Source organism: Pseudaquabacterium pictum, from assembly GCF_005403045.1.
Taxonomy (GTDB): Bacteria; Pseudomonadota; Gammaproteobacteria; order Burkholderiales; family Burkholderiaceae_C; genus Pseudaquabacterium; species Pseudaquabacterium pictum.
Map to the genome: position 1 here is coordinate 55054 of NZ_BJCL01000013.1, position 93207 is coordinate 148260.

At 66.9% G+C, this 93207-nt stretch carries 74 protein-coding genes, 1 tRNA gene and 1 pseudogene (1 of these 76 only partly in view); 28 read left to right on the forward strand and 48 right to left on the reverse strand.

Annotation, left to right across the window (positions count from 1 at the left end; genetic code table 11):
* A protein-coding gene (locus tag FFT10_RS20730; RefSeq protein WP_137734781.1) for a heavy metal translocating P-type ATPase crosses the window boundary here: on the forward strand, positions 1-789 show its 3' portion. It extends 1647 nt beyond the left edge of the window; only the last 789 of its 2436 coding nucleotides appear in the window; its start codon lies off the left edge, out of view; the stop codon is at positions 787-789.
* A gap of 6 nt (positions 790-795) precedes the next feature.
* Here the strand turns inward: FFT10_RS20730 and FFT10_RS20735 are convergent, their stop codons facing one another.
* On the reverse strand, positions 796-2115 hold the full coding sequence (locus FFT10_RS20735; protein ID WP_194150906.1) for a cyclic di-GMP phosphodiesterase: 1320 nt from the start codon (positions 2113-2115) through the stop codon (positions 796-798).
* 108 nt (positions 2116-2223) lie between these two features.
* Positions 2224-2916, reverse strand: coding sequence for a c-type cytochrome (locus tag FFT10_RS20740; RefSeq protein WP_137734783.1), 693 nt, complete (start codon positions 2914-2916; stop codon positions 2224-2226).
* A gap of 210 nt (positions 2917-3126) precedes the next feature.
* Here FFT10_RS20740 and FFT10_RS20745 point away from each other — a divergent pair, with 210 nt between their 5' ends.
* From FFT10_RS20745 to FFT10_RS20755, 3 genes are read left to right on the forward strand one after another with little or no spacing between them, the layout of a single operon-like run.
* A complete protein-coding gene (locus FFT10_RS20745) occupies positions 3127-3981 on the forward strand; it encodes an AAA family ATPase (protein ID WP_137734784.1) in 855 nt (284 codons plus the stop codon).
* Positions 3982-3985: 4 nt separating this feature from the next.
* Positions 3986-4219, forward strand: coding sequence for a hypothetical protein (locus tag FFT10_RS20750; protein WP_137734785.1), 234 nt, complete (start codon positions 3986-3988; stop codon positions 4217-4219).
* 13 nt (positions 4220-4232) lie between these two features.
* Positions 4233-4835, forward strand: a complete 603-nt coding sequence (locus FFT10_RS20755; RefSeq protein WP_137734786.1) for a GNAT family N-acetyltransferase — start codon at positions 4233-4235, stop codon at positions 4833-4835.
* Between the two features lie 9 nt (positions 4836-4844).
* Here FFT10_RS20755 and FFT10_RS20760 read toward each other — a convergent pair whose 3' ends face one another.
* Complete coding sequence (locus FFT10_RS20760; protein ID WP_137734787.1) at positions 4845-6632, reverse strand: flavin-containing monooxygenase; 1788 nt, start codon at positions 6630-6632, stop codon at positions 4845-4847.
* A gap of 5 nt (positions 6633-6637) precedes the next feature.
* The gene (locus FFT10_RS20765) at positions 6638-7582 is read right to left on the reverse strand and encodes an SDR family NAD(P)-dependent oxidoreductase (RefSeq protein ID WP_137734788.1); all 945 of its coding nucleotides are present in this window, start codon (positions 7580-7582) and stop codon (positions 6638-6640) included.
* A gap of 131 nt (positions 7583-7713) precedes the next feature.
* On the opposite strand from FFT10_RS20765, the gene FFT10_RS20770 reads away from it, so the two are divergent.
* The 5 genes from FFT10_RS20770 to FFT10_RS20790 all read left to right on the forward strand — a co-directional run bounded on the left by FFT10_RS20770 (position 7714) and on the right by FFT10_RS20790 (position 17350).
* On the forward strand, positions 7714-9765 hold the full coding sequence (locus FFT10_RS20770) for a S9 family peptidase (RefSeq protein WP_137734852.1): 2052 nt from the start codon (positions 7714-7716) through the stop codon (positions 9763-9765).
* A gap of 122 nt (positions 9766-9887) precedes the next feature.
* A complete protein-coding gene (locus FFT10_RS20775; RefSeq protein WP_137734789.1) occupies positions 9888-11060 on the forward strand; it encodes a vWA domain-containing protein in 1173 nt (390 codons plus the stop codon).
* Positions 11057-13006, forward strand: a complete 1950-nt coding sequence (locus tag FFT10_RS20780) for an autotransporter assembly complex protein TamA (RefSeq protein WP_137734790.1) — start codon at positions 11057-11059, stop codon at positions 13004-13006. The genes FFT10_RS20775 and FFT10_RS20780 overlap by 4 nt, the downstream gene beginning before the upstream one ends.
* Positions 13007-13101: 95 nt before the next feature.
* Entirely contained in the window at positions 13102-17232 is a 4131-nt protein-coding gene (locus FFT10_RS20785; RefSeq protein WP_137734791.1) for a translocation/assembly module TamB domain-containing protein, read from the forward strand.
* A gap of 43 nt (positions 17233-17275) precedes the next feature.
* Positions 17276-17350, forward strand: a tRNA-Arg gene (locus FFT10_RS20790).
* 19 nt (positions 17351-17369) lie between these two features.
* Here the strand turns inward: FFT10_RS20790 and FFT10_RS20795 are convergent.
* The 16 genes from FFT10_RS20795 to FFT10_RS20870 all read right to left on the reverse strand — a co-directional run bounded on the left by FFT10_RS20795 (position 17370) and on the right by FFT10_RS20870 (position 33236).
* On the reverse strand, positions 17370-18170 hold the full coding sequence (locus tag FFT10_RS20795) for an N-acyl amino acid synthase FeeM domain-containing protein (RefSeq protein WP_137734792.1): 801 nt from the start codon (positions 18168-18170) through the stop codon (positions 17370-17372).
* A 265-nt stretch (positions 18171-18435) separates the two neighbouring features.
* Positions 18436-20148: an ATP-dependent DNA ligase gene (locus FFT10_RS20800; protein WP_137734793.1), complete on the reverse strand. Its 1713-nt coding sequence runs from the start codon at positions 20146-20148 to the stop codon at positions 18436-18438.
* On the reverse strand, positions 20148-21218 hold the full coding sequence (locus tag FFT10_RS20805) for a ligase-associated DNA damage response exonuclease (RefSeq protein WP_137734794.1): 1071 nt from the start codon (positions 21216-21218) through the stop codon (positions 20148-20150). Before FFT10_RS20805 ends, FFT10_RS20800 begins: the two co-directional genes overlap by 1 nt.
* Before the next feature lie 107 nt (positions 21219-21325).
* Complete coding sequence (locus tag FFT10_RS20810) at positions 21326-21886, reverse strand: hypothetical protein (protein ID WP_137734795.1); 561 nt, start codon at positions 21884-21886, stop codon at positions 21326-21328.
* 207 nt (positions 21887-22093) lie between these two features.
* Positions 22094-23353 (reverse strand): cardiolipin synthase ClsB, encoded by a 1260-nt coding sequence (clsB, locus tag FFT10_RS20815; RefSeq protein ID WP_137734796.1) that lies wholly within the window; start codon positions 23351-23353, stop codon positions 22094-22096.
* A complete protein-coding gene (locus FFT10_RS20820) occupies positions 23353-24183 on the reverse strand; it encodes an endonuclease/exonuclease/phosphatase family protein (protein WP_373282557.1) in 831 nt (276 codons plus the stop codon). Before FFT10_RS20820 ends, clsB begins: the two co-directional genes overlap by 1 nt.
* A gap of 8 nt (positions 24184-24191) precedes the next feature.
* The gene (nudB, locus tag FFT10_RS20825) at positions 24192-24692 is read right to left on the reverse strand and encodes a dihydroneopterin triphosphate diphosphatase (RefSeq protein WP_137734798.1); all 501 of its coding nucleotides are present in this window, start codon (positions 24690-24692) and stop codon (positions 24192-24194) included.
* On the reverse strand, positions 24689-25798 hold the full coding sequence (locus tag FFT10_RS20830) for a 3-deoxy-7-phosphoheptulonate synthase (RefSeq protein WP_137734799.1): 1110 nt from the start codon (positions 25796-25798) through the stop codon (positions 24689-24691). Before FFT10_RS20830 ends, nudB begins: the two co-directional genes overlap by 4 nt.
* Positions 25799-25811: 13 nt before the next feature.
* Complete coding sequence (locus tag FFT10_RS20835) at positions 25812-26204, reverse strand: type II toxin-antitoxin system death-on-curing family toxin (protein WP_137734800.1); 393 nt, start codon at positions 26202-26204, stop codon at positions 25812-25814.
* A complete protein-coding gene (locus FFT10_RS20840; protein ID WP_137734801.1) occupies positions 26201-26425 on the reverse strand; it encodes an AbrB/MazE/SpoVT family DNA-binding domain-containing protein in 225 nt (74 codons plus the stop codon). The genes FFT10_RS20835 and FFT10_RS20840 overlap by 4 nt, the downstream gene beginning before the upstream one ends.
* A gap of 59 nt (positions 26426-26484) precedes the next feature.
* Complete coding sequence (gene aspS, locus FFT10_RS20845) at positions 26485-28275, reverse strand: aspartate--tRNA ligase (protein WP_137734802.1); 1791 nt, start codon at positions 28273-28275, stop codon at positions 26485-26487.
* 146 nt (positions 28276-28421) lie between these two features.
* Positions 28422-29081, reverse strand: a complete 660-nt coding sequence (locus tag FFT10_RS20850) for a DUF502 domain-containing protein (RefSeq protein WP_137734803.1) — start codon at positions 29079-29081, stop codon at positions 28422-28424.
* 24 nt (positions 29082-29105) lie between these two features.
* Entirely contained in the window at positions 29106-29420 is a 315-nt protein-coding gene (locus tag FFT10_RS20855) for an FmdB family zinc ribbon protein (protein ID WP_137734804.1), read from the reverse strand.
* A gap of 92 nt (positions 29421-29512) precedes the next feature.
* On the reverse strand, positions 29513-31012 hold the full coding sequence (locus FFT10_RS20860; RefSeq protein ID WP_137734805.1) for a high affinity choline transporter 1: 1500 nt from the start codon (positions 31010-31012) through the stop codon (positions 29513-29515).
* Positions 31013-31116: 104 nt separating this feature from the next.
* Positions 31117-32670 carry a ubiquinone biosynthesis regulatory protein kinase UbiB gene (ubiB, locus tag FFT10_RS20865; protein ID WP_137734806.1) on the reverse strand — a complete coding sequence of 518 codons (1554 nt, stop codon included), beginning with the start codon at positions 32668-32670 and terminating at the stop codon, positions 31117-31119.
* 35 nt (positions 32671-32705) lie between these two features.
* Positions 32706-33236: a hypothetical protein gene (locus FFT10_RS20870; protein WP_137734807.1), complete on the reverse strand. Its 531-nt coding sequence runs from the start codon at positions 33234-33236 to the stop codon at positions 32706-32708.
* Positions 33237-33428: 192 nt separating this feature from the next.
* Here FFT10_RS20870 and FFT10_RS20875 point away from each other — a divergent pair, with 192 nt between their 5' ends.
* The 11 genes from FFT10_RS20875 (at position 33429) to FFT10_RS20925 (ending at position 46941) form a co-directional block, all read left to right on the forward strand.
* A complete protein-coding gene (locus tag FFT10_RS20875) occupies positions 33429-34820 on the forward strand; it encodes an undecaprenyl-phosphate glucose phosphotransferase (protein ID WP_137734808.1) in 1392 nt (463 codons plus the stop codon).
* A gap of 55 nt (positions 34821-34875) precedes the next feature.
* Complete coding sequence (locus tag FFT10_RS20880) at positions 34876-36081, forward strand: outer membrane beta-barrel protein (protein WP_137734809.1); 1206 nt, start codon at positions 34876-34878, stop codon at positions 36079-36081.
* Positions 36082-36100: 19 nt separating this feature from the next.
* Positions 36101-37129 (forward strand): UDP-glucose 4-epimerase GalE, encoded by a 1029-nt coding sequence (gene galE, locus FFT10_RS20885; RefSeq protein WP_137734810.1) that lies wholly within the window; start codon positions 36101-36103, stop codon positions 37127-37129.
* On the forward strand, positions 37126-38580 hold the full coding sequence (locus tag FFT10_RS20890; protein ID WP_137734811.1) for a mannose-1-phosphate guanylyltransferase/mannose-6-phosphate isomerase: 1455 nt from the start codon (positions 37126-37128) through the stop codon (positions 38578-38580). The genes galE and FFT10_RS20890 overlap by 4 nt, the downstream gene beginning before the upstream one ends.
* A gap of 1 nt (position 38581) precedes the next feature.
* Positions 38582-39646, forward strand: coding sequence for a dTDP-glucose 4,6-dehydratase (gene rfbB, locus FFT10_RS20895; protein ID WP_137734812.1), 1065 nt, complete (start codon positions 38582-38584; stop codon positions 39644-39646).
* Positions 39643-40542 (forward strand): dTDP-4-dehydrorhamnose reductase, encoded by a 900-nt coding sequence (rfbD, locus tag FFT10_RS20900; RefSeq protein WP_137734813.1) that lies wholly within the window; start codon positions 39643-39645, stop codon positions 40540-40542. Before rfbB ends, rfbD begins: the two co-directional genes overlap by 4 nt.
* A gap of 15 nt (positions 40543-40557) precedes the next feature.
* Positions 40558-41439 (forward strand): glucose-1-phosphate thymidylyltransferase RfbA, encoded by an 882-nt coding sequence (gene rfbA, locus FFT10_RS20905; protein WP_137734814.1) that lies wholly within the window; start codon positions 40558-40560, stop codon positions 41437-41439.
* A gap of 175 nt (positions 41440-41614) precedes the next feature.
* Entirely contained in the window at positions 41615-44089 is a 2475-nt protein-coding gene (locus FFT10_RS20910; RefSeq protein ID WP_162520866.1) for a DUF1800 family protein, read from the forward strand.
* 10 nt (positions 44090-44099) lie between these two features.
* The gene (locus tag FFT10_RS20915; protein WP_137734816.1) at positions 44100-45527 is read left to right on the forward strand and encodes a DUF1501 domain-containing protein; all 1428 of its coding nucleotides are present in this window, start codon (positions 44100-44102) and stop codon (positions 45525-45527) included.
* Between the two features lie 239 nt (positions 45528-45766).
* On the forward strand, positions 45767-46390 hold the full coding sequence (locus tag FFT10_RS20920; protein ID WP_137734817.1) for a hypothetical protein: 624 nt from the start codon (positions 45767-45769) through the stop codon (positions 46388-46390).
* Entirely contained in the window at positions 46387-46941 is a 555-nt protein-coding gene (locus FFT10_RS20925) for a PEP-CTERM sorting domain-containing protein (protein ID WP_162520867.1), read from the forward strand. The genes FFT10_RS20920 and FFT10_RS20925 overlap by 4 nt, the downstream gene beginning before the upstream one ends.
* A gap of 25 nt (positions 46942-46966) precedes the next feature.
* On the opposite strand, the gene FFT10_RS20930 is transcribed toward FFT10_RS20925, so the two are convergent.
* Positions 46967-47758, reverse strand: a complete 792-nt coding sequence (locus tag FFT10_RS20930) for a PEP-CTERM sorting domain-containing protein (RefSeq protein WP_137734819.1) — start codon at positions 47756-47758, stop codon at positions 46967-46969.
* A 472-nt stretch (positions 47759-48230) separates the two neighbouring features.
* On the opposite strand from FFT10_RS20930, the gene FFT10_RS20935 reads away from it, so the two are divergent.
* The 5 genes from FFT10_RS20935 to FFT10_RS20955 all read left to right on the forward strand — a co-directional run bounded on the left by FFT10_RS20935 (position 48231) and on the right by FFT10_RS20955 (position 59787).
* Positions 48231-54320: a DUF1800 family protein gene (locus FFT10_RS20935; RefSeq protein ID WP_137734820.1), complete on the forward strand. Its 6090-nt coding sequence runs from the start codon at positions 48231-48233 to the stop codon at positions 54318-54320.
* Complete coding sequence (locus tag FFT10_RS20940; protein WP_137734821.1) at positions 54320-55747, forward strand: DUF1501 domain-containing protein; 1428 nt, start codon at positions 54320-54322, stop codon at positions 55745-55747. The genes FFT10_RS20935 and FFT10_RS20940 overlap by 1 nt, the downstream gene beginning before the upstream one ends.
* A gap of 349 nt (positions 55748-56096) precedes the next feature.
* Positions 56097-57407, forward strand: coding sequence for a nucleotide sugar dehydrogenase (locus FFT10_RS20945; RefSeq protein WP_137734822.1), 1311 nt, complete (start codon positions 56097-56099; stop codon positions 57405-57407).
* Positions 57404-58621 (forward strand): glycosyltransferase family 4 protein, encoded by a 1218-nt coding sequence (locus FFT10_RS20950; RefSeq protein ID WP_228027213.1) that lies wholly within the window; start codon positions 57404-57406, stop codon positions 58619-58621. The genes FFT10_RS20945 and FFT10_RS20950 overlap by 4 nt, the downstream gene beginning before the upstream one ends.
* Before the next feature lie 2 nt (positions 58622-58623).
* Complete coding sequence (locus FFT10_RS20955; protein ID WP_137734824.1) at positions 58624-59787, forward strand: alginate lyase family protein; 1164 nt, start codon at positions 58624-58626, stop codon at positions 59785-59787.
* A 39-nt stretch (positions 59788-59826) separates the two neighbouring features.
* On the opposite strand, the gene FFT10_RS20960 is transcribed toward FFT10_RS20955, so the two are convergent.
* From FFT10_RS20960 to dcd, 21 genes are all read right to left on the reverse strand, one after another.
* Positions 59827-60729 (reverse strand): acyltransferase family protein, encoded by a 903-nt coding sequence (locus FFT10_RS20960; protein ID WP_137734825.1) that lies wholly within the window; start codon positions 60727-60729, stop codon positions 59827-59829.
* 127 nt (positions 60730-60856) lie between these two features.
* Positions 60857-62458 (reverse strand): FAD-dependent oxidoreductase, encoded by a 1602-nt coding sequence (locus FFT10_RS20965; protein ID WP_162520871.1) that lies wholly within the window; start codon positions 62456-62458, stop codon positions 60857-60859.
* A gap of 26 nt (positions 62459-62484) precedes the next feature.
* The gene (locus FFT10_RS20970) at positions 62485-63465 is read right to left on the reverse strand and encodes an aldo/keto reductase (protein WP_137734827.1); all 981 of its coding nucleotides are present in this window, start codon (positions 63463-63465) and stop codon (positions 62485-62487) included.
* Positions 63465-65453, reverse strand: coding sequence for a heparinase II/III family protein (locus tag FFT10_RS20975; protein WP_228027215.1), 1989 nt, complete (start codon positions 65451-65453; stop codon positions 63465-63467). Before FFT10_RS20975 ends, FFT10_RS20970 begins: the two co-directional genes overlap by 1 nt.
* Positions 65450-66463, reverse strand: a complete 1014-nt coding sequence (locus tag FFT10_RS20980) for a glycosyltransferase (protein WP_162520868.1) — start codon at positions 66461-66463, stop codon at positions 65450-65452. The genes FFT10_RS20975 and FFT10_RS20980 overlap by 4 nt, the downstream gene beginning before the upstream one ends.
* A 5-nt stretch (positions 66464-66468) precedes the next feature.
* Positions 66469-67482, reverse strand: a complete 1014-nt coding sequence (locus tag FFT10_RS20985) for a glycosyltransferase family 2 protein (RefSeq protein ID WP_137734829.1) — start codon at positions 67480-67482, stop codon at positions 66469-66471.
* Positions 67479-69023, reverse strand: a complete 1545-nt coding sequence (locus tag FFT10_RS20990; RefSeq protein ID WP_137734830.1) for an O-antigen ligase family protein — start codon at positions 69021-69023, stop codon at positions 67479-67481. The genes FFT10_RS20985 and FFT10_RS20990 overlap by 4 nt, the downstream gene beginning before the upstream one ends.
* 20 nt (positions 69024-69043) lie before the next feature.
* A complete protein-coding gene (locus FFT10_RS20995; protein ID WP_137734831.1) occupies positions 69044-70264 on the reverse strand; it encodes a Coenzyme F420 hydrogenase/dehydrogenase, beta subunit C-terminal domain in 1221 nt (406 codons plus the stop codon).
* Positions 70254-71426 (reverse strand): polysaccharide pyruvyl transferase family protein, encoded by a 1173-nt coding sequence (locus FFT10_RS21000; RefSeq protein WP_137734832.1) that lies wholly within the window; start codon positions 71424-71426, stop codon positions 70254-70256. Before FFT10_RS21000 ends, FFT10_RS20995 begins: the two co-directional genes overlap by 11 nt.
* The gene (locus tag FFT10_RS21005) at positions 71426-72664 is read right to left on the reverse strand and encodes a lipopolysaccharide biosynthesis protein (protein ID WP_137734833.1); all 1239 of its coding nucleotides are present in this window, start codon (positions 72662-72664) and stop codon (positions 71426-71428) included. The genes FFT10_RS21000 and FFT10_RS21005 overlap by 1 nt, the downstream gene beginning before the upstream one ends.
* 106 nt (positions 72665-72770) lie before the next feature.
* Positions 72771-73460 (reverse strand): exosortase-associated protein EpsI, B-type, encoded by a 690-nt coding sequence (gene epsI / locus FFT10_RS21010; RefSeq protein WP_137734834.1) that lies wholly within the window; start codon positions 73458-73460, stop codon positions 72771-72773.
* On the reverse strand, positions 73457-74362 hold the full coding sequence (xrtB, locus tag FFT10_RS21015) for an exosortase B (RefSeq protein WP_228027216.1): 906 nt from the start codon (positions 74360-74362) through the stop codon (positions 73457-73459). Before xrtB ends, epsI begins: the two co-directional genes overlap by 4 nt.
* Positions 74363-74366: 4 nt before the next feature.
* Complete coding sequence (locus FFT10_RS21020) at positions 74367-75269, reverse strand: polysaccharide biosynthesis tyrosine autokinase (RefSeq protein WP_137734835.1); 903 nt, start codon at positions 75267-75269, stop codon at positions 74367-74369.
* A gap of 18 nt (positions 75270-75287) precedes the next feature.
* Positions 75288-76721: a chain length determinant protein EpsF gene (gene epsF / locus FFT10_RS21025; RefSeq protein ID WP_137734836.1), complete on the reverse strand. Its 1434-nt coding sequence runs from the start codon at positions 76719-76721 to the stop codon at positions 75288-75290.
* A gap of 19 nt (positions 76722-76740) precedes the next feature.
* On the reverse strand, positions 76741-77589 hold the full coding sequence (gene epsE / locus FFT10_RS21030; RefSeq protein ID WP_137734837.1) for a polysaccharide export protein EpsE: 849 nt from the start codon (positions 77587-77589) through the stop codon (positions 76741-76743).
* Positions 77589-78563, reverse strand: coding sequence for an EpsD family peptidyl-prolyl cis-trans isomerase (locus FFT10_RS21035; protein ID WP_137734838.1), 975 nt, complete (start codon positions 78561-78563; stop codon positions 77589-77591). The genes epsE and FFT10_RS21035 overlap by 1 nt, the downstream gene beginning before the upstream one ends.
* A gap of 204 nt (positions 78564-78767) precedes the next feature.
* Entirely contained in the window at positions 78768-79499 is a 732-nt protein-coding gene (gene ubiE / locus FFT10_RS21040) for a bifunctional demethylmenaquinone methyltransferase/2-methoxy-6-polyprenyl-1,4-benzoquinol methylase UbiE (RefSeq protein WP_137734839.1), read from the reverse strand.
* A 25-nt stretch (positions 79500-79524) separates the two neighbouring features.
* A complete protein-coding gene (locus FFT10_RS21045; RefSeq protein WP_137734840.1) occupies positions 79525-79929 on the reverse strand; it encodes a gamma-butyrobetaine hydroxylase family protein in 405 nt (134 codons plus the stop codon).
* A 59-nt stretch (positions 79930-79988) separates the two neighbouring features.
* Positions 79989-82391 (reverse strand): TonB-dependent receptor plug domain-containing protein, encoded by a 2403-nt coding sequence (locus tag FFT10_RS21050; protein ID WP_137734841.1) that lies wholly within the window; start codon positions 82389-82391, stop codon positions 79989-79991.
* A 49-nt stretch (positions 82392-82440) separates the two neighbouring features.
* Positions 82441-83346, reverse strand: coding sequence for a KPN_02809 family neutral zinc metallopeptidase (gene ypfJ / locus FFT10_RS21055; protein ID WP_137734842.1), 906 nt, complete (start codon positions 83344-83346; stop codon positions 82441-82443).
* A 10-nt stretch (positions 83347-83356) separates the two neighbouring features.
* Positions 83357-83926 carry a dCTP deaminase gene (gene dcd / locus FFT10_RS21060; protein WP_137734843.1) on the reverse strand — a complete coding sequence of 190 codons (570 nt, stop codon included), beginning with the start codon at positions 83924-83926 and terminating at the stop codon, positions 83357-83359.
* Positions 83927-84044: 118 nt separating this feature from the next.
* Here dcd and FFT10_RS21065 point away from each other — a divergent pair, with 118 nt between their 5' ends.
* Positions 84045-85094, forward strand: a complete 1050-nt coding sequence (locus FFT10_RS21065; RefSeq protein WP_137734844.1) for a 2-dehydropantoate 2-reductase — start codon at positions 84045-84047, stop codon at positions 85092-85094.
* Between the two features lie 5 nt (positions 85095-85099).
* On the opposite strand, the gene FFT10_RS21070 is transcribed toward FFT10_RS21065, so the two are convergent.
* A complete protein-coding gene (locus FFT10_RS21070; protein ID WP_137734845.1) occupies positions 85100-85957 on the reverse strand; it encodes a 23S rRNA (adenine(2030)-N(6))-methyltransferase RlmJ in 858 nt (285 codons plus the stop codon).
* A 65-nt stretch (positions 85958-86022) separates the two neighbouring features.
* On the opposite strand from FFT10_RS21070, the gene FFT10_RS21075 reads away from it, so the two are divergent.
* Entirely contained in the window at positions 86023-87333 is a 1311-nt protein-coding gene (locus tag FFT10_RS21075) for a cytochrome P450 (protein WP_162520869.1), read from the forward strand.
* 506 nt (positions 87334-87839) lie between these two features.
* Here FFT10_RS21075 and FFT10_RS21080 read toward each other — a convergent pair.
* The 3 genes from FFT10_RS21080 to FFT10_RS28620 all read right to left on the reverse strand — a co-directional run bounded on the left by FFT10_RS21080 (position 87840) and on the right by FFT10_RS28620 (position 89625).
* Positions 87840-88019, reverse strand: coding sequence for a hypothetical protein (locus FFT10_RS21080; RefSeq protein ID WP_137734847.1), 180 nt, complete (start codon positions 88017-88019; stop codon positions 87840-87842).
* A 187-nt stretch (positions 88020-88206) separates the two neighbouring features.
* Positions 88207-88368: a hypothetical protein gene (locus tag FFT10_RS27695; protein WP_154694096.1), complete on the reverse strand. Its 162-nt coding sequence runs from the start codon at positions 88366-88368 to the stop codon at positions 88207-88209.
* 1134 nt (positions 88369-89502) lie between these two features.
* Entirely contained in the window at positions 89503-89625 is a 123-nt protein-coding gene (locus tag FFT10_RS28620) for a hypothetical protein (protein WP_265575356.1), read from the reverse strand.
* A gap of 29 nt (positions 89626-89654) precedes the next feature.
* Between FFT10_RS28620 and FFT10_RS21085 the strand changes: the two genes are divergently transcribed.
* Positions 89655-90554, forward strand: coding sequence for a ParB/RepB/Spo0J family partition protein (locus FFT10_RS21085; protein ID WP_162520870.1), 900 nt, complete (start codon positions 89655-89657; stop codon positions 90552-90554).
* A gap of 413 nt (positions 90555-90967) precedes the next feature.
* On the opposite strand, the gene FFT10_RS21090 is transcribed toward FFT10_RS21085, so the two are convergent.
* Complete coding sequence (locus tag FFT10_RS21090; RefSeq protein WP_137734849.1) at positions 90968-91147, reverse strand: hypothetical protein; 180 nt, start codon at positions 91145-91147, stop codon at positions 90968-90970.
* A gap of 1302 nt (positions 91148-92449) precedes the next feature.
* Positions 92450-93207: pseudogene (locus FFT10_RS21095) on the reverse strand (IS5 family transposase); the annotation flags it as partial.

The following is a 93207-nucleotide window of genomic DNA, read 5'->3' on the forward strand; positions in this document are numbered from 1 at the left end:
GACACGCCGCGCGCGGTGGCCGGCCGCGGCATCGAGGGCCGGGTGGATGGGCGTCTGCTGCAGTTGGGCAGCAGCGTGTGGATGGCCGAGCTGGGCGTGTTGGATGCCGGCCTGCAGGCGCAGGCCCAGGCCTGGGCTGCCCAGGGCCGCAGCGTGGCCTGGCTGGCCGAGGCGGTGGCCGGCGCAGCGCCGCGTGCCCTCGGCCTGCTGGCCTTCGGCGACCATGCCAAGCCGGGCGCAGCCGCCGCGGTGGCCGCGCTCAAGCGTGAAGGCATCCGCGTGGTGCTGGTCAGCGGCGACAACCGGGGCGCGGCCGAGGCGCTGGCCCGCCAGATCGGCTTCACCGACATGGCCGATGTGCGCGCCGAGGTGCTGCCCGGCGACAAGGCCAAGGTCATCGCCGCACTGCGCAACGGCCTGGCGCCAGGGCAGCGGGTGGCGATGGTGGGTGACGGCGTCAACGACGCGCCCGCGCTGGCCGCCGCCGATGTGGGCCTGGCCATGGCGCACGCCGATGGCGGCGCCACCGACGTGGCGATGCAGACCGCCGGCCTGACCCTGCTGCGCGGCGACCCGCTGCTGGTGGTGCAGGCCTTGCAGCTGTCGCGCGCGATCACCCAGCGCATTCGCCAGAACCTGTTCTGGGCCTTCGCCTACAACGTGGTGGGCATCCCGCTGGCGGCCTTCGGCCTGCTGAGCCCGGTGGTCGCTGGTGCGGCGATGGCGCTGTCCTCGGTCAGCGTGGTCAGCAACGCACTGCTGCTGGGGCGCTTCAAGCCGCCCGGCTGAGGCGGCTCAGGTGCGGCCGCGGCGCGCCGCCTCGTCGCCGGCCCACAGCGTATCCAGCTGCGCAAACTTCCAGCGTCCGGCGGGCTCTCGGTCGGTGATCTTGTCGGGCGCACCCTGCGACAGGTCGAGCACCTGCGGACGGATCGGCAGCTGGCGGTCGAGGTCGAAGAACACCTTCACGATCGGCGTGGTCAGCGCGCTGGGATTCTGTTCCATCACCACGGCCAGCCGGCGCGAGGCCAGCCGCACCAGCGAGCCGTTGGGGTAGATGCCCAGGCTGCGCACGAAGTGGCGGAAGATGGTGTCGTCGAAGTGGCCCTTCCACGAGGCCATGCGCGCCATCGACTCGGCCGGATCCCAGCCGGCCTTGTAGGGCCGGTTGGAGGTGACGGCGTCGTAGACATCGCAGATGGCGCCCATGCGGGCAAAGGTGCTGATGCGATCGGCCGGCAGCTTGTGCGGGTAGCCGGTGCCGTCCATGCGTTCATGGTGGTGCAGGCAGACATCCATCGCCACCTCGCTGGCGCCGCGGGCCTCCTGCAGCATCTGCCAGCCACGCACGGGATGGGTGCGGATGACGTCGAACTCTGCATCGGTCAGTTTGGCCGGCTTGTTCAGGATGGTCAGCGGCATCGCTGCCTTGCCCAGATCATGCAGCAGGCCGGCCAGGCCGGCTTCGCGGCAATTGGCGTCGTCCATGCCCATCTGGTGGCCCAGCGCCACCATCAGCGCGCACACCGCCACCGAGTGCATGTAGGAGTAGTCGTCGGCCGTCTTCAGCCGCGCCAGGCTGACCAGTGCGCCCGGGTTGCGGAACACCGACTGGGTGATGTCGTCGACCAGCGGCCCGCAGCGCTCGGCCTCCAGCGCCTTGCCCAGCCGGGCTTCGGCAAACAGGCCGGTCACCACCTCGCGCGAGCGCTCGCACAGGCGGGCGGCCTCGCGGAGTTCCTCGTCCATGGCCACGCGGGCCGGGCGAGGCGCGGGTGCAGGTGCGGGTGCAGGCGTGGAAGCTGCGGCGGGCGGCGCCGGCGGCGGGCTGACGGTGGTCGGCACAGCGGGCGCCGCCGTTGCCGGGGCTGGCGGCGGCGGCAATGCAGCGCTGGCCGGTGGCGCACCATCGGTCTGCACGTCCAGACCGCGCTCGGGGTCGATCCAGCATTCACGCACCGGGCTGTCCAGCAGGCGCTGCAGGTCGCCCGGATCCTTCAGCACGAAGCGCGTCTTCCAGAACGGGTGGTCGAGCCAGTTGCCTTCCAGCGCGTGCAGGAACACACCCAGCCGCAGCTGGGACACCTGCACCTTCTTCAGTGACGACGCGCCCATGGATGGAGGGATTGTCCGTGCCGCCGTGTCGGGCATGCCTGCGAACAGGCATCAAAAAAGCCGCAGATTGCTGCGGCTTCTTGCTGGCGGGCGCAGGCAGCAGGCTGGTCAGCGGAAGCGGCTTTGCGGCACCACGCGCAGGTCGCCGGGCAACGAGGCCAGGTACTGCGCCATCTGCTTCAGTTCCTGGTTGGTGAAGGTCAGCTTCTTCTTGCCGTCAGCCTCTTGCACCACTTGCGCACGCATGGTGGCGTTGTTGCGGCCCAGGTGCGGGTTGCCGTCGGTGTGGTACGACTTGAGCGCCGAGTACAGGTAGTCGGCATGCTGCCCGGCCAAGCGCGGATAGGCGGGGTCGAGCGGGGCGCTGAAGTTGGCGCCATGGCAGGCCACGCAGGCGGCCATGCGGTCCTTCAGGTTGTCGGGCACCGGCTTGGCCAGCGCGGCGGGGGCGGGCGTGCCCACACCCTTGGCCTGCTGCTCGTAGAACGCGCCGAGGTCGGCCATGTCCTGCTCGGTCAGCGAGGCGGCGATGCCACGCATGGTGGGATGCTTGCGGTCGCCCTTCTGGTAGGCCACCAGTGAGGCGACGATGTACTTGGAACCCTGGCCCGCGATCATCGGCACCTTGTAGACCTCGGGGAAGGAGGACTGGTAGCCGACGATGCCGTGGCAGCCGATGCACATGGCGGCCTTGGCGGCACCCTTGGCCGCATCACCGGCAGCCGGGGCCTGGGCCTGCGCGGCGGTGCCGACACCGGCCAGGGCCAGCAGCAGGGGAAGCAGGGAAAACGCGTTGTTCATTGTCTGGCGGGCAGGATGGATCGCTGGTGGACGGGCCCAGGCAACGGACCCCGCCGCGCCTATACCCAGGGCCCCGGCGCCGCCTTGCTGGGCGTCAACCGGGTGACTTTTGATTATAGAGGCCACCCCTATACTGGCCTGACACCGCCGGGACCACCGGACCCGCTGCCCCTTCACCCCTTGCCTCGGCCCATGCCGGCCGCACCCGCCATGAAGTTCCAAGGATCGGACAACTACGTCGCCACGCAGGACCTGATGCTGGCCGTCAACGCCGCCATCACGCTCAAGCGCCCCCTGCTGGTGAAGGGCGAGCCCGGCACCGGCAAGACCATGCTGGCCGAGGAAGTGTCGGCCGCGCTGGGCCTGCCGCTGCTGCAGTGGCATGTGAAGAGCACCACCAAGGCCCAGCAGGGCCTGTACGAATACGACGCGGTGAGCCGCCTGCGCGACAGCCAGCTGGCCGATGATGAAAGCGTGCAGAAGGTGCGCAACATCAGCAACTACATCGTCAAGGGCGTGCTGTGGCAGGCCTTCACCAGCGAGACACCGGTGGCGCTGCTGATCGACGAGATCGACAAGGCCGACATCGAGTTCCCGAACGACCTGCTGCGCGAACTGGACCGCATGGAGTTCTACGTCTACGAGACGCGTGAACTGGTCAAGGCCAAGCACCGGCCGGTGGTGTTCATCACCAGCAACAACGAGAAGGAGCTGCCCGACGCCTTCCTGCGCCGCTGCTTCTTCCACTACATCAAGTTCCCCGATGCCGACACGATGAAGAGCATCGTCGACGTGCATTTCCCCGGCCTGAAGAAGGAGCTGCTGACCGCGGCGATGAAGACCTTCTACGACGTGCGCAACCTGCCGGGTCTCAAGAAGAAGCCCAGCACCAGCGAGCTGCTGGACTGGCTGAAGCTGCTGGTGGCCGAGGACATCCCGCTGGAAGCCCTGCAGAGCAAGGACGAGAAGGTGGCCGTGCCGCCGCTGGTGGGCGCGCTGCTGAAGAACGAACAGGACGTGACCCTGTTCGAGAAGCTGGTGTTCATGCAGCGCCACAACCGCTGAGGCCATGGCCGAGCCCGGTGCCAAGCAACTGCTGAGCGACGGCCTGGCCGACGCGCTGGGCTTCCTGGGTGGCGGCCTGGCCGGCTGGCAGCTGGGCCGCTGGCTGGGCGTGGACATCACCACCGCCAGTGGCGTCAATGCCCACACGCTGCTGGGCTGGGTGCTGCTGCTGGCCGGCCTGGGCGCCGGCAAGTGGGCCTCATTGCGCTGGCGTGCCCGGCGTTCGTCGCAACCCTGACCTGACCTGCGCCATGGCCCTGCCCCGCATCACCGAAACCGTCACCCTGCAGGGCCAGCATGTGCGGCTGGAGCCGCTGCGGCCCGACCACGGCCCGGCGCTGGCCGAGGCGGCCCGCGACGGCGAGTTGTGGAAGCTCTGGTACACCGCGATCCCCGCGCCCGAAGGCGTGGATGCCGAGATCCAGCGCCGCCTGGGCCTGCACGCGGCCGGCAGCATGCTGCCGTTTGCGGTGCTCGACGCCACCGGCACGCCGGTGGGCATGACCACCTACATGAACATCGACAACGCCCACCAGCGGGTCGAGATCGGCTCCACCTGGTATGCGGCGCGGGTGCAGCGCAGCCCGCTGAACACGGAAGCCAAGCGCCTGCTGCTGGCCCATGCCTTCGAGCAGCTGCAGTGCATCGCGGTCGAGTTCCGCACCCACCGCTTCAACCACCAGAGCCGCCGCGCCATCGAGCGCCTGGGCGCACAGCTGGACGGCATCCTGCGCAACCACCAGCGCGCCAGCAATGGCACGCTGCGCGACACCGTGGTCTACAGCATCACCGCCGATGAATGGCCGACGGTGCGCACCCATCTCGACTTCCAGCTCAGCCGCCCGCGCGGCTGATGCGGGCGTTCAGCTGAACGCCAACCCCTCGAACCGCCCGCTGCTGCGCCAGCCGGCCAGGTACTGGAAGTAGGCGCTGGGCCCGGCCGGATAGCCCACGGCCAGACGCGAGGCTGCTGTCGGCGCCTGGCCCTCGTTGTTGTAGTAGCCGGGCGTGCAGTCGGGCCCGCCGATCATCCGCCCCGGGCCGCTGAGCAGCAGCTGCACCCAGGCGTCCTGCGCGGCTTGCGTCACCTCCACACGCCGTTGGCCCCGGTCCAGCGCATGGCGCACGATGGTGGCGATGGTGCGGCCTGATTCGGTCAGGTTGTGCGGCACGTTGGAGATCAGGTTGGCGCCCTGGGTGGGCTGCACGAAGAAGGCATTCGGAAAGCCATGCACATGCACGCCGTGCAGGCTGCGCATGCCGTCGGCCCAGGCGTCCGACAGCTTCAGTCCATCACGCCCCACCAGGTCGAAGCCCGACCGCGCCGTGTAGGGCGTGCCGACCTCGAAGCCCGACGCATAGACGATGCAGTCCACCTCGTACTGCACGCCCGCCACCACCGGCCCGCGTGCGGTGATGCGCTCGACGCCGCGGCCGTCGGTGTCGACCAGATGGCAGTTCGGCTGGTTGAAGGCCTGCAGGTAGGCATCGTGGAAGCAGGGCCGCTTGCACAGCTGGCGGTACCAGGCCTTCAGCGCCTGGGCGGTGGCCGGGTCGTGCACCTCGGCATCCACCCGGGCGCGGATGGCGTTCATCTTCTCGTGGTCGGCCTCCTCGAAGGCCGCCAGCATCGATTGCGGCGTGCGCTGCTCGGGCGGCAGGCTGACCACCTTGGCACGGATGCGCCGGGCCAGTTCGGTCCAGCCGTCCTGCACCAGGTCCTCGCGGGCGTTGCCGCCGGCCTGGTTGGCGGTGAAGTTCTCCAGCCAGCGCTGCTGCCAGCCGGGCGTGGCGATGCTGGTGAACCAGTCGGGGTCGATCGGCCCGTTGTTGCGCACATCCACCGACGAGGGCGTGCGCTGGAACACATGCAGCGACCCGCAGGCCCGCGCCAAATGCGGCACGCACTGCACCGCGGTGGCGCCAGTGCCGATCAGCGCCACCCGCTTGTCGGCCAGCTTGTCCATCAGCGCACCGGACGGATCACCACCGGTGTAGGCATAGTCCCAGCGGCTGGTGTGGAAGGCATGGCCGGCAAAGCTGTCGATGCCAGGGATGCCCGGCAGCTTGGGCACATGCAGCGGCCCGGTGCCCAGGCCGATGAAGTCGGCCGTGAAGTCATCGCCGCGGTCGGTGCGGATGCGCCAGTGGGCGGCGGCCTCGTCCCAGCGCAGGTCCTGCACCTGGGTGTGGAACAGCGCCCGCTCCTGCAGGCCGTACTGCGTGCCGATGCGCTGGCACTGCGCCAGGATCTCGGGCGCGTGGGCGTACTTCTCGGTGGGCCGGTGGCCGGTTTCCTCCAGCAGCGGCAGGTAGACCATCGACGCGGTGTCGCACTGCGCGCCGGGGTAGCGGTTCCAGTACCAGGTGCCGCCGAAGCCACCGCCCTTCTCGAGGATGCAGACATCGTCCACGCCCGCTTCCACCAGCCGCGCGCCGGTCACCAGGCCAGCGAAGCCGCCGCCGATGAAGGCGAAGCGCACATGGCCGGTCTTGGGCGCCCGCTCGGTGCGCGGGGTGTAAGGATCGTCGGTGGGCAGGTGGCCGGCCAGCGGCAGGTATTGCGCATTGCCGTCGGGGCGCAGGCGCTTGTCGCGCTCGGCGCGGTAACGCGCCAGCAGCGCGGCCTTGTCGAGGGTGGTGTCTGCCATGGTGCTCAGCCCCGGGGGGTGTTGGCGTCGCGCCAGGCGGCGGCAAAGGCGGGTTCGTAGGCGGCTTCGGGGTCGGCGCGCACCATGGCGTCGAGCCGCTGCGCATCGTCGCCCACCAGCACCCGCCAGCGGTCGGTGCGCACGGCATCCAGAATGGTGGTGGCGGCCTGGTCCGCCGTGGTGGGCGCCTTGTCGCGGAAATCGATCGCCCGCTGGTGCATCAGCTGGCGGATGGCGTCATCGGGCAGATCGGCCACCGGCGCACCGGCCTTGACCATGCGGGCACGCATCACCGCCACCTGCTCAGGCGTGAGCTGCCGTGCGTCGTAGGTGTTCAGCGCGATCGACGTGCCCACATGCCCCGGCATCACCAGCACGCAGCCCACATGCGGCGCGTTCACCCGCAGGTCGGTGAGCAGCGCCTCGGTGAAGCCCTTCACCGCGAACTTGGCCGCGCTGTAGGCGGTGTGCGGCACGTCCGGCCCCAGGCTGGCCCAGAAACCGTTGACGCTGCTGACGTTGACGATGCAGCCCACTGGGCTGGCCACCAGCAGCGGGAGGAAAGCGCGGGCGCAGAAGTAGACGCCGAACCAGTCGACGTTGAAGGTTCGCTCCCAGTCGGCGCGCCCGCCGGTGACGAAGCTGCCGCCACCCGCCGTGCCGGCGTTGTTGAACAGCAGGTGGATGTGGTCGGCGGCATGCTCGGCGCGCACTGCATCGCGGAAGGCCAGCACGGCCTGTTCGTCGCTGACATCGGCCACGCAGGTGCTCACCCGCGTGCCGGCAGGCGCGGCGGCCAGGCACAGGCTGCGCGTTTCGGCCATCGCGGCGGCCGATACATCGCACAGGGCCAGGTGCACACCCTGGGCGCTGAGCTGCAGCGCCAGCGCCCGGCCGATGCCGGTGCCACCGCCGGTCAACACCGCCAACTGTCCGGCTTCGATCTGCATGCGCACTCCTGTGGATGGGTGCACCAGCGTAGGCGCAGCCCGCGGGCTGCCGCTGTTGCCGCGGTGACAGGCCCGCCCCGCCCTCCCCCACAATGAACGCCCATCCACCACTGCCGCTGCAGCCCGCCACCATGCCCAAGCGCCGCCCGATCACCGTTGAAGACCTCTGGGCCATGGAACGCCTGGGGACGCCCAGCCTGTCGCCCGATGGGGCGCAGGCAGTCCTGCCGGTCACCCACTACAGCATGGACGACAACAAGGCCAGTTCCGCGCTGTGGCTGCTGTCCACGCTGGGCGGCCAGCCGCGCCAGCTGACCCAGTGTGGCGACAAGGACGGCGCGCCGCAGTTCAGCCCGCGCGGGGACTGCGTGGGCTTCACCGCCCGACGCGAGCAGCAGGGCCACAAGGACGAGACGCCGCAGTTCTACCTGATCCCGGCCGACGGCGGCGAAGCCCGGCGCGTCGGCGAAGTGGCCACTGGCGTGGAGGCCTTCCGCTGGTGCCCGGACGGCGAACACATCGTCTTCATCTCCTGGGTGTGGCCCGAACTGAAGGGCGCCAAGGCCCAGGCCAAGGCGCTGAAGGACTTCAAGGCCCGCAAGACCACCGGCATCGCCACCAGCGAGGGCCTGTACCGCTACTGGGACCACTTCGTGCCCGAGGGCCGGGTGCCGCATCTGCACCGCATGGACATCCACACCGGCAAGGTGCAGGACCTGTTCGAGGGCACGGCCTACAGCCTGGACTGGTGCGACCCCGACGCCAACAGCTTCGACATCTCGCCCGACGGCAAGCGCATCGTCTTCGCCTTCGACCCCAACCCCGAGAAGCGCACCGACGGCCGCTTTGCCCTGGCCGAGATGGACATCAAGCGCCGCCGGGTGGAAGTGGTGGCGCAGGACGTGGGCTGGGACTTCGGCGCACCGCGGTACAGCCCCGATGGCGAGCGCATCGCGTTCCTGGCCAGCCACCAGGCGCTGCGCCACACCATGCCGCGCCAGCTGGCGGTGGTGGTGCCGGGCCAGCCGGTGGAGGTGGTCAGCGCCGAGTGGGACCATGAAGTGGCCGCACCGCTGCTGTGGGAAGACGACGGCACGGCCGTGCTGCTGCAGGCCGAGCAGGAAGGGCAGCGCCACCTCTGGCGCTTCGACCTGGCCGACCGCAGGGCCGAGGTGCTGGTGCGCGGCGGCACGGTGCAAGGCTTCGACAAGGCTGCCGGTACGGTGGTGACGGTGGCCGATGCCGCCGACCATCCGGCGCAATGCCACGCCCTGCTGCCCGGCGCCGCGCCGCGCCGCATCGAGCGCTTCAACGACGGCGTGATGGCGCGGCTGCAGCTGGGCAACCATGAGGCCATCCGTATCACCGGTGCCCAGGGCGACCCGGTGCAGGTGTGGCTGTTCTACCCGCCCGGCTTCGACGAGAAGAAGACCTACCCGCTGTTGCAGGTGATCCACGGCGGCCCGCACACCGTGGTGGGCGACAACTGGCACTACCGGTGGAACAACCCGCTGTTCGCCGCCGGCAGCGGCAAGAAGGGGGACGCTGGCCATGTGGTGGCGGTGGTCAACTACCACGGCTCGTCCAGCTTCGGCCATGGCTTCCTGGACAGCATCACCGGCCGCTGGGGCCAGCTGGAGCTGCAGGATGTGGAGGCCGCCACCACCGAACTGCTCAAGCGCCCCTACATCGACCCCGCCCGCGTTTACGCCACCGGCGGCAGCTACGGCGGCTACATGGTGGCCTGGATGAACGGCCATGTGCCGGCCGGCCGTTATGCCGCCTATGTCTGCCATGCCGGCTGCTTCGACTGGACGGCAATGTTCGCCGACGACGCCTGGGCCTGGCATGCCAAGGAACTGGGCGGCTGGTACTGGGACGACATGGCCCGGGTGCATGCCCAGAGCCCGCATGCCTTTGCCGCCACCATGCACACGCCCACGCTGGTGATCCACGGCGCGCTGGACTACCGCGTGCCCGACGCCCAGGGCCTGGCCTACTACAACACCCTGAAGGCCCGCGGCGTGCCGTCGCGCCTGCTGTGGTACCCCGACGAGAACCACTGGATCCTGAAGCCCCAGAACAGCCGCCTCTGGTACGACGAGTTCTTCAGCTGGCTGCGGGCCCATCCGGCGCCGGCCGCCGGCAAGCCGGCCAAGCCGGAGAAGGCGCGCAAGGCCTGACCGGTGTACCGCCGCCGCCCGGCGTCACCAGCCGGACGCCGGCCTGCGGCCGAAGTGGGTATGCTTCGCCGTCGTCCTGGCCTCCTGTCGACGGCCGCCGACCACCCCCGGGAAAGCCCACCATGCTGATCGATTTCTTCTACACCCTGCGCGCGGCCAAGCTGCCGGTCTCGGTCAAGGAATTCCTCACCCTGCTGGAGGCGGTGAAGGCGGGCGTGATCGACCAGTCGGTCGACGAGTTCTACTTTCTGGCCCGCACCACCCTGGTCAAGGACGAGGCCCACTTCGACAAGTTCGACCGGGCCTTCGGCGCCTACTTCAAGGGCGTGGAGATGCTGGCCGACTTCACCAAGGAAGTGCCGCTGGAGTGGCTGCGCAAGAACCTGGAGCTCGAACTCAGCGCCGAGGAAAAGGCCAAGATCGAGAAGATGGGCTGGGACGAGCTGATGGAGACGCTGAAGAAGCGCTTCGAGGAGCAGAAGGAACGGCACGAAGGTGGCAACAAGTGGATCGGCACCGGCGGCACCAGCCCCTTCGGCGCCTATGGCCAGAACCCCCAGGGCATCCGCATCGGCCAGGAGAAGGGCCGCAACAAGAGCGCGGTGAAGGTCTGGGACCAGCGCGCCTACAAGGACTACGACGACAACCTGGAGCTGGGCACCCGCAACATCAAGGTGGCCCTGCGCCGGCTGCGCCGCTTCGCCCGCGAAGGTGCGGCCGAAGAGCTGGACCTGGACGACACCATCCATTCCACCGCCGCCAATGCCGGCCTGCTGGACATCAAGCTGGTGCCCGAGCGCCACAACAAGGTGAAGGTGCTGCTGCTGATGGACGTGGGCGGCACGATGGACGAGCACATCCACCGGGTGGAAGAGCTGTTCTCGGCCACCAAGACCGAGTTCAAGCACCTCGAGTTCTACTACTTCCACAACTGCGTCTATGACTTCATGTGGAAGAACAACAAGCGCCGCTTCAGCGAGAAGACAGCCACCTGGGACATCATCCGCAAGTACAACAAGGACTACAAGCTCATCTTCATCGGCGACGCGACGATGAGCCCGTACGAGATCCTGCAGCCCGGCGGCAGCGTGGAATACAACAACGAGGAGCCGGGCGCCGAATGGATCCAGCGCCTGACCAATGCCTTCCCCAAGTACGCCTGGATCAACCCCGAGCCGCAGGGCGTGTGGCAGTACCGCCAGAGCATCAGCGTGATGCAGCAACTCGTCAACCAGCGCATGTTCCCGCTCACACTGGCGGGGCTGGAAGGGGCGATGCGACTGCTGTCGAAGTGAGCGGCCCGCGCCCCGGGCGCGGCGCCCTGGCCGCCCGGCGGCTGCGCTGGTTGCCACGCGGCGCGCTGCTGCTGGCTGCGGCCCTGTCGACGGGTTGCGCGTCGATTCAAGGGTTGCTGCCAGGCGCTGCCACATCGGCCGCCTCAGGCGACACCGCGCCGGCGCGTCCGCCCAGCCGCCCGGAATTCACCCTGGTGGTCGAGGCGCCGACGGCACTGCGCGACCTGCTGCTGCGCCACCTCGATCTGGCCCGCCTGCAGCAGTTGCCCGACGACGAGCGCCTGGGCAATGCCGAGTTCAACCGCCTGGTGGCCGCCGTGCCGGCCCAGGCCCGGGAGCTGCTGCAGACCGAGGGCTACTTCGACGCCCAGGTGACGGTGCTGCGCGAGGACGAGCGCGTGCCCGACGGCCGCCGCACCGCCGTGCCCGGAACGGTACGGGTGCAGGTGCAGCCCGGCGCGCCCACCCGGGTGACGGCACTGGATCTGCAGCCCGAGGGCGACCTGCAGCGCCGCATCGCCGCCGGCGAGGCCGATGCGCTGGCGCTGCAGCAGGCGCTGCCGGCAGGCGGCGTGCTGGGCCTGGGCCAGGTGTTCCGCAACGCCGATTGGACGGCCACCAAGCAGCAGCTTGTCAACCGCCTGCGCAGCGCCGGCTATGCGGCGGCCAGCCTGCAGCGCAGCGATGCCAGCATCGACCCCGACGCCCGCAGCGCCCGGCTCAACGTGGTGCTCGACAGCGGGCCGCTGTTCCTGGCCGGGCCGGTGCAGGTCAGCGGCCTGCAGCACCATGACGCCGACATGGTGCAGGCGCTGGCCGGCTTCAGCCCCGGCGCGCCGCTGACCGAGGCCCGGCTGCTGGAATTCCAGGACCGGCTGCAGAAGACCAAGCTGTTCAACAGCGTCACCGTCGCGGTCGAACCCGACCCGGCCAGCGCCGCTGCCGCGCCGGTGCGGGTGCGGGTGGTGGAAGCGCTGCTGCAGCAGGCCACGGTGGGCGTGGGCATCAGCGCCAACACCGGCCCGCGGGTGACGGTGGAACACACCCACCGCCGCGTCTTCGGCTTCCCGGTGGTGGCCGACAACAAGCTGGAATGGGGCCGCGACAGCCAGAGCTGGAGCGGCGACTTCAGCACCCATCCGGGCGCAGGCTTCTACCGCAACCTGCTGGGCGTGCAGATCGAGCGGGTGAAGAGCGAGACCGATGTGGTGCTGTCGCAGCGCCTGCGCCTGGGCCGCACCCAGGACACGCCGCGCATCGAGCGGCTGTACTTCCTGGAGCTGCTGCGCTCGCGCCAGGCCGATCTGCCCGGCACCACCGGCGGCGTGCGCAGCGGCGGCGTGCCCACCACCGCCACCGCGCTCAGCGCCAACCTGCACTGGGTCTGGCGCGACTTGGACAGCGCCATCCTGCCCACCCGCGGCCTCAGCCTGGCGCTGCAGACCGGCGCCGGCCAAGCCACCCAGCACGGCGGGCCCGATGGCCCCTTCGCCCGGCTGTACGGCCGCCTGACCGGCTACCTGCCGCTGGGCGAGCGCTGGTACGGAACCGCCCGCGTCGAGCTGGGCCACATCGCCCACCGCAGCGGCGTGCAGGTGCCCGATGCGCTGGGCTTCCGCGCCGGCGGCGACGACTCGGTGCGCGGCTACGCCTACCGCTCGCTGGCGCCCACCGATGCCGGCGGCGGCACCATCAGCGGCCAGCGCCTGCTCACCGCCAGCGTGGAAGTGGCGCGGCCGATCGTGCCGTCGATCCCGTCGGTGTGGGGCGCGCTGTTCATCGATGCCGGCCGCGCGGTGACCGACTGGCGCGACTACAGCCCCGCCTGGGGCTATGGCGCCGGCATCCGCTGGCGCAGCCCGATCGGCCCGCTGCGGGTGGATCTGGCCTGGGCGGATGAGCTGAAGAAGCTGCGCTTGCACTTCTCCGTAGGCATTGCATTTTGAGCACGCTGCCGCCTAATCCACCGCCCGTGGCGCCGGACGCGCCGACGCCGAACCCTGGCCGGACGGCGCGCGCTGGGTCGGCGCTGGGCCGATTGGTGATCGGGCTGCTGGTCGTGGCGCTGCTGCTGGTGGCTGGCGTGGCCGGCAGCGCCTGGTGGGCCTGGCGCCACCCGGCTGCCCTGCCCTGGCTGCTGGCCCATGTGCCCGGCCTGCAGGCCAGCGGCGTGCGCGGCTCGCTGGCCGCCGGCACGCTGCAGATCGACCAGCTCGACTGGCAGTTGCCGGCCCAGGCCGGCCGGCTGCGGCTGTGGCAACTGCAGATCGACGGCCAGGGCCTGGTGCTGTGGCCGCGGCCGGGCACGCTGGCCCTGCTGCGCCTGGACCGGCTGCACGCCACACGGGCCCAGTACGACAGCCCGCCGCCCAGCGGCCAGCCGCTGCAGCCGCCGGCCCAGCTGCGCCTGCCGATCGACCTGGCCCTGCAGCAGCTGCGCATCGACGCCCTGCAGATCGACGCCCTGCCCCCGGTGCGCCAGCTGCAGGCCGGCCTGCAACTGGGCGCCGACGGTGGCCGCCTGCACCGGGTCGACGGCCTGCAGCTGGTGCTGGAAACCGGCACCTCCGCAGCACCCGCGCCAGTGGCGCTGTCGGGCCGGCTGCAGATCGGCACCGCCGCACCGCTGGCGCTGCAGGCCGACCTGCAGGCCCGCCGCGATGGCGCGCCGGCCTGGCAGGCCACGCTGACCGCCCGTGGCCCGCTGGCCCAGCTCGAGACCACGCTGCAGCTGCGCGGCGAGGCCACCGCCGGCGCCGCCGCGCCCACGCTGCAGGCCCAGGCCACGGTGCTGCCGTTTGCGCCTTGGCCACTGGGCGCCCTGCAACTGCAGACCGAGGCACTGGACCTGGCCGCGCTGTCGCCCCGCCTGCCGCAGACCCGCCTGGCCGGCCGCGCCGAGGTGCAGACCCGCGGCCGCGACCAGCCGGCCGCCCTGCGCGCCACGCTGGACAACCGCCTGCCCGGCGCCTGGGATGCCGGCCGCCTGCCGCTGCAGCAGATGCAGCTGCAGGCCAGCGGCCGACCCGACCAGACCGACCGGCTGACGCTGGACCGCTTCCAGCTGCTGCTGGGCGACGCTGCCGGCCCAGCCGGCCGCATCAGCGGCCAGGGCCAATGGCAGGACGATGCGCTGCGCCTGCAGCTGCAGATCGACCAGCTGCTGCCAGCCCGGCTGCACCGCAGCGCCGCGCCGCTGCGCCTGGGCGGGCCGCTGCTGGTGCAGGTGCGCGGCCTGCCCACCGCTGCCGGCCCGGGGAGCCAGCCCACGGTGGCGCTGGACGGCACCCTCACCGGCCAGTGGGCCGACAACGCCGGCCTGCCGGTGCAGCTGCGCCTGGTGGGCGAGGCCAGCGCCAGCCACCTGCTGCTGACCCAGGCCGAGGCCCGCGCCGGCGGCGCGCTCGCCAAGCTCAGCGGCCAGGCCCGGGCCGAGGCCGGCGGCTGGCGGCTGCAGGCCCAGGCCACGCTGACCGACTTCGATCCCCGGCCGTGGTGGCGTGGCCCCGAAGGCTCGGCCTGGCAGCGCGGCCCGCACCGCCTGCAGGGCGAGGCCAGCGCCAACCTGTTGTGGCGGCCGGCGCTGGCCCAGCGCGCCGGCGACCTGGCCATCGACCGCCTGCTGGCCGCGCTGGACGGCGATGCCAAGCTGCACCTGGCCGACAGCCAGCTGGCCGGCGTGCCGCTGGCGGCCGACCTGGCGTTGCAGAGCCAGGGCCCCAGCGCCCAGGTGCAGGGCGTGCTGGTGCTGGGCGGCAACCGGGCCACGCTGGACGGCCAGGGCGGCGCCGAGGCCGCCGCCGACCGCTGGCGCGCCAGCCTGCAGGCGCCCACGCTGGCCACGCTGGCCCCGCTGCGCGCGCTGCTGGCCGAGCTGGCACCGGGCAGCGCCGCCGCCATCGACCAGGCCTGGCCCACCGCCGGCAACCTGCAGGCCACGCTGCAGACCCAGGGCCGCTGGCCGGCATTGCAGAGCCAGGGCACACTGCAGGCCAGCCAGCTCGGCAGCGCCGCGTTGCAGCTGCAGCAGGCCAGCCTGTCGTGGCGCCAGGGCGACCGCAGTGATGCCCCGCTGCAGGCCAGCCTGCAAGCCCAGGGCCTGCGCAGCGGTGGCCAGCAGCTGGACACCCTCGCACTGACGCTCAGCGGCACGCTGGCCGAGCACCGCATCCAGCTCAGCGCCGACAGCCCGCTGCGCCCGCCGGCCTGGACCGAGAACCTGCTGGGCCCGGCCGGCACCGGCACCCAGCTGACCGGCGAGGCCCGCGGCCAGTGGCTGCCTGGCAGCGGCGTGGCCGGCGGCCGCTACCGGCTGCAGGGGCTGACGCTTCAAGGCGGCGCCCGAGGGGCTGCCGCCGGCAAGCCCTGGCTGGCGGCGAAGGATCTGGCGGGCGAACTGCAGCTCGACGCCGCCGGCGGCCTGCAGGCGCTGCAGCTGGCACCGGGCCGGGTGCAACTGCCCGGCACTGCGCTGAACTGGCGCACCCTGGGCTGGACGGCCGGCGGCAGCCTGGTGGTGGCTGCCGAGCTCGAGACCATCGACGTGGCCAGCCTGCTGAGCCGGCTGCAGCCCGACATGGGCTGGCGCGGCGACCTGACGCTGGGCGGCCGCATCGACATCACCAGCAGCGCCCAGGCGCTGGACGCCGACATCGTGCTGGCCCGCGGCCAGGGCGACCTGAGCGTGGTCGACGACCTCGGCCAGGCCCAGCCGCTGGGGCTGACCGAGCTGCGACTGGCGCTCAGCGCCCACGGCGGACGCTGGCAGTTCGCCCAGGGCCTGGTGGGCGCGCGCATCGGCTCGCTGGTGGGTGCGCAGGTGCTGAGCAACCCGCCCGGCCAGCGCTGGCCGCAGCCGGGTGCGGCGCTGCAAGGCCTGCTGGAGGCCCGCGTGGCCAACCTGGGCGTGTGGGGCACCTGGGTGCCGCCGGGCTGGCGGCTCAGCGGCGCGCTGGACACCGTGGCCCAGTTCGACGGCACGCTGGGCGCGCCGCGCATCACCGGCAGCATGCGCGGCAGCGGCCTGGGCCTGCGCAACGTGCTGGACGGCGTGAACCTCACCGACGGCCAGCTGGCGCTGCAGCTCACCGGCGACCAGGCGCGCATCGAGCGCTTCAGCCTGCAGGGCGGCGACGGCCGGCTCGACATCACCGGCGGTGCCGACCTGGGCGCGCAGCCCAAGCTCAACCTGCAGATGGCAGCGGAGCGCTTCCGTCTGCTCGGCCGCATCGACCGCCGCATCGTGGCCAGCGGCCGGGCCAGCGTCAGCCTCAGCGACCGGCGCCTGCAGGTCGACGGCGGCTTCACCGTCGACGAGGGCCTGATCGACATCGGCCGTGGCGACGCTCCCACGCTGGACAGCGATGTGCGGGTTGAGCGCAGCGCCAGCGCGGTGGCTGCGGCCGCCAGCGCAGCCCCGGTGCCGGTGGCCGGGCCGCGTGCCGGTGCCAGCCCGCCACCCCAGCCGGTGCAGGTGCAGATGCAGGTGAAGATCAACCTCGGCCAGAAGCTGCAGCTGCGTGGCCAGGGCGTGGACACCCGGCTGGCCGGCGATGTGGTGCTCAGCAGCCCGGGCGGCAGGCTGGCGGTCAACGGCACGGTCAGCACGGTGGACGGGCGCTATGCCGCCTACGGCCAGCGGCTGGAGATCACCCGCGGCCGCTTCTACTTCACCGGCGAGCCAGGCAACCCGCGGCTGGACGTGCTGGCCATCCGGCCGAACCTGGATGTGCAGGTGGGCGTGCTGATCGACGGCCAGGCCCACAGCCCGCGCATCCGCCTCTACAGCGACCCCGAGCTGGCCGACTACGACAAGCTGTCCTGGCTGGTGCTGGGCCGCAGCCCCGACGGCCTGGGCAGCGCCGACACCGCACTGCTGCAGCGGGCCGCCTTCGCCCTGCTGTCGGGCAGCGGCGTGGGTCCCACCGACAAGCTGATGGAGGCCATCGGCCTGACCGACTTCTCGTTCCGCCAGACCGATGGCGACACCCGCGACACCATCATCAGCCTGGGCAAGCAGCTCTCACGCCGCTGGTACGTGGGCTACGAGCGCGGCGTGCATGCCACAACCGGCACCTGGCAACTGATCTACCGGGTGGCGCAGCGCTTCACGCTGCGGGCGCAATCGGGCAGCGACAACGCCATCGACCTGATCTGGACCTGGCGCTGGTGAGCCCGGCCACGGCCGGCCCGCATGCGAGAATCCACGCGGGCCAGCCGCCGTAGTTCAATGGATAGAACGAGCGCCTCCTAAGCGCTAGATACAGGTTCGATTCCTGTCGGAGGCACCACCGGCGCCCCGCGCCGGCCTCAGATGCCGATCAGGTCGGTGGTGCCGAAATCGGTCGGCAGCGCCTCGCTGGGATGGCCGGTGTCGGTGAGGCGGCGGTCCTGCATGCGCTGCTTGGCCTGCATGCGACTGATGACCGCCGCTTCCTCGCGCAGCGACAACGCAAACGGGTAGAGCGAGCGCTCCCGCGCCGCACTTTCAGGCCGGCCGCCGAACTCGCCGATCTGCGCCATGATGTAGGCGAACTCGGCGCCCAGCAGCACCGCCGGCGCATTGACCGACTTGTTGATGCGCTCGCCGGCCAGGATCTGGCAGCCCAGCATGCGCTCGTAGTAGCGCACATGCCGCGGGTTCACTTCCATGATCAGCATGTCGTGGCCACGGATGCGGTGGGCCACGATGTAGGCCACATGGAACAGCGTGGCCAGGACCCGCTTGGTGCCCACGGCCGGGTCGATGGCCAGCTTGGTGAACTCGGCGATGCGGCGACCCTGGGCACGCAGCTGGTCGACCTCCGTCGCGAAGGCGCCGTCGGCACCGAGCTTGCCCGGATTGTCGAAGGCCACGGTGATGGTGCCGATCACCACGTCGTTCTCGACCGCGGTCAGGGTGAAGCGGCTGACGGTGGGATCGGTGGGCAGGCTCACCTGCTGGTAGCCGCGCCAGCCGTAGCGGTCCTTCAGCAGGCTGTTGACGCGGTTGCGCCGCTCCATCGAATCCGCAGTCTTGATCTTGAACCGCCGCGGACCGTTGGGGCCATCGGGCAGCAGGTCGATCCGGGGGTCTTCCACCAGCATGTGGCCGCGGGGGCCGCGCCACATGACCGATGCAGCAAAGATCGTGGACTTCAAAGGATCACCGGTGATTGTGGACGGCAGGCTGCTGAAGCGCACTGGGATGGTTCCGATCATAGCGATGGCGGGATGACATTCAGATATCGGCACAGAGGCCGGACCTGGGTTTCTGATGGCCGGATACCCTGATTGGACGCCTTGCGGACCGCCCAACCCCCTGAATCAGGGGGGTAGTTTGACCGTCAATCCGCTGGATGCACACAACTTCTTTGCATGCGTGTGTGATTTACGTTCAACCTGCCACAACTGGCACCAGGGCTTCCAGCGTCTGCAGGCTGTCGGCCTGCCACAGCGGCTTGTCGTGCCGGATGCGCAGCATGCGCGGAAAGCGCAGCGCGATGCCGCTCTTGTGCCGCGGGCTGCGGGCGATGCCCTCAAACGCCAACTCGAAGACCAGGCCAGGCTTCAGGCTGCGCACCGGGCCGAACTTCTCCAGCGTGCTGGCACGGATCACCGCGTCCACCTGCTTGAACTCGGCATCGCTCAGGCCCGAGTAGGCCTTGGTGAAGGTGAGCAACTGCAGCGCACCGGGCTGCGCCGGCAGGCGCGCGGCGATGGCCTGCACCACCGCATCGGCTTCGGCCGCGTCGGCCGGCGGGCGGCTCCAGACGGCAAAGGTGTAGTCGGTGTACAGCCCGGCGCGGCGGCCGTGGCCGGCCTGGGCGTAGACCAGCACCGCGTCCACCGTGTGCGGCGCGATCTTCCACTTCCACCACAGGCCGTCGGCCTTGGTGCGGCCGCTGCCGTAGGCCGACTGCCGGTGCTTGAGCATCAGGCCTTCGACGCCGCGGTCGCGGCTCTGCTGGCGCAGAGTTGCCAGGGTGGTCCAGTCGTCCGCCTGCACCTCCGGCGACAGCGCCAGCGGCTGGCCATCCAGCAACGCCTGCAGCGCGCTGCGCCGCTGCTGCAGGGGCTGCGGCCGGCAATCCTGCCCGGCCAGTTCCAGCAGGTCGTAGGCGATGAAGCGCACCGGCACGGCGGCCAGCAGCTTGCGCGGCAGAGTCTTGCGCTGGATGCGCTGCTGCAGGGCCTGGAACGGTGCCGGCCGGTCGTCGGCGCCCCAGGCCAGCAGTTCGCCGTCCAGCACCGTGCCGTCGGGCAGGCCATCGGCCTGGGCCACCACCTCGGGGAAGCGCTCGGTGATCAGCTCCTCCCCGCGCGACCAGATCCACAACCGGCCGCCGCGGCGCACCAGCTGGGCGCGGATGCCGTCGTACTTCCACTCGGCCTGCCAGTCGGCCACCGGGCCCAGTCGCGCGGCCAGCTGGGCGGGCGGTGCGTCGTCCAGCGCATGGGCGAGGAAGAACGGATAGGGCTGGCCGTCGTCCTGCGCATCGGCACCGCCGTCGGCCCCGGCCGGCGCCAGCAGCGCCGCCAGGCGGGCCGCGGTGGGCGGCTGGCGGCCGTCGGTCCAGCCCATCATGCGCTGGGCGACCAGCTTGGCATCCAGCCCGGCATGGCGGGCCAGGGCGCGTTGCACCAGCAGCTTGCTGACGCCGACGCGGAAGCCGCCGCCGATCAGCTTGACCAGCAGGAAGCGCTGCTCAGCCGGCAGTTCATCCCACCAGGCGCGCAGGGCGGCGGTCTGCACCTCGGGTGGCTGGCCGCGCAGCGGCAGCAGGCGCTGCGTCAGCCAGTCGGCCAGGCCCAGGTCGCTGGTCTGCCGGGGCGGCGGCAGGATCTGGGCGATGGTCTCGGCCAGATCGCCAACCGCCTGGTAGCTGGCCTCGAACAGCCAGTCGGGGATGCCGGCCAGCGCCGTGGCCTCGGCGCGCAGCAGCGCGGTGGGCACAGTCTGACGCGGCTTGCCGCCGGCCAGGAAGTACACGCCCCAGGCGGCATCGGCCGGCGGCGCCTCGGCCAGGTATTGCACCAGGGCGGCCACCTTGGCCTCGGTGCTGGTGCTGGCGTCCAGCGCGGCGTACAGGGCAGCGAAGCGGCGCATCAGGCGGGGTCGGCCACCGGGGGGGCATCAGCCGGGGCGGCAGGCGCCGGCAGCTCACCGCCCTCGCCGCCGAACTCGGTGCGGAACGACGCGGCGTCCAGCCCCTGCTCGCGCAGCCAGCGCACCATCACCGCCTCCTGGCCGTGGGTGACGATCACCCGCTCGGCGCCGGTGGCAGCGATGGCGCGCTGCAGGCCGGGCCAGTCGGCATGGTCGCTGAGCACGAAGCCACGGTCCACGCCCTGGCGTCGGCGGGCGCCGCGCAGCTGCATCCAGCCGCTGGCGAAGCCGTCGCTGAAGTCACCGAGCTTGCGCGCCCAGGCGCTGGCATGCACCGCCGGCGGCGCCACCACCAGCGCGCCGCGCAGCGCCTGGGCGCGCGCCGGGCCATCGGGCAGCTCGGTGAGCAGCTGTGTCGGCGGCAGCGCGACGCCGACGGCCCGGTAGGCCGCGTTGAGCGGCTGCACCGCGCCATGCACCACGATCGGTCCGATGCCGGCATCCACACCGGCCAGCAGCCGCTGCGCCTTGCCGAAGCTGTAGGCCATCAGCAGGCTGGGCCGGCCGGCGGCGGCATTGCCGCGCCACCAGGCGTCGATGTCGGCAAACACGTCGGCCTGCGGCCGCCAGCGGTAGATGGGCAGGCCGAAGGTGGATTCGGTGATGAAGCAGTGGCAGCGCACCGGCTCGAAGGGCGGGCAGGTGGGGTTGCGCTCATCATGGGCGCTGAGAAAGTAGTCGCCCGAGGCCACCCACACTTGGCCCCCGTGTTCCACCCGCACCTGGGCCGAGCCCAGCACATGGCCGGCCGGGTGCAGGCTGATGCGCACGCCCTGGTGCAGCACCGGCTCGCCGTAGGCCAGGCCCTGCAGGTTCAGGCCCGCACCCAGGCGGCTGCGCAGCACGCCCTCGCTGACCGCGGTGGCCAGCACATGGGCGTGGCCGGCACGGGCATGGTCGGCATGGGCGTGGGTCAGCACCGCCCGGTGCACCGGGCGCCAGGGGTCGATGTAGAAATCGCCGGCAGCGCAGTACAGGCCGGCCGGGCGCAGGGTGATCAGGTCGTCCACGGGCGGCCGATGCTACCCGCGGGCCGCCCTGCCCTCACCCGCCCGCGGGATTCACCCGGATGGGATGCCGGCAGCAACCCGGCCGGCGCGCCGAAGCGGCGCGTGGCTCACTTCTTGACGTAGGTGTAGACGATGACGCCGTTGACCACGGTGCTGGACTGCTGCACGTAGGTGGTCGAGCCGATGCGGGTGGTGGCGCCCAGGTTGCGGGCCTGCAGGAAGTTGCCGTTGGCGTCGTAGACCACCTGCTTGTTCACGGCCGCGGCGTAGTACGGCGATCCGCTGGCACTGCCCACGCCATGGGTCTTGTAGGCGTTGGCCCAGCCCTGCACGGTATAGAGGTTCTTGTATGGATCGAACGGCGCCGGCGCCGGCTTGGTAGGCGTGACGACCGGCTTGGTTGGCGTGGGCGCGGGCTTGGGTGGTGTGGGCGCGGGCTTGGCGGGCGTGACGACCGGCTTGGTTGGCGTGACAACCGGCTTGGCGGGAGCCTGTGCTGGTGCCGGCGTGATCAGCCGCACGTTGGTGCACTTGGGACCGAAGGCGGCGGTGGAACTGGCCGAGACCACCTGGCCCTGGCAGGTGGCCTGGTAGGTGGCAGCCTGGCCGGCCAGTGGCAGCAGCGCCAGGCTGGCGGCGGTGAACAGGAACGGAACGGATGTGCGCATGGATCTTCCTCGGGACATGGTTGGGCGGCCAAGCGGCCTGGCGCTCAGGCTGCGCCGTTCCACTCCCCGGCGCAGCTGCACTATTTTGCTGTTTGTTTCATTTTTATCGTTAATTGATTGAGGCAGGCACCAACAAGGACGTGACAAGCATCACGACCGCCAGGCCCGCCCCGGCAACCTGCGCTGCCGGTGCGCAGGCCGCCGCCACTAGTAGCGGCCGTTCAAGCCTGCCAGCCGCAGGAACCAGTGCGCTGCCCAGGCCACGAAGCCGCGCCGCAGCGCGGCCAGCCAACCGGCACCGACCGGCGGGCGCAGCACCTCGCGCGCCTCGCCGAACGCGGCCTCCACCTGCTGCGCCAGCCCGGCGGCGAAGGCACCGTCGCGCACGATCAGGTTGGCCTCCAGGTTGAGCAGCAGCGACAGCGGGTCGATGTTGCTGCTGCCCACCGTGGCCCAGTCGTCGTCGATCACCGCCACCTTGGCATGCAGGAAGGCGGGCATGTACTCGAACACCCGCACGCCGCTGGCCAGCATCTCGTCGTACAGCACCTGGGCAGCCAGCGCGGCCATGCGGTAGTCGGCCTTGCCCTGCAGCAGCAGGCGCACCTGCACGCCGCGCCGCGCCGCCTGCCGCAGGGCGCGGCGGAACAGCCGCCCGGGGTAGAAGTACGGGCAGACCAGCACCAGCCGTTGCTGCGCCTGGCCGATGGCCTCGATGTAGGCCTGCTCGATGGCGCGGCGCTGGCGCAGGTTGTCGCGCACCAGGAAGGCCGCGCGCACTGGCGCCAGCGAGGCCGCCGCCACCGGCGCAGCCTGCTGGCGCATCTTCAGCCGCGCCATGATGCGCCGCACCCGGGCCACCGGTTCGGCGCTGCGGGCCAGTTGCAGCGCCTCGTCCTTCCAGTCGGCACCCAGCCGCGCCCGGGTGTGCATGGCGCGGGCGGTCTGCGCCATCTGCGCCACCACCGGGCCCTGCACCGCGACGGCAAAGTCCAGCCGCGGGCGGTCAGACCAGCCGTGGTTCATGTCGTGCCGGTCGTCGATCAGGTTGATACCGCCGACGAAGCCGTGCGTGCCGTCGACCACGCACAGCTTCTGGTGCAGCCGGCGCAACTGGCCGGGGTGCAGCAGCCGCCACCAGCGGTCCAGCGGCCGGAAGACGACCAGCTGCACACCGGCATCGCCCAGCCAGTGGCGCAGCATGGGCAATGCAGCCTTGCTGCCGAAGCCGTCGACCACCACGCCCACCTGCACGCCCCGCCGTGCCGCATCGGCCAGCGCCTGCGCCACCGATTCGGCGGCTGCATCGTCATGGAAGATGTAGGTGGCCAGCCACACCCGGTGCCGCGCGCTGGCGATGGCCGCACACATCGCGGGAAACAGTTCGGCACCGCCAGCCAGCAATTGCACCTGGTTGCCACCGGTGAGCTGGGCCGGGACGGACGGCCCGGAGCGCAGCGCAGCCATCAATCCAGCCGCAGCTCCACCAGCAGCGGCAGGTGGTCGGACATGCGCGCCCAGCCGCTGTTGCGCGGCACAGTGGTGGACACGCAGGCCAGGCCGCGGGTGTAGACGCGGTCGAGCGCAAAGATGGGCACGGCCGACGGGAAGGTGCGCTGGGCCCGCTCGGCGCCCACGCGGGCGCGGCGCAGGCCGATGGCCTGCATCGGACCATCGAGCTTCTCGCCCCAATCGTTGAAATCGCCGGCCACCAGCAGCGGCGCGCCGGGCGGCACCTCCTGCGCGATGAAGGCGGCCAGCCGCTCCACCTGCCGCACCCGGCTGGCGTGGATCAGGCCCAGGTGGGCGACCACCGCATGCACTTCCACGCCCTGCCACCACACCGGCACATGCAGCAGGCCGCGCTGCTCGAAGCGGTGGTCGCTGACATCGTGGTGGCCGATGTCGCCGATCGGCCAGCGCGACAGCAGCGCATTGCCGTGCTCACCGTGGCGGGTGGTGGCATTGGTGCGGTAGGCCACGCTGTAGCCCTCGGGCGCCAGGTAATCGGCCTGGCCCTCGTCGGGCCAGCCCAGGTGGGTGCGGACGAAGCGGTTGGCCTCGCGCTTCTCGAACAGCCGCACCTCCTGCAGGCACACCAGGTCGGCATCCAGCGCCTCGATGCCCAGGCCGAGGTTGTGGATCTCCAGCCGCTTGCGCGGGCCGACGCCACGCACGCCCTTGTGGATGTTGTAGGTGGCCACGCGCAGCACATCGCTGGTGTGCTGCGTGGGCGGCCCGCCCAGACTCAGGCCCTGGGCGGCGAGGCGGGAGTGTGTGAAGTGCGGGCCGCGCATGGCCGCCATCATGCCGTGGCCGCCGACCCAGCCCCTGCCTCGCCGCCCAGGCGCGGTAGGTGCAGCACCGCCTCGGCGTTGCTGGGCGAGAAGCAGCGGTCGGCCGCGGCCTGCCAGGGCAACCAGACGAACTGCAGGTGCTCGCGCGGCGCCAGGATGACCGGCGTGCCGGTCGGCACGGTGAGGCCGAACACATGCTCGGTGTTGTGCGTCACGCCCGGCGCATAGCGGTGGCGCCAGACCGGATAGATCTCGTAGACGTTGCGCAGGCCCCAGTCGCGCAGTGCCGACAGCGGCACGGCCGGGCTGCCGACGACGATGCCGGTCTCCTCGGCCACCTCGCGGATGGCGGTCTCCAGCGTGGGCTCGTCCAGGCTGTCCTTGCTGCCGGTCACGCTCTGCCAGAAGCCCGGCTTGTCGGCGCGCTCGATCAGCAGCACCTGCAGGTCGGGCGTGTGGATCACCACCAGCACGCTCTCGGGGATCTTGGGCGGCTTGACGGTGGTCATGCGCGGCCCCGCCGCGCCCGCACGGCATCGGCCAGCTGGTGCAGCAGCGGCGCAGTGTCGTCCCAGCCGATGCAGGCGTCGGTGATCGACACGCCGGGCTGCAGCGGCACGCCGGCCTTCAGGTCCTGCCGGCCGGCATGCAGGTGGCTTTCGACCATCACGCCGATGATGCGGCGCTCGCCGGCGGCCAGCTGCGCAGCCACCTCGGCAGCGACCGCGATCTGCCGCTGGTGCTGCTTGGACGAGTTGGCATGCGAGCAGTCGACCATCACCTGTTCACGCAGGCCGGCCTTGCGCAGCACCGCGCAGGCGGCCTCGACATGGGCCGCGTCGTAGTTGGGTGTCTTGCCGCCGCGCAGGATCACATGGCCGTCGGCATTGCCGCGGGTCTCGAAGATGGCGGCCACGCCCATCTTGGTCATGCCCATGAAGCTGTGCGGCGCGGCGGCCGAGACCAGCGCGTCGGCGGCAATCTGCACGCCGCCGTCGGTGCCGTTCTTGAAGCCCACCGGGCAGCTCAGGCCCGAGGCCAGCTGGCGGTGGCTTTGGCTCTCGGTGGTGCGGGCACCGATGGCTCCCCAGGCGATCAGGTCGCTGACGTACTGCGGGCTCAGCAGGTCGAGGAACTCGGTGCCCGCTGGCAGGCCCAGGGCGTTGATCTCCAGCAGCAGCGCGCGGGCCAGGCGCAGACCCTCGTTGATGCGGAAGCTGCCGTCCAGCCGCGGGTCGTTGATGTAGCCCTTCCAGCCCACGGTGGTGCGCGGCTTCTCGAAGTAGACCCGCATCACCACCACAAGCTCGCCGGCCAGCGCATCGGCCACGGGCTTCAGCAACCGGGCGTAGTGCATGGCCTGGGCATGGTCGTGGATGCTGCAGGGGCCGACCACCGCCACCAGGCGGTCGTCTTCGCCACGCAGCACCCGGCCGATGGCCTGGCGGGTGGTCTCCACCGTGTGCTCGATGCCCGGCGTGACCGGCAGGTCTTCGAGCATCACGGCCGGCGAGACCAGGGCCCGCACCGCGGCGATGCGGGTGTCGTCGATGCGGGTGGTGTCCAGCGTGGGCTGGGTCGGATCGGCGCGGAGGGTGTCGGCAGTGGCAGTCATGGGCGTTGGTCGGTCAGCGGGGCGCCACGCGGTCGCGCAGCCAGGCGGCAAACGTGGTCTCGTCGATCTCACCAGCCGCCAGGCCGAACATGGCGACCGTGGCCTCGGCCTGTGACGCCGTGAGCCGGTGTCCGTTCAGGCCCAGGAACAGGCCAACGGACAGGAAAGCAGCCCGCTTGTTGCCATCGACAAACGGATGGTTCTGCGCCAGGCCGGATGCGTAGCTGGCGGCCAGCGAAGCCAGATCAGGCGTGCCGTACGCCGCAAGGTTCACCGGCCGGGCCAGTGCGGAATCGAGCAGGCCTTCGTCACGCAGGCCCGACGGCCCGCCGTGCATGGCCAGGCTCTCGTCGTGCAGCAGGATCAACAGCCGGCGGTCGATCCAGCGCCAGGTGCCGGCGGTCACTTGGCCAGCGCACGGAAGGTATCGCGGTACTCACGCATGAAATCGCGGCCCAGTTCAAGCTGCTGCTCGAAGCCGGGATCCAGCGGTGTCAGCGCGACGCCGTCTGGCGTCTCGGTGACGTAGACGGTGTCGCCCTTCTCCAGCTTCAACCGCGCCAGCACCTCCTTGGGCAGGATGACGCCGACCGAATTGCCGATCTGGGTGAGCTTGAGAGCGTGCATGGTGGGCTCCAGGAAGTTATAACCAATGTTATACCGTCCGGCGCCCGCCGTGTCGCGGATCAGGCCGCGGCGCCAGCGTTCCTCAGGCGGATGTGCAGCTCGCGCAGCTGCTTCTCGTCCACGTTGCTCGGCGCCCCGGTCAGCAGGCACTGGGCACGCTGGGTCTTGGGGAAGGCGATCACGTCGCGGATCGACTCGGCCTTGGTCATCAGCGTGGCGATGCGGTCCAGGCCGAAGGCCAGGCCGCCGTGCGGCGGGGCGCCGTACTGCAGCGCATCGAGCAGGAAGCCGAACTTGATCTTCTGCTCTTCCGGTGTGATGTTCAGTGCCTCGAACACACGGGCCTGCACGTCGGCGCGGTGGATCCGCACCGAGCCGCCGCCGATTTCCCAGCCGTTGAGCACCATGTCATAGGCCTTGGCGATGCAGGCGCCGGGATCCGTCTTCATCAGCTCGTCATGGCCGTCCTTGGGCGCGGTGAACGGGTGGTGCACCGCGTTCCAGCGCTTGCTGTCGTCGTCGTACTCGAACATCGGGAAGTCGACCACCCACAGCGGCGCCCAGACGTCGTTGAACAGCCCGTGCTCGCGGCCGAACTCGCTGTGGCCGATCTTGACCCGCAGCGCGCCCAGGGCGTCGTTCACCACCTTGGCCTTGTCGGCGCCGAAGAAGATCAGGTCGCCGTTGCGGCAGCCCGTGCGGGCGATGATCTCGGCGATGGCCGCGTCATGCAGGTTCTTCACCACCGGGCTCTGCAGGCCGTCACGGCCCTTGCCGGCGTCGTTCACCTTGATCCAGGCCAGGCCCTTGGCACCGTAGATCTTGACGAACTCGGTGTAGGCGTCGATCTCGCCACGGCTCATTTCGGCGCCGCCCGGCACGCGCAGCGCCGCCACGCGGCCACCCGCGGTGGTGGCGGGGCCGGAGAACACCTTGAAGTCGACCGTCTTCATCACGTCGGTCAGCTCGGTGAACTCCAGCTTCACCCGCAGGTCGGGCTTGTCGGAGCCGTACTTGTGCATGGCCTCGGCATAGGTCATCTCGGCATACACCGGCAGTTCCACGCCCATGGTCTTGCGGAACACGGTGCGGATCATGGCCTCGGTGATGGCGCGGATCTCGGCCTCGCCCAGGAACGAGGTCTCGATGTCGATCTGGGTGAATTCAGGCTGGCGGTCGGCGCGCAGGTCCTCGTCGCGGAAGCACTTGGTGATCTGGTAGTAGCGGTCGAAGCCGGCCACCATCAGCAGCTGCTTGAACAGCTGCGGGCTTTGCGGCAGCGCGAAGAACTGGCCATCGTGCACGCGGCTGGGCACCAGGTAGTCACGCGCGCCCTCCGGCGTGCTCTTGGTCAGCATCGGCGTCTCGATGTCGATGAAGCCCTGCTCGTCGAGGAACTTGCGCACCTCGATGGCCACGCGGTAGCGCAGCATCAGGTTCTTCTGCATCTGCGGGCGGCGCAGGTCCAACACGCGGTGGGTCAGGCGCACCGTCTCGCTCAGGTTGTCGTCGTCGAGCTGGAAGGCCGGCGTGACGCTGGGGTTCAGCACTTCCACCGCATGCGCCAGCACCTCGATCTTGCCGCTGACCAGGTTGGCGTTCTCGGTGCCGGCCGGGCGGGCACGCACCAGGCCCACCACCTTCAGGCAGAACTCGTTGCGCACGCCTTCGGCAGCCTTGAACATCTCGGGACGGTCGGGGTCGCAGACGATCTGCACCAGGCCTTCGCGGTCGCGCAGGTCGATGAAGATCACGCCGCCGTGGTCACGACGGCGGTGGGCCCAACCCATCAGGGTGACGGTCTGGCCCATCAGGGCTTCGCTGACCAGGCCGCAGTAGGTGGTTCTCATGGTGTGCTCCGGTGTGGGGGCCACGGGACGCGGCGCCGGGTTCAGGGCGGCGCGGCCGGGCGGAAGTGTCGGGATGGAGGTGGGCGGGTTCGGGGCCGTGGGCTGCCCTCAGGACCAGACGCTGTCGCCGTGGGCGTCCGGCCCCGTCAATTTCGGGGGGCGGCAGCGGCTGGCAGCGGCCGCGGCGGGGCAGGCGGCGGTGGCGCCACCACACCCATCGAGATGATGTACTTCAGCGCCTCGTCCACGCTCATGCGCAACGGGCGGACATTGGCGCGCGGCATCATCAGGAAGAAGCCGCTGGTCGGGTTGGGCGTGGTCGGCACATACAGGCTGACGTGGTCGCCATCCAGATTGGCCGCCACCTCGCCGCCGGGCTTGCCGGTGACAAAGGCGATGGTCCAGCTGCCGGGGTGGGGATACTGCACCAGCACGGCCTCGCGGAAGGCATTGCCGCTGCTGGAGAACAGCGTGTCCGAGACCTGCTTGACCGAACTGTAGATGCTCTTGACGATGGGGATGCGGCTGAGCAGCCGGTCCCATTGCTTCACCCACCACTGGCCGAAGATGTTGGTGACGAAGACGCCGGTGGCCAGCAGCAGCAGGGCCATCACCACCACACCCAGGAAGGGCACGCGGCGCAGGGCCTCGATCGATGCGTCGGCGCCCTGGGGGAGCACATGCTGGCCGATGGTCAGCAGCCAGGCGAACACGCCGTCCATCAAGCCCAGCAGCCACAGCAGCACCCAGATGGTGATGGCCAGGGGCAGCCACACCAGCAGGCCGGCGATGATGTACTTTCTCACGCTGTGGCTCATCCAGGGCTGCCGTCAGTGGCAGGCGCAGGAGCCACCGCAGGCCGCCGGCGGGGATGCCGAGGCCGCGGCATCGGGCTTGCTGTCGGTCTTGGTGTCCGCCTTGGCCTCACCGGCGGCCGCTGCAGCGGCAGGCGCCGCCGTGCCGCCACCCTTGAAGTCGGTGGCGTACCAGCCCGAGCCCTTGAGCTGGAAACCGGCGGCCGTGACCTGCTTGGAGAAGGCCTCGGCCCCGCAGGCCGGGCAGGTGCTCAGCACCGGATCGGACAGTTTCTGCAACACGTCCTTCGCATGGCCGCAGGCGGAGCAGCGATAGGCGTAGATCGGCATGGGAATACCCTTGACGCAAAGCCTGCGATTATAGGTGGCGCGGACGAATCGGCGCCTGCAGCCACCAGCGCAGGCGGGCGCCTGCCCGCGGCTCAGTGCCGGTGCGTACCGCCCTGCCGCCCGCCGGCATGGTGCGGCGCGGGCTGGGCATGGCGGATCGCCGCCTCGATGGACATGCCGCGGTGCGGCACCAGGCTGGGCGCCAGCGATCCCAGCAGCATGCCCAGCGCGGATGCCGCCAGACCCAACAGGTTGGCCGGCACCATCGATTCCGGCGCCAGCGCGGTGGCGCCCAGCCAGGTGCCGATGCCCAGGATGATCGACAACAGGGCGCCCTGGGTGTTGGCGCGGCGCCAGTAGGCGCCGGCCACCAGCGGCACGAAGGCACCGGCCAGCGTCACGTTGTAGGCGTTCTGCACCATCTCGTACATCGTGCTCCGGCTGTTCAGCGCGAACAGCAGCGCCCCCAGGGTGAAGGTCACTAGCACCAGGCGCAGTGTCAGCAGGAACTGCCGGTCCGGCATGTGCGGCACGAACGGGCGCAGCACGTTCTCTGTGAAGATGGCCGTGGGCGCCAGCAGCGCGCCACTGGCGGTGGACAGGATGGCCGACAGCAGTGCGCCGAAGAACAGCACCTGTGCCCACAGCGGCATCTGGGCCAGCACCAGATCGGGCAGGATGCGCTGGATCACGCGGGCATCTTCATCGCTGAACAGCTGGGCCAGCTCCGGAAACGCCACCAGGGCCGCGTAGGCGATGAAGATGGGCACCAGCGCGAAGCAGAAGTAGATCAGCGCACCGATGATGGTGCCGCGCACGGCGGTCTTCTCGTCCTTGGCGCTGGTCATGCGCTGGAACACATCCTGCTGCGGCACCGATCCGAAGGCAAAGGCGAAGAAGGCGCCTGCCATGGCCCACCAGCCCGGCGCGTCCTCGGGCAGGAAGTTGAACTTGCCGTCGGCTGCCGCCTGGGCGATGACCTTGGCCGGGCCGCCAGCCATGTCACCCACCAGCACGGCCACCAGGCTCAGGCCGACCAGGATCACCACGGTCTGCAGCAGGTCGGTGAAGGCCACCGACCACATGCCACCGAACAGGGTGTAGACCATGACCACCGCGCCGCCGACCAGGATGGCGTGGTTGAGGGCCAGCGCGCCGCCGGACAGCACATGGATCACCAGACCCAGGGCGGTCGGCTGGGCAGAGGTCCAGCCCAGGTAGCTCAGCGTGATGGCCACGCTGGTCAGCACCTCCACGGCCTTGCCGTAGCGCTGCTTGTAGAAGTCGCCGATGGTCAGCAGGTTCATGCGGTAGAACAGCCGCGCAAACAGCAGCGCCGCGAGCACCAGGCAGACGGTGGCGCCGAAGGGGTCGCCAGGGATGCCGGACAGGCCGTCCTTGGCGAAGGTGGCCGACACCGACAACACCGTCTCGGCACCGAACCAGGTGGCAAACACCGTGGCCACGTTCATGTACAGCGGCAGACTGCGCCCCGCCACCAGGTAGTCCTTCGCGTTGTGCACCCGCCGGGCAGCCAGCAGGCCGATGCCGATGGTCACGAGCAGATAGACGCCAACGAAGGTGATCAGCAAGGCAAGGCTCCGCGGTGAGGTGGCAAAAGTGAAAAGACGGGGTCCATCCGGGCGGGCGGCATTATGGGGCTGCGCTCAGCCGTGCACGGCGGGGCAGGACCGCGTCAGCGCGGCCAGTGCAACCAGATCTGCATGACCAGCACACCGGCCACGAAGCCCACCGCGCCGTACAGCAAGGCCTGCAGCAGCCGGTTGGTGCGGCGCTGCTCGGACAGCAAGGCCACCACCGCCGGGTCGCTGTCGCGCCGGTGCAACAGTGCCTGGTGCACCAGGCGCGGCAGCTCGGGCAGCAGCTGGGCGTAGCGCGGCGCCTCGTTCTTCAGGCGCTCGACGAGGCCCTGCCAGCCCACCTGCCGGTGCATCCAGGTCTCGAGGAAAGGCTTGGCGGTGGCCCAGAGGTCGAGGTCGGGGTCGAGCTGGCGGCCCAGGCCTTCGATGTTGAGCAGGGTCTTCTGCAGCAGCACCAGCTGCGGCTGGATCTCGACATTGAAGCGGCGGCTGGTCTGGAACAGCCGCATCAGCACCTGGCCCAGCGAGATGTCCTTCAGCGGCCGGTCGAAGTGCGGCTCGCACACCGCCCGGATGGCGCTTTCCAAGGCGTCCACCCGGGTGCCCGGCGGCACCCAGCCGCTTTCCAGGTGCAGCTCGGCCACGCGCTTGTAGTCGCGGCGGAAGAACGCCAGGAAATTCTGCGCCAGGTATTCCTTGTCGTTGTCGGTCAGCGTGCCGACGATGCCGAAATCCAGCGCGATGTAGCGGCCGAAGCTGCGCTGCGCCAGGCTCACCTGGATGTTGCCGGGGTGCATGTCGGCATGGAAGAAGCCGTCGCGGAAGACCTGGGTGAAAAAGATGGTGACGCCATCGCGTGCCAGCTTGGGGATGTCGACACCGGCCTCGCGCAGCCGCTCGAGCTGGTTGATCGGCACGCCATGCATGCGCTCCATCACCAGCACCGTGGGGGTGCAGTAGTCCCACACCATCTCGGGCACCAGCACCAGATCCAGCCCCTGCATGTTGCGGCGCAGCTGGGCGGCATTGGCGGCTTCGCGCACCAGGTCCAGCTCGTCGTGCAGGTAGCCGTCGAACTCGGCCACCACCTCGCGCGGCTTCAGCCGCTTGCCGTCGGCCCAGGCCCATTCCACCACCCGCGCCAGGGTGTGCAGCAGCGCCATGTCATGCTCGATGACATCCAGCATGCCGGGGCGCAGCACCTTCACCGCCACCTCGCGGCCACTCTTGAGGATGCCGAAGTGCACCTGCGCAATCGACGCGCTGGCCACCGGCGTGGTGTCGAACTGCTCGAAGACCTCGTCGATGCGCTTGCCGAAGGCCTTCTCGATCAGCGCCACCGCCTGGCTGCTGGGAAACGGCGGCACCCGGTCCTGCAGCAGGGCCAGCTCGTCGGCCACGTCCAGCGGCAGCAGGTCGCGCCGGGTGCTGAGCACCTGGCCGAACTTGACGAAGATCGGCCCCAGCTTCTCCAGCGCCATGCGCAGCCGCGCACCACGCGGGGCATCAAGCCGGGCACGGCGGCCCACCGTGGCCACCCGCACCAGCGCCCGCACCCAGCCCTGGCGGAAGCGCGACAGCGCCACCTCGTCCAGACCGAAGCGCAGCACCGTCAGGCCGATGAAGATCAGCCGGAAGAATTGACCCATACCCCGACCCCGGCCCGTGCGACTGCCAGCGGGGTTCAGCGGTTGCGCATGCGGTTGGCGGCCAGATCGGCGCCTTGCCGGGCACTGTGCATGGCCTTGCGCAGCGCCTGCGCCAGGCTGGTGCCCAGGCGGTGCAGCTCATGGGCCACGGTGGGGCCGAACAGACGCTGCAGGTCGTCGGCCACGTCCCAGCGCAGATTCTTCAGCAGCCAGTCCACATCGGCGGCCAGGTTGGCATCGCCCTCGATGACCACTGGCGGCATCTGGCCGGTCAGGGCCTGCAGCGCCAGCGCTGCCGGGTTGGCGGCGTCCAGCCGCACCTGCAGGTCGGCATCGACCGGCTCGCGGCACCATTCCACCAGGCCGGCCGGCGTGATGCGGAAGGCCAGCACCGGCGGCGCGGGCAGCAGGCGCGGCAATTGCATCAGGTCCAGGCGCAGCACACGCCCCTGGTGCGGCAGCATGCGGGCCACCGCCTGCGGCTCGGCCGCCATCACGTGGTTGACCACCAGCACCAGGCGGTCCATCAGGGCGGGTGCCAGCAGGGCGTTGAGGTTCTGCAACATCGCCTGGATTGTAGGCAGTCGGCCACGTTCGATCGGGTCGGCGCCCAGAGCTGACATGAATATCAACGAGAATCCGCAGGTTTTGAACACTCCTCGGCGACCTGGTGAGGTCGGGCGCCTTCGAGTTCGACAGCCCCTGTGGTACAGGACAACGGCCCGTGCCGATGCCCGTCCCACCGATCCAAGAGCCTGATGTTCGAGACCCGAAGCCCCCGCAATTTCAACAGCGCCCCCCAGTCGGTCACCGCCTTCATCGCCACCGTGCTCGAGCCGGCGATCACCGTGCTGGTGTACCTGGGCGCCCTGGCCTGGCACGGCGAAGAGGTCGGCCGCGCCGACCTGACCTTGTGCTTCCTGGTGCTGGCGCTCACCTTCCCTGGCATCAACCGCTTCCGCGACCGGCTCAGCTCGGCCGCCGTCGGCATCCTCGGCTCCTGGATCACGCTGCTGGCCATCCTGCTGGGCTTCGGCTACGGCACCCGCAGCCTGGACCTGTTCCAGCACGATGTCATCCTGTTCTGGGTGGTCGCCACGCCAGTGATCCAGCTGGCCGCGGTGCGGCTGGGCTTCATGGCCATCCGCCAGCAGGCGCGCCAGCCGGGCAACCGCCGCAGCGCGGTGGTGATCGGCGCCGGCGCGCTGGGCGTGAAGGTGGCGCATGCGCTTTCCTCCAGCCCGACCCAAGGCGTGGACTTCGTCGGCTACTTCGATGACCGCGCCGATGCCCGGGTGCACAGCGACAGCGCCGGCAAGCGGCTGGGCAACCTGCTGGAAGCGGCGCCCTACATCCGCGCGCACGGCGTCAAGGAAGTGTTCATCACCCTGCCGCTGGGCTCGCAGCCGCGCATCATCGACCTGCTGGAACACCTGCAGGGCACCACCGCGTCGATCTACTTCGTGCCCGATGTCTTCGGCATCAGCATCATCCAGGGCCGGCTGCAGGACATGTCCGGCGTGCCGGTGGTGGGCATCTGCGAGACGCCGTTCACCGGCACCAACCGCATGATCAAGCGCATCAGCGATGTCGTGCTGTCGATCCTGATCCTGCTGCTGATCTTCCCGATCATGCTGGCGGTGGCCATCGGCGTGAAGCTCAGCTCGCCCGGGCCGGCGATCTTCCGGCAGAAGCGCAACGGCCTGGATGGCGAAGAGATCATCGTCTACAAGTTCCGCTCGATGCGGGCCATGGACAACGGCGCAGTGGTCAAGCAGGCCACCAAGGGCGATCCGCGCATCACGCCGTTCGGCGCGTTCATCCGCCGCACCTCGCTGGATGAACTGCCGCAGTTCATCAACGTGCTGCAGGGCCGCATGAGCATCGTCGGACCGCGGCCGCATGCGGTGGCGCACAACGAGATGTACCGCCAGCTGATCAAGGCCTACATGGTGCGCCACAAGGTCAAGCCGGGCATCACCGGCTGGGCCCAGGTCAACGGCCACCGCGGCGAGACCGACACGCTGGACAAGATGCAGGCCCGCGTGGAGTACGACCTCGAGTACCTGCGCAACTGGCCGCTGGGCCTGGACCTGGTGATCATCCTGCGCACCGCCAAGTCGATGCTGAGCGACAGCAAGGCCTACTGAACCACCACAGAACCCACCTCCGCCGGCATCCGCCGGCGCTGCCTGGAGAGACCCCATGCGCCCCACCCTGCCCCTGTCGACGCTGGCTGCCGCCGGCCTGCTGCTGGCCACCACCGCTGCCTTCGCACAGTCCAGCCCCTACTACATCGGCGTGTCCCAGGCGCTGGCCTACGAGTCGAACCTGTACCGCATCGGCGGCAGCATCGGCCTGCCCGTCGGCGCACAGAGCAAGTCCGACACCGTCGCCACCACCTCGCTGGTGGCCGGTGTCGACCAGACCTGGGGGCGGCAGCGGCTCAGCGGCAGCGGCTCGCTGCGGGCCAGCCGCTACGCGCAGAACGACCAGCTGAACAACGAGGGCTACGGCCTGAACCTGGGGCTGGACTGGGCCACGGTGGATCGCGTCTCCGGCCGCCTGGGCGTCACCGCCGACCGCAGCCTGCGCAGCTACGACCCGGCCTACCAGGGCGGCCTGGCGTCCGAACGCAACATCGAGGACAACAACCAGATCAACGCCACGGTGCGGGTGGGCGTGGTCACGCGCCTCACCGGCGAGGTGTCGGCCAGCCGCCGCCAGGTGCGCTACTCGGCGCAGGCCTACAAGGGCTCCGAGTACAACCAGAACACCGGCTCCATCGGTGCGCGCTACCGCCTGGGGGGCGCCACCACCGTGGGCCTGGCGTGGCGGCAATCGCAGTTGAGCTACGTGTCGATCGATGACCCGTACAAGCGCCGCGACATCGACCTGACCGGCACCTGGATTCCCAGCGGCCTGACCAATCTCTACGGCCGCATCAGCCACACCAGCACCGACCACAGCAACTCGCCCAACCGCGACTTCTCCGGCGTCACTGCAGAGCTGCGCGGCAGCACCCAGGCCACCGGCAAGGTCAAGCTGAATGTGAAGCTGAACCGCGACCTGGGTCAGGGCAACTCCACCTTCGACTTCGCGGGCGAGCCGCAGCCCACCGAGTTCGACCGGGTGAGCACCACCCTGCGCCTGGGCGCCGACTACGACCTGAGCGCCAAGATCACGCTGAACGCCGGCATCGAGCACGTCCGCCGCAACTTCGAGGGCACCCGCTTCGCCATCGTGGGCAGCGACCGCACCACAGCGCTGGACCTGGGCGCCCGCTGGCTGCCCACCCGCGCCATCCAGGTGGGCTGCAGCCTGCGCTACGACACCCGCAGTGTCAGCGTGGTCGGCAACCCGTTCAACAGCCAGGCGGTCAACTGCTACGGCCAGTTCGTCCTGCAGTGACAGCGCAGCCACCCGCCGCATGCCGACCATCCTGCTGACCGGCGCCGCCGGCTACATCGCATCCCACACCTGGCTTGCCTTGCAGGCGGCCGGCTTCCAGGTGGTGGGGGTCGATGATTTCTCCAACAGCGCGCCCGAGGTGCTGAACCGGCTGCAGCAGCTCAGCGGCCAGGTGCCGGTGTTCGAGCGCGCCAGCGTCTGCGATGCCGCAGCCATGCAGGGCATCTTCGGCCGCCATGCGATCGATGCGGTGGTGCACTTCGCAGCCTTCAAGGCGGTGGGCGAGAGCACTGCCCAGCCGCTGGCCTACTACCGCAACAACATCGGCGGCCTGGTCACCACCTGCGAGACCATGCGCGCGGCCGGCTGCCGGCGCATCGTCTTCAGCAGCAGCGCCACGGTGTACGGCGATCCACAGCGCCTGCCGATCACCGAGGACAGCCCGCTCACCGCCACCAACCCCTACGGCCAGACCAAGCTGATGGGCGAGACCATCCTGCGCGACCTGGGTGCGGCCGATCCGCAGTGGCAGACCGCCTGCCTGCGCTACTTCAACCCGGTGGGCGCGCACGACAGCGGCCGGATCGGCGAAGACCCGCGCGGCACGCCGAACAACCTGATGCCCTACGTGGCCCAGGTGGCCGTGGGCCGCCGGGCGCAGCTCAGCGTCTTCGGCAACGACTACCCCACGCCCGACGGCACCGGCGTGCGCGACTACATCCATGTGGTCGACCTGGCCGACGGCCATGTGGCCGCGCTGCAGCGCCTGCTGGATGCGCCGGGCTCGTTCACCGTCAACCTGGGCACCGGCCGCGGCTACAGCGTGCTGGAGCTGGTGCAGGCCTATGCCCGCGCCAGCGGCCGCCCGGTGCCCTACCAGCTGGTGGCCCGCCGGCCCGGTGACGTGGCGGCCTGCTATGCCGACCCGTCGCTGGCCCTGCAGCTGCTGGGCTGGCAGGCCCGGCACGACCTCGACCGCATGTGCGCCGACAGCTGGCGCTGGCAGCAACAGAACCCCAACGGCTTTACAACGCCCTCCGCACCATGACCCTCCACGTCCAGCCCGTCATCATGGCCGGCGGCTCCGGCACCCGCCTGTGGCCGCTGTCGCGCGCCGGCTACCCCAAGCAGTTCCTGGTGCTGTCGGGCGATGCCGACAACCGCTTCAGCCTGTTCCAGCAGGCCGCCCAGCGGCTGCAGGGCCTGGCCGATGCCGGCATCCAGGTGGCGGCGCCCTGCATCGTCGGCAACGAAGACCACCGCTTCCTGGTGCTGGACCAGCTGCGCGAGCTGGCGCTGGAGCCCGCCTCGGTGCTGCTGGAGCCGGTGGGCCGCAACACCGCACCGGCGGTGACCCTGGCTGCCCTGGCAGCGCTGGAAGCTGGCGGTGATCCGGTGCTGGTGGTCAACTCATCCGACCAGACGGTGACAGACACCGCCGCCTTCACCGCCGCGCTGCGCCAGGCGGTGCGCGCCGCGGCCGACGGCACGGTGGTCATCCTGGGCATCACGCCTGACAAGCCCGAAACCGGCTACGGCTACATCCGCGTGGCCGATGGTGGTGGCAGCGCCGTGGCCACCGTGGCCCAGTTCGTCGAGAAGCCCGACGCCACCACGGCGGCCCGCTACCTGGCCGAAGGCGGCTACTTCTGGAACGCCGGCATGTTCGTGCTGAAGGCCAGCGCCTGGATGGCCGCGCTGGAGCGCTTCCGCCCCGACATCGCCACCGCCACCCGCGCTGCCTGGGCGGCCCGCAGCACCGATGCCAAGTTCGTGCGCCCGGGCAAGGTCGAGTTTGCCGCCGTGCCCTCGGAATCCGTGGACTATGCGGTGCTGGAGAAATGCCCCGGCACCGACATCGCCATCCGCATGGTGGCACTGGACGCCGGCTGGAACGACCTGGGCGCCTGGGAGGCCGTCTGGCAAGTGGCGCCCAAGGACGCGCAAGGCAATGCCAGCGTGGGCGACGCCATCGTCAAGGACAGCCGCAACACCCTGGTGCATGCCCACAGCCGGCTGGTCAGCGTGGTGGGCCTGGAAGACGTGGTGGTGGTGGAAACCGCCGACGCGGTGCTGGTGGCCAGCCGCGAGCGCAGCCAGGACGTGAAACTGATCGTCAACCAGCTGGGTGCCGAGCAGCGCGGCGAGCAGACCCTGCACCGCAAGGTGCACCGGCCCTGGGGCTGGTATGACAGCATCGACAACGGCCCGCGCCACCAAGTCAAGCGCATCATGGTCAAGCCGGGCGCCAGCCTCAGCTTGCAGATGCACCACCACCGGGCCGAGCACTGGATCGTGGTCAGCGGCACGGCCGAGATCACCAATGGCGACAAGGTGCTGCTGCTGGCCGAGAACCAGAGCACCTACATCCCGCTGGGCCAGACCCACCGCCTGGCCAACCCGGGCAAGGTGCCGCTGGAGATCATCGAGGTGCAGAGCGGCAGCTATCTGGGCGAAGACGACATCGTGCGGTTCGAAGACACCTACGGACGGAAGTGACATGACGATCCTCGTGACCGGCGGCGCCGGCTTCATCGGCAGCAACTTCGTGCTCGACTGGTTCCAGACCAGCAGCGAGCCCGTCGTCAACCTCGACGCCCTCACCTACGCCGGCAACCGGGCCAACCTGGCCAGCCTGCAGGCGGATGCGCGCCTCAGCTTCGTGCACGGCGACATCTGCGACCGCGCGCTGGTTGACAGCCTGCTGGCCACGCACCAGCCGCGCGCCATCGTGCACTTCGCGGCGGAGAGCCATGTGGACCGCAGCATCCACGGCCCCGGCGCCTTCATGAAGACCAACGTCGATGGCACCTTCACCCTGCTGGAGGCTGCACGCGCCTACTGGGGCGGGCTGGCGGGGGACGCCAAGGCGGCCTTCCGCTTCCACCATGTCAGCACCGACGAGGTCTACGGCAGCCTGCAGCCTGGTGCCCCGGCCTTCACCGAAGACCACCCCTACGAGCCCAACAGCCCCTACAGCGCCAGCAAGGCCGCCAGCGACCACCTGGTGCGCGCCTGGCACCACACCTACGGCCTGCCGGTGGTGACCACCAACTGCAGCAACAACTACGGGCCCTACCACTTCCCCGAGAAGCTGATCCCGCTGATGATCGTCAACGCCCTCGCCGGCAAGCCGCTGCCGGTGTACGGTGATGGCCAGCAGATCCGCGACTGGCTCTACGTGGGCGACCACTGCAGCGGCATCCGCGCCGTGCTGGCCGGTGGCAAGCTGGGCGAGACCTACAACATCGGCGGCTGGAACGAACAGGCCAACATCGACATCGTCAAGATCGTCTGCGGCCTGCTGGATGAACTGCGGCCCGACCCCGCCGGCCCGTATGCCCGGCTGATCACCTACGTGACCGACCGCCCGGGCCACGACCGGCGCTATGCCATCGACGCCCGCAAGATCGAGCGGGAACTGGGCTGGCGCCCAGCCGAGACTTTTGCCACCGGCATCCGCAAGACGGTGCAGTGGTACCTGGCCAACGCGGACTGGGTGGCCAGCGTGCAGAGCGGCGCCTACCGCGACTGGGTGTCGACCAACTACGCGGAGCGGGCATGAAGATCCTGCTGCTGGGCAAGAACGGTCAGGTGGGCTGGGAGCTGCAGCGCGCACTGGCACCGCTGGGCGATCTGGTGGCCTGTGACTTCGACTCTCCAGCCCCGCTGACGGCCGACTTTGCCCACCCCGAGAGCCTGGCCGCGCTGGTGGCCGCGGTGCAGCCGGACGTGATCGTCAATGCCGCCGCCCACACCGCGGTGGACAAGGCCGAGAGCGAGCCCGCGCTGGCCGAAGCACTGAACGCCACTGCGCCCGCGGTGCTGGCCCGAGAGGCTGCTGCCCGCGGCGCGTGGCTGGTGCACTACAGCACCGACTATGTCTTCGACGGCAGCGGCAGCAGCCCGCGCAGTGAAGACGCGCCCACCGGCCCGCTCAGCGTCTACGGCCGCACCAAGCTGGCCGGTGAACAGGCAATTGCCGCCAGCGGCTGCCGGCACCTCACGTTCCGCACCAGCTGGGTGTACGCGGCGCGCGGCGGCAACTTCGCCAAGACCATGCTCAAGCTGGCCGCCGAGCGCGATGCACTGAACGTCATCGCCGACCAGTGGGGCGCGCCCACCAGTGCCGAACTGCTGGCCGACGTGACGGCCCATGCGCTGCGCCAGGCCATGGCCCAGCCCGAACTGGGCGGCCTGTACCACTGCGTGGCCGGCGGCGAGACCACCTGGCATGCCTACGCCCAACTGGTGATCGAACACGCCCGCGCCGCCGGTGTGCCGATCAAGGTGGCCGCCGATGCGGTGCGCCCCATCCCCACCAGCGCCTACCCCACGCCCGCCACCCGGCCGTTGAATTCACGCCTGGACACCAGCCGCCTGCGCAACGCCTTCGGGCTGCAACTGCCGGATTGGCAGGCTGGCGTGGTGCGCATGCTCACCGAAACCCTGAACCGCTGAACTGGACCCGCAACCATGCAACGCAAGGGCATCATCCTCGCCGGTGGATCCGGCACCCGGCTGCACCCGGCCACGCTGGCCATCAGCAAGCAGCTGCTGCCGGTGTACGACAAGCCGATGGTGTACTACCCGCTCAGCACGCTGATGCTGGCCGGCATCCGCGACATCCTGATCATCAGCACACCGCAGGACACGCCGCGCTTCGAGGCGCTGCTGGGCGACGGCGGCCGCTGGGGTCTGAACCTCAGCTACTGCGTGCAACCCAGCCCGGATGGCCTGGCGCAAGCCTTCATCCTGGGCCGCCAGTTTGTGGACAACCACCCCAGCGCTCTGGTGCTGGGCGACAACATCTTCTACGGCCACGACTTCGCCACGCTGCTCAGGCGCGCCGACAGCCGCACAGCAGGCGCCAGCGTCTTCGCCTACCACGTGACCGACCCCGAGCGCTACGGCGTGGTCGAGTTCGACAGCGATAAACGCGCACTCAGCATCGAAGAAAAGCCCAAGGCGCCGAAGAGCAACTACGCCGTCACCGGCCTGTACTTCTACGACAACCAGGTCTGCGACATCGCCGCCAGCATCCAGCCCAGCGCCCGCGGCGAGCTGGAGATCACCACGGTGAACGCCACCTACCTGCAACAGGGCCAACTGGACGTGGAGATCATGGGCCGCGGCTATGCCTGGCTGGACACCGGCACCCACGACAGCCTGCTCGAAGCCGGGCAGTTCATCGCCACGCTGGAAAAGCGCCAGGGCCTGAAGGTGGCCTGTCCGGAGGAAATCGCCTACCGCGCCGGCTGGATCACCGCCACCCAACTGGAGCAGCAGGCCCAGCCGCTGCTGAAAAATGGTTACGGCCAGTATCTGATGCAAGTGCTGCGCGAGAAGGTGTTCTGAGCATCGGGGCAGGTGGGCAGCCCGCGCGGCAAGCCGCCTGAGCCCATCGCTACAAGCCTTTACACCGTGAAGGCTCAGCCCGGCGCGGTGGCTGCCGACAACGTGTGATCGCCCGCGGCCTCGCGCCGCAGCACTCACCACGGCCGCCACCATGATCCAGCCTTCTCGTTCCCCGTTGCGCCCGAGCCCTGCGCCGCCTGGCCAGCGGCCCACGCCAGCGGCGGCACTGGCTTGGTGCACGCTGGCCTGCCTGGCGCTGGCAGGCTGCGGCGGTGGTGGTGGTGGCGGCAGCGAGCAGGCCCCAGCCGAGACCCCGGTGACCGCCCCCGCGCCAGCCCCTGCAGCCAGCAGCCCCACCGCCGCTGCCGAGAGTGATGTGGCGACGGTGCTGGCCGTGGCGAATGCCGCCGTCACTGCCGAGGCCATGGCCCAACAGGCCCAGCGCAGCCTGCAGGATGAGGCCGTGGCGGCCGCCCAGGTGGAATCGAGCCAGGCCGCTGCAGCCGCGCCCGTTCCGGCACCCGCACCGGCACCCGCGCCGGTGGCGACGCCAGCGCCAAGCCCGGCCCCCGCACCAGCATCCACGCCCGCACCGGCCCCCGCACCGGCACCTGCACCTGCGCCCGTTGCGGCACCCAGCCCCAGCCCGCTGGTGGTACGCGCCCGCGCCACGCTGGCCGGCGGTGTGGGCGCGCAGATGGTGGTGCGGGTGAACGGCCAGACCGTCGGCACCACCACGGTGACCAACACCCAGTTCACCAACTTCAGCTTCGCCGTGCCCACGCTGCCCGCCAACGCCCTGGTGGACGTGGTCTTCACCAACGACGGCGGCGGCAATGGCGAGGACCGCAACCTGTTCGTGGCCTACCTGCAGCAGGGCAGCCAGGTGGTGATGCCCACCGCCAGCAATGCCAGCATCGACCGAGGCGCCGGGGCTGCCGCCTTCGACGGCGCCGACACCGTGGCCGGCAGCGGCAACATCTACTGGAGCGCCGCCCTGCGCCTGACCTGGCCGGCAGACACCGCCACGGCCGACGCCCTGCCGGCGCGTCAGCGCGATGCAGTGCGCTTCCTGCTGCAGGCCAGCTTCGGCCCGACGCCAGCCGAAGTGAATGCGCTGGCCACCAAGCCCTATGCCACCTGGCTGGGCGAGCAGATGGCCCTGCCCCACCAGGCCGACTACGTGAACGCGGTGCAGGCCCAGTTCAACCAGGGCGATGCCTGGCGCCCGGGTGGTGCCAGCTACAGCCCGGCAGTGGTGGCCCAGACCTTCTGGAAGACCGCCGCCACCGCACCCGACCAGTTGCGCAAGCGGGTGGCGTTTGCGCTGCACCAGATCTTCATGGTGTCGCAGACCGATTCGAACCTGTGGCACCACGCCCGCGCAGTCGGCGCCTACCACGACCTGCTGAACAGGAACGCCTTCGGCAACTTCCGCCAGCTGATGGAAGACGTGGCCCTGAGCCCGGCGATGGGCATCTACCTGAGCCACCTGCGCAACCGCAAGGAAGACCCGGCCACCGGCCGGATGCCCGACGAGAACTTCGCGCGGGAGCTGATGCAGCTGTTCACCATCGGCCTGCATGAGCTGAACACCGACGGCAGCCCCAAGCGCAACGCCGGCGGCCAGCCGGTGGAGACCTACGGCATCGACGACGTGATGGCCCTGGCCAAGGTGTTCACCGGCTGGAGCTGGGCCTTTGCCGACGGCGAGCTGACTGAGTCGAAGTTCCGCTGGGGCAGCCCGGTGATGACGGCCGCGGGCGACCAGCGCATCGACCTGCTGCCGATGAAGGCCTATGCCAGCCAGCATTCCACCGCGGCCAAGACACTGTTTGCGGGCAAGGCCTGGGCGGTCACCATCCCGGCCAACGGCACGGCCCAGGCCGATCTGAAGCTGGCACTGGACGCGCTATTCAACCACCCCAATGTGGGCCCGTTCATCGGCCGGCAGCTGATCCAGCGGCTGGTGACCAGCCAGCCCACGCCGGCCTATGTGGCGCGGGTGGCGGCGATGTTCAACAACAACGGCAACGGCGTGCGCGGTGACCTGGCGGCCGTGGTGCGGGCCATCCTGCTGGACAGCGAAGCCCGCAACACGCCGCCCAACAGCTTCGGCAAGCTGCGCGAGCCGGTGCTGCGGGTGGCCCACTGGGCCCGGGCGCTGGGGGCGCAAAGCACCTCGGGCCAATGGATGCTGGCCTGGGAGCTGGAGAGCAGCGGCCAGCGGGCCCTGGCCGCGCCGTCGGTCTTCAACCACTACCGGCCGGGCTACGTGCCGCCGAACACCAGCTTCTCGGCCATGGGCAGCACCGCGCCCGAGTTCCAGATCGTCAACGAGAGCAGCGTGGCCGCCTGGATCAACACCGCCGAGGGCATGGCCGGCAACGGCCTGGGCTGGACGGGCAGCACCAACGACGTGAAGGTGGACCAGGCCGCGCTGGGCGCGCTGGTGGCCGGCGGCAACCTGAGCGCGCTGGCCGACCACCTGGACCTGCTGCTGCTGGGCGGGCGCATGGGCGCCGCGCTGCGCGCTAGCCTGATGGATGTGGTGGCCGCCATCCCCGACGGCACCAACGCTGCCGCCAACCGCGCGCGGGCCGCCACCTTCCTGGTGCTGGCCTCGCCCGAGTTCGTCTCCCAACCCTGAGGCCCTGCCCATGACCGCCAACAGACGCGCCTTCTTCCGCGCCAGCGCCGGCCTGGCCGCCGCGGCCGCCGCCCCACTGGGCCCACGCCTGCACCTGCCCCTGGCCATGGGCCTGGCCGGCATCGGCGCCCTGGCCAGCCAGCGTGCCCAGGCCGCGGGCATCCACGACGGCTACAAGGCCCTGGTGTGCCTGTACATGGCCGGCGGCAGCGACAGCCACAACTGGCTGCTGCCCACCGACGACAGCAACCGCGCCAGCTATGCCAGCGCCCGTGGCGAACTGGCCTGGCCCACCGCGCGGGTGCAGGACATCGGCAACGGTGGCCAGGCCAGCGGCCGCAGCTTCGGCATGCCGGTGGAGCTGGGGCCGCTGCGCAACTGGTACCAGCAGGGCAAACTGGCTTGGCTGGCCAACGTGGGCACGCTGGTGCGGCCGGTCACCAAGGCCGATTTCCAGGCCGGCGTGGGCCTGCCGGCCAAGCTGTTCAGCCACAACGACCAGGCCGCCACCTGGCAGAGCCTGCAGCCCGAAGGCGCGCCCACCGGCTGGGGCGGGCGCATGGGCGACATCCTGATGGCGGCCAACGCGCAACCGGTGTTCACCGCCGTGTCGGCCAGCGGCAATGCGGTGTTCCTCAGCGGCAGCCGGGTGACGCAGTACCAGGTGGGCACCAACGGCCCGGTGATGATCAACGGCGCGCAGGACGGCTGGCGCGCCGGCAGCAGCGCCGTGCCCGGCGAGCTGCGCAAGCTGCTGGCCGGCAGCGGCGCCAATGCCTTCGAGGCCGAGTACCTGCGGGTGGTGCAGCGCAGCCTGGCGACCAGCGGCACACTGCAGGCCGCCCTGACCGCCGGCCCGGCGCTGGACTTGCCGACCACCGCCATCACCCTGCCGGCCGGCACGCCGCTGGCTCTGCACAACGACGCCCTGGCCCGCCAGCTGCGCATCGTGGCCCGCATGATCGCGGCCGGCCCGGCCATGGGAATGAAGCGGCAGGTGTTCATGGTGAGCGTGGGCGGCTTCGACAGCCACAGCTTCCAGATGCGCGACCAGCCCCTGCTGATGGGCCGCGTGGCCCATGCAGTCGACTGGTTCATGCAGACCCTGCAGGCCCAGGGCCAGCTGAACAACGTGGTGCTGTTTTCGGCCAGCGACTTCGGCCGTGGCCTGGCCAGCAATGGCGACGGCTGCGACCATGGCTGGGGTGGCCACCACTTCGTGGCCGGCGGCGGCGTGAAGGGAGGCCGCATCCACGGCACCATGGCGGTCACGGCACTGGGCACGGCCGATGACCTGGGCGCCGGGCGGTTGCTGCCGAGCACGGCAGTGACGCAGTACGCGGCCAGCCTGGGGGGGTGGATGGGGTTGGGGGCGTCGGACCTGGCCGCGGCACTGCCCAACCTGGGCACCTTTGGTGCGGCGCCTGCGTTGGCGTGACGGCGACACCAAAGGCGTCCGGTCATCGTGAGCGACGTCGAAATCAGATGCCCTGGAACAGGCAGTTCAATGCGCTGACGATCTCTGCTGAGTCTTCCTGCAAGCCTCCGTCGTCTACGTAGCACAGCCCAAGAGGACGCGCACGGCACCGGTCGGTGGGCAGTCGCGGGGTTGCGCGCTGGCCATGCACAGGCGTACGCTGCGAAGGCTAGGCTGTCCAGCCCGGAGGAGGAGCATCCATGAGAAGCCGCGATCGCCACGGCGCTGCACTGGCCCTTGGAGGCTGGGCACTGGTTGCCACCATGGCACAGGCCGTTCCGGTGCAGATCAACCCGCCGCCCTTGGGTTTCAACACCGGTGCCACGGGCATCGAGGTGCAGCAACCGATGGGCCAAAGCTTCATCGCCAACGGCGACAGCGTGCACACGGTCGAACTGCAGCTGCTGAACATGAACATCTCGCTGGAACTGTCACAAGACCGCCTGGTGACGCTGGACCTCTACGAGGGCGTGGGCTTCCAGGGCGCGCACCTGGCCAGCCAGACCGTGGATGTCGATCGCATTCTCGGCAGGCTTGCCGGTACCCAGGGCCAAGTTGATTTCGCACTGGGTGGCGTGGCCGTTGTGCCCGGCCAACCCTACAGCTTTCAATTGCGCGCGGCCACAGCCCGCTTTGGCAGCGTGTGGTTTGCCGGCAATGCGTATGCCGATGGCCACGCCATCCTACAGGGCGAGGCCTTCGACGATCCCGATCTGTACTTCGGCATCCGTGCGGTGTCCGAGCCATGCAGCGTGCTGCTGTTGACGGCGGGGCTCGTTCTGCTCCGCGCGCGGCACGTCACCAACAACCGGAAAGCGCCATGAAAACCAACCGCCCCCTTTTGGCCCAACTGACTGTGGCCGCTTGCGCGAGCCTGGCCGCCATGCCCATTGCCCACGCGAAAACACGCACGTTCGAGTTCAGCTTTGACTGGGACGAAGGATCGTTGGCCGGGCAGGTGACGTCGGGGCGGTTCAGCTTCGACGCCAGCCTGTTCCACCCCACAAACTTTGTGCAGGCCGACCAGCTGTTCAGCCAGTTCTCCATCGAGATCGACGGTCGAACTTTTGATGAGACCCAGGCACCCGGCCACTATCTGCGGTTTCATCCGGACGGCAGGCTGCGCATGGTGGCCGTGGGCACCAACTGCAACGCCGTCACATGCTGGCTGGAAAACCCGCAGGACTTCACCATGGCCTGGAGCGGAGGCGACTTCGGCCAGGCGCAATATGCTCATGCGCCCAACGAAGCTTCGTACGCCGATGTGATCCATCTCACGGAGGTGTCCGCAGTGCCCGAGCCTGGCGCATGGGCCATGCTGCTGCTGAGCGGGCCGCTTGTGGTGGCGTGGTGGCGCCGCCGCCCAGCAGGCTAACGAGAGCTGACTGATAGAGGGGGGGTCACTTCGCCACTTTCACCCCGCACGTTGGGTCGCACAGGTGAAAGTTGAGACGCCATCTCGAAGCCTGGCGCATGCTGCAGAAACGCAGCAACGCCGCCCCCATCAGCCAGAGCAAGGCGGTGGCAGGCTCGGGCACCGGGCTAAGCTGGGCCACCAGGCGCACGTTGTCGAAGCGGGCGTAGGCGGTGCCATACGACGCGGCACCCCCGTCACCATCTTCTTCATAGGTTGTCCAGGCACTGAAGCCGGCGCCGAAGCCGGTGCTTTCCAAAGGCAGGATGCCGGACGTGGTGAACAAGTCGCCCGCGAATCGAAGCGCTCCCGGCACATTCAACGCCACGCTGGCAACGCCCACGGTGCGCTTTTCACCTGTGACGGCCAGTTCGAGACTGTCGATGCGCCAACCGGGTGCTGCGTCGAAGCGCAGGTACTCGAAGCGGAAGTTGGCCGACACCTCGTGATCGCCGGAGACCCCGCTGCCACCAACCGACCCGAACATCGGCGTTGAAAACTCGAAACCGAAGCGGCCGCTGCCCAGGTCCAAAGGCTTCAGGTCAGGAAACTCGAAGGTGCCTGCGGTGTAGCCACCCACTTGGCCATCGACACCGTTCAGTTGGCTGTCGCCGTCGAAGCTGTACTGACCGGCTTCGAACACCACCACGAGCGGGCCCCGGTTGAAGATGCACTCCTCTCCTTCAGTTGCGGTGCAGTTGAACGCCACAGCTTCCGAGGGAATCAAGACGAATGCCCACGCTAGCGTGGCGGCAATGAGCGTGCTGCGAACTGTCATGGCATCCCCCGGGTATGCGGTCAAGACGGCGCGGTGCAGGCGCTGCAACACCTGCGGAACCAAGTTTGCTCGGGCAACCGACCCATGCGCCATGTCTAAAGCTCTTCTAGCACCGCTGCCGCAGACCGGGAACAGGCTAAACCCGAGAACGCGCGGGATCGAGCGCCCGCTCCTGTCCATGCGACGTCCCTGCCCAGGACATGCAACCAGAGCGTGCTTGCACGCTTTGGCAGGCCGGCTGCACGGTGGAACCCAAACTCTTGGACAAGCCCGACGCCAATGCGTGCGCCCCACCGTGGCCTCGACCCAGCCGTTGCGCGCCGGGGTTCGAGGAGGCCAGCCATACTCTGCCGGCCTGCCGATCGTGCATGCCGTGATGGCGTGCTTCACATTCTGAACAACCAGACACAACTTTCCACTCCGGCCTTCAACCTCTAGCGCCGAAAGCACGCTGACTGGCCTCTGTACGTCCATGGCTGCTTCGAGACCGCGAACACGGTGGCAAACAACAGCCGGACACAACTGGCCGGGACGCCCCCGCTCATCAGACATCAGACCGACCGATGACAGCGCGACCATTGGCGTCGCCGCTCCAGAACTGCGCCTCGACACACTGCCCCCAATTGGCCCTGCTTCCATGATCACCCTTGCTCAACGTGCTGCCCGGCTGGTGTGCACCGCAGTTGTCTCCTGCAGTCTGCTGGCGTGCGGCGGCGGCAACGAACCCGATCAATCGACACTGGTGCAGAGAGATTCTGCTGCCACAGCAGGGATGAAGCAGGCCTTGGCCGTGGCAGACAGCAACGAAGCACCGGGCACCATCCTGACGGTGCGCGCTCACGGCCGGCTGGCCGGCGGAGTAGGCCCGATCATGGAGGTGCTGGTCGACGGTGTGCGCATCGGCACGACCGAGGTGCGCGACACCCAACCCACAGACTTCCGGTTCGCCAGCCCCGCACTGCGCCCAGGCGCCAAGGTCGATGTGGTGTTCACCAACAACGCGCTGGTGGGTACCGAAGACCGCGACCTGATCGTCACGCAGGTCACCTCCGCCAGCACCTACAGCCTGCCCACCGACCCCGGCGTGGTCTACGACGTCGGCAAAGACGCCGAGGCCTTCGACGGCATCAACGCTTCGGCTGGCCGAATCAACATGTCCAGCAGCGGCGCGCTGCGCTTCACCTGGCCCGAGCCCAACCTGACCGCCCAGATCACCGTGCGCGCCAGCGCCAGCCTGGCCGACAACACCGGCGCCCTGATGAGTCTGCGGGTCAACGGCGTGACCATCGGCCCCGTCGAAGTGCGCAGCACCACACCGGCCGACCACACCTTCACCGTCCCAGCCTTCTCCCAGGGCAGCCGCATCGACGTCGTCTACAGCAACGACGCCACCATCAACGGCCTGGACCGCAACCTCAACGTGCACTACCTGCGCGCAGGCACCACCGTCTTGCTGCCCAGCGCTGCCGGTGTGCTCTACGACCTCGGTGAGGGCACCGCTGCCTTCGACGGCGCCAACACCTCGCCCGGCCAGGCCACCCTGCACAGTAACGGCGCCCTGCGCGCGGCCTGGGCCGCCGCCAACATGACCGACACCCTCACCGTGCGTGCCAGCGGCGTGGCCGCGGGCGATGTCTGGCCCCTGATGCAGGTCGTCGCCGATGGCATCCTGCTCGGTTCAACCGAGGTGCGCTCCACCGAGCCCGCCGACTTCCGCTTCGCCGCACTGCCCCTGCGCCCTGGCGCTCAGATCCAGGTCCTGCTGGCCAACCCGGGCAGCGCCAGCGGTGTCTCACGCAGCCTGAACGTCTCCTACGCCATCTCGGGCACCACCGTGCTGCGCCCGGGCGACGCAGGCGTCACCGCCAATGCCAGCGGCGCTGCCGGCGCATGGCCTGCCCCCAACCTCACCGACATGCTCACCGTGCGAGCCAAGGGTACCGTGGCCGCCAATGTGGGGGCCATCATGCAGGTGCTCGTCGACGGCATCATGGTCGGCACCACCGAGGTGCGTAACACCGACTTCGCTGACTTCAGCTTCCCCGCGCTGCCCATGCAGCCCGGGCGCAAGGTCGATGTCGTGTTCACCAACAACGAATTCGTCGGCGGTGTCGATCGCGACCTCTTCGTCGCCTACCTGACCACGGCCAACACCGCTGTCCGCCCCACAGATCCAGGCGTCACCTACGACGTGGGCAAGGGCAGCAAAGCTTTCGATGGGTTGGATTTGTCACACCACCGTGGGGCAATGTTTCACAGCGGTGCGCTGCGGTTCACCTGGCCGCAAGCCAATATCACCAGCACGCTCACCGTGCGGGCCAGCGGCACGGCCGCCGGCAATGTCGCCCCCATCATGCAGCTGTGGGTCGATGGCATCCTGGTCAGCAGCACCCAGGTGACCGCCACGTACCTGACCGACCATGCCATGCTCTCGCCCGTGCTCAAGCCAGGCAGCAAAGTTGAACTGCTTCTGGCCAATCCAGGCACCGTGAACGGCGTTCAACGCGCGCTGGTCACCACCTATGCCATGGCAGGCAACACCGTGCTGCAGCAGGCCGACAGCAGTTCAACCACCGGCGGCGTCGAGTTGCGCGGCACCTGGCCAAGCGCCAACCTCACCAGCACCCTGACGGTGCGCGCTCACGGCCGGCTGGCCGGCGGAGTAGGCCCGATCATGGAGGTGCTGGTCGACGGTGTGCGCATCGGCACGACCGAGGTGCGCGACACCCAACCCACAGATTTCCAGTTCGCCAGCCCCGCACTGCGCCCAGGCGCCAAGGTCGATGTGGTGTTCACCAACAACGCGCTGGTGGGTACCGAAGACCGCGACCTGATCGTCACGCAGGTCACCTCCGCCAGCACCTACAGCCTGCCCACCGACCCCGGCGTGGTCTACGACGTCGGCAAAGACGCCGAGGCCTTCGACGGCATCAACGCCTCGGCTGGCCGAATCAACATGCCCAGCAGCGGCGCGCTGCGCTTCACCTGGCCCGAGCCCAACCTGACCGCCCAGATCACCGTGCGCGCCAGCGCCAGCCTGGCCGACAACACCGGCGCCCTGATGAGTCTGCGGGTCAACGGCGTGACCATCGGCCCCGTCGAAGTGCGCAGCACCACACCGGCCGACCACACCTTCACCGTCCCAGCCTTCTCCCAGGGCAGCCGCATCGACGTCGTCTACAGCAACGACGCCACCATCAACGGCCTGGACCGCAACCTCAACGTGCACTACCTGCGCGCAGGCACCACCGTCTTGCTGCCCAGCGCTGCCGGTGTGCTCTACGACCTCGGTGAGGGCACCGCTGCCTTCGACGGCGCCAACACCTCGCCCGGCCAGGCCACCCTGCACAGTAACGGCGCCCTGCGCGCGGCCTGGCCCGCCGCCAACATGACCGACACCCTCACCGTGCGTGCCAGCGCCAGCCTGGCCGCCGGCATTGGTGCCGTGATGCAGGTACGTGTGGACGGCGTGGTTCTGGGGACCACGGAGGTGAAGTCCACCACGCCTGCCGACTACAGCTTTGCAACGTTGCCCATCACCGCAGACAGCCAGGTCGATCTTGTGTACACCAACGATGCGGTCATCAACGGCGAGGACCGTAACCTCAACGTTTCATACCTCATTTCAAGCACAACGGTACTGCGGCCAACCGCTCCGGGCATCACCTACGACCTGGGCAGCGGCATCGCCGCCTTCGACGGCATCAACACCGTGGCCGGCAGGTCTGCCATGACGGCCAATGGCGCACTGCGTGCCGCCTGGCCCACGCCGAACCTGACCGACTCGCTCACCGTGCGCGCGCATGGCCGCCTGGCAGGCAATGTGGGACCCAGCATGGAACTGCATGTGGACGGTGTGATCGTGGCGCGTGCCGAAGTACGCGCCACCGAGCCCACAGACCACACGTTCGCCGTGCCGACACTTCTGCCCGGCACCAGGATCGATGTCGTATTGACCAACCATGCCGTGGTCGCGGGGGTTGACCGCAACCTGGTCGTCGACTACCTGATTGCGGGCAAGACCTTCATGCTGCCCACCGCCCCGGGGAACAGCTATGACATTGGCACCGGTGCAGCGGCCTTCGACGGCCAGGACGTTCGCCCCGGCCAGCGAACGCTGAACAGCAACGCCGCGCTGCGCATGCAGTGGGCACAACCCAACATCACCGACCACCTGATCGTGCGCGCCCATGGTCAACTTGCTGGCAGTGCGGGGCCGGTGATGCAGGTGTGGGTGGACGGCGTGGCCGTGAGCAGTGTCGAGGTGCGCAGCACCACCCCCGCCGACTACATCATGCCCGTGCCCCCGTTGAAGGCAGGCAGCAGGATCGACGTTGCCTACACCAACGACGCTGTGGTGAATGGTGCAGATCGCAACCTGAACGTTGCCTATCTGCTGGCTGGCTCGACGTACATGTTGACGACCTCACCACTGGTGCAGTATGACCTGGGCCTGGGCGCGGCTGCGTTCGACGGGCTCAACGTACTGGCCGGACAACCGGGCATGGCCTTGAATGGCGCACTGCGCCTGATCTGGCCCGCGGCCAACATCCAAGACAGCCTGCTGGTGCGCGCCAGCAGCACTTTGGCAGCCGGCGTGGGTGCGTTGATGCAGGTGCGGGTGGACGGGGTGATCGTGGGCACGGTGGAGGTGCGCAGCAGCACACCGGCCGACCATATGTTCACCGTGCCGCGCTTGACAGCAGGCAGCCGCATTGATGTGGCATTCCTGAACAACGCCGTCATCAACGGTGAAGACCGCAACTTGTTCGTGCAGTACCTGAAGGTCGGCAATAACACCCTGATGCCCACGGCCCCGAGCGTGACACGTGACTATGGCGTGGGCGAAGCGGCGTTCGACAGCAACGACACCACCGCAGGCGACAGCACGCTCTACAGCAGCGGGGCCCTGCGCTTCACCGTGCCTGCGCTGCCGGCAACCGATGCCACGCTGACAGCACAGTACGCCGCCGCTCGCTTCCTGCAGCAGGCCACCTTCGGGCCCACCGCAGCCGAAGTGCAACGCTTGAGCACACTGCCCCTGAGCACGTGGCTGGCAGAGCAGATGGCCATGCCCGCGCAACCCGACTTTGTGCGCTACGTTCAGGGCAAGTTCGACCTGGGCGATGACTACCGGCCCAAAGGCAAGAACTACAGCATTGCCTGGCCAGCCCAGCGCTTCTGGGCGACTGCCGCCAACGGTCCCGACCAGCTTCGCAAGCGGGTGGCGTTTGCACTGCACCAAATCCTGATGGTGTCGCAGGCCGACTCGAACTTGCATGAGCATAGCCGTGCCTATGCCAGTTACCTGGACATTTTGAACCAGCATGCCTTCGGCAACTACCGCAACCTGCTGGAAGCAGTGTCCCTGAGCCCGGCCATGGGCATCTATCTGTCGCACATGCGCAATCGCAGGGAAGACCCGATCTCTGGCCGCCTGCCCGACGAGAACTTTGCGCGTGAACTGATGCAGTTGTTCACGATCGGTCTGCACGAGTTGAACAGCGACGGCAGCCCCAGGCTAGACAGCAGCGGCCAGCCCATCGAAACCTACGACAACCAGGATGTGATGGCACTGGCCAAGGTGTTCACCGGGTTCAGCTGGGCGTTTCCGGATGCACAGCTGACCGACCCTGCATTCCGCTGGGGCCGGCCAGACTACCTTACCGCAGCCGACCAGCGCGTCGATGTGCTGCCGATGAAGGCCTACCCTGGCCAGCATTCCGCGGCCGAGAAGCGCTTGTTTTCAGGCAAGCCCCATGCCATGGTGATACCTGCCAACAGCACTGCACAGGACAGCGTTCGCCTGGCACTGGATGCCTTGTTCATGCACCCCAACGTGGGCCCGTTCATCGGCCGCCAGCTGATCCAGCGGCTGGTGACCAGCCACCCCAGTGCAGGCTACGTGGCGCGGGTGGCTGCCGCGTTCAACAACAACGGTGCGGGCGTGCGCGGCGACATGGCAGCCGTGGTGCGCGCCGTTCTGCTGGACGCGGAGGCCCGCAACCCACCGGCGGATGCGATCGGCAAACTGCGTGAACCGGTGCTGCGAGTGACGCAATGGATGCGCGGCATGGACGCGAAGTCGCAGTCCGGCCAGTACCTGATGGCCATGGAACTGGCCAACCAGGGCCAGCGTGCCTTGTATGCACCTTCGGTGTTCGGCTACTTCAGGCCCGGATTCGTGCCGCCCAACAGCGCCTTCTCAGGCAACAGCATCACCGTGCCCGAACTGCAGATCGTCAACGAGTCCACCACCGCCCACTGGGTCAACCTGGCGCTGGCCATGGCCAGCGGCGGCCTGGGGCAGAGTGACACCGGAAGGGACGTGAGCAGCAACCTGGAACCCTTGGTTGCGCTGGCGACGGCAGGCAACATCGACGCCCTGATTGAACGGCTGAATCTGCTGATGATGGCAGGGCGCATGAGCCCGGGTCTGCGGCAGGATCTGCTGGACGCCATTGCCGACATCCGCGGCACGACGGCAAGCAGCCATCTGAACCGGGCCCGCGTGGCACTCTTCCTGACCATGGCTTCGCCTGAATACCTGGTGCAACGCTGATGACGACCTCAACCCATTCACGCCGACACTTCTTGCGTGCGGCAAGCGGCCTGGCCGCAGCCGCCGGGCTGCGCGGCGGCGCGCCCCTGGCCACCGGCCTAGCGGGCATGGCCGCCATGGCAGCCCAGAGCAGCCAGGCAGCCGACCTGTCTGGCCCCTACCGCGCGCTGGTGTGCCTCTTCATGCACGGCGGCAACGACAGCCACAACTGGGTGGTGCCCACCGACACCACGGGCTACGCAGATTACGCCAGGGCGCGCCAGGAACTGGCCTGGCCAGCACACAAGCTGCTGCCCATCAGCGTGAGCGGCCAGGCTGCCGGCCGCAGCTTTGGCATGCCTGAAGAACTGGCACCGCTGCGCCGATGGTACGAAGCCGGCCAGGCTGCCATCGTCGCGAACGTGGGCCCGTTGGTGCGCCCGATCACAAAACCGGAATATGCCGCCGGCATGGGCTTGCCCGCCAAGTTGTTCTCGCACAACGATCAGGCATCGACCTGGCAGAGCCTGTCGCCCGAAGGCGCACGGTCGGGCTGGGGTGGGCGCCTGGGCGACATCTTGATGTCGGCCAATGCCTACCCGGTGTTCACCGCAGTGTCGGCAACAGGCAACGCCGTGTTCCTATCGGGCAGCCAGGTCACCCAGTACCAAGTTGGCGTGGAGGGGCCGGTGGCGCCATCCGGCGTCAGCAGCACCAGCGTCTTCGGATCGGCCACGGCACCGGCCGCACTGCGGCGCATGCTGGCCAACGTGGGCACCAGCCCATTGCAGGCCGAGTACGTGCGCATTCTGCAGCGCGGCATGTCAGCCAACACCATCCTGCAGACTGCATTGCCCGGCGTGAGCGTGCCGCCCATCCCTGCCACCACCATTCCATTTGGCACGGGCGGCAGCTACAAGCTGGACGAGGACGACCTGACCAAGCAGTTGCGCATGGTGGCGCAAATGGTTGCCGCGGGGCAGACGCTGGGCATGCGCCGCCAGGTGTTCATGGTGTCGATCGGCGGGTTCGACAGCCATGCGAACCAGATGCGCGACCAGCCGGCACTGATGGCCCGCGTGGCCAACGCCATCGACTACTTCCTGACCAGCATGGGCAGCCTGGGGATGTTGAACAACGTTGCCTTGTTCACCGCGTCAGACTTCGGCCGTGCGCTGCTGAGCAATGGCGACGGCAGCGACCACGGCTGGGGCAGCCACCACTTCGTGGCGGGCGGCATGGTGGCGGGGCGCAACATCCATGGCCGGTTTCCAAGCACCGCCCTGGGTGGCACCGACGACATTGGGTCCGGCCGCCTGCTGCCATCGCAATCGGTCACACAAATGGCTGCACCGTTGGGCCGCTGGATGGGCTTGTCATCGTCTGACTTGGCAACTGTGCTGCCAGGCATTGCAAACTTCGACGCAAACGCGCTCCGCTTTCTGTAGCCCCGTCTCTATGCCGCGTGCACGGCGGGTGGATTGGCCGGCTGGGTGCATGCAGCGCCCATTGCGCAAGTGCGCGTCGCTCTCGGCGAGCCCGCCTAAGCCTGTGGCTCTCAGCAATCTCGTTGCTGGTGCAGACACGTCGACGCTGCTCGCAGAGGGATGCTGTCAAGGCGCAGAGCCCGCCCCCGAGTCAGCCTGCTGTTCAACACGGTAGCTTTCAGCACTGCGGCAACGCCAGTGGACAACAAGCGAAGCTGAAGCCGCGTCATGATCGTCCCTTAACATCGCCGATGAATGGCAGGATTTGGGTGGTCCAAATCCTGCTTAGTTTGCACAGATTGGTGAAATCATGAAAATCAGTATCTTCGGCCTCGGTTATGTAGGCGCCGTCTCGGCAGGCTGTCTGGCGTCAGATGGACACACGGTCATCGGAGTCGATCCGAACGCGACCAAAGTGGATCTGATCAACAGCGGCGTGACACCCATCATCGAGAAAGACATCGGCGGAATGATTGAGCATGCCGTCAAAGCTGGCACGCTACGGGCGACTGTCTCGGTGAAGGATGCTGTCCTGGCGACAGACCTATCATTGATCTGCGTCGGAACACCATCGCAACTCAATGGCAACCTTGACCTTTCTTACGTGAGGCGTGTCTGCGAGGAGATCGGGGCAGCCATGCGCGACAAGGAGGGCTTTCACGTGGTTGTGGCACGATCAACGATGCTGCCAGGATCCATGCGCAACCTGGTGATCCCCACCTTGGAACAAGCGTCCGGTAAGACTGCGGGTGTTGATTTCGGCGTCTGCAACAACCCCGAGTTCTTGCGTGAAGGTACGGCTGTATACGACTACTACCATCCGCCCAAGACAGTGATCGGTGAAACCGATAGCCAGGCCGGGCAACGGCTGGTGGATCTATATGCATCCCTCGATGCCCCGATGATTCGCACGACCGTCGAGGTTGCGGAGATGGTGAAGTATGCCGATAACAATTGGCACGCTGTCAAGGTCGCCTTTGCCAACGAAATCGGCAACATCTGCAAGGCCGTCGGGATCGACGGCCACCAGGTGATGGACATCTTCTGCCAAGACACCAAGCTCAATCTGTCGGCCTATTACATGAAACCGGGGTTTGCGTTCGGTGGATCGTGTCTGCCCAAGGATGTGCGCGCGCTGACCTACAAGGCCCGGAGCATGGACCTGGATTTGCCCTTGTTGAATGCCGTGCTGCCATCGAACGCGAGGCAAGTTCAGCGCGCCATCGAGATGGTCACCAGCAAGGGCCACCGCAAGGTCGGCGTTTTGGGCTTCGCCTTCAAGGCGGGCACCGACGACCTGCGCGAATCACCCATGGTCGATGTCATCGAGCACCTGATCGGCAAGGGCTTCGACCTGCGCCTGTTCGACCGCAACGTCAACATGGCGGCGCTGACTGGTGCCAACCGCGACTACATCCTCAACCACATCCCGCACATCTCGAAGTTGATGGTGAACTCGGTGGAAGAGGTGATGGCGTTTGCCGACACGGTCGTCATCGGCAACGGCGCAGCGGAATTCAAGGCCGCGGCATTGAACCCGCGCGATGGCCAATGTGTCGTCGACTATGTGCGCATTGCCGATCGCACGAGCGGCCCCGCTTACGATGGAATCTGCTGGTGACTGAGCTCGTCGAAACGCAACGGCCGGCGCATGGCCGGCGTGTGCTGATCCTGGTTGAAAACCTGCCGTCGCCGTTTGACCGCCGAGTCTGGCAAGAGGCCACAACGCTGGTAGCCCATGGCTACCAAGTGTCGATCATCTGCCCCACCGGCAAGGGCTACGAACTGCCGTACGAGCTAATCGACTCGATTCACATCTACCGGTACAACCTGCCCAACGAGGGCGAGGGTGCGCTGGGGTACCTGCTGGAATATTCTGCTGCCCTGTGGCACACCTTCCGGCTGGCGTACAAGGTGCGGCGGGAGCGAGGCTTCGATGTGATCCAGGCCTGCAACCCGCCTGATCTGCTGTTCCTGGTGGGAGGTTTTTTCAAGCGTTTCTATGGCAGCCGCTTCGTGTTTGACCACCACGACATCAATCCCGAACTGTACGAAGCCAAGTTCGGCCGGCGCGACCTATTGTGGAAGCTGATGGTTTGGCTGGAGCGTCAGACATTCCGCACCGCTGATGTGTCGATTGCCACCAATGAGTCATACCGGCAGATTGCGCTTGAGCGGGGCGGCATGCGCGCCGACCGCGTGTTTGTTGTACGCAGCGGGCCGAAGCTTGATCGCCTGAAGATTCAACCACCCAAGCCGGAACTGAAGCGGGGCAGACGCTTCCTTGTCGGCTATGTCGGGGTGATGGGCAAGCAGGAAGGCATAGATTACCTGCTGCGGGCGGCACGGCACATCGTGCATGAACTGAAACGCGATGATGTCCACTTCGGGCTTGTGGGCGGCGGCACCTCGCTTGAAGAGATGCAGCAGTTGGCGGGGCAACTAGGACTGGCCGATCACGTCACTTTCACGGGGCGGGTGCCGGACGCGGAGTTGTTGGACATGCTTAACACCGCTGACGTCTGCGTCAACCCCGATGTGGCCAACGACATGAACGACAAATCGACCATGAACAAGATCATGGAGTACATGGCCCTGGGCAAACCGATCGTGCAGTTCGACTTGGCAGAGGGCCGCTTTTCTGCCCAGGAAGCCTCGCTCTATGCAGCGCGCAATGATGCCGTTGACATGGCACACAAGATCGTAGCGTTGCTGGACGATCCGGAACGGCGCCTGCACATGGGGCAATTCGGGCGCAACCGCGTGGAACACGAACTGGAATGGCGCTATGAGGTGCCAAAGCTATTGCGCGCCTACGAAACGCTGTGGACCTGACGATGGCTGCACCGAAGGCGCCGGCGCTGGCACACAAGCCTTCCCAAGACGCGACGGAACGACGCCCGCATGGGGCCATTTGGGCTCAACAGGGCCCAGCCCTGCTGCTGGCGCTGGTGCTTGGCGGCCAGGCATTGCCTGCGCTCGCCAACAATTTCAAGCTGCCCTACGAAGTGGCGGCCATGCGTGCGATGCCGGTTGATCCGTCCGTGCGCCCTCGGCCTTGTCCGGACTTGGTGAATCCGCCATTCCAACTGCAGCATGGCTCGCGCTACAAGCGGGGAGACGGCTCGATTTCCCAGGTCGACCCGCAGTTGGCCGCCGCCGAAATCGAGGCCACGCGGCCGGTTCGCCAGTTCAACCGCATCATTGCGGACATGGCCAGCATCTCGCTGAAGGCGCCGCAGTTTGCGACTGCTGCCATGGAGTGCGTTGTTCGGCATCTCGACCACTGGGCCAGCGGAAGGGCCTATCTGGGAGAGAACTCCAACCAGGGCGAGTACGAGAAGAAGTGGGGATCCATCACCTACGCACTGGCCTACATCGAGAGCCGGCAGGCAGCGACACCGGCACAACGCACCCGCATCGAGGCCTGGCTGTCACGCATGGGGCACGATGTGCATGCGTTCTACAGTCGGCCGGCCATCTGGGGGCTGAACAGCCGCAACAACAACCATGCCTACTGGGCTGCACTGTCTTGTGCTGCCGTCGGCATGGCGAGCAATGACCAGGAGTTGTTCCACTGGGGGATGTCTCGCTTCGTCGCGGCGCTGGACGACATCGACCCGTCCGGCCATCTTCCGCTGGAACTGCGCCGCGGGCCACGCGCGTTGGAGTACCACGCCTTCGCACTCGGACCCTTGCTGCTGCTGGCGGCGATTGCAAAGGCCAATGCGGTCACCGTGCCTGCGCCTGGTCTGGCGGCCTTGCACCGCCTGGCCGACAGCGTGCGGGCCGGCATGTTGGATCCGGATGTGTTCACCAGGCTCACTGGCCAGAAGCAGACGATCGTGAAACCGCGCCCTGCGGAGTGGGCCTGGGCTGAACTCGCCTTGCATATTTGGCCAGACAGCACGCTGGATCGCCAGATCGCAAAAGATAGGCCGTACTTTCATATTTGGCTTGGAGGAGATCTGAGCATAAGATATGCAAATCGGCCCCGATAGTGCATCAAACCAGACCAAAACCAACAGAAATATAATTTATTAGGACATGTATCTGCGGAAGAATACAGAGTGCTTCCTAGCAAGAAATACAAACGTCAACGATAAGAAGAAACTGAGGGTCGCCAAAACAGCACCAGGAGGAAGCCCCATATTCGCCAGCAGCTTTTGGAATGCAGTATGCGACAGATATATTCCAAGTGTACACTCAGATAACGGCAACAAGTCAAAACCGATTCTGGGACTGAACCAGCCCGCAGCGATTGCGATCATCGCCGCCGACCCAACAAGATATGGCAACCCAAACCTAAGATCGAGGCCAGACATCAGCAGAGACCAACCCGTCAAAAATACGCCTAGTCCAAGTTGAATGGGGGTCAAAGACCGAAAATAGTATATAAACACTCCGAATAAAACCGCAGGGAGCGCGTGCATCCACTGCGCGATGGGATAACCAAGCTGAACCGAGAGCGGGCGCCAGCTTGCCCCCACTAAGAACATTGCTGCACCCGAAAGCAGGGACAGCCCAGCAACAGTATGCACAGAGAAGTTATTCTTTACGACATCAAAAAGCAGGAGTACCAAAAATATATAAGGCATGTACCACAAATGAATGCTGGGTCCAGCCAATACTCCAGCCATCCAACCTGATTCCACATTGACTACAGGCTTGCCCGCAAAGAAATTTGCCGCCGCGTAAACCAAAAACCATAGAAACCACGGGACAATGATCCTAAAAAAGCGTCTTTGAATGGACTGATAATCAATAATTCGACTTCCACTCAAAAACACTGACAGCATAATATAAAATATTAAGCCAGCATATGCCACCGGGGACTGAGTGCCCTCCGCATGAAACCATACGATACCGAAAGCGCTGACCAAACGAGCAATTTCGATGTCTGGTCGTTTTGGCGCGAGAGCGGGTGATTCCTGATTAGTCAAAGCTTATTTGATTTAAACGCAACAGATCAAAATTTCATCGCATAAAACCAACAAAGCAATCTCAGTGCTACTTTCGACTTTCAAGACCGGCCTAGCATGCAAGGAGGGAGACGCTTAAGCAAACGGGCTACTGCGCCAAGTGTGAAGCAAGTCTCACCGACAAAGCAACAATCGTTAACGTGGGATTTGCTTGACCAGAGCTCGGAAACACGGCCGAACTGTTGACATACAAATTTGGCACGTCGAACGTCTGAAGATCCTCATTGACCACACCCGCCCCAGTTTCGCTTGCCATCCGGGCCGTACCGATCTGATGCGTACCGTGCCGGGCCGCAGCCAAGATCGCTACCGGCGTTTCTTCAGCCGGCTGCCGATAGTGCAGTTCCCCCAATTTGTTGTTCAAGAGCCAGGCACGCATCAATTCATGCGCACGGAACAAGGCGGCAGCGTCCTCCTCGCCAAAGCGCAAGTCAATCTGCAGCTTGGGCAAGCCAAGGCGGTCGGTCTGGTCGCTCAAGCGGACGCGGCTGTCTGCATGCGGGAAGTGCTCAGCATGGTATGACAGGCCATACCGCCGGCTGTCGTTGCGGATGAAGAAGCCAGGTACACGCGGCCGACTCACGTAGCGCCGCATCAGGAATCCGACACTGCCGGATACCGCAGCGGGAAGCCCGCGCAGCAGATTCCCGACGTGGGGGGACCAGGGCGTGCCCGGCGGTGCGTGGTAGCGACGGATTGCCTCGGCCATCAGCAAGCGCCCGATCGGCCCCATTGCCATTGCCAAGAACACCGTCGAGAGCAAGGCGCTGCGGTGCCGCGGATCTGCCACTGGGGGCACCACCGGCCAGAACGACACGTTGGGCAGTTGGTGGGACCGCTGCGCTGCATCGCTTGGAATGAAGCGCCTGCGTGCATAGGACCCACGGCCATCCAGGAAGAAGTCGAACGCAGCATCGATCGCCGCGTCCGCAAAGGTGATATCGGAGACTTCGCCGATCACATGGGCCATGTAATGGCGGCCGAGCGGCCCAGCGTCGCCCCCGAACAGGGCTGGATGGCGGCGCTGCAGGTTGAGCAGCAGCCTGGTGCTCTCCAGGCCCCCCATCGCCAACACCAACCGCCGGACGGGCACTGCATGCCGCTGTCCGTCCGGTGTGCAGACCTGCAATGACGCTGCATGGCCATGCTCGTCCAATTGGATGTCGACCACCGTGCAATGCAGCCTCAGGTCGATGAGCGGGCTGTGCGCCAGCACACGGCCGTGTGCGAGCTGCATTTTCGGGGCGGTGCTGAAGCGCTCCAGACGAGTCACATCGACGATAGGGTCCGGCTTCCGACCCGACAACCCGGCATCCTGGAAAGCAGGCTCACCGCAGGAGAGCAGTTCGCAGGCGCGCCCATACCAAGGTGATAGCGCGTCGCTGAAGCCGATGGGCCAAGCGGCATCGGGCACCCAGTCGCGATGGGCAAAGTCGATGGGATCGAACGGCTGGCATCGGGCACCCCATAGGTTCGAAGTACCGCCAAGGCGCCTTGCCATGCAGATACGCGGGTCGTCGTGCACCTGCGGATTCGCCACATCAGCTGCGGACAGTTCCTGCAGCGCGTCGTCCTGCTGTTCACCGCCGGACTCCAGCACCAGCACCTTCTGCCCCCTGGCGGCCAGTTCCAGGGCGAGCGTGATGCCGGCGGGCCCGGCCCCCACCACGCAGACATCTGCGGCCTGCATGTCCAAGCCTTCAGCACCCCGCCCGATCATCGCGCCGCCCGGCCGCCATCGGCCAGCAGGTCGGCCACCAGTTCGATCGCATCAGGTCGCACTTTGCCCTCGGCGCGGGCAATGTTTGCAGCACGGTGCTTCGATGAGAACATCGACATCAACACGACACCCCCTGCGTTGGCCGCCAGCGCACGGTCAACCAACAGCTGCGACACCGTCTGCTCTGCATTGCCTGCATAGCCCGCATCGGTCAGTCTGCGCACCGCCGGCGCGCCACCGGCATGTAGCGCCTGGGTCAATCGCTCGCGCATGCCGTCCACTCCCAGCACAGAATGGGTGATAAAGCTGAGTCGTCCAGCCGCGGCGGCTTGCAATCTGCGTAACGGTTGGTCCACGGGGTCGTCCGCCAACTGCAGCACGGTGTAGACATCGGGATGTGCCAAAGCCAGTTGCGCTGCATGCGCGTCACCGGCAACGCCCACATGCCGCACCTTGCCGGCGCGCCGCAGGTCGCTCAGCGCCTGGAGGATGTCATCGCGCGCAATATCGGCGTGCACGGGCTTGTGCAGTGCAAAGACGTCGACATGATCAGTTCCCAGCCGCCGCAGGCTGCGTTCCAGCGACTCGACAAGCAGCGCCGGTGTGAGTGGTACAGCGACGTTGCGCGTGGCAGGAATCCGCCTGAATGCCTTGCGCAACCCCTTGAGTGCACCCACCAGTGGCCGCGCCGCCGCATAGGCCGACTTCAGCAAGGCATTGCGCTGCGGCGGCGCCAGGCCCACCTTGGTGCAAATCAGCAGTTGGTCGCGACGGCCCCGGGCAAAGGTTCCCAGGATTGACTCGGCATCGCCAGCGCCATAGGCCGGTGCCACGTCGAACCAGTTCACGCCTGCGGCGTGGGCCTCGGCCATGGCCCGCACGCCGTCGGCAGGCGCCACACGGGAGCCGAGCGACGCGCAGCCGAACCCGATTGCGCCGGCAGCCATGGCGAACCCTGGCAGTTGCACGCTTCTCATCAGACAAACTCCTCGCCCGTAATCCGATCACGGGTCAACAACTGGATGCGGACAACGGCACCATCAGCAGGCACGTGCCCGCACCACGAGATACGGTCCGACTCCTGGCGCACTCCAAAGCGGGGCGAAACCCAACCGCCAGCGCCCATGGCACCGCCGCGCTGGCACAGGAGATCACCTTGCGCCTCGAATACAAGCCGCGCAACCGGCCCCGTGCGGTTGTGCACGATGAAGCCTGATCCGTCGCGCACTGCGCTGTAAGCCAAACCCAACTGAAACACCACTTCAGTCACAGGCGCCGGCGCCTTGCCCAGTAGGCGATCGGTGATCTGGTATCCGTCGTCCAGGGCGACGATGGTGCGTTCATGGCGCAAACCGAACCGGCGCATGTAGCCGTCGTGCGATGCACGCCACGGCCATGCCGCCTGACCGCCGGTCGACTCCAGACGCGCATCCGCCTTGGCTGACCAGTTGAACGGGCCGGCCATCGTGCTCTGGTCCGCGCCCTGGAGATTCAGCGTGTTGTGCGCGCGCGTGCTGCGGAACCAGTCTCGCCACTGTCCGCCGGAGTGGTACAGGTAGGTTCCCGGATCAACCAGCATCGGGTCACCGTCAACGTCCAGGGTGACAGACAGGGCATCAGCGTGCCCGTGCGCAGCGATCGACAGATAGCCCAAGGGACCGTGGTCGAAAGTCAGCAAGCATGCGCGGCCGGCGACTTGGCGGCGGTCCACGCTGCATCCGCCATCGGCGAACAAACTGGTGCCCATCACCGGTGTGGGCCCCAACCCGGGCCGGCCAAAGATAGCATCACGCAGTCGCAGGCCCGGCAGCCCCTCGCCTGCCAGCGCGCGCCCATGCACCGCACAGATGGCAGCTGCGATTGACATCGGATAGTCGGCTTCGTGCTCACCCGACGTCAGCACCCGGCCTTCGTCGTTGTCGCAAAGCGGCGGCACAACACCATGCCGATTGGCCAATGCCACCACGTGCATGGCAAACGCGTCCAGGCGTTGCGCCACCTCGGTCGCAAAGGGTTCGGACGCAGCCTCGGCCACGACGGATGCCAGCAGTATGAATTCGGCAGTGAACGCGCCATAGCTGGGTGACTGTTCCGCCGGCCAGCCGTCCGGCAGGATCTGCTTCAGGCATTGCGTGACAAGCTGCGCCCGTGCTGCCGCCCGCGCATGGCCCGCATCCGGCAGCTCCGGCACAGCCACCGCGATCAGATACTCGGCAGCACATTCGGCGACCAGGTGGTTGTTTGCCGAAGAGTGCAGCGACGGGAACAGGGCCAGCAAGCGCGCATGCGCAGCCAGCATCGCCCGCGCGCGACCCAGCGTTGCGGGCCGCAAGCGGTCACCACAGAGTGACAGCGCGACCAGAAGGTTGATGGCCCGGATTGCGACATTCAGCAACTCGGCCCAGTGGATGCCACGGAATGGGGGGTTGTTCTCGTACCAGCTGTCAATGGCAGAGCCCACAGCTTCCAGCGATGGCGTACAGCCGTTGAGTGCCGCATCGGCAGCCAGCAGTGGCAGGAACTGGAGGCGCCCGAACTCCCACACATACTTGACATCACCAATGCCGCGCTCCAGCCGATAGGCAATGTCAAAGCAGTAGCGCTCGCTGCCCGGCCACGATTTGCCGGTACAAGGGTCCAGTGTCCAAAGACTCGCGTCAAACGCCATGCTGATGGAGCCCGCCGGCCAATGCACACCCAGCGCGGTGAACTGACCCTGCCGAAAGCGCTTGGCACCTTGCGCAATGGCGGTGCGCAGTGCCTCGTCAGACATGTGCACGCGGTCCTTCAAGCCCGGCAGCACCGCAGGCAACTGCGGTTCATGCGCATAGGCGGCCCAGCCTTGGCGCAGCCAACGCGTGCTTTGCCGGCGCAGCGCTTCGCGCAGTCTGTGTGCCAGTTCTGCGACACCCATGTTGCGCAGCCTGCGCCAAAGCCAAGCGATGCGGTCGATGCGGGCTCTCAACAGAACAACTCCGGACGGCGTGTGCGCAGCCCATCCAGTTCCAACTGCACGGCGGCCCAGCAACGCTGGCGCGCGGTGGACGCTGCCAACTCCAACTGGGGCTGCTGATCCAGCACTTGGCGGACGCCAGCCGCCAGAGCTGCTGCATCCAGGCTGGTGAACACCCCGGCCGCTCCAAGCGCTTCTGCCAACGTTGGCGAATGGTTCGTGAGCACCGGGACACCCAGGCTGATGGCCTCCTCCACAGCCATCTGCATGATGTGAGGGCGGTCGGACAGTGTGATCACCGCCGTGCTGCCCGCCATCACCTGCTGGTAAGTTGCATAGTCGATGAAGCCCAGCAGCCGAACATTGGCCGGCATCTTGGCCTGGTCGAGGCCAGCCTTCCGGTAGTTGCCGGTGATCCAGAAGTCTGCCTCCGGGCAGGCGGCAAAGGCCTCGATCGCAAGCTCCACAGGCTCGTCGGTCGCGAAGGTGCAAACAAACATGAAGCGTGGCCGATCTCCGGAGACCTGCCGCTCCACACCTAACGGGGCCGCACTCGGCAGGGTCAGCAACAGCGCGGTCGCGGACCGCCAGGCTGCAACGATGCCGGCATCAGCACGGTTGTGCATCAAGGTCACTGGCGCACGCCGGGTCATCCAGCGGTACAGCGGCTGAAACAACCGCCATTGCGGCTTGGACAGCGCGCCACTGTGAAAGTCCTGGATCACATCACCGTTGTGCCCCGCTGCCCAGAGAGCGCAAACCAACGGCAACATCGGCGGCTGATTCAGGCAGATGATGGTCTTTGGCTTGCGCGCTCGCAGCAACTGCCAGGTGCGCCACATCAGCCTCAAGTAGCGCATGGGTTGGCGACCACCTTGGCGGCCGAGAAAGATGATCTCGACACCAAAGGTGCGCGCGGTAGCCCTGGAACGGAAGCAATCGTCCTTCCACGCAATGAAGAGCCCGTCCTTCAGTGCCAGCACGGGCATGGCCGTCGGCAGTTGAGTGTGCACGGTGTGCATGGCGGTCAAGGCTGCCAGGCCAGGCCGAACATGGCACGCAGACGCACGAGCGCACGACGCACGTCGCGATCGATCACACTGCGCAAGCACTTGGCCAGCCCCAGCCCCACTACTGTCGGCAGGCACCAGGGGTAGAAGCGCACCGTGAACCTGATCTGCGCGCGGACCAGGTAATACTCGGACAACAGGCTGCGCTTTGACCTGTCCGTGCTGGACCCGATGGTGCGTCCCTCCTTGTGATAGACCACGGCGCCAGGTGCGTAACCGAGGCCGAAACCCCGTCGCCTTGCACGCACAGCCCAGTCAATCTCTTCGTAATAGAGAAAATAGCCGTCGTACATGGCGCCGGTGGCCTCCAGGCAGGGCCGAGAAATCATCAGAGCAGCACCAAGTATGTAGTCCAGCTGCGACTCGACCCAACCCTGGTCGCGCTGCGCCGACACCCCAGCATGGGCGCCAAGCAACTTTGCGCGCCCCAGCCAGCGCGAGAACCTGGCGCCGGCGTAGGCCTGAACGATCGACCGGTCCCAGTCGAACACAACGGTGGCCCCGCACATGCCCAGACCAGGGCGTTCAGCCATGCGCATGGCCATGGCACTGACACACCCCGGCGCCAGCATCGCGTCGTTGTTGAGCAGCAGAATCCCGTCGTAGTCAGCATGGCGTTGCACAAGTGCGATGCCGACGTTGTTGCCGCCTGCAAAGCCCAGATTGCCACCTGTGTCCACCAGCACCACGGGCAACCGATTCCAGGCCTGGGCGCCTTCCGTGCACTGCTGGCCAGGGGTTGGCGGTTCAGGCCAGGCGGCGGCCGGCTGCGTGGTGCGGTCCACCAAACACACGCCGCTGGACTGCAACCACGACCGGATCAGTTCGAGCGACCCGTCACCTGAGGCGTTGTCGCAGACCACCACACCGGCAATGGCCGGGTCGGCAACGTCACGGATCGATGCCAAGCAGTCGATGGTGTCAGGCCCGTTCCGCCAATTGAGGACGATCAGCCAGATGCGTGGTGTCATGGGTGCCGCAGCCCGAAACGCCGTGGATGCGCTGCAGGTTGCACCACCTGCAATGTGCGCAGGCGGTCGGCAATGCTCACCAGCATGCAAGACACCAGCACCATGACCAGCCCGTGGTTGTGCGGCAACGACAACACCCCCTTGATCAGGGCAAAGCCGAAGACTGAAGCGGCCAAGGCCAGCGCAAGCAAGTCGGGTTCGGCCTGCGCCAATCCATGGCGAAGACCAAGACCAACGAGCGCGAGCAAGACGAATGCAAACAATATCAATGACGGAAAACCACCGTCAAGCAAGTAGGAGAGGTAGGAACTGTCCAAGGTCAGCACACCATAGTTCCCGACGAAGCCCAAAACTTGACCACCAATGTCCTGGCCGTAGCCAAGCAACGGACTGACCGCTGCCTTCGCCAGACCCGCCTCCCACATGCGCAGGCGCACCAGCGAACTGGATTGCTCGGCTGCTGTTCTGCCGACCACGATGTCCAGCACGAAGTACACAGCCACCAAACCGATACACACGATCGCAATCGCGACCAGCAAGTTCAAAGCAGCGGCAACCGAGTGCCTCGCCAGCTTGTAGCGGCGCAAGAGCATGGCAGGCGCCAACAGCCCAAGCACCAGCACATAGGTGCCGATGCCAGACCGTGATCCAGTTTTGGCCACGATCACTGCAAACAGGCAGAGCAGTGCGAGCAGTGCCAGTGCTCGCAGCCATCGAAACCCTTGACTGAAGGCCCAGTACACGGTCACCGGCGTGACCAGTACCATGAACTCCGACAGGGTCAGCGGATGGCTGAAGGTGGACTGCAATCGGGCACCATCACCGCGCAGTTTCTCACGCAGAACTTGCTCAAGATATTCGGAGTCGACTTGCAGGATTCCGGCAAAGAGATTGTGGCCAAGACGCCACTCCAACAGGCCCAGCAAGCCCACCAAAAGTGCCGAGGCGACGAACGCCGCAACCAGCTTGTGCACATCGTTACGGGTTTGCACGACGCCAAGGGCAATGAACAGGGGCGCGAATGTGGACAGCACATCATTGAGCCAGGCGCGGACGGCAATCACTGGGTACTCTGAAGCGACGGACGCCACCAATTTCCACAGAATGAGCAGCAGCACAGGGTAGATCACCACTCGAAACTGGGCTGCACGCTCCTGCAAGCGCTGTCGAAACGCTGGCCCCTTTGCCAACAGATACATGCCCACTATGAGCAAGGCCAACAGGGACAACCGAGACAGCGAGAATGACGGCATGCCTGGCAGCCTGAACCCGGCATAACGCGGCCACAAGACGGTGGCAAACACAAAAAACACCAAGAGCCCGAAGCCGAAACGCTCGATGCCTGCGGACGCCTGGGGCGCCAGCACCAGAACACCGGCTCCGATCGCGCCAAAAACAAGCAGAACCAGCCAGATGGACAGAAATGGCGCACCTGACGAAAAGAGCGTCGCGACTGCAACGATCAGCGTCAGCAATACCAACCCGAGGCCAAAGGCCAAGCCGCGCCATACCGCCTGCGGCCCTCCTCGTCTCACCAACATGGATGTTCTCCAGCCGACATTCAGAAGCGATTACCGAGGAAACGCCGAGCCGCACCCAGAAATTCCTTGGCAAGGCCAACCGGTGAAGTCCGTACTGCCAGTTGGCCAAGCTGAAGGCCTTGGTAGCTAGGCACGGCGCCACCAAGAAGACGGAGCGCCAGCATGCGGGCAAGGAGCACCGACTTGCGCCTGTGCTGATAGGGCTGGATTGCGCGCAAATCGCCGGGGTCGAAAGGTTCCAAATGTACGGATGCCCGCTGCGCTTCAGCAACCAGGCGCTCACCCACAACCGTGCGCGCAACCACCAAACTGCGTCCATCACGTTCCGTGAAGTCCGGATAGCCGTCTCGACCGTACCAAGCATCGGCACACACCACGTCGGCAAACTCACCAGTGCCATCGGCGCAGAGCTTGCAGCGTGTCTGCAGATGGCGATTGAGGATGTTGCCCCAAGCCGTGTTGTAGTCCATCGCCTCAGTCCTGCCGGCCGCCGTTCTCGCCTGCGTCAAACCCGGCCAACCGTCACCCCGGTAGCGAAAATGCACGACGTCTTCAGACACCAATTGCATCTGCTTCAAGATGGCCGAGGTCCCGTGCTGGCTGGGCGTACCGGCGCACATGAACGACAGCAAGATGGGAATCCGCTCAGCCAGAGACGGCTCTTGCGAGATGATCTTTCGGACCGCTGCAACGTCGCACGGCTTGCCCACAAACGCAAACCGTCCGGGTAGAGCAAGTGCCACAGGCAGTGCAGCCACCGGTGAAGCAGGAGAGTAGCGTGACCCGGCACCATCCAGCACTTCAGATCGCGTCCGACTGATCATCGCCTCGTTGCGGAGCGGCTCACCGGGTGCCACCTGCACGTGCAGCACGAAGTCGACCTGGCGACTCGCCAACAGGTGGATCAGCAGCGCCGAGAGCACGCCACCAGACGAGCCGCGATGACGCACATCCGGGTCCACCGCATGGCCGGCAGAAACGCGCCGCACAGGGCCCCACGCCGGCTCGTAACGGGTGCCCTCCTCAAACCGCACTGGATGAGAAAGACCAAGTCCCGGGCAGACAGCCCGAACTCGCGCTTGCTCGGCATCGGTCAGGTCCCGCTCGGCATGCGGCCGGAGGAAGCCCTTGGCATTCAGCCGCATCGCGACAACCGACGGTCCGACCGCGGGCACGCAGGCTCCGCATCCAGAGCACAGGCCGGACTTGACGATACCGGCCAGGGTTTGGTCAGTGCGCACCGGCACACTCCGTCAGCAGGCTTGCCAATGCAGCCCGATAGCGGTCAAGGCGGCCCTCGGCAGCCTGCATACCAACCCGCACCTGCTGCGCCAGTTCGTCGCGATGTTCAAACCCTGTCTTGATGCGTTGAATGACCTGCGATTCGGACTCAACCTGGCAATCGGCGACATGTGAATAACCCAACGTGCCGAACAAGCCTGTGAACTTGCGGCTGTAGGCCATGGGCACACCGGGCACACCAGACGAAAATGCGGCGATGCAGGCATGCATGCGTGCCCCGGTGAAGTAGTCCAGACCGGAAATGAAACTCTTCGCGGCGCTTGGCGACTCGAATGGGCCAGCCAGTTGTACATGTGGCCGCAATGCAGAAACCTGCTGAGACGCACGCCAGTCATCCTCCACCTCGCGGTCTGGGGTAACGACGTGTGGGACCAACCAGACATCCGCGCCAGCAACCACAGTGAACCAGTCCACGAGGTCCAGGATGGACCTTCTGTAGTCGAGTTTCAAACCGAACTGGTTGTTGCCGGTGTAACCACCCGACCAAAGCAAACCGGAAACGTTGATGCCGACACGAGGCCGACCACCAAATTTCTGCGCCTGCTCGAACGGCAGGGCAAAGGCCACATCAGTGACTTCAAGCAGTGGCGTTTTCAATCCGCGCCCCTGGTAAAACGCTGTCGAAAGCTGATCACGGGTGCAAACCAGGTCGGCACCCGCCATTACCCGGTTAGCCCACCAGCCAGTGATATTGCCTTTGAAAGGTCCAAGTGTTTGCGGCGCGAACACAAAACGTCGAGAGCCTCGTTGGGCCCAGAGCTTTGTGCCGATGTGGAACACCAGTCGCTTCAGGCCGTAAATATCAGCGAAACTATCGCCTTCACCGATGTCGAGGATGAGATCGCAACCGGCAAAGGTTTCACGCAACTTCGAATCGAACCCCAACAAGCGGTTTCGAGTGACACGGCAAACGGCATCCGCCCCAGACGACCCCGCATCGGCACCTTCGCGTGTTCCGCCAATCACCACAAATCTGACTTGCACACCCGCTGCGTTTGCAGCTTCACGTACAAGCCGCATCTGAGATACCGTCAAGGCGACAACACCTAGGTTGCCGGAATCAAGACTGTGCCACAACAGGCCAACATTGATCGTGGTCATTACTTACCACGGGCAGTTTGCCCACTCTGCAAACGCCAAACCCACCAGAAGTACCCCAACGTCATTGAAATCTGCCCAGCCATATAAATTCGAACGAAATCATCGAGTTGCCTCTGGGAGACGGAGAGCAATCCCAGCAACCCCGCCATGACACCCAAGCTAACCAATTGAACAACGACCCGCTTTGACTGAAATCCGGCCGCAGTGATCACGACCCCCGCGCTCGCAGCCACATATCGCAGCATCAGAACAGCACCAAACAATGGCAAAAGTGCAGCCAGCCCTTGAAAAGACTGGCCGAACATCACATCCGCCAACTGCTGCGGAAAGAGCATCAGCGGCAGTCCAAAGGAAGCACCGATGAGGGCCATCAGACCGCCGGTCTTTGCCGCTGTCGGCCAGAAGCGGGGATTAGCGTCAGATGCCAATCGAGACAGGCGAGGAATCATCACATTGCCAACCACAGGTGCCAACGCACCAACCCCCAGAACAATCTTCTGTCCTGCACTGTACAAACCAACAGCTTGCGTGCCGAACAGTGCACGGACGACCACAACATCCAACTGATTCCAAGCCGTGACCAACATGCCGTCCACACCATAGGGCCAAGCACGGCGTAGCGTAGACAAAGGCCCCAGCAGAACGGGGTCGCGCAGGCGCAGCGCTGGTGTCACCTTGCAAGCTGCGCGCCAGGCCATTGCCAAGTAGAAGCAACGTGAAACCACCATCGCCCACGCCACCTGCATGGGTGTACCGCCATGCAATGCCACTGCCCCGGCGAGTGCAAACTGCAGCGCATTGGCCAGCGTGACCAAGCCGGCCTCCAGGTCAAACCGGCCCAGCGCGCGAAGTGGTGCCGCGAAGAAGTCGGAAAACGACATGGCCAGTGCGGCCAAAAAGAGCGGTGTGACAAGGGCGGGTGGCAAGACGGTCGGCCCGATGGCCACACTGGCGCACACCATCAACAGAACGGCCGCGAGCATCAGCAACAGCTTGGCCCGGAATGCCTCCGAGATCAGCCTCGCCGCCTCCTCGGGCCTGGCCGCCACCTCGCGCAACAGGTACAGCGCGAAGCCGAAATCCACCAGCAAGGCCATCAGAGCACTAAAGCTGAAAACGAAGCTGAACAAGCCGAACTGTGGTGGGCCCCACAAGCGTGCCAACAGCAGAAAGAGCAACAGCCCCACCAGCAGCCGGCTCCCAACCGAAACTGCTGTGTAAACAAAATTGCGCTTCATCTGACCTGGTCAGCAGCCGGAGACAAAGATCCATCACAGGAACCGCACTGTTCCCGACGGCAGCCGCTTGAGCACATGCAGCTAACGCAACCGGCCCACTCCAAGCTCACGAGCCAACCTTGCCAAAGACGCGCGAGGCCGACGCCGCATCCATTTGGCCGGCAAGGTCGGTAATGAAACGCGCCTGCAACTGGTGGCCCTTCGCCATGTCGGCTTCGATGTTCGACACGCGCATCAGCATGCCGTCGGCAACGATGCCGCGCACACCGTAGCGCATCTGTGCCAGTTTCTGCCCAATGCCTGTTGTGACCACGTCGCCACCCACCACCACCCAATAAGTGATCGGTTCATTGCGCGGCCCCAGCTTGCTCATCAACTGCCGGACCGGCAATTGGCGCCCACCAACCGGCAAGGTCTGCAACTTGTTGGCCGTGATGGCAAACCCCTGCGCGGGGTAGCACACCTCGGGCCGGTGGGCACTGGTGCCATCGGACTGGTCGCCGCCATAGGCCACCGACAACATGATGCGTTCGCCCTTGGCGTTGACATAGGACCGCGACAGCACCTGGTTGTAGATCTTGTCGAGCAAGGCCTGCACATCTGGCGACGGCAAGACCACCGGCATGCTGGTGTCCACCCGCCATTCACCAAATGCCTTGGGGAACATGGCTTCCAGGTTGGGCATGCCGATCTGGTCGGCCATGTGCTTGGTGGGCCGGCCAAACACGGCGGCCCCAGCACTGGCCACCATCAGCAAGGCCACCAGCAATGCGCGCCACCGAACGCTGGTCATCATGGCTTAGCCGCCTTTTCACGAAACATCAGCCGCAGCACGCTGTCGGTGGCCAGCATCAGCATCAGGCCCACGATGAACAGCACCATGCCTGCAAACCCGTGGATGAAGCCTTGCCCAGCCTCATCACCCAGGTGGTAGGTGACCAGCACCAGGATCATCACCCGCACGATGTTGGCGGCAAATGAAATGGGGATGATCAGGATTGCCAGCAGCACGTTGCGCACTACGTTGGTGTAGCGCATCAGGTTCATGTAGAGCAGGCCCAGAGCCTCCAGCGTAAACATGCTGTTCAGGCCAGCGCAGGCGTCTGCCACCAGCAACTGATATGGGCCCACGGTCATGACCACACCGGCACGGCCTACTGGGTAACCCAGTTGGTACAGCAAGCCGGCAGCAACAGCAGACACCGCGCTCTTCAGCGGCCCGGTGATCGATGCCACCAAGCTGCCCGGCAGCGGCACCATAAACAGCAGAAAAAACAACGGGAACCAGACAGTCCGCAGCGCGCGCTTGCCAAGAAACATCAGCACCATTGCAGCCAGCACCAGGATCTGGGAGAACACCTCGAAGACCATGATGAACTGCGACCGACCCAGTACGTACATCACTAGGCCGACCAGCAGCAAGGGCAAGCCCAGGGCCATGCTGGGCCGCCGCTGCAGGGCAGCCAGTTCATGCCTTTTGCCGTACAGCAACCAGATGCTCACCGCCAGGATGATGGGGCCGTGGCCTTGTTCATCAGTGGGCCAGATGCGCTCGGCCAGCATCATGTAGCTGGGCACGTACAGCGCAGCAAAGCCCGCCAGCAACGCCACCAACACCATCAAGTCGGCACCAGGGGGCAGGATGGACTGCCGCTGCTGGGCAACAGCGCTCGACCGATCGTTTGGCAACGTCGCCATGGGCTCAGAACTCGTTGACGATCACCCCCGCCAGCTTGGCGGGTGTCTCGGCCAGATTGGCCACCAGATCCTGCAAGCTCACCACCTGGCTCTTGCCTTGGCGCGCCACCACCAGTGCCGCACCGCAGCGCGCCGCGATCACGGCACTGTCGCTGCCGTACTGGGCAGCCGGGGTGTCCACCACCACGTGGTCGAATTTGGCAAGCAGTTCACGCACCAGCAGTCCGAACGCCGGGCGCTCCACAAGTTCCAACGGGTTCGGGGGGGTGATGCCCACCGGCAGCACAAACAGGCTGGGCACACCCACCACCTGCTGGATCACCTTGGCCTCGGCCCGCCCACTGAGGATGCCCGACAGGCCGGCACTGTTGTCGATGCCGAACACGGCATGCTGGCGCGGGCCGCGCAGGTCGGCATCCACCAGCAGCGTGCGGCCGCCCAGCTGCGCCAGCGTCACCGCCAGGTTGGCGGCAAAGAAGGTCTTGCCGTCGCCGCTGTCCGGGCTGACCACCGCGATGGCGCGGCGCTCTTGCCCCTCGTTGAACAGCCGCATCATGATCTGGCTGCGGATGGCCCGGAAGCTCTCGGCCTGCACGCCGAAGGGCTGGTTCAATGCCACCAGTTCGGGGTTGGCCTTGCGCCTGTCTTCGGCGGCGTAGGGGTAGTGAAACTGCTGGCTCAGTGCAAACAGCACATCGTCGGTGCTGGCATAGCCCAGGGCGATGGCTGCCTCGCCGAAGCGGATGCCCTTGGCCTTCTGGTGGGCCAGCACCTTCTCCACCTGGTCGGCGGTGAGGTTGCGGGTCTCGGCAATGATGGAACCGATCGACCGGTCGGCCACATCGGTGCCCTGCTCGGGCACCACGTGGGCGGCATCGGTGGCGCTGGAATCTTTGAACTTGGCCATGGGGTCGTCGCTCGGCGCTCAGGCGCCCTTGTTGGCTTGCGGGGCCGGCAGGCCGATCACGCGCTGCTGCAGCATCAGGGCATGTTTGCCCGAGGTGAAGCGCTTGGCATTGGGCTTGGGCAGCACGCCCAGCACAGGCAGGCCCAGGGCGGCAATCACGTCCTCGGGCTGGCGCACGCGGCGGTTGCTCAGTTCCAGCAGCAGGGCTACACCCACGGCTAGCAGCGCACCCAGGAAGACGGCCAGCGCCGTGTTCAGCACGATCTTGGGGCTGGCATGCTCGGATGGCGGCAGCGCGCTGGTCAGCAGGTTGGCGTAGCTTTGGTTGGCCTGGCTTTCCATCGCCGTCTGGTTCAGCCGCTGCATCACGCTGTCGTAGGCGCGCTGGGCGTTCTCCACCTCACGCACCAGCACTTGGCCCTGGTCGCGCACGGCCTTCATCTGCAGCAGCTTGGCGCGCTGGGCGTCCAGCTCGCGGCGCACCTGCGCCTCGCGCTGCTTGTTGATGGTGTTGGTCACCGTCACACCACCGGTCACGCGGCGGATCTCGGCGTCGATGCGGGTGCGCAGCTCGGCGATGTTGGCCTTGGCCTCCACCACCTGCGGGTGGTTGTCGCCGAACTTGCTGTTCAGCTCCTGCAGACGCGCCTCGTTGCGGGTCAGGTCGGCCTTCAGGCCGCCGATCAGCGGGTTGTTCAGCACTTCCTGCATGCGGTCGCCACTGGCGCCCTGGGCCTGGGCCTGGCGGCTGCCGCTTTCGCTGCTGATGGCCTGGATCTGCACCAGCTGGCTGCTCAGCTCGGCCAGGCGAGCGTTCTCCACGTCCAGCCGCTCGTCTGCGGCGATGATGCCCTTGTCACGCTGGTAGGCCGACAGCTTGCCCTGGGCCACTTCCAGCGCGGCGCGCGCATCCTTGCTCTGGGCCACGAAGAAGGCGCTGAACTGCTTGGCCGGATCCACCCGCAGTTCCAGCGTGGTGGCGATGTAGGCCTGGGCAAAGGCGTTGGCCAGGCCGGCCGCAAAGCGCGGGTCGGGCGACCGGTAGTTGATCTGGATGACGTTGCTCTCGCGGCTGGGCTTCACGTCCAGGTTCTTCTGCAGCAGCGTGGTCAGCCACTGCTCGATGGTGCCCTTGCCCTCACCTTCGGTCTGCCACTGCTCGCGCAACGCGGGGTTCTCCAGCAGCCTCAGGTCGCGGATCACCTTCAGCGCCACCCGGTCACTCACCAGGATGTCGACCTGCGTGGCCATGAAGCTGGGCATGGCCATGGTCGGGAAGGCCATCGCGCTGACCGGATCTGGCTTGATGTCGATGACCACGCTGGCGGTGGCGTCGTACTGCTTGGGCAGCACCAGGCTCACGCCCACGGTGGTGCCCACCACCAGCACAAACACCAGCAACGCCGCCCACTTGCGCGCCCGCAGGATCGAGAGAAATTGTCCGAAGGTCATGGCAGGCTACCGGTGGGAGTCAGAACAGGCTTTCGCGCACATACACCACGTCGCCGTCGCGCATGGCGTCGTCCATCGTGGGCGTGATGATCTGCACCTTGCCGTCGGCACCCTTGCGGTGCACTCGGATTCCCTTCTCGGTGCCGCGCTGGGTCAGGCCGCCGCCAGTGGCCAGGCTCTGCATCAGCGTCATGCCACGCTCCAGGCGCATCGGGCCGGGGCGCTGCACTTCACCGTAGATGTAGACGATGGGCTGGCGGTCCACCCACACGGTGTCGCCGTTGACGATGATGACGTCCTTGTCCTTGCCGCCGGCCTGGAAGACGGTGGGCAGGTCCACTTCCAGCCGGTAGGGCTGGCCGTTGCGGGTGCCAGTCACGATCACCATGTCGGCGCCGTTGCCCGCCGTGCCGCCGGCCATGGCCAGCAGGTCGGTCAGGCGCATGTCGGCCACCTCGATCGGGTAGCGGCCCGGGCGATTCACCTGGCCCAGCACGCTGGCCTGGTTGCCGCGCACCTGCACGATCACCAGCGTCACCTGCGGCTGCTTGACGAAGTTGCCGTTGCGCAGGCCTTCTGCAATCAGCTTCTCGGCCGCCGTCACCGTCAGCCCGCCCAGGCGGATGCTGCCCAGCAGCGGGTAGCTGACCACGCCCGCCTCGGTCACCCGGGTTTCCAGCGTCAGGTCGGGGTTCTGGTAGACGTTGATGCGGATCACGTCACCACTGCCCAGCCGGTATTCGGCCTGGGCGCCGGCGGTGGGCTGGCCGCTCTGGGCCTTCACGGGCGCAATGCCGCCACAGCCCAGGCAAATGCCCAGGGCCAGAGCCGCGTAGGCCAGAGGTTGCAGGTGTTTGCGTAGCGTCATCACTTCAGCCCCATGCCCTTGTTGATGTCGGCGGCGTTCAGCGCGCCGCTTGCGGCCGGCGCGGCGGCCGGCGTGGCCGTGGCGGCCGGTGCCGCAGGCGCGGCGCCCGGTGCACCTTCGCCGAACTTGCCCACGTACTCGATCTTGGCCGCGCCACGCATGGCCTTGATGTCGTCTTCGATCAGCTTGCGCTTGCGCTCGTTCAGCAGAAACTGCTCGATCGCCGGGCGGGCCTGCTCTTCGGCCACTGGCTGGCTGCGGCTGCCAGCCAGCACCACCACCTGCACGCCGTTGGCAGCCTGGTTCATCATGGCCTGGCCGTCGGTCATCTTGGCAAACGCGTCCAGGCTCTGCAGCGGCAGCTGCTCGGCAGCGCGCACGGCCTGGTTGCCGGAGAACTTGAACTCGTTGGCCTTCAGGAACTCGACGAACTCGTTGATGTTCTTGCTGGCGGTCAGCTTCTCACGCAGGGTGGCCACCTGCTCGGGCTTGGCCTCGATGGCGATTTCCTGGATGCTGTAGATGCGCCGCTCCTTGAACAGGGCGGGCTTCTCGTCGTAATACTTCTTGATCTCCTCGGGCGTGGGCTTCGGGGCGGCTTCGCCCACCTTCTCCAGGTAGGCCCGGGCGATGATCTCGCGCTTGGCGGCTTCCAGCTGCTGCACCACACGCGGGTCGCGGTCGATCTTCAGGTCGTCGGCCTTCTGCAGCGCCAGCTCCTGGTCGATCAGGCGTTCCAGGATCTGCTTGCTGGCCGCATCGGCCTGCTCGGGCCGGATGTTGCGCTGCTGTTGCAGCACGAAGTTGATCTGGTGAACCGTCACTTCGTTCTTGTTGACCTTGGCTGCCGTCTGGCTGGCGCCCTTTTCCTTCTTGTCGCCGCAGGCGGCCAGCAGGGCGGCCGTGGACACCAGGGCGACCAGGCTGAGCCGCAGGATGCCGTTGCGGGGGGCCAGACGTTGCGGGGTCTTCATGTTCGAGAGGTCTCCTGCCGGACTGCGGCCTGCGTCTACACCAGGCTGCCAGCACCAGCGCAGGCAACCGTCACAAATAACCGGCGAAGTGTAATGGCGATCAGTGACAACCCTGTGGCCGTGCGCCACCCAGCCCGGGGGATGCCCGCCCCGCCGCCAATCGACTGTGTGACAAGTGCCCGCCCGTCCCGGGCGGGGCACGGCTCAGCAGCGGATGCCCACGTGCAGCGCCACCACGCCGGCCGTGAGGTTGTGCACATCCACATGGCCGAAACCGGCGGCCTGCATCATGGACTTCAGCTCGGCCTGGGGCGGGTGCATGCGGATGGACTCGGCCAGGTAGCGGTAGCTGTCGGCGTCATTGGCGATCAGCTTGCCCATCAGCGGCAGCACGTTCAGTGAATACCAGTCGTAGGGCTTGCGCAACGGCGCAGCCACCTGGCTGAATTCCAGCACCAGCAGGCGGCCGCCGGGGCGCAGCACCCGGCACATCTCGGCCAGGGCGCGGTCCTTGTGGGTCATGTTGCGCAGTCCGAAGGCCACGCTGACCAGATCGAAGGTGCCGCTCGGGCAGGGCAGCTGCTCGGCATCGCACACCAGGGTGGGCAGCACCAGACCGTCGTCGACCAGGCGGTCGCGGCCGGTGCGCAGCATGGCCTCGTTGATGTCGGTGTGCAGCACCAGGCCGCTGGGGCCCACCTTGCGGGCGAAGGCGCGGGCCAGGTCGCCGGTGCCGGCGGCGATGTCCAGCACCTTGTCGCCCGGGCGCAGGTTGGCCACCGCCACGGTGTAAGCCTTCCAGGCGCGGTGCAGGCCCATCGACATGACGTCGTTCATCACGTCGTAGCGCTTGGCCACGCTGTCGAAGACGCCGCGCACGCGGCTGGCCTTCTCGCTCTCGTCGACGGTCTTGAAGCCGAAGTGGGTGTTGGCCATGGCGCTTCCTGCTGCTTCGGTTCTGTCAGTGGCTGGCGCAGGCGCCGCCGGTCTTGGCAGGCATGGGGGTGTCGCGGGTGACGCCGGCCTCGGCCAGGCGCTGCTCGTAGCGGGACCACAGCTCGGCCTGTTCGCTGCCCAGCTTGTACAGCAGGCCCCAGGTGAACAGGCCGGTGTCGTGGCCATCGGTGAAGCTGGGCTGCACCGCGTAATGGCCGACCAGCTCGATCTGGCTGATGCCGACATCCCGCTTGCCGGTCTGCAGCGTCTCCTGCCCGGGGCCGTGGCCCTGGACCTCGGCCGACGGCGAATAGACGCGCATCAGTTCGAAGGGGATGCGGAACACCGCGCCATCGTCAAAGCCCACTTCCAGCACGCGGCTGGCCTGGTGCAGGGTGAGCGCGGTGGGTTGGGGGGTGGGTGCGGACATGGGCAGGGCCGGTGGTTGCAAGGGGGTCACCCTGCAGTTTACCGGCCCCACCCTTCCCCTCAGAACGTGACGTGCAGCCGCCCGAAGTACGAGGCGCCGTTCAGACCGAACTGCACGCTGTCGTAGATGAAGCCGTTGTCGGTCTCGTTCGGGTCCTGCTTCGTCGGCTTGACGTTGAAGATGTTGTTGCCGCCCACGGTCAGCCGGATGTTCTTGGCCAGGGCCACGCTCACCGACAGGTCGGCCGAGGTCTTGGCCTTGTAGCGGGCGTTGGGCACGCCGGCGGCGGTGCCGGAGAAGGTGCCCAGGGTCTGCGGGCCGAAGTGGACGATCTTCAGGTCCGTCGTCCAGGCGCCAGTGGCGTACTCGAAGCCCAGCGTGGCCTTGCGGCTGGGCGCGCCCTGCTCGATGAACAGGCGCTCGCGCTCGCTCAGCAACACGTCCTCGAAGCCGGCCAGCGCCACCGGCGCATGCACCGCGCCCACCCGCGTCTTGCTGTGGTTGAAGGCCAGGTAGCTGTTGAGCTGCCCGCCGGCCAGCTTGCCCTTGTGCGAGACGGTGAGGTCCAGGCCGGTGGTGGTGGTGTCGACCGAGTTGACGAAGAACTGCGCCTGGCCCACGCCCAGCGCCTGCAACGTGGCACCCAGCGCCGGGTAGTTGCCTTCATCGAAGCGGCCCGACAGCACGATGCGGTCGTCGATGGCGATGCGGTAGACGTCCGCCGTGACCGCCCAGGCGCTGTCGGGCTTGAAGGTGGCGCCCAGGGTGAAGTTCTTGCTCTTCTCCTGCTTCAGCTTGGGAATGCCAGCGGCGTTGGCGATGGCGCCGCCGTTGGGCGCCAGCACCACGTCCAGCGGCACGCCGCTGATGAAATCGGTGAAGGTGGACGAGAAGAACACCTGCTGCAGGCTGGGCGCGCGGAAGCCGGTGCTGGCCGCACCGCGCAGCAGCACCGCCGGGCTGAGCTTGAGGCTGCCGGCCAGCTTGCCGTTGGTGGTGCTGCCGAAATCGCTGTAGCGCTCGTGGCGCAGCGCCACCTGGGTGGTCAGCGCGGCGGTGGGCGTGCTCTCCAACTCGGCATACAGGGCGTGGCTGCGGCGGCTCTTGCTGGTCACATCGGCCGGCTGGAAGCCAGGGAAGCCCTGGCTGCCGGCATTTCCGCCGAAGCCCACGCCGTCGGCGTCGACATAGCTGCCGGGCTCGCCGGCGCGGATGCTGTAATGCTCGCGCCGCAGTTCGGCACCGAAAGCCAGGTTGCTGCCGCCGAACCAGCCCTCGAAGTAGCGCGAGGCATCCAGGTTGGTGGTGGCCTGGCGGAAGCGGAAGCCGCCAGCGTCGAAGCTGCTGGGGCTGATGCCGGCGCCGCCGTTGATCAGGTCGAGGTTGGCGATCGACGCATTCAGTGTGCGGCTGATGTCGTACTGCATGGCATTGCTGCCATGGGTGTGCGAGAGGTCGAATGCCCAGCCGCCCAGCGTGGTGCGCACGCCGGCGATCAGGGTGCGGTCTTCGATGTCGCCGTTGATGAAGGGCACGAAGCCGTCGGGGTACATGGCCGCGGAGTTGCGCGACGGGATGTCGCCCGAGCCCACGCCGCCGCGGGCGAATGCCGCCGACGAGGCCCGCCGGTTCTGCAGGCCGGCCGTGCCATACAGAACTGTGCCGGCGGCCAGCGGCAGTTCGCCGTTCAGGTACAGCGTCTCGTTGCGCACCTGGGTGTCGCCGATGATGCGCGGGTTGCCGGCCTCGGCCCGGTTGCTGCGGCCACGGTCCTGCCATTCGCCGGTGATGCCCAGCACGCCGCCGCCCAGCTTCAGGCCGCAGTAGGCCGACAGCAGGCCGTTCTTGCCGTCACCGGCCGAATACTGGCCAACCCCGGCCACCGCCTCGCAGCCGGCGCGCTTCTTCAGCTGGATGTTGATGACACCGGCAATGGCGTCCGATCCGTACTGCGCCGCTGCGCCGTCGCGCAGCACCTGCACGTTGTCGATGGCCAGCAGCGGGATGGCGTTCATGTCGGTGCCGGTGCTGCCGCGGTTGCGTGCACCAAACAGGTTCACCAGCGCCACGGTGTGGCGCCGCTTGCCGTTCACCAGCACCAGGGTCTGGTCGCTGCCCAGGCCGCGCAGCGCGGCCGAGTCGATCAGGTCCGCGCCGTCCGCACCGGTCTGGCGGGTGCTATTGAACGACGGCGACAGGTACTGCAGCGTCTGCGCCAGGTCGAACTGGCCGCCGGATTCGGCCGCCTTGCCCAGCGAATACACATCCACCGGCACCGTGGTGTCGATGGCGCTGGTGGCCGGCTGCGCGCGGCGGCTGCCGACGATGGTGATGCGCTCGGCCGACTCGGCGGTGGGCTGGGCGCGGGTGGCACTGGGCAGGGCCGCCAGGCTGGCGGCCAGGGCGCTGGCCAGCGCGGTGAGCTGCAGGGCCTGGGCGGATGGGCGGTGGGCGATCGGCATGGGTCCTCCTCGGGTGGATGTGGTGCGTTGGTGTTGTGCGGGCCGCCGGTCAGAGCCGGCGTGCGTCGAAGGTGTTGCAGTCGGCCATGCGGCCGCCGCCCAGCCCACGCTGGAACCATGCCACCCGCTGCGCGCTGGTGCCATGGGTGAAGCTGTCGGGCCGCACGGCGCCGCCGGCCTGGCGCTGCAGGGCATCGTCGCCGATGCGGGCGGCGGCGTTCAGCGCCTCTTCCACATCGCCCTGCTCCAGCACCTGGCGGCTGCGCTGGGCATGGTGGGCCCACACGCCGGCCAGGCAATCGGCCTGCAGTTCCAGGCGCACGCTCAGGGCGTTCATGCGGGTTTCGGAGATGCGGCCGCGCTGGGCGTCCACCTTGGCGGTGATGCCCAGCAGGTGCTGCACATGGTGGCCCACCTCATGGGCGATGACATAGGCCTGGGCAAAGTCGCCCGGTGCGCCGAGCTGGTCGCGCAGCGTCTGGTAGAAGGCCAGGTCAATGTAGACCTTCTGGTCGCCGGGGCAGTAGAACGGGCCCATCGCCGTCTGGCCAGTGCCGCAGGCGGTGGGCGTGGCGCCGCGGAACAGCACCAGTTTCGGATCCTGGTACACACCGCCCTGGGCACGGAACAGCTCGCGCCACACATCCTCGGTGTCGGCCAGCACGGTGGAGACGAAGCGGCCCAGCGGGTCGGGCGGCGGCCGGACGGCCGGTGCGGTCTGCACCTGGGGCGCCGGCTGCACCATGCCGCCGCCCTCGCCGCCCAGCAGGCCCAGCACGGTCAGCGGGTTGATGCCGAAGATCCAGCCGGCCACCAGGGCGATGGCCACCGTGCCCAGGCCCAACCCCCGACCGCCCACACGCCGGCCACCCGGCGCACCACCGGGCATGCCACCACCGCCGGCGTCACGCCGGTCCTCGACGTTCTCGCTCTGGCGCTGGCCTTCCCACTTCATGGCGTGCCGATCAGGTCTTGGGCAGGGTGACGCCGCGCTGGCCCTGGTACTTGCCGCCGCGGTCCTTGTAGCTGGTTTCGCAGACCTCGTCGCTCTCGAAGAACAGCACCTGGGCGCAGCCCTCGCCGGCGTAGATCTTGGCCGGCAGCGGCGTGGTGTTGCTGAACTCCAGCGTCACATAGCCTTCCCACTCGGGCTCGAACGGGGTGACGTTGACGATGATGCCGCAGCGGGCATAGGTGCTCTTGCCCAGGCAGATGGTCAGCACATTGCGCGGGATGCGGAAATACTCCACCGTGCGGGCCAGCGCAAAACTGTTGGGCGGGATGATGCAGACATCGGCCTCGATGTCGACGAAGCTCTTCTCGTCGAAGTTCTTCGGGTCCACCACGGTGCTGTAGATGTTGGTGAACACCTTGAACTCGCGGGCGCAGCGGATGTCGTAGCCGTAGCTGCTGGTCCCATAGCTGACGATCTTCTGGCCATCGGCGGCCTGGCGCACCTGGCCGGGCTCGAACGGCTCGATCATGCCGGTCTGCTCGGCCATGCGGCGGATCCAACGGTCGCTCTTGATGCTCATCGGGGGGCTCGGCGTGGCTGTCCTGGGACGGTCAGGCATTCTAGGAGCCGGTGCCGGCCCGCCGGAATGTGGTCCACTGCCGGCCCGAACCACCTGTGCTGCTTCCGGAGTCTCCTGCATGGCCGCGCCCGCGTCCCCGTCCGTCCCCCCTGCCCCGGCTGGCCCGGCCCCCACCGTGCTGGTGATGGGCGCCGGCAGCATCGGCGGCTGGCTGGGCGGGCGGCTGCAGGCGGCCGGCGCGGTGGTGCACTTCGTCGGCCGCCCGCGCATGCTGCAGGCGCTGCAAGCGCAGGGCCTGACCCTGACCGACCGCGACGGCGGCCAGTGGCAGCTGCCTGCCGCCCGCCTGCAGCTGCATCCCGCGGTGCCCGAAGGCCTGCGCCCCGATCTGGTGCTGCTGTGCGTGAAGAGCGGCGCCACCGCCGCCGCGGCCGCCGAGCTGATTGCGGCACTTCCGGCGGGCACGCTGGTGCTGTCGATGCAGAACGGCATCAGCAATGTCGACACCGCCGAGGCCGCGGCGCCCGGGCTCACCTGGCTGCGCGGCATGGTGCCGTACAACGTGGCCGAGCTGGGCCCCGGCCAGCTGCACCGCGGCACCGACGGCCAGCTGGCGGTGCAGGCCCACCCCGGCCTGGCGCCCTGGCTGGACTGGTTCGACACCGCCGGCCTGACCCTGGCGCTGCATGAGGACATGCTGCCGGTGCAGTGGGGCAAGCTGCTGCTGAACCTGAACAACGCGGTCAATGCGCTGAGCGGGCTGCCGCTGCGCCAGCAGCTGCTCAACGCCGACCTGCGGCAGTGCACTGCCGCACTGATCAGCGAGACGCTGTACCTGCTGAAGCAGGCCGGCATCAGGCCGGCGCGGCTGGGGGCTGTGCGGCCGGGCCTGCTGCCGGTGGTGCTGCGCCTGCCCACACCGCTGTTCCGCCTGCTGGCGCGGCGCATGCTGCGCATCGACGACAAGGCGCGCTCCAGCATGGCCGATGACCTGGCGCGCAACCGGCCCACCGAGATCGACGCCATCCAGGGCGAGGTGCTGCGCCTGGCCACCCGGCTGAACCTGCTGGCGCCCTGCAATGCCCGCATCAGCCAGCTGGTGCGCGCCTGGTCGCCACGCAGCCAGCCGATGGGCGGGCGCAGCCTGCGCAAGTTCCTGAATCTGTAGGCGGCTCAGGCCTCGGCCGACAGCTCCAGCCGCTGGCTGGCGCCGGCAAACTGGCCCAGCAGGCGCACCAGCACTTGCAGAGCCTCGCGCAGTTGGGCGCGCAGGGTGTGCGGCGGGTTGATCACGAACACGCCGCTTCCCAGCATGCCGAAGCCACGCTCGTTCGGCTCGGCCACGGTCAGCCGGGCATGCAGCCAGCCCTTGCGGGCCTGGGCGTTGGCCAGCGCCTTCAGCCGCACCGGCAGGTTGGCGGATTCCCGCGCATCGATCTGCGGGTACCAGACCATCACCATGCCCTCGGCGAAGCGGGTCAGCGCCTCCTGGGTGGCGGCGGCCACGGCGGCGTAGTCGGTCTTCAGCTCGTAGCTTGGGTCCATCAGCAGCAGGCCGCGCCGGGTGGGCGGCGGCAGCTGGGCCTTGATGCCGGCAAAGCCGTCGGCATGCTGCACCTGCACCGTGCGGTCGTCGGCAAAGGCCTCGGCCAGCAGGGTGTGGTCGGTGGGGTGCAGCTCGTACAGGCGCAGCTGGTCCTGCGGGCGCATCAACGCCTTGGCCAGGCAGGGTGAGCCGGGGTAGGCCAGCAGCTCGTCCTGCGGGTTGAACTGGCGCACCGCGGCGATGTAGTCGGCCAGCAGCGGCGGCAGGCTGCCCTGCTGCCACAGCCTGGCGATGCCCTGGCGGTACTCGCCCAGCTTCTGCGCCGCATCGGCATGCAGGGCATAGGCGCCGGCGCCGGCATGGGTGTCGACCAGCCGCCAGCCCTTGTCCTTGGCATTGAGGTGGTGCAGCACGGCCACCAGGGTGGCGTGCTTGAGCACGTCGGCATGGTTGCCGGCGTGGAAGGCATGGCGGTAAGCGAGCATGCGCGCACTGTGCCACGGCGGGCATCATGGCGGCTTCGCCAACCCGTCCGCACCGATTCCGCTGCATGACCGCCCTGCCCTACCAAGCCATTCCCCTGGTCAAAGGCCTGCCGCTGGTGGGCAACCTGCCGAAGTTCCTGCGCAGCCCGCTGGACAACGCCCGCAGCCTGGAGGTGCACGGCAACGTGGTGCGCTCGCGCACCTTCTTCGAGACGGTGACGCTGCTGGGCCCCGAGGCCAACCAGTTCGTGCTGCACGACCGCGAGGGCAACTTCAGCAGCCGCGGCGGCTGGTATTACTGGATCGACGCGGTGTTCCCCGGCGCCATCATGGCGATGGACGACCCGGCCCACAAGCACCACCGCCGCATCATGCAGGGCGCCTTCAAGCGCAGCGCGATGGAGCGCTACGTGGCCGACATGGGCCCGGTGATCGCCGATGTGCTGGCCACCTGGCCCGATGGCGGCATGAAGGTGTTTCCGCAGGTCAAGGCACTGACGCTGAACATCGCCGCCCGGGTGTTCATGGGCATGGCCCTGGGGCCCGAGGCCGACCGCATGAACCAGGCCTTCATCGACACGGTGGAAGCGTCGCTGGCGCTGATCCGCAAGCCGGTGCCGCCCTTCGGCATGTGGCGCGGCGTGCGGGCCCGCCGCTTCCTGGTGGACCTGATGCGCAGCAAGCTGGCCGAGAAGCTCGCCAGCGAGGGCCCCGACCTGTTCAGCCAGCTGTGCCATGCCCGGGGCGAAGACGGCGAGCGCTTCAGCGACGACGAGGTCGTCAACCACATGATCTTCCTGATGATGGCGGCGCACGACACCACCACATCCACGCTGACCACCCTCTTCTACTGCCTGGCCCGCGACCCGGCCTGGCAGGACCGCCTGCGCGCCGATGCCCAGGCTCTGCCACACGCCCAGCTGCAGTACGCCGACCTGCCCGCCTGCGAACGCACCGAATGGGCGATGAAGGAGGCGCTGCGGCTGTACCCGCCGCTGACCAGCATCCCGCGCAAGGCCGCGAAGGACTGCAGCTTCGGCGGTTTCCAGATCCCCAAGGGCACGCCGGTGGGCATCTCGCCGATCCACACCCACCACATGCCGTCGATCTGGACCGACCCGCACCGCTTCGACCCCGAGCGCTTCGGCCCCGGCCGCGCCGAGCACAAGCGCCATGCCTATGCCTACCTGCCCTTCGGCGGCGGCGCCCACCTCTGCATCGGCCAGCACTTCGCCGACATGGAGGTCAAGAGCGTGCTGCACCAGGTGCTGCGGCAGTTCCGGTTCAGCGTGCCCGAGGGCTACCGCATGCCCTACCAGCTGGTGCCGATCGCCAAGCCCAGGGACGGGCTACCGATCACGCTGCATCGCGTCTAGATACTGCCCGCCGTCTTCGCCAAACCGTCAGCCGGTGTTATCCGTCTGAACCCATGCCGCAGGCCAGTTGCCGGAAGAAATGCTTCATTTCGGCAAGCAGCGATAGAGGCACCCTAGTAGGCGAACCCATCCCGCCGCATGCAGCGAACCCGCGCGCATGGGCGTCAAACAGCATTTCGAGGCGCTGCGCCGGGTAAGCCGTCAGCCAGAACGCACGCGACGCCACCAGCTTGGTGTGCGCCACCTCCAGCCGGCGGCGCAGTCCGCTTACGAACGCGTACTCGCAACTCCGGTCGAACTAAAACTCGTCGCCCGATCTCGAAGCTCATCGGCACAAACGCAGCGGGCCGCAGGGTGTCGGCCTATGCCTGACCCCTGCGGCGAACCCACACGAACACACGCGGGTAGCTGCCCGGTAACTCAGGGCCTGGATCTCCACGAAAAGCGCCTTGACCGTGCGCCGGTCGCGCACCGGGCGCCGCGCATCAGCCTGCCACGCCATATCGTCAGGTGCTCCGCTCGCGCGCACACCACGTTCGCGTCGTCGCGCCGGGGTAGTTCAGCTCGGTCACACCTTCATGGCGCAGCCAGCGCTTGAGCGTGCACTTCGACAGCCCCGTGCGTCGGCTGACTTCCCGGATGGACAGCCAATCCCATAAATGCATTCGCCTGATCTTGGCCAACATGCCCACTTTGATCACACCTGCCTCCCATGCTCGTTCCGTGAGCAGGTCAGTGTGGATACGCGGTTCAGATTTGCTGGATCAGGCCTCCTTTAGGGGGGCACTTCTGCTCGACCCTCAACCGCCCTTCTGGTTCGAGCAGACAGATTTTTAGCGAATCCATGCGTAGGACTTTCCCGGCTTCGGCTCGTCAGCCAAATGAGATTGGGATCGGAATTTGGTCGGGCCCTTCGATCGCCGCCGCAGGCTCCGGAGCTTCTTCGTCATTAGCCACCGGTCTCAGCGATACGAGCTTCCACTTGACGCCAGTCTTGCCAACGGCCGACCTCTTCTTGATGACGTCCTTGTCCACGATTTCCTCGAGGGTATTGATTGGGTACCCATCTTCGCAGTCGCGCTACATCTCGCCTCGACGGAAAGGCATGCCGGCCGCGCCGGCCCTCCCGCGTATACGGCTAGACCAGCGCGAACAGATCCGACCACGGCACCACGCCCGCCATCTCACTTAAACACGCCCGCCGCGGCGTTCGCTTCGACGACTGATCTAGGCCAAGGCTCAGGCGCTCCAAAACCGGCGCTGTCTCATCGCATGACAACTGCAACAAGCAAATGGTTGACGTGCTTTTGCTAAGCGTCGCAGGATAAATAATTGAATCACATTTAAGGCTATGGAACATTGCCTCTCCGTACAGCCCAGATTGCCGCGATAGCGTAATCTGAACGAATGCGACGCCGCTGATGCTCGGCCGACCGTCGGTGTTCCTCGATCTAGGCGGAGGTCGGCACAAGCAGAATGCCGCACAACCATCAGCTAACCGCCACCGTACTAGCTGGTCCCTCGCAAAGCGTCTACCTGGGTGAGGGGTGCTCTACCCGCACTCTCCCGCTGCTTCTGCAATAGGCCAGGGCGCGCCGGGCAGCACACCATCACCAGGTTGCACGATGAGTTGCAGGCTCAACCGAGCTTGCGCGTGTAGCGCACACATCGTAAATGGTAGCGACCGACCAATCACTTGCATGCCCCAATGTTCAATGAGCAAACGTTCCAACGAGAAGCCCACCTTCAACAGCGTATTAGCCGCAGTCCCGCACATTGATGCAAAAATTAGACGAAGATTCCAACATCTTTCAATTGCATCAAGATTGCCGGCTGAGCCGATAGTTGAACGTAACGGTTGATGCTAAAGACAGTAATCTGGATTCAACGTCTCCGCAGCGGTAGTCACACTTGAGCTGCAGAGACCCATCAGTCTGAGCTAGAGCAACAAACGTAGCAAATGTTACCGCGCAACCAACCCCTATCAAGGCTTTCAGATGTCAGCTTTTCCCAAATGGCCCAAATGGCTACGTAGCACACCAGCGTCCAGCCAGACTCCGCCCCAGTTGCCTGTCAAAAAGGCAGCGAGTCAAGCAAGAGCACGTGACGTCGAAAAGGACGTACTGCCAGACAAGAGTTCAGCCGCAAACCAAGTCCGTCCCCCAGCTTCTACCAAGGGCGCATCGTCATCAGCGCCAAATCCATCACGGACGACTGCAACAGTTCCGCCATCACTGCCGCCATCGCCTCCCGCATCTCCTCCAGCACCGCCAGCGGTAACCATTCAGTCATCGCCGGCTGCACAGATCCCTGCACCAGCAATGCAGGCGAAGATCACGAAACAGGACAGCAGTGCAAGGGCTGAGCAGCCAAAGCATGATCATACGGACAAGCAGAGCAAATCTAACGAAGTTTTTGATTCAAGGAAAATTGAAGCCAAAGATATTGTTCCAAGTCTATTGCTGAATCGGATCGAGTCGAACTATCAGACGGCCAGTTTTCAAGCACTGAAGAAAGATATCTTGCATGCCGGCGGAAACGTGCAGCCCATCAAGGTAAGGCCTACAGCAGGCGGCAAGTACGAGATCGTTTTCGGACATCGCCGTCATCGGGCTTGCGCGGATCTCAACTTGCCCGTGCTCGCTATCGTTGAAAATCTTACTGATGTCCAGCTATGGGAACAGATGGAAAGAGAAAATCGTCTGCGCAAAAATCTCTCGCCATTTGAGCAAGGAATGCACTACAAATTGGCTCTGGATAAAACACTGTTCGAATCCATACGCAGAATGGCCGAAGCAATCGGGGGAGACCCAGGAAACATCGCAAAGATGCTGGGTCTCGCCAATCTACCACAACAAGTAATCGAAGCGTTTGAAAAGACTTCGGATATTCAAGTCAACTGGGCAACACCACTAAAATGGGCGCTGGAACGCGACCGCGATGGCATGATCACCAGGGCGGAAAACATTGCCACCTCTCGAAAAACAGGCAATGCCAGCGTTGAAAAGATGTCGCCGAAATCCGTTCTAGCAGCACTGGTTGGCAGCGATTACAAGAACGCGGCGAACGATTCACAACTAGAAATTTTTTCATCAAACGGTCAGAAAAGGGCCGTGATCAAGCCAGGGAAGGGTGGCACATGGCGCATTGATTTGAGCGGCCCAGGGCTTAATTTGCACGTCTTAGAAGATAAAATCAAGAAGATCCTTGAGAGCTCATAATGCTTTCGCCTGTGCGGTTGCGCGCCAACCAGATAACTTTAGGTTGTGGGTTTCAGAAATCGCTGCTCAATTGCAGGCAACAACGATCGGCTTTCGTGCTGCATTTCTGGCTGCCATTCGTTCGACTTCTTCCCACCGGGCATTTGCGCGCTTACTCATACTACTACCGAAGTCCGTATATGTCGGGCAGTCAACAGATTGCGATGCACGACTAGCGTCCGTTCAGGCGTCACGCTCTTCGTCACGCCGCAGTAGAGCGCGTGAGCAAAATCGGCGCCTTTCTAGGAAGACTGGTTGAGCCAAAATGGCACTGATTCCCGCCAAGAGCCGCTGCGAATCGGCGACCATCGCAGCCGATGGTCAGCCTACATCTGACTCAGTGCAACCTTGGACTGATGGAGGAGCATGCCAAGTCATCTCGCGCTTGGCATCAGGTCGCCTAGGTGCGCCCGGCAGCCGGCATTGGCAACTGCATTGAGTTCCCACGCGACAGACTGCCCCTGTACTACCTCCACATCGCTGGCAAGGACAGTCATCGAGCGCATGGTTTGCAACAGGCGCAATTCGGCATCCATACCGATGTGCGTCTTCACGCTCAAAACCGCGCATGTCTGCTTGCTCTTCTACCGTTCGGAATTGCGTTCGCTGCAGCCACACTCTAATGAGCTTGGATCCGAATCAGCGTTATATCTTCAACTGCGCCAGATTTCTACTGAGATCCAATGTGGCATCGCAGATTACGTCGCTTGCATGCCCAGTACCCTCGGCGTAATCTTGTAATTCCCTAAGAATCGACGAAACGTGACGATCGTGCCGTAGTCAGGTGGCTAACTCCACAAGATATTGAGTACCGCAAAGTCGCCGAAGTGTGGTACTTCAGACGGCGCTCTTTGCTTTTCCGACTCGCGCAGAGCGAACCACTGCTGTATAGGCAGAACAGCAACGTCATCTACGCTGGCGACAGCGGGGGACCCTTCTCGCGTTCGGTCGAGTAGATCGCCAACAACCCGACTTCGCTGCCTGAATCATACATAGTTCTTCTCGCCTAAAAACTCGCGCTAGCACATGTGCTTGGTCGCCGGACTTAGGCCAAGAAAGTGCGTGAACAACGCTAGCCGCCCCAGAACATCACCGCGACTACAAGTACATAGGTGACTTGATCTTGCAGAACTTCCGTAGGCTAGTGCAGTATGGTACTGCACAACGGGACTAGAGCGAAACCAGCCGCAATCCGGCGGGATCTCGCACCTTTGGCAAGGTGGACGGCGGCGTCGATTAGCCTTGTTGGAATCATGACACTAGTCAGAGCGCTCAAATTTGAATGAACCCAGGCGATAGAAGGCTCACGGCTGGCAGGCCGACCGCGCTGCGGGCACAGTATGCCACTGACAACTGGCCCGTTTAAATTGGTGCTTGTTAGATCTTGTCGCTCTCAGCGAGGGGCGGCCCGTATCTCCAGCCCAGAGGGGCCGGCACAGTTAATCTCCTTTCAACAGCACTCTCAAACCGCTAAAAATTGGACGAGTCTGCTGCGTATTCAAAAAAATTACCATTTGAATTTTGCGGCGCAATCTACAGCTTAGAGTTACTTTGCAGCCACTTCGCATCGGGCTACATGGCGGTCTCGGCAGTTGTACGACCCACCCGCACCTGAGTATAGGCAACGAAGTCGTAGCAGCTTCGCTTCTGCCCTCATTTGCAGAATACGACTTTACTGCAAGCACTAGCTTGCCCGGGTGCGCCTTAGGGACGCTCTGCACAACGCGCCGACGCACATGCCAGCGCATCCTGATTTGATGTTCCGGCCACGGTTGTCGCGCCATTGGGCGCCTAGCGAGCCGATTTCCGGTCATTCAGACCGATCGCCGCGCCCAAGCCGGCCATTTTGGGCGCACTCATGCCCGGATTCCAATCAGCCGCCTGCGCGCCATCCACAGATTGGCCAGCGCGAACAGCGTGTGCAACTGCGCCGTGTTCTTCGCCAGACCCGGGTAGCGCACCTTCACGTGGCCGAACTGCCGCTTGATCACCCGGAACGGATGCTCGACCTTGGCGCGGATGCTGGCCTTAATCCGCTCCAGTTGGTCGGTCAGATGTTCGACCGGCTTGCCGTGGTCGAGTTGGCGACGTTTGCCCGGGCGCATCGCCACATTCCAGCGGACCTCAGGGTCTGCATCGGGTCGCTTGTCCGCACCCTGGTATCCCGCATCACCCCAGGCTTCGTCTTCCTGGCCGTGCAGCAGGCTGTTGGCGTCGACCACATCGTTGACGCTGCCGGCCGTGCCGCGCACCGTGTGCACCAGGCCGGAGTCGGCATCGGCGCCGATATGCGCCTTCATGCCGAAGAACCACTGGCTGCCCTTCTTCGACTGCTTCATCTCCGGGTCGCGCTCGCCCGTGGCGTTCTTCGTTGAACTCGGCGCGGCAATCAGCGTGGCGTCCACCACCGTGCCCGTCTTCAGCAGCAGCCCCTAGTGCTGCAGCAGGTCGTTGACCGTCTTGAGGATCTCAGGGGCCAGCTTGTGTTTCTCCAGCAGGTGGCGGAACCGCAGGATCGTCGACTCGTCAGGCAGCCGGTCGTCCCAGCCGCCGAGCCCTGCGAAATCGCGGAACAGCGGCACGTCGTGCAGCGCGTCTTCCATCGCCGGGTCGC

Excerpts from the sequence above, each read along its gene's own strand:
- FFT10_RS20990 (WP_137734830.1), bottom strand. The coding sequence starts at position 69,023 with ATGTTGGTGAGACGAGGAGGGCCGCAGGCGGTATGGCGCGGCTTGGCC.
- rfbD (WP_137734813.1), top strand. The coding sequence starts at position 39,643 with ATGAAGATCCTGCTGCTGGGCAAGAACGGTCAGGTGGGCTGGGAGCTG.
- FFT10_RS20930 (WP_137734819.1), bottom strand. The coding sequence starts at position 47,758 with ATGACAGTTCGCAGCACGCTCATTGCCGCCACGCTAGCGTGGGCATTC.
- FFT10_RS28620 (WP_265575356.1), bottom strand. The coding sequence starts at position 89,625 with ATGACTGAATGGTTACCGCTGGCGGTGCTGGAGGAGATGCGGGAGGCG.
- epsI (WP_137734834.1), bottom strand. The coding sequence starts at position 73,460 with ATGATGACCAGCGTTCGGTGGCGCGCATTGCTGGTGGCCTTGCTGATG.
- FFT10_RS21080 (WP_137734847.1), bottom strand. The coding sequence starts at position 88,019 with ATGTTGGCCAAGATCAGGCGAATGCATTTATGGGATTGGCTGTCCATC.
- FFT10_RS20740 (WP_137734783.1), bottom strand. The coding sequence starts at position 2,916 with ATGAACAACGCGTTTTCCCTGCTTCCCCTGCTGCTGGCCCTGGCCGGT.
- FFT10_RS20940 (WP_137734821.1), top strand. The coding sequence starts at position 54,320 with ATGACGACCTCAACCCATTCACGCCGACACTTCTTGCGTGCGGCAAGC.
- FFT10_RS20840 (WP_137734801.1), bottom strand. The coding sequence starts at position 26,425 with ATGCACGCTCTCAAGCTCACCCAGATCGGCAATTCGGTCGGCGTCATC.
- FFT10_RS20800 (WP_137734793.1), bottom strand. The coding sequence starts at position 20,148 with ATGCGCCGCTTCGCTGCCCTGTACGCCGCGCTGGACGCCAGCACCAGC.
- FFT10_RS20965 (WP_162520871.1), bottom strand. The coding sequence starts at position 62,458 with ATGCAGGCCGCAGATGTCTGCGTGGTGGGGGCCGGGCCCGCCGGCATC.
- FFT10_RS20795 (WP_137734792.1), bottom strand. The coding sequence starts at position 18,170 with ATGTGGCGCGGCCCCCGCGGCCACATGCTGGTGGAAGACCCCCGGATC.
- epsF (WP_137734836.1), bottom strand. The coding sequence starts at position 76,721 with ATGACCTTCGGACAATTTCTCTCGATCCTGCGGGCGCGCAAGTGGGCG.
- FFT10_RS20750 (WP_137734785.1), top strand. The coding sequence starts at position 3,986 with ATGGCCGAGCCCGGTGCCAAGCAACTGCTGAGCGACGGCCTGGCCGAC.
- nudB (WP_137734798.1), bottom strand. The coding sequence starts at position 24,692 with ATGACCACCGTCAAGCCGCCCAAGATCCCCGAGAGCGTGCTGGTGGTG.
- FFT10_RS20855 (WP_137734804.1), bottom strand. The coding sequence starts at position 29,420 with ATGCCGATCTACGCCTATCGCTGCTCCGCCTGCGGCCATGCGAAGGAC.
- FFT10_RS20945 (WP_137734822.1), top strand. The coding sequence starts at position 56,097 with ATGAAAATCAGTATCTTCGGCCTCGGTTATGTAGGCGCCGTCTCGGCA.
- FFT10_RS20745 (WP_137734784.1), top strand. The coding sequence starts at position 3,127 with ATGAAGTTCCAAGGATCGGACAACTACGTCGCCACGCAGGACCTGATG.
- FFT10_RS20870 (WP_137734807.1), bottom strand. The coding sequence starts at position 33,236 with ATGTTGCAGAACCTCAACGCCCTGCTGGCACCCGCCCTGATGGACCGC.
- FFT10_RS20955 (WP_137734824.1), top strand. The coding sequence starts at position 58,624 with ATGGCTGCACCGAAGGCGCCGGCGCTGGCACACAAGCCTTCCCAAGAC.
- FFT10_RS21005 (WP_137734833.1), bottom strand. The coding sequence starts at position 72,664 with ATGAAGCGCAATTTTGTTTACACAGCAGTTTCGGTTGGGAGCCGGCTG.
- FFT10_RS20765 (WP_137734788.1), bottom strand. The coding sequence starts at position 7,582 with ATGCAGATCGAAGCCGGACAGTTGGCGGTGTTGACCGGCGGTGGCACC.
- FFT10_RS20770 (WP_137734852.1), top strand. The coding sequence starts at position 7,714 with ATGCCCAAGCGCCGCCCGATCACCGTTGAAGACCTCTGGGCCATGGAA.
- FFT10_RS20775 (WP_137734789.1), top strand. The coding sequence starts at position 9,888 with ATGCTGATCGATTTCTTCTACACCCTGCGCGCGGCCAAGCTGCCGGTC.
- FFT10_RS21075 (WP_162520869.1), top strand. The coding sequence starts at position 86,023 with ATGACCGCCCTGCCCTACCAAGCCATTCCCCTGGTCAAAGGCCTGCCG.
- dcd (WP_137734843.1), bottom strand. The coding sequence starts at position 83,926 with ATGAGCATCAAGAGCGACCGTTGGATCCGCCGCATGGCCGAGCAGACC.
- FFT10_RS20755 (WP_137734786.1), top strand. The coding sequence starts at position 4,233 with ATGGCCCTGCCCCGCATCACCGAAACCGTCACCCTGCAGGGCCAGCAT.
- FFT10_RS20830 (WP_137734799.1), bottom strand. The coding sequence starts at position 25,798 with ATGACTGCCACTGCCGACACCCTCCGCGCCGATCCGACCCAGCCCACG.
- FFT10_RS21070 (WP_137734845.1), bottom strand. The coding sequence starts at position 85,957 with ATGCTCGCTTACCGCCATGCCTTCCACGCCGGCAACCATGCCGACGTG.
- FFT10_RS21065 (WP_137734844.1), top strand. The coding sequence starts at position 84,045 with ATGGCCGCGCCCGCGTCCCCGTCCGTCCCCCCTGCCCCGGCTGGCCCG.
- FFT10_RS20925 (WP_162520867.1), top strand. The coding sequence starts at position 46,387 with ATGAAAACCAACCGCCCCCTTTTGGCCCAACTGACTGTGGCCGCTTGC.
- FFT10_RS20935 (WP_137734820.1), top strand. The coding sequence starts at position 48,231 with ATGGCTGCTTCGAGACCGCGAACACGGTGGCAAACAACAGCCGGACAC.
- FFT10_RS20760 (WP_137734787.1), bottom strand. The coding sequence starts at position 6,632 with ATGGCAGACACCACCCTCGACAAGGCCGCGCTGCTGGCGCGTTACCGC.
- FFT10_RS20980 (WP_162520868.1), bottom strand. The coding sequence starts at position 66,463 with ATGCACACCGTGCACACTCAACTGCCGACGGCCATGCCCGTGCTGGCA.
- clsB (WP_137734796.1), bottom strand. The coding sequence starts at position 23,353 with ATGGCTGCGCTGCGCTCCGGGCCGTCCGTCCCGGCCCAGCTCACCGGT.
- FFT10_RS21035 (WP_137734838.1), bottom strand. The coding sequence starts at position 78,563 with ATGAAGACCCCGCAACGTCTGGCCCCCCGCAACGGCATCCTGCGGCTC.
- rfbB (WP_137734812.1), top strand. The coding sequence starts at position 38,582 with ATGACGATCCTCGTGACCGGCGGCGCCGGCTTCATCGGCAGCAACTTC.
- ubiB (WP_137734806.1), bottom strand. The coding sequence starts at position 32,670 with ATGGGTCAATTCTTCCGGCTGATCTTCATCGGCCTGACGGTGCTGCGC.
- FFT10_RS20880 (WP_137734809.1), top strand. The coding sequence starts at position 34,876 with ATGCGCCCCACCCTGCCCCTGTCGACGCTGGCTGCCGCCGGCCTGCTG.
- ubiE (WP_137734839.1), bottom strand. The coding sequence starts at position 79,499 with ATGGCCAACACCCACTTCGGCTTCAAGACCGTCGACGAGAGCGAGAAG.
- FFT10_RS21085 (WP_162520870.1), top strand. The coding sequence starts at position 89,655 with ATGCAGGCGAAGATCACGAAACAGGACAGCAGTGCAAGGGCTGAGCAG.
- FFT10_RS21050 (WP_137734841.1), bottom strand. The coding sequence starts at position 82,391 with ATGCCGATCGCCCACCGCCCATCCGCCCAGGCCCTGCAGCTCACCGCG.
- FFT10_RS20970 (WP_137734827.1), bottom strand. The coding sequence starts at position 63,465 with ATGAGAAGCGTGCAACTGCCAGGGTTCGCCATGGCTGCCGGCGCAATC.
- FFT10_RS20985 (WP_137734829.1), bottom strand. The coding sequence starts at position 67,482 with ATGACACCACGCATCTGGCTGATCGTCCTCAATTGGCGGAACGGGCCT.
- aspS (WP_137734802.1), bottom strand. The coding sequence starts at position 28,275 with ATGAGAACCACCTACTGCGGCCTGGTCAGCGAAGCCCTGATGGGCCAG.
- FFT10_RS20890 (WP_137734811.1), top strand. The coding sequence starts at position 37,126 with ATGACCCTCCACGTCCAGCCCGTCATCATGGCCGGCGGCTCCGGCACC.
- FFT10_RS20735 (WP_194150906.1), bottom strand. The coding sequence starts at position 2,115 with ATGGGCGCGTCGTCACTGAAGAAGGTGCAGGTGTCCCAGCTGCGGCTG.
- FFT10_RS20820 (WP_373282557.1), bottom strand. The coding sequence starts at position 24,183 with ATGCGCGGCCCGCACTTCACACACTCCCGCCTCGCCGCCCAGGGCCTG.
- epsE (WP_137734837.1), bottom strand. The coding sequence starts at position 77,589 with ATGACGCTACGCAAACACCTGCAACCTCTGGCCTACGCGGCTCTGGCC.
- ypfJ (WP_137734842.1), bottom strand. The coding sequence starts at position 83,346 with ATGAAGTGGGAAGGCCAGCGCCAGAGCGAGAACGTCGAGGACCGGCGT.
- FFT10_RS20920 (WP_137734817.1), top strand. The coding sequence starts at position 45,767 with ATGAGAAGCCGCGATCGCCACGGCGCTGCACTGGCCCTTGGAGGCTGG.
- rfbA (WP_137734814.1), top strand. The coding sequence starts at position 40,558 with ATGCAACGCAAGGGCATCATCCTCGCCGGTGGATCCGGCACCCGGCTG.
- FFT10_RS20875 (WP_137734808.1), top strand. The coding sequence starts at position 33,429 with ATGTTCGAGACCCGAAGCCCCCGCAATTTCAACAGCGCCCCCCAGTCG.
- xrtB (WP_228027216.1), bottom strand. The coding sequence starts at position 74,362 with ATGGCGACGTTGCCAAACGATCGGTCGAGCGCTGTTGCCCAGCAGCGG.
- FFT10_RS20810 (WP_137734795.1), bottom strand. The coding sequence starts at position 21,886 with ATGCGCACATCCGTTCCGTTCCTGTTCACCGCCGCCAGCCTGGCGCTG.
- FFT10_RS21020 (WP_137734835.1), bottom strand. The coding sequence starts at position 75,269 with ATGGCCAAGTTCAAAGATTCCAGCGCCACCGATGCCGCCCACGTGGTG.
- FFT10_RS21000 (WP_137734832.1), bottom strand. The coding sequence starts at position 71,426 with ATGACCACGATCAATGTTGGCCTGTTGTGGCACAGTCTTGATTCCGGC.
- FFT10_RS20915 (WP_137734816.1), top strand. The coding sequence starts at position 44,100 with ATGACCGCCAACAGACGCGCCTTCTTCCGCGCCAGCGCCGGCCTGGCC.
- FFT10_RS21045 (WP_137734840.1), bottom strand. The coding sequence starts at position 79,929 with ATGTCCGCACCCACCCCCCAACCCACCGCGCTCACCCTGCACCAGGCC.
- galE (WP_137734810.1), top strand. The coding sequence starts at position 36,101 with ATGCCGACCATCCTGCTGACCGGCGCCGCCGGCTACATCGCATCCCAC.